Source organism: Domibacillus epiphyticus (genome assembly GCF_001975785.1).
In the GTDB taxonomy this organism is placed as follows: Bacteria; Bacillota; Bacilli; order Bacillales; family Domibacillaceae; genus Domibacillus; species Domibacillus epiphyticus.
Window position 1 is genome coordinate 1 of the sequence record NZ_MSFI01000029.1, and the last position, 104,472, is coordinate 104,472.

The following is a 104,472-nucleotide window of genomic DNA, read 5'->3' on the forward strand; positions in this document are numbered from 1 at the left end:
ACATTTCAAATGATCAGTTAAAATTATGAGGTTATTCGGATTAATGCGGGCTGTTTCGGGATTAGCGTTTAAAAAATATTCGGGATGCCCGACCATAAATTGATCTAAAGGTGCCGATGAAGCAACGAAAATAACGATCGCTTCTCCATGCCGTCTTCCAGCCCGTCCGGCTTGCTGCCAGGCACTCGCAATCGTCCCAGGGTACCCGGTCATGATGCACACTTGCAGCTGACCAATATCGACACCTAGTTCAAGCGCATTCGTACTAATTACACCGTATATATCACCATTTCGAAGCCCTCGCTCAATTTCTCGTCTTTCCGCAGGCAAATATCCTCCTCGGTATCCCCGGATCGATTTTGGACCAAGCTCTGATTTCACAAGCTCTTTTAAATATGTCAATATAATTTCCACACGGACACGGCTTCTTGCAAACACAATGGTCTGAATGCGGCTTTTCAGCATTTCTCCAGCTAATCGCCTCACTTCTAGCGTCGCACTCCGTCTTACATTCATCGTCTTATTGACAACAGGTGGATTGTAAAATAAAAAGTGCTTCCGACCGGCCGGCGCTCCGTTATTTTCAATAAGTGTAATCTTTTTCCCAGTTATCTCCTCAGCCAGTTCTACCGGATTGGCTATCGTAGCTGACGTACAAATAAAGACCGGATCACTCCCATAAAAACGGCATATACGCTGAAGTCTTCTCAATACATTCGCGGTATGGCTGCCAAATACTCCTCTATATATGTGAAGTTCATCAATCACAATAAATTTGAGATTTTCAAATAAAGACACCCATTTCGTATGATGAGGCAAAATAGCAGAATGAAGCATGTCCGGGTTCGTCATGACGATATGTCCCGCTTTTCTCACTTTTTGCCGGATCGCCGGGGCAGTATCACCGTCATACGTATGACTGTTGATCGCAAGCCCAGAATCATCAATCAATTCATTCAATTCACTTTTTTGGTCCTGCGCAAGTGCTTTGGTTGGAAATAGATAAAGTGCCCGCGCGTCCGGGTTTCGCAAAATTGTCTGAAGGACCGGCAAATTGTAGCAAAGTGTTTTTCCTGAGGCAGTTGGTGTGACAGCGGTGAAACTTTTTCCATTCATTGCTGTTTCATATGCGGTTTCTTGATGTGTATATAATGAATCGATGCCGCGGTTTTTCAGGGCTCCGGCTAATTTCGGATGAAGATCGTCCGGGAGCGGTACAGAAGATGACGGTTTCTCATCTATTGTATGCCAGTGGACGATATTTTCCGCCACGCTCTGTTGACCCCGGAGCCAATCAAGTGCTTCAGACATCGTCTTTTTCTTAGGAATCATGTGTATCACCCCTCTCTCATTTTAACGAACGAATGCTCTTTTTGAAAGCAAAAAAAAAGAACGCGTATGAGCGCTCAGTCTGCGATAATTATTTTTTCAAGCGATTCAAGCACATATAGCGCAGAATCGGCCGATTGAATAAATTTTGATTTACTTGTGTCAAAAAAATGGGCATGAGCACCGACTCGCCGGGCATTATCTGCCGCTTGTACAATTTGTGCAGCATGCACATATTTTTTCGGATTCAACTCAAGCCATTTAAGCGCAGACGCTTCCCATTTATTCGCAACGCGGTCCATTTCATCCGCAAAAGGTTTTACTACGCCGAAAAAATCAGCTGCTTCTTTTGACTCTCTCCTCTCCTCGTAAATCAATTTTGCTTTTTTCACAAGTGACTGAAGTGTTTTTGTCTGTTCTGTAAGCTGCACTCCGCAATACCCCGTTTCTTTTACAATGACCCTGCCGCCGGTTTAAATGTTCCAACAAATGAAGGGGTTTCCGGTTCGCCGCATAGAAAGCGGGCTCCTTCTTCCACAAGCTTCATCCTATTTTGAATACGTTCTTTTTTTACATGAAGCTGAAATAATTGGCGTCCCCGTTCTGCTGCCACTTTTACTTGTATCATCTTTTCCAGTTCGAGTGTCTGCTGTTCAATTTCCGAAAGCTGAGCGATCCATTCTTCCTTCGTCATTCTACTCCACTCCTTTGCCTTGATGCTTATACGTATTCGCACTATCGATTTAAATACCTGCATCGTTGACAAAAGAAGTGGTGATCCGGCAAAGAAAGAAAAATTACGACAATATTATACATGCAAAATCAATGCATCCCTTAAAGAAAATAAACATGGACTATATTTTTGATTTAGCTATAATATACGCGAGCTTTCCATATACTTGTAAACTATATCTTTTCATCCTCTTTCTAATGGGAGCATACACTATGAAATAGTGTAGCTAATAAAGTGGTATTTTTCAATCATGCTGGGCAAAAAGATGGAAAATCATAATATAGCTTTCAAAACAAGCGATATGTCCATTCTTATGGTATGATATGAATGCAATAAAGGGGGGAAATTGATGGCCATCCGTTATCCAAATGGAAAAGAATATAGGCAGGCTCCACCTAATAAAAAAATGGAAAAACCGTTGAAAGATGCCACATTCAGCAACCGGGGCATGACGCTTGAAGAAGATATTAACGAGACGAATGCGTATTATTTAAACCGGGGAATTGCGGTCATTCATAAGAAACCTGTCCCCGTTCAAATTGTCCGTGTTGACTATCCTGCGAGAAGTGCCGCTGTTATTAAAGAAGCATATTTTAGACAGGCGTCTACAACAGATTACAACGGGGTTTATAAAGGGAGATACATTGATTTCGAAGCGAAAGAAACGAAGATAGCCTCTTCTTTTCCGCTTAAAAACTTTCACGAGCATCAGATCAATCATATGAAACAAGTAGAGTCGCACGGTGGAATTGCGTTTGTTATCATTCGCTTTTCAAAGACGGACGAGCTCTATTTCTTGCCGTTTCAGGCACTTTATACATTTTGGTGCCGAATGAATGAAGGAGGACGCAAGTCGATTACGAAAGACGAACTATCGGCATGCAGCATGCTGCTGCCACTTGGACTATCGCCCCGAATTCCATATCTGGACGCACTCGAACGCATGTATTTTTAACATTTTGAAAGTGAGGAACGAAGACATATGTCTGAAGAATACAAATCTAGAACTGAAAAGCGGAGCCAGCAGCGAAAAAAAACGGCCCGCAAAACGAAAAAGTCAAAACAGAAAAAAACATCAGCAAATAAAAAGCGGTCCATTGTCAAGAGAATTTTGCTTGCCATGGTTCTTCTCGCCTTCTTAACACTGGCAGGCGGCATTGGTTTGTTTGCATATTTCGTTAAGGATGCTCCAGAAATTGATGCTGCGCTTTTACGCGATCCAATTTCTTCAAAAATTAATGATGATAATGGTGACCTCTTGACGAATGTCGGCTCCGAGCGGCGCGACTATGTGAAATATGCTGATATCCCAGTTCTAGTACGGGATGCCGTTTTAGCTACAGAAGACGCCCGCTTTTTTGAACATAGAGGCATTGACCCGATACGCCTCGGAGGCGCTGTATTAAAGAACGTCACAGACGGTTTCGGTTCACAGGGCGCCAGTACAATCACCCAGCAAGTCGTGAAAATGTCGTTTTTAACACAGGATAAAACGCTAAAACGGAAAGCGCAGGAAGCATGGCTTGCGTATAAGTTAGAACAAGCGTACACGAAAGAAGAAATTTTCGAAATGTACGTAAATAAAGTGTACATGTCTGATAGTATTAATGGAATCAAGGCCGCAGCTGACTATTATTTTAGCAAAGAGTTAAGCGAATTGACACTGCAGGAAGCCGCTTATCTTGCAGGTATGCCGCAAAGCCCGAATAACTACAATGCTTTCGATAATCCGGAACGTGGTGAAAAACGGAAAGACGTCGTTTTATCACTCATGAACCAGCACGATAAAATTACAAAAGCCGAAATGACTGAAGCGCAAAATCAACATATTACCGATTCATTGATTGAACAAGTCAATGATTCAGGTGTTCAAAAAGAATATGACTCATATGTGGACCTCGTAATCGAGGAGGTCGAAGAAATGGGCTACAACGCCTACACTGACGGTTTGATCATTGAAACAACGCTCGATAAAGACGCACAGCTTTTTATGGATAAACTATTAAACAGTGATGAATATATTAATTATCCAAGTGAGTTGTTCCAGGCAGGAATTGCTTTAACGGATACTCAAACGGGTGAAATACGTGCCATTGGCGGAGGACGGAATCAAGAAGTACAGCGCGGCATTAACTACGCGACAGATATTAAGCGCCAGCCAGGTTCTACGATTAAACCAATACTTGATTATGGTCCAGCGATTGAGCATTTAAAATGGTCGACGTATGAACAGGTAGAAGACAGCCCGTTCAATTACCCTGGCGGCGGCTCTGTTGGCAATGCGGGCGGTTCATATGCCGGGATGATGTCAATGCGTGATGCCCTTGTACGTTCTAAAAACACCCCAGCTGTCCGTACATTTTTGGACGTCGGTTATGAAGATGCATTTGAATTTGCAGCCGGACTGGGCATCAATTTAGAAAATGAATATCCATCTTATGCAATTGGCTCTATGGACGGAAAAGAAGCCATATCGCCGCTGCAAATGGCCGGTGCCTATGCTGCATTCGGAAACGGCGGAATCTATAACGAACCACATACGGTAAAGAAAATAACACTAGCGGATGGAACTGTTATTGAAAATGATGTGAAAACTGAGCCGGCAATGAGCGATTACACAGCATATATGATCACTGATATGTTAAAAGATGTAGTGGATCATGGTACTGGCACCGCGGCAAATATTCCATCACTTCATGTTGCCGGTAAAACCGGAACAACCAACTATACAGACGATGAGCTAGCACAATACAATTTCCCATCAAGCGCTTCGCCTGATGCATGGTTTGTTGGTTATACGACCAAATATACAGCTGCCATTTGGACGGGATACGAAAGCCGGACTGAGTATTTATCCAAAGACAGCCAGCAGATTGCAAAAGAATTGTTTAAAGAATTAATGACAGAAGTCTCTAAAAAAGTGGATACACCTGATTTTGACAAGCCAGACAGCGTCGTCGAGCTTCCAATTGTAAAAGGCTCAAATCCTGCTCAAGTTGCAGGAAGTGGTGTGGCGGACAGTGAAAAAACGTACGAATTGTTTGTACGCGGTGAACAGCCGAAACGATCTGCAAATGTTGTGAAAGAAGAAGAAACAGAGGAAGAGGAAACATCTTCCGGTGAAATCACTGACTTAAGTGCTACAGCCGATGCAAGTGGCAATATTTCTGTCTCCTGGTCCTTCAGCGGCGAAGGTACACCTTCATTCACCGTATCAAACGGATCAGAGACACAGTCGATCGGCGGCTTCTCAACCGTATTTGGCGGCGGACAGCCCGGTCAAACATATTCGATCACCGTAACCGCGATTGTCGATGGAGAAAGTGTTGATTCCTCCTCAACTTCTGTTACGGTACCTGGCGGACAACCAATTAATCCGGAACAGCCAGATGATGACACGGAACAACCGGGTGATGAGACAGAACAACCGGAACCTGATTCTGGTCAACCAGAACCAGGCACTCCATCGGATAATGATAATGGCAATGGTAATAGCGGCAATAATGGCAACGGCAGTAATAACGGAAATGGAAATGGAAACGGGAATAATAACGGAAACGGGAATAACGGAAATAGTAATACTGGAAATGGAAATACTGGAAATGGAAGCAGCAGCGGCAGTACGCAAAGTAACAACGACCAGCCACCTGCTGTAACAGAACCAGAAACGGTACCAGAGTCAGAATAAGAGAAAAGCGGCCTTATATGATAATAAGGTCGCTTTTTTATCGTTTTCGTATTGCGTGGACTGCTGCCGCTTTTCGCTGTTCATTCATCAGTTCCATCAGCTGCCGAAATGCCGCATATGTGTATGGGCGAGCCGTAATAAATTGAAATCTCTCATGAAAATTAATGGGCTTTACTTCTAAATCTTTTTCTTTTTGCTCCCAAAGAGCTGGGGCTGCCGGCTGCCCATTTGTCCAAAACAATGCCATAAAAAAGAGCGCTAGAAGTGTATTCATCTCTTCCTGCACATCTTTTTGACGCCGGCAATGCTTTTCTTCTAAGACAGTAGTTGTACGCACCCACGCATTCATTACTTCTTCCAGACCATGCCCTCGTTCAAGCCAGGGTGTTTTATTCCCTTTCAACTCGTAAAGAAAATAAGGAAATTGGTCAATTGCTTTCGGGATCGTTGCGTGTTCTTCATCAGAGAAAAATCGAAGCGGCGGCGCCAGCGTGATTTTCTTCATCACGCGCCTGCCTTTCGTTTCATCCGTTTTTTTCCTTCTCTGCATAATTCTAAAAGTGGGCATTCTGGACAATTCGGCGATTGGGCTTTACAGTGGTAACGGCCGAAAAAAATCATTCGGTGATGCGTTACAGACCATTCATCCATTGGAATTTTCTTCATTAACGTCTCTTCAACTTGAGTCACATTATCTTTCCAGCGGCAAAAACCCAGGCGTTTCGATACGCGCTCTACATGCGTATCAACCGCAATTGCCGGAACGCCAAACGCAACCGATGCGACTACATTTGCTGTTTTACGGCCGACGCCAGGCAATTTTACCAGCCCCTCCTGCGTTTCCGGCACTTTCCCGTTTAGTTCCTCAATCAACATATGAGACAATTTTTGAATGTTTTTCGCTTTATTCCGGTAGAGTCCGATTGAGCGAATGTCTTGCTCCAATTCTTCCAGTGGCACAGAAATGTAATCTTCCGGTGTTTTATACTTTTCAAATAAACCTTTTGTTACTTTATTAACAAGTGCGTCTGTACATTGAGCAGACAATGCGACGGCAATGACAAGCTCAAACGGATTAGAATGATTCAGCTCGCAATGCGCATCCGGAAACATGTCCGCAAATGTATCAAGACAATGGCGTATTTCTTTTCTAGTCAGCAATTTGCATTCTCCTTACTGCTCAAGCCAATTATAAAATGGAACGGCATTTTCCGAACGGGACACCTGTTCAGTATTAGCCGGTTTACGGAATTTTCTTCCCTGTTCTCGTGCCTGTTCCACTGTTTTAATCCCTTGTTTTTTCCACTCGAATAAAATCCGGTCAATATACCGGAAATTTAATTTCATTGACAAAACCGCTTCACGGAGCGCCGCTTTAATGACGGCCGGATCGTGCTGGTCCTGGTCGATCCAGAGTGCTAATGTTTCACATTCAATTGCTGACAGCGGTCTGCCGAATTCTTCCTCAAACAGGCTGTACAAGTCTTTTTCTTCTGTCATCGCCTGCTGAAGAGACTCTCCTCGTGCGTCGGATTCAAATAATGCAGCAATTTTATTCCAGAGCGGTGTCAATGAATAAAATTCATACCCCGTCTGCTCTCCCTGTTCAATTGTAATCACTTGTTTTTGAATCATTTTTTTGACACATGCTGCACAATCTGAAGACGAAATTGTCATAAGACCAGACAAATCTTCAAAACTAGGGAATGAGATCCCCTTTTGGGAAAAGGAATAAATATGCAAAAGAACCATCATCTCTGTTTCATTTAACTGAAGCCGTCTATAGTTTTTGAGAAGAACGTTTGGAATGCTGGTCATCCCTTCTTCCATCCAGTTAATCAATATTTCTTTCTCTTTCATGATAACACTCCACCTCAAACACTTTTTACTGGCAATGGTTCATATTATACTAGCAGATACATAAAAAGAAAAGCCGCCCAAACGGACAGCTTCCCTTGTAAAATTACCCTTTTTTATGAGTGTTAACGTAATCCGCAATGCGTGCTGTTGCTTTTTCAAGCAGTTCAAGCGAGGTTGCATAAGAAAGACGGATGTTTGCTGGCGAGCCAAAGCCGCTCCCTGGTACAACGGCAACATTTGCTTCTTCAAGCAGTGCTGTCACGAAGTCATCAACAGCTGCATGCCCTGTTAATTTTGCTGCTTCCGTCACGTTCGGGAACAAATAAAATGCACCCTGCGGCTTTAAGCAAGTGACACCTGGAATAGCCGTCAGCTGCTCATGAATGATATTCAGCCGTTCCTGGAATGCTTTTTTCATTTCTTCAACAGGCGCCTGTGATCCTGTGTATGCTGCAATTGCTCCATATTGAGCCGTTGATGTAGGATTTGATGTTGAATGGCTGGCAAGGTCTGTCATTGCTTTAATGACCTGTGCATTGCCTGCCGCATAGCCAATACGCCATCCTGTCATCGAATGGGACTTTGAAACACCGTTAATGATAATCGTTTGTTCTTTAAGCTCTTGGGACAATTCTGCAATGGAAACGTGCTTATTGTCACCATAAACTAATTTTTCATAAATTTCATCGGATACGATCCAAATGTTTTTGCGCAGTGCCACTTCACCGAGCGCTTTCAATTCTTCTGCTGTATAAAGCATGCCAGTCGGATTCGATGGCGAGTTAATGATAACTGCTTTCGTTTTATCTGTAATCGCTGCTTCTAATTGTTTTGGTGTTATTTTAAACTCGTTTGATTCTTTTCCTTCCACGTACACAGGAACGCCGTCTGCAAGTTTTACCTGTTCAGGATAGCTGACCCAGTAAGGTGTTGGAATGATCACTTCATCGCCTTCATTTAAAATAACCTGAAATAGATTGTACAACGCATGTTTGGCACCAGTTGTGACGATAATTTCGTTTGGTTTATATGTAATCCCCTGATCTTCTTTAAATTTGCCGATGATTGCATCTTTCAATCCCGCGAGACCGCCTGCCGGTGTATATTTTGTCTGACCGTCTTTTAATGACTCATAAGCCGCTTCAATAATATGATCAGGCGTGTTAAAATCCGGTTCTCCGGCACCAAGACCAATAACATCAATACCTTGTGCTTTCATCTCTTTTGCTTTCGCTGTAATTGCTAATGTCGTTGACGGAGTTAATGCTTTTACGCGTTCTGCTAATTGTACATCCATGTAAATTCTCCATTCTGTTAAATGTTTTCGACTTTTCTCCACCATTTTCCGTCTTCGAACGATAAGTAATAATAATTTAATTTTCCTTTATCGTTTTTAAACGTGAACAGCCAGACAGGTGTTTCTTTTTCCATACCCAGTGTGAGTGTAAGGATTTCCGCCTTGCCTGATTCCTCTCTGAATAGAGCACGCGCTTCTTTTTCCGTAACTCCCTGAGCAAGCGGCTTTAAAACCGGTTCAGACTTGCCATCTTCTGCAATCCAGACCGCAACATTTTGGCCGCTTTTGTCTTTCCCTGTCACCGTATAATATGCAGTTGTTCCATTGTACAGATACACCTCTTCAACTTCGGTAAGAGCTGTTCTTTCTTTCGCTTCCTGTACAGCGGTCATCTTTGCTTTTTCATACGGTTTTTGTGCATTATTATACATGATTCCGACAATTCCTGCAATAACAGCTATGGTAATACCGATTATTATAAACCATTTTTTAAAATTCGTTCGCATATTCATCACTTCTTATGTTCTGTAAATGGTAAAAACGGCTTTTGATTTATCTTCAGGATCCAGCGCCAGACCAAACATTAAATTTTCACGCTTTAGCGTCCGGTTTAACGTATCGACGAGCTTATATAAATCGCCATTATGTTCAACCGTCACTGTTGATAAAACATCAATTTTCGACTCCATACGAATCCCTCCTGTAGGCATTATAGCAGGAATAGCCGCCCAGTTTGCAACTATTTTTCATTGGGCAGCCATTTTTCAATTAGCTCAATTGTGCCCGTAATATCTTCCTCAATAGCTTGAACATCCGGAATTGACTGTAAAAATGACTTTCCATAGCGGCTAGAGACAATTCTGCGGTCAAAAATAACGGCTATGCCCCGATCAGACTGCGTACGAATAAGACGGCCAAAACCCTGCCGGAACCGGATAATGGCTTGTGGCAGTGAATAAGCCGAAAACGGGTTTATCCCATCTTCCCTAAGCTGCCTGCTTTTAGCAGACACAAATGGGTCATCTGGCGGTGCAAAGGGAAGTCTAACAATAAATAAGACCGATAGATCTTCACCAGGAATATCGATCCCTTCCCAAAACGCCCCGGTTCCGAGCAAAATGGCTTTATCATATTGGCGAAAATTTTTAGTGAGTCTTGTCACACTACCATTTGTAATTCCTTGCGCAATAATGGCGTAATCATCCAGCAGTCCCGTATCACGTATATAATCGTATGTTTTCTTTAAAATATCAAAAGAGGTAAACAATACAAGCATTCGACCGCCAGCCGATTCTGCAGCCGCGATAATATAATCTGCAACAGCCGCCGCATAAACGTCGCTATCAACCTCGTTCACTTCCGGCACATCATTCGGAATGACGACACGGCAGTTCTCCGCATAATTAAACGGTGAATTCACCACGCACTCATTATATGAATACTGCGTCAGGCCTATTTCATTCGCAAAAAATCGAAATGAGTTTTCTACTGTTAAAGTCGCGGACGTAAACACAACATGGTGGCGATCGAGCAAATAATCTTTAATGAGCGCACCTGCATGAATGGGCTGCGTACGGATCACAAACGTGTTCATAAGCGATCGAACATCCCCTTCCATCCAGACAACATCGCCATCATCCGGACGGAACAGAAGCTCAAATAAACATTCGTTCCATTTCCTGCACCGTTCAAGTATGGCTGCCGCATCATCCACAAACAATTCATCACGCGCTTGCAGCTCCCCGCGAATCTGCGCTAATGGTGTGATCTTTTTAGACATTGCCTCTATAAATAAAGACACCTCTTTATAAATACGTTCCGCTCCCCACTCAATCTGCTGCCATGCTGCTGTTTGACGTGTGTCATCATCAATCGCCATTTGCCGCTTTGACTGTGCGGTCCGCTTCGTTTTTTCTTCAAAGAAAGCTGAAACCGATGTAAACCATTCCTCCGCTTCCATTAAAACGGCAGCCATTTGCCGCACCAGTTCATAAGAAGATTGGACAGACAGATGTTTATTTTCAATGCGCTCCAGTTGATAAAGAAGCCGTTTTTCATCTGCTGTACCTATTTTTCCAAGCATAAACTTTAACTGTGAAAGCGACAGCTCTTTCCCAAGCCGCTCCCTCGCCGCTTTTTCAAATTGATGCGCTTCATCAACAATGATATGACCGTTTTTAGGGAGCAGCGGCCGCTCTGATTTGATATCCGCGATTAAAAACGAATGATTGGTAACAATGATATCAGCATTTGCGGCAACATCTTTGGCGTACAAGAAAAAGTCATGAGAACGCCACGCCTGTTTCGATTTGTTCAAATAATCGTCCACCTGGCATACTTCTTCCCATAAGAGCAGCCCGCCTGATGACAAATTCAACTCGTCACCATCCCCGGTCATCGTTTCAAGAAGCCAGACGAGAATTTGCATTTTGGCAATTGTCCGGTCATAGTTTGTTTCCCTTTCCTTCAGCGCCCGAACAAAACGGGATAAATCAAGATAATGCCGCTTCCCTTTCAGTACTGCCGTTTTCACCTCAAATGGAAGCATTGTCTTTATTTTTTTCAGTTCACGTTCAAGAAGCTGATGCTGTAACAGCACCGTATACGTTGAAATAACGACAGGTTTCCCTGACTGTCGGCTTTTATAAACCGACGGCAAAAGGTACGCAAGTGACTTTCCTGTCCCAGTGCCTGCTTCAATGACAGTATGAACGCCGCTCTCAAATGATTTTTGAACCGCATTCATCATTTCCATCTGTCCGTCACGCCGTTCAATCCCCGGCATACCCGATAATAAAGACCACTTTGCTTCCTCCTCTTCCGGAAACAAAGTATCTTCATTCGGTTCTCTTTTTAAAGGCCTCTCTTTTTTTCTAAGGCCAAGTCCCCGGTAAACAGTCCATTCCTCCGGGAGCGTTTCAATCCTCATTTTTTTTTGTGCAGCAATACGTGCAAGCAGCACATGAATATCACTTTTCAGCCCGATTGAAAGCTTTGTCAGCCGCTCAACCGTCACGAGAGGCAGGCGCTCAAGACGCTCCATCAGCTTCAGGAAAAGCTGAGCTGTCGCATATGCATCACTGTCCGCGCGATGAGGCTGCCCATGATTCAGATCAAATTGGCCAGATAAGTCACTAAGCTTATAGCTGTCAGCCGCAGGAAGCACGATTTTTGCTAATTCCACTGTATCGATCAGAAGTCCGTCAAATGCTGGATAACCAGCCTCCTTGAACTCTTCATTTAAAAACGTCACATCAAACGTCACATTATGCGCGACAAAGATTGCATCTTCCAGCCACTCTCTAAACCGTCCTGCTTCGTCCAAAAAAGCCGGGGCCCCCCGTACCATTTCATCATCGATTCCGGTCAGTTCTTGAATAAACGGCGGAATGGGTGCGTGCGGATTTAAATACGTATCGTATTGTTTTGTTATGATCCCTTTTTCAATTAAAACAAACGCCGCCTGCATGATACGACCTCCGCTTGCATGAGAGTGACCAGTCGTTTCAAAATCAGCCACGACAAATCGCAAATCATTGTTCACGTCAAACACACCTTTTAGTAAATTCCTTCTCAGTTTACCATAAAAAAGACCGCTGCACGCACAGCGGTCTTTCATTTACATTATCGTTGCAGCCGGCTCTTGGTGAAGCATGTCCACAATTCGATTATCTTTATCCATAATGAGCACTTTTGGCTTATGGTCTTTTACTTTTTCTTCTGCTACCATCACATACGAAATGATAATAACCGTGTCTCCTGGCTGAACAAGGCGGGCGGCTGCTCCGTTTAAACAGATCACGCCACTTCCCCGCTCTCCCGGAATAATATATGTTTCAAGGCGGGCGCCGTTATTGTTGTTGACAATTTGTACTTTTTCATTTGCCAACATACCGGCTTCATCCAGCAAATCTTCATCAATTGTAATACTGCCGACGTAGTTTAAATTTGCTTCTGTCACCGTTGCACGGTGAATTTTGCCGTTCATCATTGTACGAAACATTATGCTCTTCCTTTCACAGTAAAAATGATGTTATCAATTAAACGGGCATTTTTATATTGAACCGCAGCCGCTGCAATTATCGTTCCTGTTGCCCTCTGAATGGGTTCAAGCTCTGGATAGGCTAAAATTTCGAGATATTCAATCTCTGCGCCTGAGTGTAAATTCAAATAGTCAATGGCCTGTTCTCTTACACGTTCAATCCTTGTTTCCCCACTGTCAATCGATTCTTTTAAACGTGATAATGACTGATAAAGCGCCGGTGCTCTTTCTCTTTCTTCCGGCTGTAAATAAACATTTCGTGAACTTTTAGCGAGTCCGTCTTCTTCCCTGACTGTTTCGACACCATGAATTGTTACAGGCACGTTTAATGAATCAACAAGACCATATATAACAGCAAGCTGCTGGGCATCTTTCTTTCCAAAATAAGCATTGTCCGGTTCAGTCATGTGAAACAGCTTCATCACGACGGTTGCAACGCCGTCAAAATGACCTTCCCGCTTTATTCCGCACAGAACGTTCGTCCGTTTTTTCACTGTTAGCGCAACGGCAGGTTCTTCGGGGTACATTTCATCCACTGATGGCATAAATAAATAATCAACACCCGAACTTTCAGCAAGTGCCGCATCCTTTTCTGGATCCCGTGGATACCGCTCAAAATCTTCATTAGGGCCAAATTGCAGCGGGTTAACGAAAATAGACATGATGACCGTATCATTTTCCTTCCGTGCCTTTTTAGCCAGTGTTAAATGCCCCTCATGCAAAAAACCCATTGTCGGCACAAACCCGATCGTATGGCCGTTCTTTTTATTATTGCGTACTATTTCTTTTAATTTTACGATTGAATCAACAATTATCATGAGTGGACGCCTCCATACAGCCGATCAAGTTCTTCCTCATTCATCGTGAATGTATGTTCATCAGAAGGAAATGCACCGTTCTTCACTTCAATCACGTAAGACTGAACGGCCGGTACGCCTTCCGTGTCAAAATTCGCGTAGCTTTTCACAAATTTTGCCGTCCGATCAACGCCGTAGCGCATAATATCATGATACACAAGCACCTGGCCATCCGTTTTTCCACCTGCACCAATGCCGATGACTGGAATCGCTAATGATTTTGTAATGGATTCCGCTACTTGATATGGAACACATTCAAGGACAATCATAAACGCGCCGGCCTGTTCCATTTCTTTTGCATCCTCGAGAAGTTTACGTGCCGCTTCGGCTGTTTTTCCCTGTACTTTATATCCACCCATCACACCGACAGACTGCGGGGTTAAGCCGAGGTGTGCACAAACAGGCACCCCAGCTTCTGTTAACTCACGGACTCGGTCAACAATTTCACCTGCGCCTTCAAGTTTTACAGCATCGGCTCCCGCTTCCTGCATTAACGCCCGAGCTGCCTTCATTGTTTCTTCTTTATTCACGTGATATGTCATAAATGGCATATCGGTAATCGTAAACGTGTTGCGCGCACCTCTTTTCACCGCTTTTGTATGGTGAATCACATCTGAAAGCGTTACCGAAACGGTTGATTCGTAGCCTAGAACAGTCATGCCGAGTGAATCGCCAACAAGAATGATATCTGCACCGCCAGACTGCGCATGCTTCGCAGATGGAAAATCATATGCGGTGATCATCGCAATTTTATCATTGTTCGTTTTCATTTTTAAAAAATCAGCTGTACGTTTCATTTAATCATCCTCCTTTTTTATCAGAGGAGACGAAACAACATAAAAGGGTCCTCCAAAGGCAGAAGGACCCGTTAACTACGGCTGGATGTTTCGACCCTCTGTCCCTGTCCGAATGGATCAAGGCAGTTTACGTCTTATTTTGTTTAAATAAACCCTTTGTAACGGTGCAGCTCTATTACGATACCGCCCGAGTCAAGTTCATTATAACAGCGTCACCCTTTTTTGACTATGAAAAATTACTGATCGATTTCAATATCTGCTGAATAAATATCATGAATCATTCCGTTTTCATCTTGTAATTTCAACACACCTTCATCGGTAATACCAAGCGCTTTTCCTCGAATGGTCCCAGTAACGGTCCGCGCTATAATATGACGCCCGATCGAGATTGCGTACGATTCCCATTTGTCTTTTATCAATCCAAAACCGTTCGTCATGTATTCATCATAGTACAACTCCAGGTTTTTCATAATCGCCTGTACCAATTTTGCACGCGGCACAGTTTCACCTTTTTCAATTGAAATCGACGTTGCGATATTTGAAAGTTCCTCCGGGAATTGACGCTGATTCACATTCATGCCAATTCCAATAATAATCGAGCGGATTTGATCTGAATCCGCCTGCAATTCGGTTAAGATGCCGGTTATTTTTTTTCCGTTTAATAAAATGTCATTTGGCCATTTAATTTCCGCCATCACACCTGCAGCATCACGGATCGCTTCAGTAACTGCAACTGCCGTAATGAGTGTAAATTGCGGCGCTTTATACGGGGGCAGATTTGGCTTCAAAATCAAGCTCATCCATATGCCAGTATACTTTGGAGAATGCCATTCTCTCGTCATCCGGCCCCGTCCTGCCGTCTGTTCTTCCGCGATTACAAGCGTGCCTTCTTCTGCTTCTTCGGCCAATTTATGCGCCTCTTTTTGTGTCGATTCAACACTTTCTATAAAAACGACTTTCTTGCCAAGACGAACTGTTTCAAGGCCGATCAACAGCTCATTTTCACTTACTTTATCCGGTTTAGACGTAATTCGGTATCCCTTTTTACGTACTGCCTCTAATTCAAACCCTTCCTGGCGGAGTGATTCAATATGCTTCCAAACAGCCGTACGTGAACAGCCGATAATATCGGCCAGCGCCTGTCCGGATACAAAATCCCCATCCGCTTTCGAAAATGCTTCAAGTAGTTTATGTTTTACAGACGACTGCACGACAGCAAAAACTCCTTTATTTGTTCTTTTGTGTTGTTAATTTCACGGTTCATAATCGCTTTTTCAACCAATTCCAAACACTCTTTTATCCAAGCCCCTCTCGGTTTCCCTGTCCATTCCATTAAATCAGACCCTGTTGCGTTGAGATCGCTTCGGCTTTTAATTGGCAGCGCATGCCACCTTGAAATAATATCCTTTGAAAAAGAGGGGCGCCCATCTAATACAGCCATTGCCTCTGCACAATCCACCGCTGCTTCAAGCTGCATTTCATATAGTAACAGATCGGTCCAGCCCTCTGTCAGAACCCGATTTAATGTACGCACCCCTTTTTCAATTCGTTTGACACGTCTACTGGACATTCGCCAGCCGCGTAAAAAATTAGTGATGTCTCCGGCTGCCGCTTCATATACAATAAGAATCCACATTTGGTTCACACTCAGCGGCTGCAGCTGAAGAGCTGCGATACGTTCAATGGTCTTTTTTTGTCCTGCAAGACCAGGCAAAAACGCATATAGACCTGTTTGAGCGATGATGGAAAGCCCGGCAGCTTTGTCAGGCGCACTAAGAAGTTTATCCATTTCATTTAATTTTCGTTCGACCGCAATATGAGACAAAAGGGGCGCATGATCGACCAAAGCCTTGCATGTTTTTGGATCGAGTTCGAACGATAGCTGACTCATGAATCTAGCGGCGCGCATCATACGAAGTGCATCTTCTGAAAAGCGTTCTGATGCATCGCCAACGGTCCGGATAATACCCTTAGTCAAATCGGGCTGTCCGTTAAATGGATCAATCAGTTTCCCCTCTGCCGTCATCGCAATTGCATTCATTGTAAAATCGCGGCGCTTTAAGTCATCATGAAGCGACCGGACGAACTTCACCTCGTCCGGCCTCCTAAAATCACTGTATTCTGACTCAGTACGAAATGTCGTTACTTCAAACCCGCAGCCATCGCGTAACACAAGAATTGTTCCATGTTCAATGCCAACGTCTATAGTATGCATAAAAATGGTTTTCACTTCGTTCGGCAAAGCCGAAGTGGCAATATCTATGTCATGGATCGGCCGATGCAAAAGTAAATCGCGAACCGCACCACCGACAAAATAAGCTTCATGACCCGATTCCTCAAGAGCTTGAATAATCGGGAGTGCTTCTTTAAAAAAAGGGTGATCAATCATGATGATCCTCCTTCAATAGACGATCATACACATGTTCATATTGTCCAACAATATCCGATGAATGAAAACGTGTCTGAACGGTTTCGATTGCTTGTTTTCTCATGGATTCATACAGTTGACGGTCGGTCAACAATGAGATGGCTGCAGCACTGATTGATTCAATATCGCCAACCGGACAAATAAAGCCATTTTTCCCATCCTCAATCACTTCAGGAATCCCGCCGGCATCCGTTCCAATGCAAGGGACGCCGCATGCCATCGCTTCTAGCGCAACGAGGCCAAAGCTTTCTTTTTCAGACAAAAGAAGCTTCAGGTCACTGATTCCATAAAGTTCCGCGAGATTATTCTGTTTACCAAGATACAGTACGCTGCCTTCTAGGCCAAGCGCTTCAACAAGGCGGCATACAACCGTCATTTCCGGTCCATCACCGACAAGAAGAAGTTTTGCGGGCATCTCATTTACAATTCTAGCAAACACATTAACTACGTCCGTTACCCTTTTTACGGGGCGGAAATTTGACACATGAATGACAACTTTTTCATTCTCTTCAATGCCGAATTCTTTTTTTAAATGTTGTGTGGATTCAGTTGGTCTGTATACGCGTTCGTCGATAAAATTATAGACCGTTTCAATTTTTTTATCAGGCTCAATGAGCTCGATTGTTTGATTCACAAGGGAATCGGACACCGCGGTTACCGCATCAGATTGTTCAATGCCAAATTTAATGGCCGAAGTAAGTGCTGAATCAGAACCTAGGACCGTAATATCAGTCCCGTGCAGCGTCGTTACAATTTTTACATTTGATTTTGCCATTTGCTTTCCTAAAATAGCGCATACTGCGTGCGGAATGGCATAGTGAACATGCAAAATATCAAGTTTTTCCCGATCAATTACGTCCGCCATCTTACTTGCAAGTGCAATATCGTATGGTGGATATTGAAAAACAGAGTATTGATTAACTTCGACTTGATGAAAGAAAATATTGTGGTACATCCTGTTCAACCGGAAAGGAACAGCAGATGTGATAAAGTGAATCGTATGCCCTTTTTCAGCGAGAAGCTTTCCCAGTTCCGTTGCGACAACGCCCGAGCCGCCTACTGTCGGATAGCACGTAATGCCAATATTAAGTCCCATTTTATTCCCCTGCCGTTCCCTCGCCCTGCTCTTCTAAAATCCCATTAATCAAAACACGTGCTGTACCAAGATTCGTCGCAAGCGGTACAGAATATACGTCACAAAGACGGACGAGTGCCGTAACATCAGGCTCATGAGGCTGGGCAGTTAGTGGATCACGGAAGAAGAAAACGAAATCCATTTCACCCCGGGCAATGCGTGCACCGATTTCCTGATCACCGCCAAGCGGACCTGATTGAAAACGGTGAATAGACAAGCCGGTCGCTTCCATAATTCTTGTCCCAGTTGTCCCGGTTGCGAATAATAAATGACTGCTAAATACTTTTTTATTCTCGGAGACAAACTGAATTAAATCGTCTTTCTTCTTATCGTGTGCAATGAGTGCAATATTCATTTGGCGCCTCCATTAATCCAAAATATTTTCAAGGCCGTACACGAGAGTTTTCGTTTTCATAACTGTTTCAACGCACACTTTTACACCTGACATAAATGATGCACGGTTGTATGAATCATGACGGAGCGTTAACGTTTCGCCGTCAGCACCGAACAGTACTTGCTGGTGAGCGATCAATCCGGGGAGCCGGACACTATGGATATGCATTCCGTTCATATTAGCACCACGTGCACCCTGGATCGTTTCTTTTTCATCCGGATGCCCCTGTTTCTTCGGCTGGCGCACTTCGTTAATCATTTGTGCTGTTTTCACAGCTGTGCCGGACGGTGCATCAAGTTTTTTATCATGATGCAATTCAATAATTTCGACATCTTGAAAATATTTTGCCGCCAATTGAGAAAACTTCATCATTAATACAGCTCCGATTGCAAAGTTTGGCGCAATGATACAGCCAAGCTCTTTCGATTCAGCAAGTTCTTTCAACTCTTCAAGTTGTTCATCCGTAAAACCAGTTGTACCGACAACAGGGCGAATCCCATGCTCAAGTGCTGTTTTCGTATGTACATATCCAAATTCAGGCGTCGTCAAATCAATTAGTACATCAGCTGGATGATCAGTGAAGCAGTCGCGCACATCCGTGTAAATGGGTGCGTCCGAACCTGAAAATCCAATGTCTGACAAAGTTTCTCCGCCGTGCTTCCGATCCAGTGCTGCTACAAGATCAAATTCAGGCGTCTCCATTACCATCTTCACTGCTTCTGTTCCCATGCGGCCTCGTGGCCCCGCTATAATGACACGAATACTGCTCAATTTTGTTCCTCCTCAATTTTCGTCCAACGATCTTTATCTCTCGTCTGGAATTTATTCATCACCCGGTCGTGTGCTGTCTGCAAATCAATATTAAGTGAGTTCGCTAGACAAATCGCCACAAATAGCACATCTCCGAGTTCTTCTTCGATTGTTTTTTCTTCTTCTGTTGATTTTTTAGGTTTTTCACCATAATAATGGTTTACTTCACGGGCAAGTTCCCCAAGTTCTTCTGTAAGACGCGCCATCATGGCTAGCGGGCTGAAATACCCTTCCTTAAACTGCCCGATGTAATCATCTACTTCTTTTTGCATCTTTCGCATTGATTTATCCATTTATGTCACCACTTTCTCCCCTTATATGTTACTAATTATAGGCGGACGGCGCAATTTTTTTCTTCTTTCCCGTTATAATAAGACCAAGGAGGGATTTTATGTGGTTCGGGATACGATTCAAAAATATACTTTTTATTTTAATCGGTTCAGCTGTTTTTTCATTTGGGCTCGTTCATTTTAACATGCAAAACAACCTTGCAGAAGGCGGGTTTACTGGTATTACACTTTTATTGTACAACCTATTTGGTATTGAACCGTCCTATTCCAACCTAGTGTTGAACATTCCACTCTTTTTTATTGGCTGGAAATTGCTCGGCCGTATATCGTTTTATTACACACTGATTGGTACATTCAGCGTCTCGCTTTTTTTATGGATTTTTCAGCGCTGGCAGTTTAATATCCCGCTCCGTGATGATTTGTTTTTAGCCTCCCTGTTTGCAGGTCTGTGTCTTGGCGTCGGGCTTGGAATTACGTTCCGCTATGGCGGGACAACAGGAGGGGTCGATATCATCGCAAGACTTTTACACAAATACCGCCAAATCAGCATGGGAAAAACAATGTTTTTATTTGATGCTTGCGTCATTGCTGCATCTGTTTTAACCTACATCGATTATCGTGAAGCAATGTATACACTTGTTGCCGTTTTTACAGGGGCGCGAGTCATTGACTTTATGCAAGAAGGTGCATATGCAGCACGCGGAGCAATGATTATTTCCAATCATCATGAAGATATTGCAGAGGAAATCAATAAGCGGATGGACCGGGGTGTAACGATTTTAAAGGGATACGGCTCCTATACAAAAGAACCGCGCGAAGTGTTGTACTGCGTCGTTGGCAAAAATGAAATCGTCCGGCTGAAAAACATCATCCACGCAGTAGACCCGTCTGCATTTGTATCCGTTACCGTCGTACATGACGTCTTCGGTGAAGGTTTTACTCTCGATGAAAATAAACAACCGATTCAATAACTTGATATTGCCTATAAAAAAGCACCGGAATCTATAACGATTCCGGTGCTTTTATTTTAATCTTCACTTTGCTGCATGCCTGTATACATTAAGATTAAACGAACAAGCTCAAGTACAGCAACTGCTGCTGCAGCCACATACGTCATCGCTGCAGCATTTAACACTTTTCGCGCTTCCCGTTCTTCATCGTTCCGGATAATGCCAGAAGCGACGATTTGGTCCATCGCTCGGTTTGAGGCATTAAACTCAACCGGCAGCGTAATAACCTGGAACAAGACACCAGCCGCCATTAATACGATACCGAGAAGAAGCATATTAGACATTGTCGTAAATATACCAATCATAATGAAAATCCATGACATATTTGAACTAATGTTTGCAATTGGTACTAAAGCGTGGCGAAAACGAAGGAACGAATACGCTTCTTTATCTTGAATTGCGTGTCCGACTTCATGGGCTGCTACAGCGGCACCGGCAATGGAATGGCCGTGATAATTATCCGGTGACAAATGAACCGACTTTGTTATCGGGTTATAATGGTCACTTAAAAAGCCGTGTGATTCATGCACTGTTACGTTCTGCAGTCCGTTATCGTCCAGAATGCGTCTCGCTGCTTCTGCACCGGTAATGCCTGTTGAAACGGATACTCGTGAATATTTTTTATACGTACTTTTCACCTTAAGCTGTGCCCAAATTGGGACGATAATAATGATCGCAAAATAAATAAGCCAGATCATTTAATTCCATCTACCTCCATATATACTGTCGTATTTTGTTACTCATATTGTACCGATAAATACCCCTATACGTCAATGTTTACGCTTCGTCTGTTTTTCTTTTTTCATCGCATTATATTTTTTTCGCCCTGTATAAATAAGCGATGAAATAATCACACCGCCGGTCAGTGCCGTCACATGTACAAGCTGTTCTTTTTGCTCCAGTTTCATCTCTTCAGCGCTGCTTACTGGAACAAATACGAGAAGGAAACTCCATAAAAAGGCGATGATTTTTTCCATCTCCACTCCTCCCATCCATTCCTAACATTATATGCAGATGGGATGAAAAAAGATGATATTTTATCGCCAGATTGTCCGGTTCCTTCTCACGCACATATACCAGGTTACAAAGATTGATCCGATGCTTAGCCAGAATGTAAAGTAGCCAATTTCTTGAATATATAAGTGGAGTTGTGAATAAACAGGATATTGCATATATACGTAGTCAATGATTTCATTATGAAGAGTCCAAAGGGCAGCAACGATGAGATGAATGACTTTTACTTGAAAAAAAGGCGCATATAGCATTCCTTGGACAGCCATAATAAAATGTGATGCGACTAACATCCAGCCGAGCCATGATAAATTTCCTGTTACAAATAATGTAAAAATATTCATTGCTACAGCCCAAATTCCATACTTAAACAGTGTCATGACGGCAAGTGCCTGAACAAGTCCCCATGACCGGCCGATTAATAAACCAAAGATCGCGATCGTAAAAAACAAACTTGCTGTGGGGCTGTCTGGAACAAATGGCAAAAAAACCGCCGGTGTCTGCCTTAATTGCGGCATGTACCAAATGTAACCATAAATCGTTCCTGCTAAATTGCTTAGAAACAGCACCCACATAAATGCGCGATTCGATAAAAGGAAGTATAACATGCACCATCCTCCTTCATAATAAAAAAGACTGCCGAACAATTCGGACAGTCCTTTCTTTTCCTTATTTTGCTTCAAGCGTTGAAATGAATTCAGACAATTTAGCAAGGTCTTCGTCGTTGCCTTTATACATTCCCGGCGGCATTTTTCCTACACCGTTTTTCGCAATGTCGGCAACTTCTTCAGCAGTCAAGCCTGTACCAACTAATGATGGTGCAGCAGAACCGCCGGCTAAATTATCACCGTGACAGTTAATACAGCCGTTTTCTTCATAGACCACAAAGCCGTCAGAACTTGTATCGATTTCTGCTTCTTCAACGATTTTACCCATCGCTTCTTTTGCTTCCCAGTCTACTGCGACAACTGACTCCCATGTAAGGAAGATAATTGATGCGATAGATAAGAGCATAAAGCCAGTTGCAAATGGACGTTGAGTCGGACGGCGTTTTGGACCGCGATCAATAAATGGCGCAAGCATTAGTGCACCAAATGCTAGTCCTGGAATAATAAATGCACCAATGATATTGTACGGACCTGATGCATATGTGTATTTAAGTAATTGATACAAGAATAAGAAATACCAGTCTGGCAATGGAAGATAGCCTGTATCTGTCGGATCTGCCACACGCTCAAGCGGTGATGGATGGGCGATTGTTAAGCAGAGGTAACCGATAAGGAAGACAGCTCCCACCATCCATTCCTTCAAAAGGAAGTTAGGCCAGAAAGCTTCCGTTTTACCTGGATATTCAGAATAATCTTTCGGAATATTTGGTTTGCGTTCAGCCGGTACACGTGAGTCACCGACGAACTTCATCCCTTTTCCACGATGCATTGCGTCCCCCTCCTTCTTTTTAAAGAATAATGATTAAATTATTTTTTACAACGGTCCTGAAATACCCTGTTTACGGATCATTAAGAAGTGAGCTCCCATTAAGCCAAGCAGAGCAGCAGGCAGGAAGAACACATGAATTGCAAAGAAACGAGTCAGTGTTTGCGCACCAACAATGTCAGGATGTCCAGCAAGCAAAACTTTCAATTCATGACCAATCAGCGGTGTCGAAGCCGCAATCTCAATTCCTACTTTTGTAGCAAATAATGCTTTCATATCCCAAGGGAGCAGGTATCCTGTGAAACCAAGACCGAGCATGACGAAGAAAATCAATACGCCGACAACCCAGTTCAATTCACGCGGTTTTTTGTATGCCCCCTGGAAGAATACACGTAATGTATGTAAAAACATCATAACAATTACAAGGCTTGCACCCCAGTGATGCATACCACGTACAATGACACCAAACGCAACTTCATTTTGTAGATAATATACAGATTCCCATGCATTTTTAATGTCCGGTACGTAATACATTGTTAAAAACATACCTGACAAAATTTGAATGACAGTGACGAAGAATGTCAGTCCGCCAAAGCAATATACGAACGCCGAAAAATGATGGGCCGGGTTTACGTGCTCAGGCACTTCGTGGTCGGCAATATCGCGCCACAAAGGCGTAATATCGAGACGTTCATCAACCCAGTCATAAATTTTATTGAGCATTTATTACGCCTCCTTTACACGTTGTTTGCCTGTGGTTTGCCGAGTTGCAGCAATCCGTCTTTTTCGGCTGTTGGATAAACATCAAGCGGTTTCAATGGCGGTGTACCAGGAACGTTTTTCCCGCTCTTTTCGTACAAACCATTGTGGCAAGGACAGAAGAACTGGTTTTTATGATCGTTCCCTTCCCAGCTCACTGTACAGCCAAGATGCTTACATACCGGTGACAACGCTACGATTTCGCCTTTGTTGTTTTTGTAAACCCAGGCAGTACTTGTCACTTCGGAAGTGTACCATGCATCTTTCTGCTCGTAAGAAAAGTCTACGCGCACAGGTGTTTCTGTTAATTCAGATACTTTTTGCTGTGTCGGATGGTAATCGCCGGCTGCTTCCCCTTTCAGCACTGGATCTACAGCGAAACGCACCATCGGCATCAACATGCCCGCTGCCATGAAACCGCCTACACCGGTTAGCGTGTAGTTTAGAAACTGGCGTCGTGAAACAGGTTGTTTACTCATTCTTTTCCCCCCTCTATACAATAAGCTTCGCCCACGATGGACCTTGTATGAGCATAAACATAAACTAGGACACCATTATGATAATCTATCCAGCTAAACAGGTCAATATTAACAGGAATTAAAAGGTTTATAGAGTGTGACGATTTTTCGAATTATGAGAGATTTGCCTGCCATTTTTGCACGATGATATTGACAATTTGCTTTGCTTGGTTTTCAATCAGTGAGTATTTCATCGAATCTTCCATATCGCCGAGCGGAACAGACGGTATCCATATGACAGAACCGCTCACATTCTCTTCTTCCTGTCTCCATGAGCTGTCTGACGTAAAAAAGAAAATGTGCTTAAATCCGGTCTCTTTCAATCGGTCAGCCCATTGTGCTGCATCAGCAACTTTTTCTGCACGATCCGGTAAATACGCGTTAGCTGGCGTCACAAGAAGCCGGCCTTTAAATTGTTTTTCAAGAAAAGCAACGAGCAGCTGAATAAATTCATTTTGTTCCGCTGCATGAATCATCCCCGGACCAAAATCAGCCGGGATCAATGGCACAATTGCCGTGTCAATATATTCTTTTTGCTGTAAAAATAAAGCGGTATCTTTGCCATTCCAGTTCATTTTCTTCACCTCTTTTTTCATCATACACCCGCTATTCTTTCGTTGCAAACATAAGTGCGGGTTTCGTTGCAAAAGAAAACGCCTGATTATACCTCAGACGTTTTAATATGATTCATTAATTCATACAGCTGCTCTGTCAGCTGCAAAAATTCTTCTTTATCACCACTATCAAGTGCTGCATCGATTTTTTCATTAAGCCTTTTACGCTGAAAGTCGTAGACGCTCCACTTTAAAAACTGTTCCGCGAGTTCTTTTTCCTTTTCTGTCAGCCTCGTCCTCTTCGGCATAAACGGATTTTCTTCCCGGACAGCTGCATAATGATGTGACTGCGGAGCACCGTAAAATTTTAATTCAATAAAAATATCTTCTTCTTTATTTAACCGAATGTCATGGAAAGATTTTTCCGCATCGGTTGTCATAATATTATCTTTAAAAAAACGAAACGGAGCACTGTCAACACAGTGGGCCGACATGATCATCCCGCGGGGACAATATTGCGCATCATCTACAAAATGGACGTTCTCCATCAATTGATCATGACTCATCAAATAATTTAAAATCCAGACAGATTCTCTTCTTTTCAACTGATAATGATTTAAAAACCAGCGGATAAAATCCTTTTTCTCATGAACGGAAACCGGGGCTGCCATCATCATCATCTCCTCTGTCATTTATTATATATCTGTTTTTAATCGTTCAACAACTTCCATCCATTCATCATTCATCGGCTCTTCCTTCATCAATAATTCGAATACGCGAAGTGCTTCACTGCGCTTTCCTTCCTCCATCAAAAAGTAGCCGTAGTCCGATAAAAACTCTGAGTTTTCCTTTAAAACAGGGAACAATTCCACATATAACGCTGCTGCTTCTTTATATTCTTCGAGACGCTCCGCCGCCCGTGCAGCATCCCATAATAGAAGCGGTTCAGCGCTGCCGGATTCACGGAACATCGATGTGATTTCAAGTATACCCGTGTAATCTTCGCGTTTTCGCAACAGCGCATTTAGTGAAAGAGCGGCTTCCGTATACTCCGGATCAAGTGCCAGCGATTCCCTCAGATGAGATTCAGCCTCTTCTTCCAGGCCGCTTTTCATCGCCAGCTTTCCGGCTAATAAAAACAATTCTTTTTGATATGCGTCACGTGCAATTCCGGATCTGGCCGCTTCTAGCGCCGGCATCATTTCTTCTTCCATTTCATAGGCCCGTGCGAGGTGTAAATAAATAGAATGGTAGTCAGGATCCAGCTCCGCCGCTTCCGTCAGTTTAATTGCCGCTGTTTTGTACTGTCCTGCTTGATAAGCGGTAAACCCGTACATGAACAATGTGTCGACATCCATTTTCATGTCGAGTGCTTTTTTAAAATGTGGAAGACTTTCTTCAAATGCTCCTCCCGCACTGTATGATTCCGCCAGCCGCTTGTGAATGGAAATACCTGCGATCTCTGTTTTGTTTTCTTCTAATAGGATTTCGTATTGCCGCACCGCTTCTAAAAATTTGCCTTCTTCGAGATACAATTCGCCAAGAGCAAGCGTAATGATCGGTTCATCCGGTTCTATTCGCTTTGCTTTTAATAATTTCTGTTCGCTTACTTCATATAACCCCTGCATTTGATATAAATCCGCTTGAACGAGAAGTGACCGCGTATAAAACGGATCTGTATCATCTATTTCATCCAAAATGAGAAGAGCTTCTTCTTCACGGTCCATTTCAACGAATGTTTCAGCTAGCAGCAGCGACAATTCACCTTCTCCTGGAAATAAGGCAAGCAATGTCTCAAAAAGCTGCCTTGCTTCATCTAGAAAACCAAGCTGGAGCAATTGTTCACCAAGCATAAATTGTTCTTCCGCGTCGCTCGAGGCGAGCACCTGCTCATACAATGAAGACGCCTTGTCCATGTCCCCCTGTTCAAGGTGTGCGATCATTTTTTCCGCCTTCGTCATCACTATCGCCTCTTCTTTCATCAAACTTCCTCATTGTTTATATATTTTAATCAAACACAATCATTCCATCAACTTTTTCGCCTGTATGGATAATTCTACTTTATTATTTTAATCTCCTTCTTTTCAAAAACAGGAAAAAACGCCCCCGGAGAGGACGTTATTTCACAAGCTGATGTAAATGCTCAAAAAATTCCGGGTAGGAAACGGCTATAGCTTCTGGATCCTCTAATTCAACTTCTCCATCCGAAATTAATGAGGCAATCGCCATCACCATGCCGATTCGGTGGTCGCCATGGGATGAAACGGAGCCGCCATGCAGCTTTGATTTACCCCTGATGATCATGCCGTCATCGGTTGCTTCAATGTCAGCGCCGAGTTTTTTCAGCTCGTCGACTACTGTATCAATTCTGTTTGTTTCTTTTACCTTTAACTCTTCTGCATCACGGATGATCGTGTCACCTTCCGCCTGTGTTGCCAGCAAAGCAATGACTGGAATTTCATCGATTAGGCGCGGAATGAGTGAACCACTAATGACAGTTCCTTTTAAGTTAGAAGTGCGGACCGTAACGGTACCGATTTCTTCTCCTTCAGCAGGAGTTTTTTCAACTGTTATTTCGGCGCCCATTTGTTTAAACACATCGATTATCCCTGTACGTGTTTCGTTTAAACCTGTATTTTCCAGTACCACTTCACTGTTTGGCGCAATCGCAGCAGCGACCATAAAGAAGGCGGCAGAAGAAATATCACCAGGCACATATACATCTGTTCCTTTAAATTGCTGACCGCCTTTGATGATAATACGGTCACCTTCACGGCGGACACTGCCGCCAAACTGTTCAATCATTTTTTCTGTATGATCACGTGTTGCTTCCGGTTCAATAATGACCGATTCGCCGTCTGCCTGAAGCGCAGCAAATATAACAGCTGACTTTACCTGAGCGCTCGCAACTGGCAGCTTGTACTCCGTTGGCTGCAACTGGCGCCCGCGAATCGAAAGCGGAGTAAATCGTCCGTTGTCCCGCCCTGCAATATCAGCACCCATTGAAGCAAGCGGTACAGTTACACGATCCATTGGCCTTCTTGCAATTGATTCGTCACCGATCATGACAGAATGGAACGGGCGTCCAGCAAGAATCCCAAGCATCAGGCGCGTTGTTGTTCCGGAGTTGCCTGTATCAAGAATGGATGATGGTTCCTTTAATCCATCCCAGCCCGTTCCGTGAACGATTATTTCATTGTCTGTTTCTTCAATTTTCACACCGAGTTTGCGGAAACAGTCAATCGTGCTCAAACAGTCTTCTCCCTTTAAAAAGTGACGGATAACTGTTTTACCTTCTGACAGCGCGCCGAACATTACCGAACGGTGTGAGATTGATTTATCGCCCGGCACTTCAATTTTCCCGCCAAGAGACGGTTGTCCGAAATTCAGTTTCATCTATTCATGCCCTCATCTCTTATGCTAAAAATAAGTCGTACGTTGTTTTTTGTTCAATGCAGCTTTTCGCTCTCAATCTGTCTTTTTCGTTTTGAAAGCTGATAACGAGTACACCGTACACATCGTCACGGGTTTCCATAATGCGAATGTTTGTAATGCTGATTCGTTCTTCAGCCAAATAGCCAGTTAATTCTGAAATCACCCCGGGATAGTCGGGAACGTCAACATATAATTCGTAAAATGATGGAATTGCTCCTTGCGACCTTGCCGGAAGCGAATCGCGAAATGTTTTTGCATCATCGAAATAACGGTACAGACCATCCTCATCTTCTTTTTCCAAAATCGATAGGATTTCATTCATTTCATCACGCCAGTCCGAAAGAAGTGTTAACAAAATGTCTTTGTTATGAAGGGAAATATCCTTCCACATTTCAGGATTAGATGAAGCGATGCGCGTTATGTCGCGAAAACCACCTGCGGCGAGCCGTTCTATTAATGGGTTATCGTGATTGAATTTCCGTGCCTGATGGACGAGTGAAGCCGCAATTATATGAGGAAAGTGGCTGATAACACCCGTCATTTGATCGTGTTGTTCTGCGGTTACTTCCAATATTTTTGCACGTGTTCCTTCGAGCCACTTTTTCAAGATTGCAACGTGTTTTTCCTCTGCTGCGACTCCTGGAGTCAGCAAATAAAATGCATTTTCAAACAGCAGTTCCTTTGAGGCTGCAACCCCGCTTTTATGGGAGCCTGCCATAGGGTGGCCTCCAATAAACGCAATGCCGCGCTCTTCCAGGATGTGTGCCTTTTTCATAATACGGCTTTTTGTACTGCCAGTATCCGTGATCAAAACACCTATCTTTAATGGCAGCGACGCCAGACGCTCTATCATCTGTTCCGTCTGTAAAACCGGAACAGCGAGAATGATTAAGTCAGCACCGGCTGCACCAGATTCAAATGACGCTGCTTTTTCATCAATAATATTAAGCGCCTCCGCAAGTCCAAGCTCAGATTCACGCAAATCAAACCCGATAATATGTGCCTGCGGATGCGCTTTTTTCACTGCCTTGGCGAGTGATCCGCCAATTAAGCCGAGTCCGGCGATAAACACATTTCCTCTCATTACGGCGTGACACCTTCTATCTTTTAACAGTTTCTGCCAGAAAGCTTTTCATCGCCTTCATGACACCTTCATTTTGTTCTTTCGAGCCTACCGTCACGCGCACAGTACCCGGAATGCCAAGCGCAGCACCTGAGCGGACAATGTAGCCTTTAGACATTAAATATTCAAACAGCTCGTTACTGTCGCATTTAAAATCAATCAGAATAAAATTCGCTTCAGATGGATAGTACTCTAACTTTTCTTCACGGCAAAATGCATAAAACTGTTCAAGACCTGCTTTATTTTCCGTGCGGCACATTTCAATGAATGACTGATCGCTAATTCCCGCAGCTGCAGCTTTTTGCCCAAGAGAGTTGACATTAAATGGTTCCCGGACTGGATCAATCTGTGCGATCAAAGACTCATCGGCAAATCCGTAACCTACACGGAACGCTGCAAGTCCGTAAATTTTTGAAAATGTGCGAAGAACGATTACATTTTTATATTGTTTTACGATCTCAAGCGCATCATAATAATCGTCCGCAGTCACATATTCGTAGTATGCCTCATCAAGTACGACGAAGACATCATCAGGAACGCTGTCTAAAAATGCACGCAGCTGGGTGTCTGTAATATGAATACCAGTCGGGTTGTTCGGACTGCACAGCCAGACGATCGCTGTGTTTTCATCGATCGCATCCGCCATTTTGTCCAGATCATGTGCGCCGTTTACCAGCTCAACTTCTCGAACCTCTGCTCCTTCAACAACCGCATTGTGGCGGTACTGTGGAAACGTTGGAGTCGCCATCACCGTATTTTTACCAGGTTCCAGCATTGCACGAGAAATCATTAAAATGATTTCATCAGAGCCATTTCCGAAAATGAGCTGCTTTTCATCTATATTCAAAAATTCAGCCAGCTCAGTGCGTAGGCTGGTTGTATAACCATCTGGATAAATGGAGAATGAATCAGCATATGATCGGATGCATTCTCTCACTTTTTCAGAAGAACCAAACGGGTTCTCATTCGATGCAAGCTTCACAACCTCTTTAAGACCATATTCTTTTTTCACATCGTCTGTTGTACGGCCTGGCTGATAGGCTTTTAATGTTAACATTTGTTCTTTCCATTTCATACTATTAACTCCCCTTTCACTTTGTCGACTGCTGTAAGTCAGGACGCAACACAACTGCGCCATCTAAATACACATGTTGTATGTCTTTTTGTGCTTTATCTGTGTTTACATGCATCATAATTCGAATGCATTTCTCTAATCCGCCATTTATTGCCAGTTCCTGCATGCACATTACCGGAACATACTCCCATCCTTTCAGTTCACGAAGGGCACGTGCTGGAAACATGGCATCCAGATCATCTGTCGCCGAAATAAATGCCGAGCAAACAGTTTCGGGATCTATATTATTTTTTTCAATCATTTCAGCAATAAGGCGCTCAGTGGCCTGAACCATTTCTGCACTGTTGTTTTGTTCAACCGTTACAGCACCGCGAATTCCTCTTACCACTTGACTGCCTCCTTCCGAAAATGCTCATCAATTTTTTTCAATTCTTCTTTCGTCATATCAGTGACATACGGTTCGCCGATTTTCGACAACAATACGAAGCGAACCGTACCTCCGTACGCTTTTTTATCACGTGTCATCACATTATAAATGTCCTCAAACGAAAACAAAGTCCCTGAATCAACAGGATATCCGGCAGCTTTTAGCCATGCGGCAAACGATGGGATGTCGAATGCCAAACCGTTTTTTTCCACGGATGCATATAAAGCAAAGATCATCCCGCACGCAACGGCTTCCCCGTGTGCCACATTTCCGTAGCCTGATAATGCCTCTACCGCATGTCCGTATGTATGTCCGAAATTTAAATAGGCTCTTACACCGGTTTCCAGCTCATCCTCTTTCACGATTGCCCCTTTTATTTCAATACCTCGTTTCAAGCAATGTTCCAGAAATGAACCGTTTATATCAGACGCTGAATTTATGTTTGCCCGAATATCATGGTATAAAGCATCATCCGATATCAATGCGTGCTTAATTACTTCGGCAAAACCGCTTCTCTTTTCTTTTTCAGACAACGATTGTAAAAACACCGTATCAAATACGACAGCTTCTGGTTGATGAAATGCGCCGATCATGTTTTTACCGAGCGGATGATTGACAGCTGTTTTCCCACCGACTGCACTGTCATGGGCAAGAATAGTTGTTGGTACTTGAATAAATGGAATCCCGCGCATATAGGCTGCCGCGCAAAAACCGGCAAGATCTCCACATGCACCTCCTCCAAAAGCAACAACGAGTGAGTGCCTATCAAGTGCGCATTCAAGCATTCTTGTTAAACATTGCTCGAAAACGCTAAATGATTTAGCTGATTCTCCAGCAGGAACATCATGCCAGTCAGCCGGAATTTTCCCCGGCAGCGCAGACCTTAACCGTTCACCGTGAAGCGATCGCACAGATTCATCAGCAATTATAAATAAGCGCGTCGGCTGTTTAGCCATTTGTTCGATGAAAGGAGCAATCATTTCGACTGCTCCCTCACCGATGATGACAGGATATGTTTTTGCAGCTGTTTCAACCATCACCCGGTTCATTCATCAAAACCCCTTTGCGTATTGTTTATGTTCCTCAACCTGGCGAATGAGCGCATCCATGCGGTCGCCATTAAACTGTTCTAATACAGCCTGTGCCAATTCCCACGCGACAGCTGCTTCAGCAACAACAGCTGCTGCCGGTACAGCACAGCTGTCCGAGCGCTCTATGCTTGCTGTGAATGTTTCTTTTGTATCAATATCCACGCTTTCAAGCGGCTTGTAAAGTGTCGGAATCGGCTTCATCACACCACGGACAACAATCGGCATTCCGTTTGTCATTCCACCTTCAAATCCGCCGAGGCGATTCGTTTTCCGATAGAACCCTTCTTCTTTATTCCAGGCAATTTCGTCATGTACTTCACTGCCAAATTTACGTGCTGCTTCAAAACCGATGCCGATTTCTACCCCTTTAAATGCATTAATACTAACAATTGCAGCGGCAACTTTCGCGTCAAGCTTACGGTCGTAATGAACGTAGCTGCCAACGCCCACCGGCATTCCTTCCGCAATCACTTCCACAACACCACCGATAGAGTCACCATTTTTCTTTGCACTGTCAATGGCTTCGATCATCTTCTTGGCTGCTTCTTCGTCTAAACAGCGGACGGAAGATTCTTCACTCCGTTCCTGTAGTTCTTGAATTGAACCGAACGTTACGTTTTCCGCACGGATGCCTCCGATTTCAATAACATGTGATGCAATTTCAATACCCAGCAGCTTTAATAGTTTTTTCGCTGCTGCTCCTGCGGCAACACGAACCGTTGTTTCACGCGCAGATGAACGTTCAAGAACGTTCCGCATATCTCGATGACCATATTTAATACCACCATTTAAATCAGCATGTCCTGGGCGAGGGCGTGTAATCTGACGCTTTACTTCTTCTGCTGCATCTTCCCCATCAAGCGGTTCAATCCCCATAATTTTCGTCCAGTGTTTCCAATCGTCGTTCTCCACGACGAGCGTAACGGGAGAACCAAGCGTTTTGCCATGGCGCACACCTGATTTAATCGCAACTAAATCTTTTTCAATCTGCATGCGCCGTCCGCGTCCGTGCCCTTTTTGACGGCGCAGTAAGTCAGTGTTTATGTCTTCCGACAGAAGTTCCATTCCGGCCGGAAGCCCTTCTATAATCGCCGTCAATTGCGGCCCGTGTGATTCACCAGCTGTTAAATATCTCATTTTCCTGCTCCCTTCAGTACGTTAAAGCGGTTATGTACTACTATATCATATTTTCATTTTAATGGAACAGCCGATACGACTGTTTTTGAGAATTTTATCACAATTCGGTGTTTAATTGTGACAAATTTAAAAAGCCGGCACGCCGGCTTTATATTTTTTTATAAAAAAACGTATCTTCGGCTTCAAATCCGTACCGCTCTGGATTAAAAATCTGCTCGGTGCTGCCAACGAATAGTACACCGCCTGGCCGCAATGCAGCATTAAATTTTTGGTACAGTTCATCTTTCGCTTCTTCCGTAAAATAGATCATCACATTCCGGCAGACAATTAAATCATAACCGGAATCAAACCGGTCCGACAGCAAATTTTGCTGTTTAAATGCAACCGTCTTTTTAATGTCCTCGGCCACTTTAAAATACTGTCCCTCTTTATGAAAATATTTTTTCTTCACCGACTCGGGCACTTCCGCCAGTGCACGTTCTGAATAAAATCCAATTTTCGCTTTTTGAATAACGTTTAAATCGAGATCAGTTGCCTGTACCGCGACTTTCGAAAGCGGCATAATATTTGAAAGCACCATCGCAATCGTATAAGGCTCTTCCCCTGTCGAACAAGCGGCACTCCACACCTTTAGACGGCTGTTTTCTTTCATAAGGCGCGGCAGTATTTTTTCCTCCAGTACTTCCCACCGCTTTGCATTACGGTAAAATTCCGACACGTTGATCGTCATGCGATCCAAAAATTCATTCATCATATCTTGATTGCTGTTCAACGCGTCGAAAAATGTTGAAAAAGATTGATACCCTTTCTTTTCATAAAGTGAAGTTAACCGTCTCTTCATTTGTGCTTCTTTGTATAAAGCAAGATCTATTCCAGTTTTCTTTTTTATCGATAAGACAAATTGTCCATAATCGTTCATTTTCATCATCCTTTCCAAGCACCATACTTACTATTCATTATATCGGATTAGTGGGAAAGAAGTGGTAGTATTTTCACAAAAAAAAAGCTTTTGACCATTAAAAAGGCCAAAAGCATCTAAAATTAATAAACCCACTCGGAACCAGATTTATTGTAATCAGTTAGTTCTTCTTCTTTAAAGAAAATAGCAATCTCACGTTCAGCACTTTCTGGAGAGTCAGAACCATGAATTACATTTTTACCGACACTAATTGCATAATCACCGCGGATTGTCGCAGGCGCTGCCTCTTTCGGATTTGTTGAACCCATCATCTGGCGTGCTGTTGCTATTACATTTTCGCCTTCCCAAACCATTGCGAAAACCGGTCCTGATGTAATAAAGTCAACAAGTTCACCGAAGAAAGGACGCTCTTTATGCTCACCGTAATGCTGCTCTGCTGTCTCACGTGAAACTTGCATCAATTTCGCACCGACAAGGCGGAATCCTTTTTTTTCAAAACGTGCTGTGATCTCACCGATCAAACCGCGCTGTACGCCATCCGGCTTAATCATCAAATATGTTTTTTCCACTTTTCACCACTCCTGTTTTATGTATACCGCTTACATGCGGACATGATGAATCGTATCATTTTCATAGTGAATTTACAACGTATTCTTGGAAAAAATTAATATTTTCTTCGACCGATAAAATAGGCAATATCCCTTAGCGAGTTTCGATGACGGCCAGGAGGCAGCTCCTCCATAATCGCAAGCGCACGATCTAAATAGCGTCTGCTTAATTCATGAGAACGTTCAATGGCATCGCTTTGTTTTAATAGATGAATAATCTGATTGATATCTTGTCTATCTGTATGTGCGTGTACAGCTGTGATGCGCTCTTTTAAATCTTCATTCTCCATTGCATATAAAACAGGCAATGTAATATTCCCTTGCAGCAGATCACCGCCAGCCGGTTTTCCAAGGTCTTTTTCACTAGCTGTAAAATCAAGAATATCATCGGTAATTTGAAACGACATCCCTACATTATAGCCAAATTCATACAGCTTTTGATGAATTTGCGCAGGTGCTCCCGCAGCTATCGCGCCGAGCTGGCAGCTGGCAGCAATTAAAATCGCTGTTTTTCGTTTAATCCGGCGTAAATAGTCGCGTAAATTCTGTTCAAATCGATATTTATCCTGGATTTGCACAATTTCGCCAATACACAGTTCTGTCATCGTATGCGACAATATTCGATGTGCTTCTCGGTCTTCTACTTTCGTCATACATTCAAGAGCAGCGGCAAAGATAAAATCGCCTGTATACATCGCAATGCGGTTATCCCACTCCGCTTTCACTGTATGTTGGCCACGGCGTATGACTGCATCGTCAATCACATCATCGTGGACAAGTGAAGCCATATGTATAAGTTCGAGTGCAGCGGCTGCGAACTTGACACGATGGATATCATATTCGCCAAATTTCGCACCAAGAAGCAATAAAACCGGCCGAATACGTTTCCCACCGGCCTGAAGCAGATGAACAGACGCTTCTTCCAATACAGGTGAAATGGATTTCACAGCGCTTTCTAATTCTTTTTCAATTAAATCTATATCCGCTTTCATAAGCGAATAGATTAGTTTAATGTTCATTTTTTCTTCACCTGGCTCTTGATCTATTGTTTATTTCCATAATGCGTAGCTGCTACACCGCCTGTATGCGCCTTAAAACGCACATTTGTAAATCCAGCCTGCTGGAACATCCGGGCCAGTTCTTTCATATCCGGGAAATGACGGGCTGATTCTTGAAGCCATGAATACTCCTCGTAGCTTTTCGCAAACAAGCGGCCGATTGCTGGCATTATGTAGCGAAAATACAAGAAATACCCTTCTCTAAACACAGGCACTTCTGGTTGGCTCGTCTCGAGGCAAACCGCCATCCCACCCGGTTTTAAGACACGGTTCATTTCTTTTAACACTTGCATATAATCTGGGACATTACGAAGGCCAAAACCGATTGTCACATAATCAAATGTATTGTCTTCAAAAGGCAGTTCCATTGCGTTGCCGTGAATTAGCTCAACTTGATCAAGCGCTGCGGCTTTAATTTTTTCCTGGCCAACCTGCAGCATATTTTTACTGAAATCGAGCCCTTTCACCGTTCCGTTTTTGCCGACAGCTTCAGCCAAAGCCATTGTCCAGTCTGCCGTACCGCAGCAAACATCAAGTGCTGATGCTCCTTCTTGGACATTCATGATTTTCATCGTTTCTTTACGCCACCGCTTATGCTGTTGAAAACTAATAACGGAATTCATTTTATCGTAATTGCCATAAATTTTTTCAAACACGTGATGGACTTTTTCTTCTTTTGACTGCTCCATATTGTCACCCTTCTTCCGCATATCGAAGTTCACGGTCAAATATGCGATCATATTCTGCCCGTAGTACAACCGCTGTCTTCTCTTCAAGCGTTTGTGTTTGTTTCAGAATGCTGCTTCTTAATTCATGTAAATGATTGTCGATTTCATTCATCACAAGAGCTGGATCGCCGATTACATGGAGCAGTGCGTCATGCACGAAAGACGGTTTGTCTTTTTCCTTTTTCAGACGGTCAGCTGTAAGCAATGAAGACACCGCTTCAATAAGTTGGACATCCGCCTCATTTTCCTGAAGGACGGCACGGATAATATCTGTTTCAATCGTTCTCACTGTATGGAATATATGTGATGCTGATGTACAGTCTTTCTGATGAAGGTTAGTTTTCATTTCGTTTACGTTTTTAACCGCTTCAGCAAGCAGCCGCACATATTCAATACATCCCGCTTCAGCAAGTGTCCGGTAATACATCCCGCTGAAATAATCACCTGCCAATACAATCAACTGGTGTTTTTGCGTGATCTCTGCTGTGTCAGGCTCAATTCGGTCGTGCGTATCGAGGGCCAGTTGAATGAGTACAGCTGCTGTCATTTGTTTTTTCACATGCGTTTCTGTTCTTTCCTGGTCTGAAAATGCCAGCATTAAAGCAGACACCCGCAGAGGGTTTATTTCAGGAGCACCGATCACTTTTTCCAAAAAAGGCTGTGAGCATGTCCGGTTGATTTCCTCTGTCAGTGCTTTCTGTTCGTTTTGCCACTCACCCATCATAAATCCCCTCAATCTCGAATCAATTCATTGATTTTTTGTTTCCCGATCAATCAAAACAAGTTCAGTATACCATAAAACGGTGATTATGACGACCGGATGAGCGAGAGCAATTCCGTCCGTAGCTGTGCATCATTTTCATAGCAGCCTCGAGCAGCTGTCGTTACGGTTTTCGCACCTGGCTTTTTCACACCGCGCATGGCCATGCACATATGCTCTGCTTCTACAATAACCATCGCACCGTGCGGCTGAAGCATCTCCATAATCGCTTCCGCTACTTCACTTGTTATACGTTCTTGAAGCTGTGGACGGCGTGATACTGTTTCAACGGCCCGGGCGAGCTTGCTGAGTCCGGTCACTTTACCGCCTTTTGGCATATACGCAACATGGGCACGACCAAAAAATGGAACGAGATGATGTTCGCACATTGAATAAAAAGGGATATCTTTTACAAGGACAAGCTCTTCGTATTGTTCCTCAAACACCGTTTCAAAGTAGTCTTTTGGGTCCGTGTGAAGTCCTGAAAAAGCTTCTTCATACATTTTGGCTACCCTTTTTGGCGTATCCTGAAGACCTTCACGATCCGGGTTTTCCCCTACTGCTTCTAAAATAAGGCGCACAGCCTCTTGTATTTTGGCATGATCTATTCCAGCCATTCCAATCACTCCTATATATGCTCAATGCGTTTATTTATGTACTGCTATACATATTAGCATACCGAATCATTCTCCGGCAAAAAGAAGTGCCACAAAAAACGGGACCGCCCCCTGATGGAGCAGCCCCGTTTCCAGCCTAACCGGCTATGTACTTATTTAACTGCGTCTTTTAGCGCTTTACCCGGTTTAAAAGCAGGTACTTTGCTTGCAGCGATTTCGATCTCTTCACCAGTTTGTGGATTGCGTCCTTTACGTGCAGAACGTTCGCGTACTTCGAAGTTGCCGAAACCGATCAATTGTACTTTGTCACCTTTTGCCAATGTGTTCTGGATGGCATCAAAGATCGCGTCAACCGCTTTTGTAGCATCTTTCTTTGAAAGTTCTGCTGCTTCCGCTACTTCATTGATCAAATCAGTTTTATTCATGCCATTCACCTCCTCCCGGATAGGACCCGATAAACATTGTTGTATCAATGTTTTACCGTAATTCTGTTAAAAGAGTATCACATGTGTTCGGTCATATCAAGCAGAATCCTCCTTAAACGTACATTTTCACCAATTTCATATAAAAAAAGACTCCCTATGACGAGAGCCTGACCACTCATTATAGTAAAATAGCAATCATTCCGCCGGATCCTTCATTAATGATTTTTTCCAGTGTATCTTTTAGTTTGTGCCGTGCATGATCTGGCATTAGCGACACTTTTGATTGGATTCCATCGCGTACAATGGAACTTAAATTACGGCCAAAAATGTCACTCTCCCAAATAGCTAAGGGATCCTCTTCAAAATCTTTCATTAAATACTGGACAAGTTCTTCACTTTGTTTTTCCGTGCCGATAATCGGTGAAAATTCGGACTCGACATCCACTTTTATCATATGAATAGACGGTGCGACAGCTTTCATTCTGACACCGTATCTCGAACCATGGCGAATAATTTCCGGCTCCTCAAGACGCATATCCGCAAGTGAAGGAGCAGCAACTCCGTAGCCAGTCTGTTTCACCATTTTCACTGCTTCTTCCACCTGTCCATATTCTTCCTTTATCCGGGCGTACTCTTGCATGATCTCCAGCAAATGCTCTTTTCCACGCAACGGTTCTCCTATAATTTCGTTTACAATGGTTTCATATAAGCCATCCGGTGCGTTCAAATTAATTTCAGCGATTCCCTGGCCCATATCCATCCCTGTTAAAACTGCAGACTCAATGTATTCACCGCCCCCAAATTGATCAACAACCCGGTTCACATCCCTGAGCCGCTTTATATCTTTTACTGTTTCCTTTACCATCTCATTGTAGCGGTCGCGAAGCCAGTGGGTTTCATCAAGTGCCATAATCCATGAAGGAAGGTGCACGTTTACCTCATGAACTGGAAACTCAAACAGCGCCTCTTGCAGGACATGAAGAACATTCGCTTCTGTCATCGCCTCCACCGACATAGCCAGCACTGGAATATCATATTTTTCACTTAGTTCCTGTTGCAGCTGTGCTGTTTCTACATGGTCTGGACGTGCTGTATTTATAATTAAAATAAATGGCTTGCCAACCTCTTTCAGTCCTTCAATGGCTTTCTCTTCTGCCTCTACATACGTGTTGCGTCTAATTTCACCAAATGAGCCATCCGTTGTGATGACGACACCGATCGTAGAGTGCTCTTCAATCACTTTTCGCGTGCCGATATCTGCTGCTTCATGAAACGGAACCGGTTCATCAAACCACGGTGTTTGAATCATGCGAGGTCCGTGCTCATCTTCGTATCCTTTCGCTTCCGGAATTACATAACCAACACAGTCAACGAGACGAATATTTACGAGCACTCCCCCTGCCTGGACCGCCGCTGCACGGCTTGGGACAAATTTCGGCTCTGTTGTCATGATCGTTTTTCCGGATGCACTTTGCGGAAGTTCATCCTGTGCCCGCCGTCTTTCAGATTCACTGTCCATATTCGGAAGTACGAGCAGTTCCATAAATCGTTTAATGAAGGTTGATTTTCCGGTGCGAACTGCACCGACAACACCTAAATAAATATCTCCTTCTGTTCGTTCTGCTATATCTTTAATCAGCTCTGCCTTTTCCATAAAGAGCCCCCTTCCGTACTTGACGGCCCGTCCGCCGCCGACGATACATTGTATGAAGATGATCCTAAGTTTATGAAAAAAAGAAGTCTAACTATAATCAGCTAGACTTCTCTTTCAAAAAAATAGGATCTCCGTGTTCGTCCACAGTGTACGGCAGTGAATAAGCCGGTACGAATGGCGATGATTCTACAAGTAAATAGCGGATATCATCACCCGGCTCCGGTTTCTCTTCTGTTTCCTGCAGTGCAGCATATAAATCGGCAGCATAATCAATATACAAAGTACCATCGCCGCTCATAACAAGCGGAAGCTGTTTCTGTGAATAAGGACTCGTTACATAGAATTCTTCTTTATATCCGAGTTCTTTAAAATCAAGTGAATAAACGTTGTCTGCGAGTTCCTCCTTAAATGGAGGATACTCATGTGCAATTAAACGAATGTTCACACTTCGAAGTTGCTCGGCAATTCGCAAATCTATAAGCTTTACAGTGGGATCCTTTTCAACATCGACAAGTACATATTGATAAATTCCGCCGCTTTCATAGGCATTCCCAGGCGGTTCTGCCATATACTGTGGTGAAATTTTTCTAAAGTCCACCGGATATTTTTCGTAAATCGGCGGATCTCCTTCTTTTGTTTTTATCGGCAATATTCCATCCTGTTCAGATTGAAACTGATCAACTGCTGACTGTACCGCTTTTAGTTGATCTTCATAGGGCACTTGGTTTTCACTAAGATTTTCTTCTGGATACATACAGCCGCCCAGGAGAAGCACAGCAATCAACATGGCAAAAAATGCTGCCTGTTTTTTCTTTTTCATCGCTTTTAATCCCCTTTACAATCCGGTCGGTCCGCTTAACACGACATACGCCACGATAAGGCCTCCGACTATCATACATATATAGGCAAAAAGAGCAGTCACACCTTTAATGATACCATTGCTAAACTTATAGCGGCTTAAATAAATCGAGAAAATGGCGACAATCATCAGTCCCATTCCGGCAAACGATATCCACATTTTAAGGAGTGATTGTGACATTCCGATACGTCCTTTCTATTAAGATAGCTCGTCCTTTTTCATTCCGAGCACGTTAATTAAATCTTCAAGCTCATGTTTCTTCACACGTGCCATCAATTCATCTACAGCGTTTTTCGGATCACGCTGTTCAAATAAAACATCATACAATGCATCTGTGATCGGCATTTGCACGTCATATTTCGCTGACAGCTGATGCGCGGCTTTCGTGGTGCGGACCCCTTCAACGACCATACCCATGCTCGCAAGCACTTCTTCAAGCTTTTGTCCTTTCCCAAGCATATTGCCGGCACGCCAGTTACGTGAATGTACACTCGTACACGTTACGATTAAATCGCCTATGCCAGCAAGACCGGAGAAGGTAAGTGGATTAGCACCCATTTTTGCACCTAAACGGGCGATTTCCGCAAGACCTCGTGTGATAAGGGCTGCTTTTGCATTGTCCCCGTAGCCAAGACCGTCTGAGATCCCAGCCGCAAGCGCAATAATATTTTTCAACGCTCCACCAATCTCAACGCCTATAATATCTGGATTTGTATACACGCGGAAGTGCTGATTCATAAATAAATCCTGCGTTTTTTGAGCCGCTTCCAGCGATTTGGAGGAAACGGTCACTGTCGTTGGGTGACGAAGGCTTACCTCTTCTGCGTGAGAAGGACCCGACAAAACAACGACGTCACGAAGTACATCCTCAGGCATCTCCTGCTCAATCATTTCTGAAATCCGGAGCAGTGAATCCGGTTCAATTCCTTTGGAAACATGGATTAATGTTACAGGGCTTGCCACAGTTGATACAATTTGTGAAGACACTTCACGGATCGCTTTTGTCGGCACCGCCAATACAACGAATTCGACGCCGGACAACGCTTCTTCCAAGGAGGTAGTACCCGTAATGTTTTCCGGCAGTAAAATATCCGGTAAATACCGGCTGTTTTTATGGGATGCGTTGATCTCGTTCATTCTCTCTTCGCTTTTAGCCCAAAGAAAGACGTCATGCCCGTTGTCCGCAAGCACGAGCGATAGAGCCGTTCCCCAGCTCCCCGCTCCAAGTACTGCAATTTTCTCAGTCAAATGAAACCCAGCCTTTCTGATTATTTTCTCGCACGCGCGATAATGTGGATCGGCGTTCCTTCAAATTCAAACGCATCACGTATGCGGTTTTCTAAGAATCGAATGTACGAAAAGTGCATCAGTTCCGGTTCGTTGACAAACACGACAAACGTTGGGGGCTTGACGGAAACCTGGGTTGCATAGTAAACACGCAGACGCTTCCCTTTATCCGATGGTGCCGGGTTCATTGCGACAGCATCTGCAATAACATCATTTAACACACTTGACTGCACGCGCATCGAATGACTTTCACTTGCACGGTCAATATATGGCATAAGGGTATGGATGCGCTTTTTCGTTTTCGCTGATAAATATACGATCGGTGCGTAATCCAAAAACTGAAAGTGGCTGCGAATGTTTTCTTCAAATTCGCCCATTGTTTTTTCATCTTTTTCAACAGCATCCCACTTATTGACGACGATTACAATGGCACGACCCGCTTCATGTGCGTAGCCAGCAATGTGTTTATCCTGCTCTCTGATGCCTTCTTCTCCATTTATCACCATAAGAACAACATCCGAGCGTTCAATCGCACGCATTGCCCGAAGCACGCTGTATTTTTCTGTTGTTTCATATACTTTCCCTTTTTTACGCATACCGGCTGTATCAATAATGACGTATTTTTGTCCGTTATACGTATAGGGAGAATCCACGGCATCTCTTGTTGTGCCGGCTATATCACTGACTATAACTCGGTCTTCACCAAGAAGTGCATTTACTAGTGACGACTTGCCTACATTTGGACGCCCGATCAATGAAAACTTAATTACGTCATCTTCGTATGGTTTATCTTCTCCTGTTGGAAAATGAGAGACGACTTCATCAAGAAGATCACCTAGTCCAATTCCGTGCGATCCTGAAATAGGAAATATTTCGCCAAAACCGAGCGAATAAAAATCGTAAATATCACTGCGCATATCAGGATTATCTATTTTGTTAACACCGAGTACAACTGGTTTTTTCGAACGGTACAATATTTTCGCGACTTCCTCATCTGCTGATGTCACACCCTCACGGCCGTTTACAATGAAAATGATAACATCTGCTTCATCTATTGCAATTTCCGCCTGCTGGCGAATTTGTTCCAGGAATGGTTCATCACCGAGATCAATTCCACCCGTGTCAATTAAGTTAAATTCGTGTGTCAGCCACTCACCTGAGCTGTAAATCCGGTCACGTGTTACACCAGGCACATCTTCGACAATCGAAATACGCTCGCCGGCTATGCGGTTAAAGATCGTCGATTTACCGACGTTTGGTCTGCCGACGATGGCCACAGTCCGTTTCATCATTTCATCTTTCCCTTCAATGGTTCATCCATTTATTTTCATTTTTTATTTTGTTCAAAACAAAACCCTTCTGCCGTGAGAAGGGGTTTAGTCAACAACTTATTTTATCAATATTTACGCCATGAATCAAATTGGGTCGGACGCCCGCATAGCAAACTGATCTGGGTCGCAGCCGCGTGACCGAAGCCAATGATAGGTTTCACCAAAAATAACGAGTGGCACATGATGAAGGTCCGAAATCGTTCTCGCTCCGAGTGCACACATCATCACCTTTATGTGGTTCTTTACTTGCTCCACATACTCGATCAATGCATCCAGGCCATTCTTCAATAATATGTTTAATAAATAACCTGACATCCCGGCTGCTGAAGCACCGAGTGCCAATGATTTCACAACATCTTCTGCATGCTGGAGGCCTCCTGAAGCAATTGTTGTGATCTGAGGCGCTCCTTTCGCCGATTCTACAATGGAGACAGCTGTAGGAATACCCCATCCATTTAAAAAGGACAGCGGATTTTTTGATCTTTCGTTTTCCACAGCAGCAAAATTTGTTCCGCCAAAACCACCAGTATCAATGGCGGCTACAGGAAGTTTATTTAATTCGGCGGCTGCTTCACGGCCAATGCCAAACCCTGTTTCTTTTACAATGACTGGTACAGGTACACGGCGGCAAATTGCTTCGATCCTCTCAACCGCACCTTGAAAATTTCGATCCCCTTCCGGCATCGCAAGCTCTTGAACCACATTGAGATGAATTTGCAATGCATCTGCTTCAATCATTTCACAAACCGCTAAAGCTTCTTCCGGCGTTGCCTCCGATCCGATATTGGCAAATAACAGCCCATCCGGATTCGCTTTACGAGCTGCAGTAAACGTATCCCGCTCTTTCGTATGACGAAGGGCTGACATTTGCGAGCCAACCGCCATAGGAATATTGCATGCAGCAGCCACTTCACCCAGCTGACGATTAATATCTGCTGTTATCGTTCCTCCGCCGCCTGTCATCGCATTTACAAAAATCGGCGAACTCCATTGAAGTCCGCCGATTTCGGTTGAGAGCGATATATGATTGACAGATGTACCGGGAAGACTGTGGTGAACGAACTGAATATCATCAAGTCCGGTACCGCGGCTCTGTCCCGTAGAAAGTGCATATTGAATATGATCAACCTTTCTTTCTGCTCTTGTCAACTATCCTTCACCATCTTACTTTAAGTCTTTCAGCTGATCACCAAGAATATCACCAATCTGGAATCCTGAACTTTCTTCCGGTAGTTCATAAGAATTCACGGTTTCTTCCGCCTCATGTTCTTCAAATGGCTTCATTGTGAGTGAAAGGCGGTGTTCACTTTCGTTTGCATCCAATACTTTCACTTTTACCTTTTGCCCTTCTTCAAGCATCTCATGAGGTGTCCCGATATGACGGTTGGATATTTGGGAAATATGCACAAGTCCTTCTACACCAGGGAACACTTCAACGAATGCACCATAGGATACGAGACGTTTTACTGTACCTTCAAGCTCTGATCCGATCGGTGCACGTTCGGCAATATTCTCCCAAGGTCCAGGCAGTGTTTCTTTTATTGATAAAGATATGCGCTCGCTGTCGCGGTCAATCGAAAGTACTTTTACTTTTACTTCTTCGCCTTCTTTTAATACATCAGAGGGCTTTTCAACGTGTTCGTGGGACAGCTGTGAAATGTGAACAAGTCCGTCCACACCGCCGATATCAACAAACGCCCCGAAATCCGTTAGACGCTGCACCTTTCCTTCCAGTACATCTCCCGCCTGAATGTCTTCGAGCACTTTTTGTTTGTTTTCCGCTTTCTCGATGTCGAGAACAGCACGGTGTGATAAGATCAAGCGGTTTTTATCTTGTTCAAGTTCAACAATTTTAAGCTTAATCACTCTACCTTTATAATCTTCAAAATCCTCAACGAAGTGATCTTCAACTAGGGAAGCTGGGATAAATCCACGAATTCCAAGATCAACGACAAGGCCGCCTTTGACAACCTCTTTTATTTCCGCTTCAAAGATTTCACCTTCTTCAAAACGGCGCTGCATAGCATCCCATGCTGTTTCAGCATCTGCTTTCCGTTTTGATAAAACGAAAAGATCATCTTCTTCTTTTGTTACAAGCAGTTCAAGCTCGTCGCCTTCTTTGACGACGTCCGATGCTTTTTCTACGTGAAGGCTTGACAGTTCACTGATCGGAATGATGCCGTCTTTCTTGCTGTCCGCGATTTCAACCTGGACTTGCTTTTCTTCGACTTTCACGACCGTGGCGCGCACTTTATCACCAACGGAGTAGTTATTCACTTCTACCTGGTTCATATCCTCTGTCATATGTAATCCTCCTCAATACAAAACTGCTGTCAATTTTTAAAAAATTCTTTCTTCTAACTTCTTACAAACGCGCGAATTTGTCAAGTTAGAAGCTCAGCTCATACAGAATGTTCTTGGATTAATTGGCCGATGGTATTCATGATCATTTCCGTCGCCTCTTCGGCTGATGCTTTTCGATCACGCAGCGGCTGCATGTCAATTGGCGGGCCATATACGACCTTTAGCTTTCGACCGATTTTGTACGGTCCAATGACAGCACATGGAACGACCGCGGCTTCCGTACGGAGTGCAAAAAATCCTGCTCCGGCAAGTCCTTTTCCGAGCTTCCCATCTTTTGAACGAGTGCCTTCTGGAAACAAACCAAGAACCTGTCCTTCTTTTAACATTTTCAATCCGCTTCGCAGTGCTTCACGGTCACTCATGCCTCGTTTCACGGGAAATGCGTTTAATCCATGCATCAGTTTTTCAGTCCACTTTGTCCGGAAAAGTTCTTCTTTTGCCATGAACCGAACAGGACGCTTCGACGTGATCCCAACTACAGGGGGATCAAGATTGTCGATATGATTGGCGCACAAAAGCACGCCGCCCTCTTTCGGAAAATTTTCCAGACCCGTTACCTGAATGCGGTAGGCAGGCGTTAATACCATTTTCACCACTGTTTTTGCGATTGTATAAAAAGTAACCACCGTCATCTGATCCTTTCTTGCACATTCGTCATGATCGCTTCAACAACCTGCTCAATTGTCATGAATGTCGTATCGATTTCAATCGCATCATCCGCTTTCTTTAGCGGTGACTCCAATCGTTCCATATCCATGCGGTCGCGCGCTTCAATCTCTTTTTTTAAATTCTCCAAATCTGATGAAAATCCTTTTTTCAGATTTTCTGCATGGCGTCTGTTTGCCCTCTCTTCTGCACCGGCCAGTAAAAATATTTTCAACTCTGCATTCGGGAGCACGCTCGTACCAATATCGCGTCCATCCATGACAATACCGCCTTTTGATGCCAGCTGCTGCTGGCGAAGTGTCATGTCTCGGCGCACTTCGCTGTGACGGGCAACAGCCGAGACATTATTTGTAACATCATTTTTACGAATGGCATCTGTCACATTGACTCCATCTAGTAAGACAATCTGTCTGTCCTTTCCTTGTTTCAATGTAATGTCAGTTTCTGAGAGCAGTCTTCCAAGGGCTTCCCCGTCTTCAAGATTTATGCCACACTTCAGCGCTTTATACGCAATCGCTCTGTACATCGCACCTGTGTCGATATAAATATATGAAAGCCTTTCTGCTACCTGTTTCGCCGTCGTACTTTTTCCGGCAGCAGCCGGCCCGTCAATCGCAATTTGAATCTGCCTTTCCATTACGTCACCTCTTCAAAAAAGTCTTACTTATTTTATCACACATATGTATAGATATAAAAAAAGAACCCCATAGGGCTCTTATTCCAAACCTTTTTTTCGTAATTGAAGCTGTTGTTCAAAACAATATCGCATTAAGAACTTCTGTTCTGTATGCCCAATATCCCGGAATTCAAAGGAAGCAATCCGCCGGTCACTTTTGTCATGTGAATAAATACGCACCAATGAGGCAGCCAGTTCTAGATAATGATTTTCACCATTCTTCGTCGGAATAACCGCGTATAAACAAGCAGACACACCTTCCTCAGCCTTTGCATTATCCGGCATGATAACTGCTGTTCCACCCGCACTTAGGTCTTCAGTCACTGCTGCAAAAGAAGGCTGTCCTTCAATTTGAACAGCAATGTCTATCGCAGTCTGTACACGCACGTACTCTCGACGCTGTACGCGGATATATTCTGTGATTCCCGGGTCATGAAGCATTAACATCGGGATGTTCTTTTTCACTCTTCCGATTACTTCTGTGCGAAACATATAGATTGCTGAAGAGGAAGCCGGATCAATAAAATTTACCGCTAGCTGCATCCCATCAAGCATAAATACAGAACGATTTGTTTCAATATTCACCGGATCGCCGATGAAAATTTTTCCTTGTTCCACATCCACCACTTTACATCGGTATTCCTCTTTTTTATCTGTTGCGTCAAACGGTTCAAGCATAATTGTTACGCCAGCCTTTAGCATACCCATCACTCACTTTTCCAGGAATTACGCCTTTTTCCCTAGGCGCATCTGGAAAAAATTATAATGGAAATCCCACCGGAATGCAACGAACCTTCTGCTTAATAACCTGCTTCTGCTTCAGATAGCTTTTCAATCCGCTCTTCTTTTCCGTTGTTTGCGTTAATGAAAATTCGATAAGAAGCTGTGCCATTCTCAGCTAAAAATTCGTAGCAAAGCACATCCTTTAAAAGGTTGTTTGTCACAATCGCTTGTTGAGCTTCCATCACACTAAGCTTTGGATGCAGTTCTTTTTTTGCCTGTTCAACTGTTAATGCTGGTGATTCAATTTTACGTTCCTTTTTATTTTTCCAATAGTTTTGCGCTTCAAGTCCTGTCACGACTCCGTTATCCAGTGCAACTTTCATCGTAAGCGATTCAGGGTATATCATCGTATCGCCTTGCTTTCTTGTAAAAGTAAATACACCAGTATGATCATATTGCGCGCTATTTGTCATCACCATATTGTCAAATCCATGCTTTTCTAAAAATGCCGATGCTTTTTCAGAAGCGTTATTTAAGCTGATTTTACTTTTTTTAGTATCTCGATTGACGGTAAATGTAAGAGGATATCCACCCTTCTCTGTCACATCCATGGTTGCTTCTTCGCCTTTTTGTCCGGTAACAGAGACGTTATAAAAAGGGATCGCAGCATCCTTTAAACTTTTTTCCACTTTCGTCACTTCCGGGTCTATATTGAAATATTCTTTTGCGATAGAGGCAGCTTCATCTTTTGATATATTTTCACCTGACAGCTTTTTTAACGCATCATCCGATACGGACTTTTCTACTTGCGTTGCCTGAAAAACATCTGTTTCAGGAAATTCTGATGCTTTTTTCTCAATGTTGTTAAACCCGTCAACAACCGTATTATCCTTTGGTTCCTCACCGTTGGCATTTGCATGGGCAACGTCGGTCCAGCGTAAATTTTTATCGAGAACAGACAGCTGCACCGAGCGAAGTTCTTTTTGAATATCCTCTGCCTGACTGTACAATGATTCAAGCTGTTCATATTCTTTATCTGATAATGGTTCTTGGTCTAAATCCCGTACGGCTGTTTTATAAGTAAAATTCCCGCTGTTGCCCAGAAACTCCTCCGTTTTTGAAAAAGGCAAATACCCGAGCGGCAGCCGGCTGATTGCATTATGGGCTTCTGATGTCAGCCGCCATACATCCGTTAAAGCGGGTGTTAAATTTTCTTTTGAATTCATCGCAAGCGCTTCTCCTGTCCGGTCGTGAATAACGTCGACTTGGTAGACAAGCTCATGAAACGCCTGCTGATAACCGTTTTCCGCTTCTATCATCAACGCTTCTTTTTGTCTGTATTGTGTATATCCCCAGTAAGCAGTTACGGCCAGAAGAACAGCTAGGACTGCTGGTGTAAATGAACGCATCTTTTTCACTCCTATTCACAAAAAATATGCTGACCGATTTTTTTTATTTGTGGCCTTGACCAAATCCAATCACTTGTAGCAGTATCCGGATTAAAGTAATAGAGTGCTTCACCGGTCGGGTCCCACCCGTTTATTGCATCCAGCACCGCTTTTTTTGCCGTTTCATCTGGTGTCAGCCAAATTTGCCCGTCTGCCACCGCTGTAAATGCAAGCGGTTCAAAAATGACACCAGCCACAGTATTGGGAAAGGTTTCACTTCCAATCCTGTTTAAAATGACAGCCGCTACTGCTACTTGGCCTTCATACGGTTCACCACGAGCTTCACCATAAACGGCATTCGCCATTAACTGAATATCATTTTGCGAAAAACCAGCCGGTGTATTGACAGACTGCGCAGTTGTCTTTGCTCCACCATAATAGGTGAATGAACGTCCCTTTCGAATCTGGCTTTTTACATGCGCTTCATCATATTTTGACGCCCGCTCCAGCTTCCTTTTTGTATCTTCCCCTGCAAGACCATCTACCGGCAAACCAAACGACTCTTGAAAATTACGAAGCGCCCAGTATGTGGACCAGCCGAACACGCCATCAATTTGGTCACGGTAATACCCTGTATACTGAAGGCGTGCTTGCAATTCAATGACATCATCCCCTTCTGCACCGCGCTGAATGACTTGATTAGAAAACGCACCAGCGTGATGAGCTGTAAATAAAAGAATAGCCGACACACATATAAGGGCCGCTTTTTTCCATTTCCGCATATCATTCACCATCCTGTCTCAATATGAAGTTATTGTGACACGCTCAACATTCTTTTATTCACACAAAAAGACGCTGTAAGAATTACTTCTTACAGCGTCTTTACATTTTTGCCCGGTGATACGCTTCCGTTAAAATGTGTGCTTTCTTCACTTTTCTTAAGGCAAACCACCATAAAAAAAGCATGAATGGAATGACGTAATAAATCCATACACTATCGATAAATAAAATATAATCAAATGATCCGTGCAGCAAAAACACAATTATAAACGCAAGGCTGAGCATTTTCTTTTCAAACTGAACTTTGCCAAATTTCGCCCGCCCGAAATAATAGCCCATAATCACACCAAACAGCGCGTGGCTCGAAACGGGCAAAAGCGCTCTTAAAAACGCATATTCTACACCATGCGCTGCCAGATAGAGCACATTTTCAGCCGTCGCAAATCCAAGTGACACACTGGTCGCGTACACGATACCATCATACGGTTCGTCGAAATGAGTATGACGGTAAATTAAATAATATAAAATGAACCATTTCATAAATTCTTCAAGCATAGCCGTTGAGACAAATGCCTGTAAAAAACCATCGGACAAAAGCTGTTCTTCTTCAATTACATATTGTAAAAACATAACCGGAAACGTAATCAAGACGCCATATAAAAATGCCCTGGCGACCATGATGACAGGTTCCGATTCGTAACGGTCCCGCAAATAAAAGTAACAGAGAAGCGCAAGACCAGGTGCAATTCCCGCTGAAAGAATCGGGAGCATACGCTTTTCCTCTTTTCTTTCTGTTTTTTCCATCGTATCATGAGTAATGCATATTGAAAACAAACTTTCCATATAAGGAGCGATAAACATGACACCAAAAAATCTTTTGCTCATCCACACCGGTGGAACAATATCCATGAAAGCAAATGAAGAAACAGGTGCAGTTGATCAAGACGGCAAAAACCCGATTGCTTCTCTGAATGAATTCCCCGGGATCGATGCTGTTTTCTCTGTAAAAGAGCCCTTCCAAATTCCATCCCCGCATATGACGGTTAATGAAATGATGACTATTAAAGAATTAATCGATCAAACGGAGGCAGAGGGTGTTGTGATTACTCACGGTACAGATACAATGGAAGAAACAGCCTATTTTCTTGATTTAACTTTGACCAAACGAATCCCAGTTGTTTTCACCGGTGCAATGCGCTCAAGCAATGAGACCGGTTCCGACGGGCCATCGAATTTAATCAGCGCCGTGAAAACAGCGATGAGTGAAGAAGCCCATGATAAGGGAGTTCTCGTCGTCATGAATGATGCCATTCATAGCGCTCGATATGTGACAAAAGCGAACTGCGGAACCTTAGCTGCCTTTCAAAGTCCGGATACCGGCCCAATTGGTGTGGTATTGAATAACACCGTTCATTTTTTTCACACACCTATGCCATCAGACACATTCGACATTAAAAATGTTAATTTGACTATTCCCGTCTTAACCGCCTATGCCGGTATGGATACATTTTTATTCAACCAGTTATCAAGTTGTGACGGCCTTGTCATTGAAGCCCTCGGTCAAGGCAATTTGCCGCCCGCAGCTGCACAAGCTGTCATTGAATTAATCCAATCGGGTCTGCCTGTCCTCATCACGTCAAGATGTGTCAGCGGGATTGTACAGCCGACCTACTCTTATGAAGGGGGCGGCCGAACATTACAAGAAGCTGGCGCGCTATTTTCAGGAGGTTTGAACGGTCAGAAAGCAAGATTAAAACTGCTTGCTGCTTTATCAGCCGGCCGAAAAGAAGATTTACCGGCCATTTTCCCATAACAAATGGCGGGCTGTTTATTTCCCGCCTTTTTCCCGTTCTAAAATGGCTGCTGCAATTTCACCGCCATGAAAGCGGCCATTTTCAATAAAAATTTCGTTTGCATTATTCCCTGCCGCAATAACACCCGCAATAAATATTCCATTCACATTTGTTTCTTTCGTTTCTTCGTTATAGATCGGTCGTCCTGTCTCCCGGTCGATTTCAACTCCGATTTTCGTAAGAAACGAATGATCTGGGTGATAACCTGTCATCGCGAACACGAAGTCATTTTGAATCGTCACTCTCTGTTTATCCGTTTCGTATGTAAACGAATCTTCTGTTATTTTTCTAGGTTCCGCGTTAAAAACCATCTGAATCTCCCCGTTGCGCACAAGAGCATCAAACTCCGGCAAAATCCACGGCTTTATGCTCGGTGAATACTCGCTTCCACGATAAATGACCGTCACTCTTGCACCTGCTTTATGAAGCTCAAGCGCAGCGTCCACCGCCGAATTTTTGCCGCCAATCACAACGGTGTCTGTATCGAAAAACGGGTGTGCTTCTTTAAAATAATGGAATACATGATCAAGCTCTTCACCGGGGATGTTCATGTAATTCGGATGGTCATAGTACCCTGTAGCAATTATGACATACGGTGCTTCATACTGGCCTTTTGATGTGGAAACGCAAAAAAATCCGTTTTCCTGCCTGGCAATACGGTTTACCTGCTCGAAACGGTTTATGCGCAGTTCTTTTAATTTCACCACTTCCCGATAATAAACAAGCGCTTGATTACGATGCGGTTTGCGTTCTTCAATAATAAATGGGACATCACCAATCGCGAGTTTTTCGCTCGAACTGAAAAATGTTTGATGTGTCGGATATTGATAGATCGCGTTCACGATGTTACCTTTTTCGATAACGAGCGGGTTTTTACCGATTTGTTTCATTGCAATCGCAGCTGCTAAACCGCACGGACCGCCGCCTACAATAATGCAGTCTTCCCTCTTCATTCTAGTTCTCTCCTGTCCTTGTTCATCTCCATAATCTATTGTAGAAAAAAAGACAGATCAATTCAATTAGACACACTTACAGACGGCTGTTCAGCCACTTGCTCCACTCTTCCTCTGTCTTTCCAACAAAAAACCGCTCAGCATATTTTGGCAATCTGTTGGTTAACGCTGCGCCCAAAAGCCCGATCTCTATATCCTTATTCACCTTTCGAAACTCTTCAGCTAACGAAAGTGTCAAAGATACATTCTCCTGTTTTGTACAGGAAATGAACAATAGTTTCGGCTTCACGATACCGGTCACAGTGAACATATCCGCATCAGTTATTCCTGTACCAAGGGAAATGACTTCATACCCGAGACGCCTTACAAAGAAAGTGAAAATAAGCAGTTCCATTTCATTACTTTCTCCCGGACCGTACACAGCCACAATTTTTGGCAGCCCCTGATTAATCGGAAATGAATGCAAGAGCATGTCAATTCGTGATCGAAGAATTGATGCTGCAAAATGCTTGTGAGCTGTCGTAATCGTTTCCTCTTCCCAAAGATTTTCAATTTGGACAAGCAAAGGACCAAGAATACTCATGAAAACGCAGTCAATTGTATAAAGAGCAAATGCCTTGTTGATTATTTTCTGTGCGTTCAATCCGTCAAAATGAAGAAGAGCCTCCAAAAGCTCTTCCGATAATAACTTTTGATAATTCACTTCTGCTGAAAAAGAGGATTTCTGGTCTGTTTCTTGCTGATTAAGAATCGAGACTGCCTGACTGATTGTAAAGCCCTGCTGTACTTTTTCAGACAGCCATTTCAATTTGTGGATATGCTCGTCTGTATATAGTCTGTGTCCCGCATCATTACGGACAGGCTTTAAAATGTGATACCGCCTTTCCCAAGCTCGAAGCGTTCCAGGCTGAATTCCTGTCAATGTAGAGACTGCTTTCATATTATATTTCCCTGCGTTCATCTGCTCGTCCTTTCCAACACGGTGAATATTGTTTACCCTTCCGGCCGCCTAATCGTTATAAAATGTGTTTCAGCACGTGCACCGAGGCGCAGCGGAATGCCAGTTGTCCCGTAACCATTTGATACAAGCATGTGAATGCCGTTCACATGTTTCCACCGACCTTTTTCATACAGCCCCCACCGCCCAAGACGGATTTGTCCACCATGCGTATGCCCGCTTAACATTACAGCAATACGATCTTCTTTTTGAATTTTACGGATAAACCCTGGGTTATGACTGACGATGATTTTATACGCATGAGAAGGAACATCGGAAAGAAGAGAAAATTTATCGATTTTCCCTTTTCCCAGGTCATCTGTTCCAAGAATGTATACATCCGGCGACAAAGCGGCCGATCCATTTTTTAACACCGTCACATTCCATTCAGAGAAAATAGCCGCGAGACGCTCGAATTCAATTTCATAGTCATTATTTCCGGGCACAAAATAAACCGGGGCAACCGCAGCCAGTCTCTTTATATTTTCTCTGATCCGCTCGTCCCGAACGCCTCCTTCACATAAATCTCCGCCAATAATGACCGCCTGTGCGCGTCCCTGAACATGCTTAATAATTGACGGATGGACAAGACGACGATGAATATCTGAAATAAAAAAAAGCGCAAGCGGCGCCTTTTCCGGAAATCGTTTATCGGCTATGATCGTCTCTTTTACTTCATTATGAAAAGCTTCTTTCCACATATAAAGCCCGGCTGCAGCAAATGGTGCCGCAGCCAGTAGGAGTTGTTTCAACATTGGCTTCCCTTCATTTCTGTAAACTATTCTTATTCTGTATCACGCTCTTGATTTTCATCCGCTGTCTCATTTTTTTCTGTAATCACTTGATTCACATCCGTTTTGTCTTCTTTAAACACATACACAGCAAGAAAAGGAGAAGCGATAAAAAAGATTAGCATGACGGTTAACAAAGGATAATGACGTTTTTTTTCGTCTTTTTCTTTTACCGGCCTTTTAAGTGTTTGAAAATCTGTCTCTGTTACATCTTCTTCTACTTTTGTTAAAGGCTTTTTGTTTTTTTCTGCCATTTCACGGTAGGGGTCTTTCACCATGATCGTTCCTCCCAGTTGAATCGTAAAAAGCTTCATTGTTATCATTATACTCGACAAGTACATCCTGGTTAATAGGTCATTTTTCCGGCAGAAGCCGAGCGAGCATATCACGCCAGAATGCCCTCTCCTCAATACGGTTATTCACCTGTTCTTTTTCATAATTAGTTAAATGAATTCCACACCGATCACAGCATTGCGCCTGTTCGACTGACTCTTCATTAAAAAATCGCATATACCCTTTGCGGCGGCAATCCGAAGAAGTAAGCCAGTTCACCATTTCTTTTCGTTTCACAGCTTTTCGCTCAAGTAAATCGTCCCTTTTTTGGCGAATATAATGGGTAGAGTTCACATTCAGCCGTTCGGCTTCTTGTTTGTAGTGAACGGCAAATCGGGCTTGTGTCTCTGACAAGGCAGGCTGAATGTCGCGTACTTTAATCCTTTGTTCAGTCAACTGTCGGATTTGCCCGTCGTCGGGAAACTCCATTTCTGCGATAAATTCATGCAATCTTTCGTCCCCTGGTACATACAGAAGAACAGCTATGGATGCATGACCATCACGCCCAGCCCTTCCAATTTCTTGCAAATAGGATTCCATTTGCGGCGGCATATGATAATGAATGACATATCGTACATTTTCTTTATTAATCCCCATTCCAAATGCACTTGTAGCGCATACGACGTCCAGTTCACCCGTTAGAAATTGATGTTGAATGAGCAGGCGGTCACCAGCATCCATTCCACCGTGATAATAAGCAGCATTATCCATTCCCGCTATTTTTAAGTGTTGGACAGCTTCCTCTGCAGCCTTCCTTCCGGAAAAATACACAATCCCTGGCTTTTGAAAAAACGACACAAGTTCAATGAGCCTTTTTTGCTTATCTGTTTGATCCGGCAACCGTTCTACTTGTATGGCTATATTTTCACGGTTAACAGAAAATACCCATTCTTTTACAGATTCAAGCTGAAGGCCTTCCTTGATATCTTTTCGCACTTTTTCAGTTGCTGTTGCCGTCAACGCCAGGGTTAGCGGGTTCCCGAGTTTTTTCCGAACATCACCAAGCAGACGGTAATCAGGGCGAAAATCATATCCCCACTGAGATATACAGTGCGCTTCATCAACTACAAACAGGGAAACGGTTAACTGATGCAGCGTTTGAATCACATTCGGTATTTGCAGCATTTCCGGCGATAAAAATATAAATTTATACCGGTTCAAGTTGGCGAGAGCAGCTGTTTTTTCTTCATAGTGCAAAAACGAATTCAGTGCAATCACCCGTTTCTCTCCACGCATTTTTAACTGCTCAGTCTGGTCCTGCATAAGAGAAAGGAGTGGTGAAACGATGACTACAGCACCCGGTAAAATATATGCAGGCAGCTGATAACAAAGGGATTTCCCTGTTCCTGTAGGAAGCATGCTGAGCGTATTTTCACCAGAAAGAATTGATTCAATTGTTTCTCTTTGCCCCGGACGGAAAGAGTCAAAACCAAATTGTTCATATAGCAGGTCATCAATCATCATATTGTATTCCTGCTTTCTTTCGCCAGGACAAGCCGAATTTGAAAATAGGAATGTTCCGGCAGCTTTTCTTTTATTGGCTTTAATTGACGATTTGATAGGACTTCAGCCACTTTTAAAACGGCATCTTCTTTCTCTTTATCTATAAATGGCCGGATAGAAAATGACGGATCATTTAACGCCAGTTCAACGACATGGTCTTCGATTGTCGCTTTTTTTAAACGTCTTGCGGGGGCAATCTGATCAATCGTCATGCCTTTTTTTAAATATTCCGCTGTCTGCCTTGCCGATGACGTCAACGTAACCGGGTTATATATATCCGAAACAATCATTTGCAATAAAGGCGTTTTATGAGGTGATTCCGTTACTTTTCGTACCATAGAGTGAAGTGCATGAAGAAACCGAAACCAGTACTCCGTCTCCTCCATCTTCATCCATTCAGCAGCCTGCATGACTGTTTTTCCTGTTTGTCCTTGACCTGAAAACCTAATAACAATGCACTCAGGCTGTTCTGGCAACAGCTGAAATAGATAATCAAGCTCCATAAACAGGGAAGAGGCTAGTTCTTCTTTAGAACAAGGTGCTTTCCTTAAAAAACGCCTCACCCATTCATGAAGTGTTTCATCACGTGTAATTGGATAATAGGAGGAATCACGGTAAGCAAGGTGGGACGCAACCTGGACGAGCAATTGAAGACGACTGAAGAAAACAGAAGCCGTTCCGGAAAACTGCCATCCAGACAAGTCAGGAAATGATCCGGTCTCAGAAAAGCACCCGTTCATTCTCTCAAGGCCTTCTTTTGTCACAAATGGACGATGTAAATCCCCTGCTATATATGTATTTCTCATTAAATTATTCATCATGGTTTCAAATGTATCAGATGTTAAAAATGGAGCCGTATGAAACCATTTTGTCAAACGGTACAAATGCGCGTCTTGAATAGTCTGCGCGGATTTTTTTCCTTTTAATAAATGATAAACAGACGATGACGTGCGCTCTCCTTCTACAGCCTTTATAGCATTCACAATAACGGCCTCCAAGCACCGCACTAATCATCACCCCTTCTTTTTGCTTGTTTCATTGTATCACAAAACATCCGTTCCAGTCCTTTTAATTCTCTTAATGCGAACCCTTTTATTTAGTGCGTGAAGAAGTTTTTTATTGAAAAGTAATTTAATCGGATTTAAAATGAAAAATAGAAGTGTTTTTTTTACGCTTACTGACAGATTCTATAGGAGGTCCACTCATGGCAAAGTATACGATTGTCGATAAAGACACATGTATCGCATGCGGTGCTTGCGGCGCTGCAGCACCGGACATTTACGACTACGATGATGAAGGCATAGCATTCGTAATCTTAGATGAAAATGAAGGCACAGCCGTTGTTCCTGAAGTTCTTGAAGAAGACATGCAGGACGCTTTTGAAGGCTGCCCGACTGATTCAATTAAAATTGCTGACGAACCATTTGAAGGCGATGCTCTTAAATTTGAATAGAAATAAAAAGCGGCCCCCGTTCTTAACGCGGGGGCCGCTTTTTATGAGGTATCGAGCCGTTTTTCGTCAATTCCAGTTAGATTGTCCAATTATAAATTTGAGAAATGACCATTCCTGGTTTTGAATTTTTTGTCAAGTATGCCGTGGAATTGTAAAGAAAAAGACAGTTCCATGACCAAGATGACTTTGCACTTTAATCGTACCACCATGTGCATGAACAATATTTTTTGCGATGGATAAGCCCAGACCAGTGCCTGACTGTCCGCGTGTCCGTGCTTTATCTGCTTTATAAAAACGCTCAAATACAAACGGCAAGTCTTCTTCGGGAATACCCGCTCCCGAATCCTCAACACGAATTAAATGAAACTGATCTTTTAATTTATGAACAACTGTCACACAGCCATGATTAGGTGTATGACGGAGAGCATTATCAATTAAATTTGTCAGAACCTGTTCAATTCTGTCTTCATCGATCGATACGGGCATTTCGGAATGGCTTGTTTCGGCCATCAATTGAATATGTTTTTCTTTTGCAATGCCTTGGAACTTATTTGTTACCCGGATTAAAAATTGCTCTATATCTACTTCTTCTTTATTTAAGGTAATATGCCCAGCCTGCATTCGTGCAAGATCGAGAAGTTCATTTACGAGACGCCCCATTCTCATGGACTCCTCATGAATGATTTGAGCAATTTCCCTTTTCTCTTCTTCTGTTGCCGCAATGTCATCAACAATTGCTTCACTATATCCCTGCATCATCGAAATCGGCGTGCGCAATTCATGAGATACATTCGCTATAAAATCTTCACGCAATTTATCAAGACGGCGCTCTTCTGTCATATCTCTGACAACGGTAACTGCACCACGCACAGACTCCCCGTTATAAAGCGGACTGACAATTATTACATAGGAACGCCCCTGCATCGTTAACTCGCCTTCCTGTTCTGTTTCCGTTTTCACCGCTTCCTTAAATAAATTATTTAATAGTAACGGTACATCCCCTACATGACCATGTGCTTTTTTCTCAAACTTCCAGTTATGTAAGAATTGCCGGGCCGGCGGATTTGTAATCAGCACATTCGCATTTTGATCCAGTGTGATCACTCCGTCTGCCATGGAACTTAGAATGCTGGACAACTGTTCTTTTTCTTGATTGAGCGCATGAATATTGCCTTTAAGATGATATGCCATTTTGTTAAAAGACGTCGCCAGTGCCCCAATCTCATCATTCGTTAAAATGGGAACTTTCATATCAAAGTGCCCTTGAGAAAGTTCCGTTGCCGCTTCACGCATCTTGCGGAGCGGGGCCGTTACACGTGTAGACAAAAAGAACGCAAAAATGGTCGTCAATACAATGGCAATACCAGCAGCTGCTAATAGAAGCTTCGTTGTCTGTTCAGTCGTTTCTCTCATTACTTCAAGAGACTGATAGATGAACACGGCTCCACTTTCTCCGTTATTCATTTCAAATGGTACACCGACAATAAAAGAGTTTTCGTAACGGCTGTCTGTACTCGATCCTTCATCGACCGGAATCTCCGCCTTTACTTTTTGACGGCTATCAAAAACAGCAGACAGCCTCGGATCTCCCGTAATGGTTTCCTTGCTTATTTTTGCTTCATCTGTTTCAAGCGGAGAGTAATGGTAGGTACTTACATTTTCAGCAATCATGACATGAGCAGGTTCATCGACAAGCTCCCACGCGACTCCTAAGCCCGTTTCTTTGTTTTCATGGTCCTCAATGACCACCGCAATTTTTTCTGCTGTGTTTTCCAGCTGCTGCTCCACTTGTGTAATATGATAGTTTTCAAAAAACTCTAGCATTAAAATCGTTAAAAACGCTAAGACAAATGAAACGAGAAGCAAGATTGTAATCCATAGCTTTCCGACAACGCTGCGCCAAATCTTCATTCATTTCCAACCTCGAATTTATAGCCGACGCCCCAAACGGTAACAATCATTTTCGCGGCTTGCTCCGAAACTTTATTCAGCTTTTCACGCAAACGTTTCACATGTGTATCAACAGTTCGCAAGTCTCCGAAAAATTCGTAATGCCAAACTTCTTTCAGCAAATGTTCCCGGTCAAATACTTTATCCGGTGCTTTGGCAAGAAAATAAAGAAGCTCATATTCTTTTGGCGTCAAATTCACCTCTTCACCGTCCGCTGTAACACGATGAGCGTCGTTATCAATCGTTAAATGCTTATATACAATTAAGTCTTTTGACTTGGTGTCTGTCTGCAGGTAGGAAGTCGGTGATGAACGGCGCAAAAGCGCTTTCACCCGTAAAACAACCTCCCGAGGGCTAAACGGTTTTACAATATAATCATCCGTCCCCACTTCAAATCCTTGGACACGGTTCGCTTCTTCTCCTTTTGCCGTCAGCATGATAACAGGTGTTGCTTTCTTCTCTCTTAACTCGCTGCATACTTCAATTCCATCTTTTCCAGGCATCATCAGGTCCAGCAAAATGCAGTCGTAATCGGTTTCGGTTGCCTTCTCGAGCGCTTCTTGACCATCAGCCGCTTCATCAATCACATAATGTTCACGTTCTAAATACATTCGAAGTAATCGGCGAATTCGTTCCTCATCGTCTACAATTAAAATTCTCATTTCTTTTTCCAAAGACGTCCCCTCCCAATCACACTATATACCCTATTATAATATAAAAAAAATGTCTCCGCCAAAAACGGAGACATTTTTTCTTATGCATATGAATGCAATCCTGCAATAACAAGGTTAACGGCGACTGTATTGAACATAATAATACCAAAGCCAACAACAGACAGCCATGCTGATCGCTCACCATGCCAGCCTTTTGATAAACGGAGATGAAGAAATGCAGCATAAAACAAAAATGTAATAAGGGCCCAGACTTCTTTTGGATCCCAGCCCCAGAAACGCGTCCATGCGATCTGCGCCCAAATCATGGCAAAAATAAGCGCACCAAGCGTAAATACCGGAAAGCCAATTAACACGGATCGATAGCTGATTTCATCCAGTAAATCTGAGCTTACATTTCGCACAAGCGGCTGCATGAGCGCAGCGACACGTTTTTTAAACAAGAGGCGGATCAATAAATAAAGAAGAGTACCAGTAGCAAGTGACCAGAGAACAGTGTTTAATTTATTTGCGTTAATAAACGCGGGCATGTCAACGAAAGGTTCCATTTTCCCTTCTGTAACAAGCACCCCTTCATTCGGTCCAACAAGCGCCGGCAAAGTAAATTCCTGTACGGCGGATGCTTCTTCTTTGTTTACATATTCAAAGGAAGCGCTGTAATTGGCAAGGCCAAAACTTGTTGTTACAATGATAAACCCAACCACAGATAAAATCGTAAACATGATGACCTCAAGCCATTTTGTTTTTTTCGTGCTGACCGATTGATCTATATTTTTCACTAAGTAAATGATCCCTGCAATGAAACTGATTGCCAGAATCCCCTGCCCAGCCGCGGCTGTCGTTACGTGAATATGAAGCCAGTCACTTTGAAGCGCTGGAATAAGCGGGCTGATTTCACGCGGGAACATGCTTGCATAAGCAATGATAATCACCGCAATAGGCAACGCAAAAAGGCCAAGTATCGCTGTCTTGTAAATAAAGAAGATTAAGATAAACGCACCGACAACCATCATGCCAAAGAACGTGATAAACTCGAATAAATTACTGACCGGTGCATGACCGGCCGCCGCCCAGCGGGTGAAGAAGTAGCCGAGCTGTGCAATAAAGCCAATGATGGTTGCTGTAATAGCAAATATCCCCCAACGATTTAACCGTTCATCATCACGCAGTCCTTTTTGCCGGATCGAGCCGCCAAAAAGAAATGTACCGACTAAATAGAAAATAAATGCTGCGTACAGCAGCGTACTGCTTACTCCTGCTAAATCTGACATCGAGCAATTGCCCCCTTAATCCTTTTGTCTATCTTTAGGCTCTGGAATTGCCGTACCATCCAAAACCGAATCAATTTCCCGTTTCAGTCCGTGCCAGTTTTTATTCGTATGACCAGCTGTGTATATATACCCGCCCTTTTCACGAATCCAAATACGGCGGTGGTTCCAGTAAGAGCCTTGAATAACACCAATCATAAAGATAATGCCGCCGATGACGAGAATAGGCAATGTTAAATCTTTACGGATGGTCAATGCAGACACATCACGCGTTTCAAGGTTTTTAAACTTCATTTTGTATATTGTTTCACCAAGCGGCTCCATCGTATTTTGAATTTCTACAAAACTTACTTCGCCTTCCGGCTTCTCAGGAGAAATCATGTTAAATAGAAAAGCTGGTTTATTTGGCAATGGCGATTTAGAAATTGGCTCCCCTTCTTTTGTGAAGCCATCAAAGTCCGGATAATAGCCTTTCAGTTCTACCTTATAGCCATTTCCAAGATCGTATGATTTCTGCTGATCAAACAAATCAATTACGACATCCCCAACTTCTTCACCTGTTGTTTTATTCGTCAACGCAAAATGCATTGCCTTCATTTCATCCTCACGGAAACTCGTTTGATATACCGCAAAGCTGTTAAATTTCATCGGCTGGTTTACCTGAATATCATCTTCCAGTACTTTCTTCAGTTCAGGCTCTGCACCAGGCAGATCGTTATTGGAATTGCGGTAGAGAACGGCGTCTGTTTGATAATTTTTTGCAACCGTTCCCACCCTGTCAATCGCTTCGTTAAAAACCTCCGGATCTTCGCCTTCTTCGTAGTTTTCAAGCGTAAACCCATCATTTTTTATGTAATAATCTCCACCTGCACCTGGAATTTGAAGCGTTTCCCCTTCACGGATCCAGAGGAGTTCATCAACATACATGCCTTGAACGGATCTAAGCATAGCACCGAATAAAAAAATAATAAGTCCAGCATGATTCACATAAGGGCCCCATCGTGTAAAACGATTTTTTTCAGCAAAAAGAGCACCATTTACCTCACGGATTTTATACCGTTTCTTTTTTAATTCTTCGCGTACTTTTTGCAGGTCAGACTCCTGTAAAACAGCTTGTTGTTCGGCAAAAAGACGCTGTTTTTTCATAAATGATTCATGCCGGTCAACACGCTGTGTTTTTAATGCACGGTAAAGCGGCACCACACGATCCAGACTGGCAATAACAAGTGAAACCCCTAATGCAGCAATAAGAGCGATAAACCAGACGGAGTTATATAAATCATGAAATCCGATCATGTAATAAATTTTCCCGAAAGTGCCGTACACATCTTCATAATACGTCTCTGGCGGGATGTTGCCCGGAATATAAAATTCCTGTGGAAGGATCGTTCCAAATGAAGCGGCGACAAGGATTAAAACAATAACCCATATGCCTACTTTCACTGATGAGAAAAAATTCCACACTTTATCTATTATTGTCTTATTATACGTTTGAGAGCGACGGGCGCTGCCTTCATAGCGCATATCGACGAGGTTTTCTTTTTTGGCTTCCTCCGTCAAGGCTCGTCCACAAGATTCACATAAAATAGTACCGTGCGGATTGACATGACCACATTCGCACTTTACTTTCCCCATACTAAAACTCCCCTTAAGATGGTTTCACGCTTTCAAATAACGCACGAATCTGTTCTTCTGTCATTCCTGCTGTAACAATTTGATCAATTGTCCCGTCAGGACGAATCATAAATGTAGTCGGAAGTGGATTAATCCCATATGCTTCCTGAACTTCCTTCCCTTTATCAATAGCAATTGGGAATGTTAATTCGTACTGTTCGGCAAAATTATTCACTTGGAAATCGGATTCTCCTACGTTTACAGCCAGCACTTCCACTTTTCCTTCATATTCTTTTGCCAGTTTTTCCATATGAGGCATTTCTTTTTTACATGGCTCACACCATGTCCCCCAGAAATTTAAAAAGACCCCTTTTCCTTCATAATCCGACAAGCGGTGTTGTTTCCCGTTTAAATCAGATAATACAAAATCAGGCGCCTGATCGCCTACCCCTAAATTCTCCCGCGATTCTTTCGTCAAGTTCGTATATAGTGTATAAATGACAAGACCTGCAAGAACCGCGAGAATCGCTGTACGTATGTACAGCCTTCTTTTCTTTTTATCCATCTGCCAACCTCCACTAAATTGTCAAACAATGCCGGCGTTTGAAAAACTACGTACATTATATCATTACTTGTCATATTTGCAGAAAATAGCAGCCTTTTTGTTTTGTGACAGATTTATGAACTATCGCAGTGATCCTGTTTCAGCAAGTGTTCGAAGCTGTTTCACTTCATGTGCGGTCAGTTCGCGATATTCGCCAGCATTCAGGCCTTGCAGCGTCAAATGAGCAAAGCGGTCGCGTCGAAGCTTCTGAACTGGGTGCCCAATTGCTTCAAACATGCGACGCACCTGGCGATTCCGGCCCTCATGAATAGTAATTTCGATAAGCGACCGGTTTTTCTTTTTGTCAATTGATAATTCTTTTACTTTAGCAGGCGCCGTTTTTCCGTCCTCTAGTTTAATACCTGTCATGAGACGCTTGAGCATATGGCGCTGGACAATTCCTTCCGTTTTCACTATATACGTTTTGTCCATTTCGTAACGAGGGTGTGTCATTAAATTGGCAAACTCGCCATCATTTGTTAATAAAAGCAGTCCCGACGTATCATAATCAAGGCGTCCGACTGGAAAAATTCGTTCTTCCACTCCAGGAAAAAAGTCTGTCACTGTTTTGCGGCCTTTATCATCGGTTACCGCTGAGATAATGCCGCGCGGTTTATAAAACAAATAATATACTTTCCGTTCCCGTTCAATCGGTACCCCTTCTACTTCCACTTCATCATTCACGCCAACTTTTGTCCCGAGTTCCGTAATTGTTTTCCCGTTGACTGTTACTTTTCCTTCCTGAATAAGCTGTTCCGCTTTTCTTCTTGAAGCGATCCCTGCTTGTGCAATTACTTTTTGCAGACGTTCCATCTATTTCACCTCTATATTTGTCATAAATACTCTAAAGCATTATGGCACAAATAGCGTAAAAGGAAAAGAAAACTGAAATGAAAAAAAGCCTGGCTACAATAGCCAGGCAACAGTTAGGACAGCAGAAGCAAAAGCAGCGGCATCTGCAAGCAGCCCAATTTTCAGTGCATCGCCTGTTTTTTTTATCCCCGCTGCACCAAAATAGATGGCAAGCACATATAGTGTTGTATCCGTGCTTCCCTGCATGACAGCAGCAAGTTTCGCAATATAGGAATCAGCACCGAATTCACGCATGATCTGATCGAGCATGGCTAATGTTGCTGAGCCGGATATCGGCCGTATAATGGCCAAAGGAACAACTTCGGGAGGAATGCCAATGAGTGAGGTGAGCGGTTTAAACAGACCCGCAATCCAGTCAGCAGCACCTGATGCACGAAAAACAGCCACCGCGGCCATCATAATCACTAAATGAGGCACAATGGCGATCCACGTATGCAGCCCTTCTTTTGCTCCATCTGTCAATGCCGTATATATATTTACTTTCCGGTATAATCCTGCCGTAATGACCACAGCGATGATGACTGGAATAAGCCATGCCGCCATTACCGGTTCCTTTTACGGGCATAGTATCGATCAATGACTATGGCAAAACAGGCGGACATAACGGTTGCAAGAAACGCGGGCAAAATAATATCTGCGGGGTTTTTGGCGCCATGAGAGATGCCAAGTGCGATGACAGTTGTTGGAATGAGGGTTACACCTGCTGTATTTAATGCAAGAAATGTAATCATCGATCGGCTTGCCGTGTCCCGGTCATCATTTATTTGACGCAGCTCCCGCATCGTTTTTAATCCGATCGGAGTTGCCGCATTGCCAAGACCAAAAAAATTTGCTGCCATATTGGACGCGATGAATCCAAAGACAGGATGATCTCTTGGAATTTCAGGAAATAGGCGGCTAAGAAGCGGCTGGACAATGTGAGCAAGCCAGCTGACGATCCCGGCTGCTTCCGCTGTTTTCATCACGCCTGTCCAGAATAATATGACTCCTGCAAGCGATATTGCCAGCTGAACAGACTGCTCCATTGATTGAAAAAGTGCTTCATTCACCTCAGCCATCGTCCCGTTGACTGCTGCAAATACAAAACCGGATAACAATAAAAAAGCAAAGGCCGCACTGACCATTAATCGAGCACCCCCTTTACTTTTTCGAAAAAGGACGTCTCTTGTTTTTTAGAGCGGTAAATTGGTACTTCCATCTGCTTTTCATCGCCAATCCACAGCTCTGCACTGTTCTCGCTTTTATCCTTTTTCTGATCCAATACAATGCGAACGTACGCGATTTTTTTCTCTTCTTCCGTCAATGGATATCGAACCATTTTTTTTGCATAAAAAAAATCGTGTTCACCCGGTACTTTAAATGGTTCTTTTTCCACTACATTTACCAGTCTATACGATATAAACCCATTATCAAAAAGCGCCTGATGGTCACGCCAGTCATCCGGTGCGTCAAGCGTTACTGTTACTAGGTGCAGCCCGTTTTGTTTCGCTGTTGTAACAAGCGTTCGGCCAGATCGTTTCGTAAATCCCGTTTTGCCGCCTGTGATCCTTCCACCTTCTCTCACAAGACGGTGCTTATTTTCCCAAACACGGAGCGGGCGGCTTTTCGTTTTATAGGAAGCGGTGCCGACAATCTTTTCAAATTCAAGGTTGTCCATTGCTTTTGCCGTCAAAAGCGCCATATCATAAGCTGTGGATTGATGCTGTGGATCATCCAATCCGTGAGGATTCATAAACACGGTATTTTTCATTCCAATTTGCTTTGCTTTTTTGTTCATCATCGCGACAAATTCCGGTGTACTCCCCCCGATAAACTGACTGATAGCAATTGCTGAATCGTTCCCGGAACGAAGCATTAACCCGTACACAAGTTCTTCGAGTGTCAGTGTTTCCCCTTTTTCCAAATACAAACTTGAACCTTCCACCATGACTGCCTCTTCACTTATTTTAACCTTTTCTTTCATGCGCCCTGATTCAATAGCCAAAAGCGCTGTCATGATTTTCGTTATGCTCGCTATTGGCCGCCGCTCATGCGCCGATTTAGAAGCCAGAACGCGGCCGCTGTCCATATCCATCAGCACTGCATTTCTTGCTGAGACAGACGGCTGTGCGGCAGCTTTAGATGGGATGGCGGCGATGCATAAAAGAATGGCAGCAGCGATGATCAACAGCTTTTTTATCATGTGTCCGCTCCTTCCCTTTTTCATTACTTTATGAGAAGAAGTCGGTATTCATGATTATTCTTCTTGCGTTTCACCCATTGCATCTTCAAACCTGCCAAAAAATAGATCAGCCTCCTGTTGAATGAATACTTCACCTTCTACAAGAGGCGGAAGTTCGTCAAGACTTTTTAATTGAAACGCATCAAGAAACTCAGTCGTTGTGGCGTACAAAATCGGCCGTCCTGCTCCTTCTGCTCGTCCTGCTTCTTCAATTAAACCCCGGGCAGCGAGAGTTGCGATGGGGCGTTCGGTCTTTACACCCCGTATTTCTTCCACTTCAATACGCGTTACCGGCTGGTTATAGGCAATAATTGCTAACGTTTCAAGTGCTGCCTGTGATAATGTTTTAGGCGACGGTTTTTCAGCAAGAGCTTGGATAAACGAAGCATTTTCTTTTTTCGTCATCAGCCTATATTCCTTCCCGTACGTTGTGATCATTACACCGCGCGATTCATCAAGCAATAGCCCCTCTGCCATCCGTTCAATCACGCTTCGTATAGTTTGCACATCAACATCTAAAACAGAAGCTATTTGATCTGCTGTCAGCCCTTCATCACCCGCCGCAAATAACAGGCTTTCAATTATGCTTTCATTTGTCATTTATTTTTCCCTCCAGACATGACATACAGGCTAGAAAAATTTCCATTTTGTGTGACCGTTATTTCATTTTGCTTCATTAATTCGAGAATGGCTAAAAAGCTCACCACAAGTTCCTCCTTTTCATGAGACTGAAATAAGTCTTCGAAGAGAATCGGCTCTTTTGCTTTCGTCAGCTTATTCATTAGCGATTTCATTCTCGTTTCAACGGAAATTTCTTCACGGCGAATGGTTGTTTGTCTTGGTACAGCAAGCTTTTTGCGCCGGGTCATTTTTTGAAAGGCACCGAGCATATCGTAAATCGACACATTAAGCGGACCTTCTCCTGCTTGCGCAAATAGCATATCTGCTGGAGGACGGGAAAATAATTTTGCCCGTTCTTCCTCCAATTCCTGCAGTTTAACGGCTGCTTCCTTATACTTTTTATATTCAATCAACCTGCGGGTTAGTTCTTCCCGAGGATCCTCTTCTTCCATAAATTCATCGTCTTCCGATGAATGGTCAGGGAGCAAGGAACGGCTTTTCATGGCAATCAGCGTCGCAGCCATAACAAGGTATTCACTCGCTACATCAAGTTCAAGCTGCTGCATTGTGTTTACATACATTAAATATTGATTCGTTATTTCCGCAGCCGGAATATCGTATATGTCGATTTCTAATTTATTGATTAAATGAAGGAGTAAATCAAGCGGTCCTTCAAACGAATCAATCTTTACTTTATATTCCATTACATATCTCCTGTTTTCCATTACCTTTCTTGCATATCATAAAGTATAGTATATATCATATTTACTTTCAGTGTTTTCGATTGAGAAAATGTATGAATCGTGATAAACTAAAATAAATCCGACCAACTGAGTGGGGGAAATTGAATGTATACGTATCCTGTGCCGTATCTTGCTTTTCTGGCACATTTTCATATTGACCGTGATTATTTTGAATGCCATGAGCTGTTAGAAGAACACTGGAAAAATACAGACGGTGCACGTGATTCTGTTTGGGTGGGTTTAATTCAATCCGCTGTTTTCTTATATCATTACCGCCGAGGCAATGTAAATGGCGCGATACGGATAGCAAAAAAAGCCGTTAACTGCTTATCGAAAAAACAAATCGAACTTGCGCGGCTCGGAGTTGATGGAGACCTGTTTATAGCATCGATTCGAAAATCTGCGGCCCGCCTTAGAAATGGTGAGCCATTTGCACCAATTTCAATACCTATTGCCGACGAAAATTTGTCCGATGAATTTAATGAGTTTGTCGAGACTTTTAAACCGAATCCAGATGAACAATATTTATCCGAAAAACATAAAATGCGCGACCGCTCTGATGTCATTGAAGCAAGACAATTAGCTATTCAATTAAAAAAAGCCGGGAAGGTGCCGTTATAAACGGCAGCCTTTACCGGCTTCTTTTGTGCATTTTTCGTAAAAAGGTGTAGTTTCCGCACCGGGAACTACATCTTTGTCTGGATAAGCTTTAGTTACTTCAGCGATCATTTCCGTTCCAATCCCTTCATCCCGATAGGACGGATTGACTGCAATGTGTAAAATCTCCACATTCTTTACTCCAATTGCTACACCGACGACGCCTACAATGTCTTCTTCTATCTTCCATAAATACAACTGGCGTTCATCGTTATTTTCGTAGCACTCGATCGTTTCTCGAAGCGTTCGCAGTTCTTTTTCCTGCGGCATATACGACAGCAACCCCATCGCAATTTTCTTAAACGATTTTTTATATCGAATCAGCATTAAAAATCCCTCTTCAATTAGCAGGATTTACCTGCGTGATAACTTCACGCTTTCTATATTACTAAAACGGTCATGGATCCGCAAGCTTCTTCCTTTATTTTACAATAAAGAACCAGTAATAAAATCCCCAGCCGATTGCGGTCAGCATTAACAAAATGAGTAAAACCACATTGCTTTTCATGATTTTCCCACCTCTCAATTCGTTTGGGGCAACTGGAGCGGCAAATCGAGTTTAATAAGATCCTCATATGTTTCACGGCGAATCACGAGTTTCGCCTCTCCGTTTTCAACGAACACAACAGGCGGCCGCGGAATACGATTGTAATTGTTCGCCATCGAATAGCCATATGCTCCCGTACAGAACATAGCGAGAAGATCACCTGCTTCTGCTTTTGGAAGAGGCAAGTCCCAAATGAGCATATCACCAGATTCACAGCATTTTCCGGCAATAGACACCGTTTCTTCTACAGGATCATTTACCCGGTTGGCAAGAACTGCTTCATATTTTGCATCATATAAAGCAGGTCGAATGTTATCACTCATCCCGCCATCTACAGCTAAATATTTTCTCACGTTCGGGACGTCTTTTTCAGAACCTGTTTCATATATTGTCACACCTGCGTCACCAACAAGTGAACGGCCTGGTTCAATCCAAATTTCCGGCATTCTCATACCTAGACGTGACGACTCTTCCTGCACCTTCCTAATAATTTCTTCAACATAAGCTGCAGGCTCAAGCGGGTCATCTTCTGACGTATAACGTATACCAAAGCCCCCGCCCAAGTTAAGTACAGTGGCCTCAAAATGAAGCCGCTCTTTCCAATCAGCAAGCTTGCCGATAATTTTTTCTGCCGCCAGAATGAAACCCGTCGTTTCAAAGATCTGTGAACCGATATGGCAATGCAGTCCGAGAACCTCAAGAAATGGCTTATTAACCGCTGCATCAAGGGCTTCTTCTGCTTGTCCATTATTTAAGTCAAAGCCGAATTTCGAATCTTCTTGACCGGTTAAAATATAGTCATGCGTATGAGCTTCAATGCCCGGTGTAATCCGCAGTAAAATCTTCATCATTTGTCCACGTGACTGACTGATTTCATCTAGTAACGCCAGTTCATGAAAATTATCGACCACAACACAGCCTATGTTTGCATCAAATGCCATTTCTAATTCTTCACGGCTTTTATTATTGCCGTGGAAATGGATTCGCTCTACAGGAAATCCTGCTTTTAAGGCTGTATATAATTCTCCTCCGGACACGACATCAAGTGACAGTCCTTCCTGCTCAGCCAGCTGCATCATCGCAACCGAGGCGAAGGCTTTGCTTGCATAGGCAACCTGTGCAGTTATGCCCATTTTATCAAATGTTTGTTTAAATCCTCTCGCGCGCTGTCTAATTAACGCTACGTCATATAAATAAAGAGGTGTTCCATACTGCGCCGCAAGTTCTACTGCATCGACGCCCCCTATTTCCAAATGGCCGCGGTCATTCACCGCTGATGTACCATATGTATGCATATTAATCGCTCCGTTCTTTTAACGTCATGCCAAAATCCGCAAAATTTCGGCATCAGAATAAAAGTACTATATCATACATTGACGGCCCGCTCAATATTAGAAGAAAATCACCGGTTAGTCAGAAGATACCCGGTTTATTTGCGGGATCCCAGACTGCTCCGGTGCCTGTCGGCGAATCAATATTGTTAATAACGATTTAGCATCGAAGGGGACAAGCGGCCATAAATATGGGGCGCCAAACGGCTTGAGACGTACGAGAAATAGAAAAAACAAAGTAAAGGCGATGACGAAACCCGCTGCTCCAAAAAAGGCAATGGACAAAATGAAAAAAAGACGGATCATTTTATTCGCGAGGCCGAGCTCATAACTCGGCGTTGAAAACGTTCCAATTGCCGCTAGTGCAGTATAAAGAATCACTTCAGGCACAAAAAGCCCTGTATCGATGGCGATTTGACCGATCATGACAGCGGCGACCAGACCCATGGCGGTCGAAAGCGGCATCGGTGTGTGAATCGCAGCAATACGCAGCCACTCGATTCCAACATCAGCAATTAGAATCTGAACTGCCAGCGGAATTTTTGTTTTTTCATTTGGTCCAATAAACGAAAGAGCTTCCGGCAGCATTTCTGGATGCTGGGCAAATAAAAACCAGAGCGGGAGTAAAAACAGCGACATCCATAATCCAATATAGCGAATCATCCGGATGAATGTACCAGCAGCAGGAAGCTGACGGTATTCCTCTGCATGCTGTAAATGCTGTAAGTAAGTGGCCGGCATAATCATCACTGCCGGTGATGTGTCTGTAAATAACAGTACATGACCTTCGAGCAGGTGAGCGGCACCTATATCGGCACGTTCTGTATAACGGACAAGTGGAAACGGATTATATCGCTGCTTGACGATAAACTCCTCAACGGTTTTATCCGCCATTGGTACACCCGCGATATCAATGCTCTCTATTTCTTTCTTTACTTTTTCAACGATTATGGGGTCTGCGATTCCTTCCATGTATCCGACTGCAATGTCAAGTTTTGATACCGACCCTGCTTTCATCATCTCAAAACGGAGCCTTCCGTCGCGAATTCTTCTTCTCGTGAGCGCTGTGTTTATAACTATGTTTTCGACATAGCCGTCACGTGAACCACGGACCACTTTTTCTGTGTCAGGCTCTTCCGGCTGCCGCCCTGGGTAACTGCGGACGTCGATAGTAAATACACCATCCGGTACAGCAATAACGATAAGGCCTGATAAAAGAGCAACCGTCAATTTCGATTGATCGTTTATCTCTTCCACTGATTGATGGACGAAATGGTTTTTCAGTATATCTATGGCAGGCTCTTTTCGTTTTTTCTCAACTGTTAACAGCGACTCGATTAATTCAATAATAAAACGGGTATCAACTAAACCCGTTATAAAATATAAATGGAGTGGTTCCCCGGCTATCGTTAGTTTTCTGACACCGACATCAAAACTTTTCCCCAGTCCAGCTTCTTGTTCTAAATAACTCTCAATTTCACTAGGATGAACGTGCATCATGCTGTCTCCTTTCAAAGCGGCGAAAAGAAAATCCATTGGACAAGGGATCCGGCTGTTTTCCCGAGCGCCACCGCCATCATTAAGATGTTAATCTGCTCAAAAACTCCCGCTCTTCTTGATAAGATGGGAAAGACGTTTAATACTTCCGTTAATGCAGCGGCAGCCATGCCGATAAATAACCCGCTAAACAGTCCAATTATTGCTGTCATGAAATCCGGCAATGACAGATCAACAGAAAAAATATGCATACACGTCCCGGTGATTACTCCAAATACCAGCGCCATTTCATACAGATTAATAAATGGCTGCGTTTTTGTAGCAGACACGAGACGGGGAATAACGCCGAGCACCGTAATAAACGCAACATAGCCCGCACCCGTTGCGAGACCTCCTGCGATTCCTAAAAATAGCACTACAGCTATTTCCATCTCACTTTTGTTCCTTCTCATTTGCAGCAAGGTAACCGTTAATATCTTCTTCGTATTTAAACATTTCCAGATCAAGAGGACCTGGCTCTTCATTCAGCCGTTTTTGCCATAGGCGGTTAAAAAAGAGAATCATGCCAAGACCAAGTCCAATGGAGTATGGAATTTGGAGCCATAATGGCTTTTCGACTTTTGAGCCGGTTACCATCTCATAGATCATGACATGGACTTTCTGCATTGACACGTCCTCATGGAAATTCATAATGGTCAGTGCCGCTCCTGTAAACAAAACAAGCCAGACAAAGGCAATTTTCCAGAAAGGTGCAGTATTATTTACACTATGGAAACTGACAATGGATTCCGTTTCACCGGCGATGACCGCTTTAGAATCAGGCATCGTCTCTTTCATTGCATTCACGACATCCAGCACTGTAACGACGACAATATTTCCAGCTGAAGGCGGTACTTGTTTGACGATTATTTTCTCCAAAATCGGCATCATATACTCACTCGCCTGTACGTCTGCCACATCAAAAAAAGAAATGAGCCGCTGATCAAGACGAACGTGGCGTTTCAAACTTATATACACTGTGTCATCCATACCCGCACCTCCGCTTTTTACGGAGTTTCCCCGTGCGTTTTACTTTTTATTCATATCCTCACGAAGGACGCGAATAATCTGTTTTTCTAAGCGGGACACCTGTACTTGCGAAATTCCAAGACGCTCCGCCGTTTCCGCCTGCGTACAATCCTTGTAATAACGCAAATAAATGATAAGCCGCTCCCGTTTATTTAATTTTTCCACCGCTTCTTTTAAAACAAGAGAATCAAACCATTTCATTTCCGGAGCAGCAAGCTGATCAAGAAGTGTAATCGGTTCCCCCTCATTTTCGTATACGGTTTCGTGAATCGATGCAGGTTTTTTTGCAGATTCTTGTGCCATTAGTGCCTCTTCTGTGGAAATATCAAGCTTTTCCGCCAATTCTGTAATCGTCGGAGCACGACCAAATTCCGCAGTAAATTTTTCTCTCTCACGTCTCATCTTATTGGCCGTTTCTTTTAACCGCCTGCTTACTTTCACTTCTCCATCATCACGCAGAAAACGCTGTATTTCACCAATAATCATCGGAACGGCATACGTAGAGAACTTTACATTGTAAGACAAGTCAAATTTGTCAATACATTTTAACAAACCGATGCAGCCAATTTGAAACAAGTCATCCGACTCATAACCACGATTTAGAAAACGCTGTACAACTGACCAAACGAGTCGTGTATTCCATTCGACTAGTTTGTTTCTTGCATCCAGATCACCGGACTGACTTTTTGTAATGAGCGCCTTTACTTCACTATCAGACAGCTGTACGACCTGTTTCATAGACGTATCCCTTTATACACACCGGACACGTTTGTCGGCCAGACGCTTTTTAAACCGTACAACGGTTCCTGATGAGGTGCTCGATTCTATTTCCAGCAGGTCGGTAAAATGCTCCATAATTGTAAACCCCATGCCTGCCCGTTCCATTTCCGGTTTTGTCGTAAACAATGGTTCCTTTGCTTGATCAATGTTATGAATTCCTTTTCCTTCATCACGTACGACAACATCAATTTCTCCGTCATCAATTGAAGCGGTAATATAAACAATACCGGCTGGATTGCTATCATAGCCGTGAATAATTGCATTCGTCACCGCTTCTGACACAGCCGTTTTTAATTCAGCCAGATCATCCATTGTCGGATTCAATTTTGCGGCAAACGAAGCGACCGCTACGCGGGCAAAGGCTTCATTTTCACCGAGTGCGTTAAACGAAAGATTCATGACATTTTGCATGAAGATCCCTCCAATCTGCGCAGTGCATCTTGTTCAGTTTTTTCAAAATACATAATTTTAAACAGTCCGGACAGCTGAAAAAGGCGCTTCACCTGTGTGTTTAATCCACATACAGTAACACTGCCGCCCATTTCATTCACCTGGCGGTAGCGGCCAAGAACCACTCCGAGTCCAGAACTGTCCATGAAGGAAAGTTGCTCTAGATTCCAGATTAAATGCTGTGTCTGATTCGCTTCCATTTCCGATTCGACAAACTCTTTTACCTGTTCCGAATAATAATGATCGAGTTCACCCGTCAGTCGGACACATAATATTTTCCCACTTGTTTCTGCCGTCATCGTCAACATTCCTTTATTCCTCCTTTTGGTACTAAGACGGTAATTTCGTTGTTGAAAACTCTTTATCCTTCCTATTTACAAAAGTAGAAAAAATATCCTTTTGTTCGACAATAAAAAAGACTGACAATTGTCAGTCTTGAATCACTAAGTGTATAAGTGTTGGCGATTCGACAGGTTCATCAGAAAAACGGTACGCTTCTGCTATTTTTCTAATTGAATCTTCTGGATTTTCTTTATTTGCGTGCAATGTCACTAGGACATCTCCTTTTTTTACTTCATCGCCAATTTTTTTCTTTAACGTAATCCCTACTCCGTGATTGATTTTATCATCCTTTGTTGCCCGTCCCGCTCCTAAATACATGGCGGCAGTGCCAATAGACTCCGCATCAATTTCCGCTACATACCCTTCAGTATCCGACTTTACCTGAATGTGATGTTTCGCCTGAGGAAGTTTTGATACATCATCTATCATGTCTGCGTTCCCCCCTTGTGCAATGACAAACTGGCGGAATGCTTCATACGCCTTGCCGTTTTCAAGATGCTGTTCGAGAGTTTTATAGGCTTGTTTATAATGTTCAAATGCACCAGCGAGAACCGTCATGTGTGAGGCAATTTCAAGTGAAAGTCTTCGAAGATCCTCCACCTTCGCTCCCTGTAAAATGGCCACAGCTTCTTTAATTTCATTCGCATTTCCTATTTCAAATCCAAGAGGCTGGTTCATATCACTAATAATCGCAACTGTTTTTCTGCCCAAATTATTCCCAATCGCGGTCATTTCTTTTGCAAGCGCCTTCGAATCCTCTAGCGTTTTCATAAACGCACCCGAACCTGTTTTCACATCCAGTACGATACTGTCCGCACCTGATGCAAGCTTCTTGCTCATAATCGAACCGGCAATAAGCGGAATGGATTCTACCGTTGCCGTCACATCGCGGAGGGCATACAATTTTTTGTCTGCAGGTGCAAGGTTTCCCGTTTGACCAGCGATTGACAGTTTATGTTGGTTTACATTGTGAATAAACTGCTCTTTCGTTAGTTCGATGTTAAAACCTTCAATTGATTCCAGTTTATCAAGCGTTCCTCCTGTATGACCGAGCCCTCTGCCGGACATCTTTGCGACAGGTACGTTAGCCGATGCGACAAGCGGACCAACAATAAATGTTACTTTATCGCCGACTCCGCCTGTGGAATGCTTATCTACTTTATGCCCTTGAATCGCGGATAGATCAATTGTTTCACCTGAATCCACCATCGCTTTGGTTAATAAAGCCGTTTCGCGCGGCACCATCCCTTGGAAGTAAATTGCCATCATTAGTGCCGATGCTTGATAATCCGGGATATCGCCTTTCGTGTAACCTTCAATAAAAAACCGGATTTCTTCTTCCATTAATTCTTTGCCATTCCGTTTTTTATGAATGATGTCAACCATTCTCATTGTCCTCACCACTTTACAAAGATTTTACAATTTCTTTTACGTAAGAAAGAAAATCTACTCGCACTTTTTCTGTCGTTTCAATCACTTCATCATGTGAAAGCGGCTGATCGAGAATTCCGGCAGCCATATTTGAAATACAGGAAATACCAAGAACGCTCATCCCGCCATGACGTGCAGCAATGACTTCCGGAACTGTTGACATCCCCACTGCATCCGCACCAAGAACACGGGCCATCCGCACCTCTGCCGGCGTTTCATATGCAGGTCCTGTATTTGCCGCGTAAACACCTTCCTGAATAGAAATACCTGTTCTTTTTGCAGCTTCTTTCGCGAGGCTGCGCAGATTACGGCTGTAAGCTTCGGTCATATCTGGAAAACGCGAGCCGAGACGGTTATCATTTTTACCGATTAGAGGATTCCCCCCCATTAAATTTATATGGTCTGTAATGATCATTAAATCGCCTGGCTTAAACGATTCATTCACTCCGCCTGCCGCATTTGTGACGAGGATCGTTTCGATGCCCAATGCTTTCATAACACGAATCGGAAATGTCACCTGCTCAAATGAGTACCCCTCATAATAATGAAATCGCCCTTTCATCGCTGCGACTATTTTACCTGATAATGTACCGGTTACAAGCTCCCCTGCATGCCCATCAACCGTAGATAACGGAAAATGAGGGATTTCTTCATAAGGGATAGAGGAAGCACTGTCAATCTCATCTGCGAGAACGCCTAAGCCCGAGCCTAAAACTAAACCAATCTCAGGTTTTTCACCGATTGTATCCGCTATAAATTTGGCCGCTTCTTTAATATGCGTATAGTTCACTTCAATTCCCCCATAAAACTTTTTCCGTACTCTGGCATGCTTATTGTAAAATTATCAGCAATAGATGCACCAATATCAGCAAATGTTTTTCTTACTTCAAGCGCATTGCCCCGAGCAAATTTTTTCGAAAAGACTAGAAGCGGAACAAATTCGCGCGTATGATCCGTCCCATGATGAACAGGATCGTTTCCATGATCCGCTGTTAAAATGAGCAAATCATCCTCTCTCAGCACATTGATTAATTCCGGCAGCCTCATATCAAATTTCTCCAGTTCTTTTCCATATCCTTCCGGGTCGCGGCGATGGCCAAACAGCGCATCAAAATCAACAAGATTAAGAAAAGATAATCCGGTAAAGTCTTTTTGAGCTACGGCGATGATTTTGTCCATTCCGTCCATATTTGATTTTGTCCGAATAGCCTCCGTCACCCCTTCTCCGTCATAAATGTCCGCAATTTTCCCGATTGCAATAACATCAAAATCCGCATCTTTTAACTCATTCATAACCGTACGTCTAAATGGTTTTAACGCATAGTCATGGCGGTTTGAGGTCCGTTCAAATTTACCCGGTTCTCCAACAAAGGGACGCGCAATCACACGCCCAATCATGTATTCCCCTGTTTTTGTCATTTCACGGGCAGATTCACAAATTTTATACAATTCATCAAGTGGAACGATCTCTTCATGAGCGGCAATTTGGAGTACGGAATCCGCCGACGTGTAGACGATCAGCGCCCCTGTTTCCATATGTTCTTTCCCTAGTTCATCTAGAATTTCTGTTCCGCTTGCCGGCTTGTTGCCGATCACTTTTCTTCCTGACTTTCGTTCGAGATCTTCTATTAATGAAGCCGGAAATCCGTCTGGGAACACCTGAAATGGCGTTTGAATATTTAGACCCATAATTTCCCAATGACCTGTCATCGTGTCCTTGCCGCTTGACGCCTCCTGCATTTTTGTATAAAAAGCTGCCGGCGGATCCGCTTTCTTAATTCCTTTTATTTCTTTTATATTAGACAACCCGAGAGCTGACATGTTCGGCATATTTAATCCACCCATCCGCTCTGCAATATGCCCGAGCGTGTCTGCTCCTTCATCACCAAATTGTCGCGCATCAGGCGCTTCGCCAATACCGACTGAATCGAGCACAATTAAGTGAATTCTGTTAAACATCCGTTTGTCCATGCTTTATGCCCCTTTCTAGTCGCTTTAGTATCTTCTTCTCAAATTTCTATATGCAGGTAACAAGTTATGTCACAAGTCTGACTTCTCCGTTTTATTATAATGGATCAATTTTGTAAATACAAAAAGCACCTGAAAGATTCAGGCGCGAGGATGAAACTGTGAATACACATCTTTTAACCGTGTTTTCGTAACATGTGTGTATATCTGTGTTGTTGATATATCAGCGTGGCCAAGCATTTCCTGTACAGCACGTAAATCGGCTCCGTTTTCAAGCAAATGTGTCGCAAACGAATGGCGAAGCGTATGGGGGGTCATTTCTTTTTCGATGGTTGCTTTTTTCGCCAGTGCTTTTATGATTTTCCAAAAGCCCTGTCGCGTGAGTCTTTTCCCGTAATGGTTTAAAAATAGCGCATCTTCACGGTGCTTTTTCGAGACGAGATCGGGACGTCCATTTTGCAGATAACGTTCAATTGCTTCCAGTGCGTGGCGTCCAGCAGGAATAATTCTTTCTTTGTCCCCCTTTCCCGTACACCGGACAAACCCCATCGTTAAATGAACGTCTTCTTTATTTAACGATGTCAATTCACTAACGCGCAACCCCGAGGCATACATCAGTTCCATCATCGCTTTATCACGCATCCCGAGAGCAGTTGAAACATCTGGTGCTGCGAGCAGCGCCTCTGTTTCTTCCATACTCAGTACTTTTGGAAGTGAACGGCCTGATTTTGGGGTTTCAATATGATTTGTTGGATCATGATCCGTTACTTTGTCCTGAATTAAAAAATGATGAAATGAACGAATGGTGGAAATATGACGGGCGATTGTTTTCGGTGACTTTCCCTGTTCTTTCAGCTGTTCGAGAAAGTGTAAAATATGTATTCGCTTAATCCCGCCTGCTGTCACCTGTTCAACTTTTTTCACATAATCGATGTAGTGAGTTAAATCCCGCCGATATGCTGCAATGGTGTTTTCAGCAAGCCCTTTTTCGACTATTAAAAAATGAAGAAAGTCATTCATGTGTTCTTCCAAGAGTTATCACTCCTTCATCAAAAAAACCTTTCGACTGTTCGAAAGGTTTTATTCAGCATGTTGTTTTTCAAGATCTCCTTTTTCGCCTTCTTCTTCCTGTTTCATGTGGCATCTGCTGCAAATGCCGTGAAACGTCAGGCGGTGATCTTTAATTTTAAAATTCCATCTGCTTTCCACGATCGCTTCGACGTCATCAAGTAAATCTTCTTGTATTTCATCCACCGCTCCACATTCTATGCAGACGAGATGATGATGAAAATGAGCTGCGCCCTCCTGACGAAGATCGTAACGTGAGACACCGTCTCCAAAGTTTATTTTATCTACCACTTTGAGTTCATTTAATAGTTCGAGCGTTCTGTAGACTGTAGCCAACCCAATTTCCGGTGCTTTTTCTTTAACGAGGAGGTACACGTCTTCTGCGCTTAAATGGTCCTCTTCATGTTCAAGAAGAACACGCACAGTGGCTTCGCGCTGCGGTGTTAGTTTATAGCTTGCTGCGTGCAGCTGTTTTTTTATACGGTCAATCCGGCTTTCCATTTTTGTCCCCTCCCTCGCCGATGTAATCTTTATTATAACAAAATGATGCAATGAATCAAAAGAATTTATTTAGAAGCACATTCATCATCTGACTTGAAATAAATGCTTCTATAAAGGCGGCGATCAGAATCGCAATCAACACCGCCCCCATATAGCCCATGTACGTCATAATACTTTTCGCAACCGGAAGGGGCACGGTTTGTTTGACAGTCAGCTTTTGCACAAGCCGAATTGAACACGATGCAGACATCACTGCTGTGAATAAAAAAGCGGGTATGAGAATCATATTTTGGGGCAAAATCGTGCATAGTGCGATCAAAAGCCCGTCCCATTTCATTTGCTGGATAAGAAAGCCCACCGAAAAACCGGTCACTGCTCCTTTTAAAAACAGCAAAACAAAAATAAGCGGAAGGCCGATTACGGAAATACCTGCGATCCACATGGCACCAGTGAATTTTATATTATGAGTGACGCTTTCCCAAAATAAATCAAGCGGCTTGGCAACGTTTCCGGCGGATGCCTGCGTAAAAAACTCTTTCACATAAGAATACAGCTCGGATTTTTGAACCGGCATCATGCTATTAACAGCGAGCGCGCCAAAGGCCGTTCCTGTCATAAGCAGTACGGCTGTAAATAGATATAGTGCCGCCCGTTTTTGAATATGACGGTTGATGGCAATCCACATAAATGGAGGCCCCCCTCTCTTTGCCCACTATATGAGAGGGGCGGCATCATTATACCAGTCCGTTTAAGCGCAAATATTGCAGCGCCCACATTGTTTTTGCATCATAAATACGGTTTTCTTGTAAAAGCTGCTCTGCTTCTTCAATGGTCACTTCCATTAACTCGACAAACTCATCCTCATCCGCAGCTAGACCGTCTTCTACCTTCACAAGTTCTTCTGCAAGAAACACGTGTACAAGCTCGTCAGCGAACCCTGGTGATGTGTAAAACGACTGAACATGTGTCATTTTCCCTGGACGGTATCCTGTTTCTTCCTCTAGCTCCCGCCGCGCTGATAATTCGGGTTCTTCTCCGGGTTCTAGTTTCCCTGCCGGCACTTCGACAAGGGGACGTTCAAGTGCTTTGCGGTATTGTTCAACAAGAATGATTTTTTTTTCTGCTGTCAGTGCGACGACACATACTGCGCCGGGATGTTTAATGAGTTCTCTCTTTGCTTCCTTCCCATCCGGCAGCAGGACATCATCGACCTGCAGACGAATGACTTTCCCTTGAAAAATCGACTCCGTTTTAATAGTTTTTTCTTCAAATTTATGCATAAAGTTCCCTCTTTTCTTTTCTCCTCTTCCATATGTTACACTTTTAGAAAAAGGAAGGTGATTGGAATGAATACACGTGAACTAGGCAATTCCGGCATTTTTGTCAGTGAACTAGGACTCGGCTGTATGTCCATTGGTACGGAAGAACGTCATGCTGAATCCATCTTGCATACAGCTCTTGACGAAGGCATTACGTATTTCGATACAGCAGACTTATATGATTTTGGCGTCAACGAACAGCTTGTCGGCAAAACATTGAAACAAGTCCGCGAGAAAGTCGTTATTGCATCAAAAGCAGGCAACCGATGGACCGATTCAAAAGACAGCTGGACGTGGGATGCGTCAAAAGCCTATATAAAAGAAGCTGCGAAACAAAGCCTAAAACGTCTCGACACGGAATATATCGATTTGTATCAGCTGCACGGCGGCACGCTAGATGATCCAATTGACGAAACGATTGAAGCATTTGAAGAACTAAAGTCGGAAGGATTCATCCGTGCCTATGGGATTTCATCCATTCGGCCGACGGTTATCAATCAATATGTAAAACGGTCTTCTATTTCAAGCGTGATGATGCAGTACAGCATTTTAGACCGCCGTCCTGAATTTCAGGCTCTTCCTATTTTAGCAGAGAATGGCGTCAGTGTCGTCGCTCGCGGACCGGTCTCATTCGGCCTTTTAAGCACAAATTGGCGTGAAAAACTTCAAAAAGCAGCGAAAAAAGGATTGAAATGGTACAGTGAAAAAGAGCTTTCAACTGTTCTAACGACAATTGAAAACAGTCTCGCTCCGGATCGAACGTTAAATGGCCTTGCTTTTCGCTATGTGCTTCATCATCCTGCTGCAGCCGCAGTCGTTGCGGGTGCGAGTTCGGTAGATCAGCTAAGAGAAAATGCACGAGCGGTACGTGAAGCCGCCTTGACGGAGGAAGAATATAAATGGATTCAAGATACAGCAATAAAAGCAGATTACGACGCACATCGATTATAAAAAAAGCCGCCATTTCCAGCGGTTCTGCTGCAGCGGTTCTGCTTGCAGGTACGGGCTTATATTTATCGCAACGTATCTTGTATAGGATGAAAAAAGCAGATAAAGCGATTGTTGAACGCGAAAGAAAAGCAGGACGTTTTGATGAAAACGCATATGAACAACTGCCGAAAGAAGACGTTTGGATAACCTCTGAAGATGGAATTCGAATAAAAAGTGTTTTTATTACACCAACCCCCGGCAATCCATATGTTATTTTTTGCCACGGTGTCACTGAGCATAAAGTAAATTCTATTAAATATATGAATTTATTTTTAAAGCGCGGTTTTAATGCGGTTATATACGACCATCGAAGGCATGGCGAATCAGAAGGCGCATTCACAAGCTACGGACATTTCGAAAAAATGGATTTAAAAGCAGTAGCTGATGAATTAGTCCGGCGGGAGGGCCCTCATGTACGCTTTGGTATACACGGTGAATCAATGGGGGCCGTTACACTTCTTTTATACGCCGGAACTATTGAAGACCGGGCTGATTTTTATGTAGCGGATTGTCCTTTTTCGGACTTCCGAGAACAATTGGAGCACCAAATGAGGCGTGAAATTGGCGGGGCGCCGCGATTCTTGCTGACAATCGCCGAGTGGTCTGTCTGGCTTCGAGGACGATACAAACTATCTGAATTAACCCCTCTAGAGGCAGTGAAAAACATAAAAAAGCCCATTCTGTTTATTCACAGCATGGATGATAAGTTTATTTTGCCACGCATGACCGAAGCGCTGTTTGAAGTAAAAGAAGGCCCAAAAGAAATTTATTTCGCTCCAAATGGTGCACATGCACAATCATATAATGAAAACCCGGAACAGTACGAAGAAGCACTGAATGCGTTTTTAAGAAAGTACAACTTAGATCCGAATCATTAAAAGGAGGACACTGTTTCAGCGCCCTCCTTGTCATTTTTGAAAAAATACTTTCCGGCCGAGGCGTTCGACGGTTTTTGGGAATAAGTGATGAATGATACTGCCGGCCGCCATCCACTTCGGCACGTTCACTTCTCGAACCGGACGCCCGATAGCAGCGATTGTTTTTCTTGCCACATAAACCGGATCAAGCATGATTTTCCCCGCATTTTTTATATAGGTCCCTTCCGGATCCGCATTATCAAAAAACGGAGTCGCAATCGGCCCCGGGTTTATCGCCGTAACTAGTACATTCGAGCGGGCGAGCTCCATGCGTATGCTGTTTGTGTAACCTAAAACCGCGTGCTTTGTTGCTGCGTACACCGCTGATTTTGGTGTCGCCAGTTTACCGGCCTGTGAGGCAACATTAATGATGTGTCCGCTTCTTCGTTCAATCATTTGCTGTATGACAAGTTCCGTACAATTTATTAATCCGTTCACATTCACGCTGATCATTTGAACCGTTTCTTCCGGTTTCATTTCATGCGCCCACGCGAAATAACCGACGCCTGCATTGTTAATCAGCACATCGACTTGACCAATTTCACGGAAAACAGATTCGAGAGCGGTACGATCTGTCACATCTGCCTGAAACACACGTACGTTTCCTGTGGGATCTAATTCTTTTTTTATTTTCTCTAAAAAGTCCAGCCGGCGTGCCACTAACACAGCATGAAAGCCCGCCGAAACCGCTTCTCTTGCAAGCTCTGCACCTAAACCCGAAGAGGCTCCGGTGATCACAACCGTTTTTCCCATCTGCATCACCCCCGGAAATATGCGGCACCGTTTTCAACATTGTACACGTGAATGTCACCGCGTTCCATTAAATAATCAAATTGTCCTGCCGTTTCCGAGAGCGTCAAGCCTGTTTCTTTTTTATACATTTCCGGGAACAGTTTCGTACAGACGTCAAAAATGGTCATCGGTTTTTCTCGCAGCATGGATAAAACAAGCATGGCACGGTCATGCTGCCGTTCGAAACGCCGTTCAATTAACGGGTTAATCGACTTTATATCGTTTCCATGACCGGTCAATGCATACCGGATATCCAAATCCATTACTTTTCTTAGCGAGTCATGATATTGAAGCAATGATTTTGCCCTTTCTCCCCCATCATTGGATGGGGGCTCAATGAGTGGGTTGGATGAAACAGTTTTCAACACGTGATCTCCCGCTATAAGAAAACCATCCTTCTCACGGTAAAAAACAAGATGGCTTTGTGCATGCCCCGGCGTTTCATAGACACGCCATCCAGGCAATGCAGGCAGTTCATCTCCTTCTTTTAATGCTTGTGTAAGGACGCTGTTTTTCGAGCTGAATTTCAGCGTTTTTTCCAGGTTATTCGCAATTTCCATCATCTCATCCGGCACGCCAAATTCACGGAATAATGAATGGAAAAATTCTCGACGCCAGTCCAAAAATGATTGATTGTGTGACAACCAGTTGGCGCAATATTCATGTCCGTAAATATCGACATGAAAATCATCTAGCAGCCCGGTATGATCGGGGTGGTGATGCGTTAAAATTACTTGTTCAATGTCGGATGCTTTGTAGCCAGCTTCTTTTAAACCCGCTTTTAACGCTGTACGTGCCTCTATTGTATTCACACCGGCATCGATTAGTGTAAGCCGGTCCCCTTTTACTAAATATGTATTGACATCACCAATCGGGAAAGGCGTTGGCATCGTTATTTTAATGATGTTTTCATATGTTTCAATCCCCATTATGTCCACCTGCCATTTTTCTGAAATAATATTCATTATATATGTAGTGTACCTGTTCCACAATGAATTGTCATTCATTGTTCATTACTCTCTTGACAGAACCATTTCTTTTCCGCATAATCACTTGAAAAGTCAAAATGTTTAGGCAACAGGGAGGAATCACGTTGAAAGCAGTTTTTATTGGAGCCGGTTCGATGGCTGAAGCGATAATTGCCGGTGCAATTACAAGCGGAGCTCTTCAAGCAGAAAACACTTATGTGACAAACCGCGCGAACAACGAACGACTCAAAGAGTTGGCGGCTCAATATGGCATTCAATCAGGCTATGACATGGAATCAGCTTTGAATAATGCTGATGTCATTGTGCTTGCGATGAAGCCAAAAGATGCGGCTGCAGGGCTTGAGGCAATACGATCTTACATACATAATGGTTCCGTCATCATCAGCCTTCTTGCCGGTGTTGGGATTGACTTTATGGAAAAAGCCATTGGCAAACCGTGTGCGATTATTCGCTCTATGCCAAATACATCCGCTGCGGTTGGGAAGTCAGCGACAGCCATCGCGTTAAATAAACACGTTACAGCCGGCCAGCATAAAGCGGCCATTGATCTATTTACGGCTATTGGTCTTGCGATTACGGTGGACGAATCGCAAATGGACGCTGTGACAGCCGTCTCCGGAAGCGGTCCGGCTTATATTTATTATGTAGCCGAAGCGATGCAGACTTCCGGTGAAGAACTCGGTCTTGACCATGAAACAGCCAAGGCGCTCATTATTCAAACCCTTCTCGGTGCCGCTGACATGCTTTCCGAGTCTAACGGCCAAGCTGCTTCTCTCCGCAAAGCGATAACTAGCGCCGGAGGGACTACGGAAGCTGCCATCCGCACATTTGACGAATGGCACGTAAAAGAAGCAATTGAAGCTGGTGTAAAAGAAGCCGCTGCTCAGTCAAAAAGGCTTGGTCTCTCTTATAAACACTAATTGATGAGCACTTCGAGGAAATCACGAGCGATAATAACCGGTTGAAACAGCTCTTTGGCTTCATTTAAAAGCTGACGCTCATCTTCTCTCGTATAGCGGGAGCTGATATGGGTTAAGCATAAGGATTTGACGCCGGCACGCATCGCCATTCCGGCTGCCTGTGATGTCGTTGAATGGTAATAATCATGTGCCATCTTTTTATTCTCTGCGTTAAATGTTGCTTCGTGAACAAGCAAATCTGCACCTAAAGAAAGTTGAACGGCCATGTCGCACGGTCTTGTATCACCGAGGACCGTGACGATTTTTCCAGGTTGTGGGTCACTTGTGTATTTATCCGGGTCAATTTTCCGCCCATCTGTCAATGTAACCTGCTTCCCTTCTTTTATTTGTTTATAAATTGGGCCTGGTGGAATATTATCTTCACGGAGAAGATCAACGAGCAGCTCGCCTGGTTTTTCTTTTTCGGCAAACCTATAACCGAGAGAGTATATGCCGTGATCTAATTTTCCAGCTGTAACGATGATCCCGTCGTCTTCAAAGACCGTTCCTTCTTCAATTTCTTCTATGTAAAGAGGGTATTGAAGATGCGTATTGCTGACATGAAGTGCGGTTTCAATAAACGCGCGAATACCGGCCGGACCGTACACCGTGAGCGGTTCAATGCCGCCTTGAAAAGAGCGGCTTCCAAGAAGACCGGGCAGGCCAAAAATATGATCTCCATGTAAATGGGTGATAAATATTTTTTCAATCCGGCGCGGTTTCAGACTTGTATGCAATATTTGATGCTGTGTAGCTTCACCGCAATCGATAAGCCAGACAGTGCCGCGTTCGTTTAACATCTTGAGTGCAATGGACGTTACGTTGCGCATTTTACCTGGCACACCGGCACCTGTTCCAAGAAATAATAATTCCAATTAAATCACTCCTTTGTTCGTCTTATTTTGCCATATTTCTTTCATAAACAAAAATACTTGTCACTTTCACTGTTTTGTGAAAAAATGCAATAGTATAAAAATGAATCTCAAAAGCGGGGTTAGAAACGTGAAACAAACAGAAACGCCAGCTGCTCTGACGATCCTGTTCGGTGCAACAGGAGATCTGGCAAAACGCAAATTATATCCTTCTCTTTATCGTTTATATCGAAAAGGACATCTATCATCAGGATTCGCTGTCATTGGCACAGCCCGCCGAGAATGGGATAACGACATTTTTCGTGAGCACGTAAAAAAATCAGTTATGGAATCGACTAATATTCAAGACCAAATAGATGAATTTATTTCTCATTTTTATTATTTGCCTCATGATGTATCGGATTCCAATTCATATGCGGAGCTTCGAACGCTTGCAAATGAACTGGACAGCAAATATTCACTCGGAGGCAACCGTCTTTTCTATTTGGCAATGGCGCCGGAATTCTTCGGTACGATTGCAGAGCATTTGAAACTGGATGGTTTAACGGATACAGAAGGCTTCGGCCGTCTCGTTATTGAAAAGCCGTTTGGCCACGATTTACCGTCCGCGCAGGAATTGAATGCGCAAATTCGCCGTTCTTTTGATGAAAAGGACATTTACCGTATCGACCATTATCTTGGAAAAGAGATGGTTCAAAACATTGAAACGATTCGATTCGCCAATGCGTTGTTTGAACCGCTCTGGAACAGCCGATACATCTCGAATATTCAAATTACATCAAGTGAAACACTCGGTGTAGAAGAACGCGGCGGGTACTATGAAACAAGCGGCGCTTTGAAAGATATGGTTCAAAACCATATGCTTCAAATGGTAGCCCTTCTTGCAATGGAGCCGCCAATCAGCCTGCAGGATGACGATATTCGCAGTGAAAAAGTGCGCGCGTTCCGTTCAATGCGCCCGTTGACACTCGAAACGGTGAATGACTATTTCGTACGCGGCCAATATGGACCAGGTGATCATGTTCCGGGCTACCGTGAAGAAATAAATGTCGATCCGGATTCAAATACGGAAACATACGTTGCAGGGAAAGTCATGTTTGACAACTTCCGCTGGGCTGGCGTGCCATTCTATATCCGTACTGGAAAACGAATGCCGTTAAAATCAACGAAAATCGTCGTTCAATTTAAAGACATCCCGATGAATTTATATTACCGTCCGGATGATCAAGAAATGGAGCCGAATTTGCTCGTTATTCATATTCAGCCTGAAGAAGGCATCACGCTGCATTTGAATGCGAAGAAATCAGGACGTCAACTTCAGACAACCCCTGTAAAGCTGAGTTATGCAAACAACGGCGAAGATATCATGAATACACCGGAAGCATACGAAAAATTAATTCACGACGCCATGCGCGGTGATTCCACAAACTTTACCCACTGGGATGAAGTGGCCCTTTCCTGGAGCTTTGTCGACGTCATTGCCGAAGCCTGGAGAAATGAAAAAGCAGCATTCCCGAACTACCCGGCAGGTACAAAAGGACCAAAAGCAGCAGATGAATTGCTTGAGAAAGACGGCTTCTTCTGGTGGCCTTTAAACATGCTCGACGTAGATGTGTGTAATTAAATAAAAATAAACAGCAGGTGTCAATAAGCACCTGCTGTTTTTCCGTTTTAAAAAACCATCCCAAAGAAAGTTAACGTTGAGATGGGTGTTGTGCTGTTCTTCTCCATCCACTTTGTGAAATGAGGAGACTAAAAAAACTTGATTCACTGCTGTGCTTAATCAACGAAATACAAAAAAACTTATATCCCACTGGACAATGTGCGAATACATATTGAGAAAAAAATGCCCGCCTTTAGCTGCTAAGACGGGATACTAGCATTATTGTTGTGGGCTAGTTCAAGTTTCTTTATCACTACTATCAATTATTTTCCCTAAAAAGAAACCATCTATTTCACTTAATTTTCCTCGCCAGAGAATTTTCCCTTTTGAAGGTGTGGGCTTACTGTCGCCACAATATACTTTGGTATCTTTCATGTGGAGAAAATAGGCTTCAGAGTCGTCATTGGCTTGCACTGCTTCTCCGGTCTTTACAAATTGTTCACTTAACATTTTGGCAGTTTCATTTCCATCTTCAAATGTTTCACTTAGCGTATTGAAATATTCCTTAGCAGATACCATTGTGCCACTAATAACAGCACCTTTTACGTTTAATGAAATATCTAAGGAAAAATCATGGTGATTCGCTGCTTGGACAAAAAACTCAAGAATGCTGTCTTTCATTGTGCCAGAACCGCTCCCCATTTTTACGTCCCCTTTCTTAATCCAGGAAGAAGATATGTGTCCTCATCATCGGAAAGAACATTGTAATAATTCACCTTCTCCTCCTTGGCCGTCTTTTTAGATCCGGATGTTTTTTTATCCGAGTTGTGCTTTTTAATTTTATCAGATCCAACATTCGTACTGTTCTCATTGCTATTTTCATGATCTTTTTTCATATCAATATCTTCTAGATCCTTTTCCACAGCACCGTTCTCTAGCCTTTTATCTTGATCTTGTGGTTGATTTCTTCCCTCTTCACTATTCTTTTGATCTTCTGCTGGGTTTTGTTTCTTACCCTTATCTGCTTGACTTTTTTTTTGAGTTTCATGAGAATTTTCTTCTTTTTCTGTCCTATCATTTAATTGATTTTGAGCTTGCGAGTGATTTTTCATTTCATCCGGCTCGTCGCCAGTTTGGCTAGATTCTAATGATTGACTCTGGCCTTTATTTTCCTGAAGCATTTTTGTTAGCAACTCCTCTATATTGCCTAAGCGGTCTTGGAGTTTTTCATTTTCTTTTTTTAATGACTCATAACCTCTGTTGGTTGATTTTCCAGCTGATTCTGATTGTTCTTCATTACCATTGTCCGCGCCTTCTGATTCTGATTGAGCCGTTTCATTATTTTTTTTATCACCTGATTGAGCTTGTTTTTCTTTACTATCCTCTTGGCCTTCTGTTTGAGATTGTATCTCTTTATGACTCAAAGGCCCTTGTAAAGATGATTGTGATTCCTTGCCAGCCTCCTGGCCTTTTAATTTAGATTGGGCCTCTTTACTCTCATCTTGTTTTTGTGTGTCATTCTTTATTTCGTATGGTGATGCCCAATGGTTTGCAGGATCATTGGAATCGCCGTGTGGATCAATCTTTTGGTGGTTCTCACTTCTTTTTGCTTGAGTTAGTTTTGTCAGCATGTATTCCAATCGATCTAATCGATCATTAAAGCTGCGGCTTTCTTGATATAGTTCCTTTTCATTATGATTGTTTGACTTGTTTTCGGAACCTGTCGTTAGGCTTGTTTCACTCTCGCGCATTTCTTCTTCATTCGAATAACCTTCTATTGCAATATCTTCTTTTTTAACAAATATCTTTCCGGCTGATTTTTTAATGGAATCTCCTGCTTTCTTTGACTTTTCTTTAACTGCCTGACCTATGCCGGAACCTGTGCTTTTTATTTTATGCGGACTGGTATTCTCTATAAGTTTTTTTCCTGTTTCAGGAGCAGCCACATATCCAACTGCAGCTCCAATCAGTCCTCCTGCTATCGAACGTTTAATTTGACTGCTATTTAGCTTGTGTTTCATATTCTGAGTATCTTTTGTCTTTTCCATGGTAACCTCCTATTAGCAGTTGAATTCGGGTGAATTTATGCGGTTAGTAGATATGGTCTTTTCAAGAGATTCAAGCCTTTCATGCAGCCTCTTGTTTTCTTCTTCAAGGGCTTTCGTAGTACTTTCTGCAGCTTTTGAAGATAAATATGGGTCTGTTTCCCACCAGTCCATTCCAATTTCCTTCGCCTTATCAACAGAAGCTACAATCAAGCGTATTTTGATGGTTAACAGTTCAACATCAGCGATACCTACTGTGATATCACCTGCAATAACCACACCTTTATCTAATATTTTCTCTAGTACGTCTACAATCGTACTGGATTGCATTGAATGTCCGGCTCCTATTTTGATCTCCTCCTTTCCGTTTGTATTAAAGTAAGCTTCCTAAAGGACCAAGATCAATATTCAAATCTTCAGCATCCAGGCCGAAAATTTCTTTTAATTCTTCCATTTTTTCTTCCAAATTCATTAGCGCCTCCCCTAAATTTTCTATCTGCTCGTCTGTCAGAGATCCACCTTCTACACGTCTAATGGCATGTCTTTCAACAATTTGCCTCAGCAGCTCAATGACAGTTAAAACTAACTGCGCTAAACCATGTTCTGCATTTTCAGGATCCAAGTTAATTTTCCCATTTGTTTGGCTGGCTGGTTGCATTACTCAACTCCTCCCTCTGTCTATCAAATTGTTCTGAAGATACAGTTGTTGCGCGACTTCCCTCCTGAGCCTGAACAAGAGATTCTACTGAAGCAATTAGTAATCTCAGATCTAGATACACCAGGTCGACTCCTGCAATGGAAATCACTAAATCTGCTTTTATCGCAACACCCTTATCAAGGATGACATCCAAAATATCAATTAACGCGATATCCTTATTTTCTATCGATTCTTTTAGTGACATCTTCTTGTCCTCGCTTATGAAAAGCTTGAAAAATGGTAGGCTGGCCACGGTCCAGATGCCTCAAACTGCCACCCTGATTCCCTCATTTCCTTTTCGTATTGTTGGATTTGTTCCAGAAAATCCTCTACTTTAGATTCGGTAATAAGGTATACACCATTCCAAGTCATATTATCCTTTCTTCCTGTCACGTCATTACTCCAAGGTCTCTTTACGTTTCCCTTAAGGGCAAACTCTCTCAAATGCGAATGAATTTTTTCACTAACTTTGTTTTTCTCTTCTTCAAGCTCCGTTTCAATCACTTTGTCTAACTTTTTCTTTTCAAAAAACTGTTTCCCCTTCGGTAATTGACTAATTTCTTCCCTCTTTGCTTCTATTGTTGGGTTGCTCTGGCTCACTTGTTTTTTTAATAGCTGATCATCACAGTAAATCTTTAAATTCCATTCTTCATTACCAGCTATTAATGCAAATGTATTCATCATTTTAGATTCATTCGATTGAACAGCGGTTTCCAAGCTTGCTGAGTTATTATATAAAGTACAAAATTTCAATGGTATAATAGTGAAAATTTTTGATAGCTTCATTACCGTTTCATGATGGTGGAATGCTTTTTCTTGAAGCCATTCCATATTATTATTAATCTGCTCTTTAATACTTTCTTCCGAGTAATTTTCAGAATCAAGGTTACAAACAATGGCTGTTATCTTTCCTATAGGAAATGTATATACATCACCTATTCCATCGAAACCTTTTAAAGATGGACACAATTGTTTGGCTGCTTCCTTTGTCGGAATTAATCCATATAAATAAATTAGACTATCCATCTTCTCACTACCCTCATTTCTTCTTTGTCATCTGTTCCCATTGTTCCATTTCCATTCGTTTTGCTGCTTCGTATCTTATAAGTAATTCTTCTTCCTTCGCTTTATAAGCCTCTTCAGAAATTTCACCAAGCTCATACATCATTTGCAACTGAATAAGCTTTTGTTGAATGGTAGGAAGGTCGTACAGCTCTTTATCAGCTTCCTCTTTCACCTTTTCTCCGATTTTAATGACTAGGTTGATAGGTGCAGAAACTAATTTATGCAGCATCAGGCTTCCTCAACTTTTAATCTAATATTGATAAAGTTATATGCCGCCCAAGGGCCGCTATAGCTGAATTCGACCTTATCTTTCCATTTTTCATACGTCTCATTTACTTTTTGATCAAACTCTGCTTCTTTATCCCGATCTACCAAGAAGGCTCCATTCAAGAGCATTTTCTCACCTATTGGATCATTCTTTTTTGATGCTTGAGCTAACTCGTTTAATGGAATAAACACTTCCTGTTCTATCTCTTGCTGCAAAGAAGTAACTAGTTTTTGGGCAGCTCCGCCTAATTGAATTCTTTCATAGTAGCTGGCTGCTTCGGATTTTCCCTGAACTGCTTTAGCCATCTTTCCAATATTCGAATTCTCGCTAACCTGAGATTCCAGCCACTCTTTTTTTCCAATCACTTTCAATCCAAGTTCAATCTTCCCTTTTATTTCCGGGAAAAGTTTTTTGAATTGTGGATATAGATTTTCCAGCAGCACGCGCACATCTTCTTTCGAATGAAACACATTACCGAAACTAACAGGAATCACTGTCTCATTCTTCTTCATCACAAGAGAAACAGCACTTTGGTGCATCATTAAATTATTTTTATTCGGGTGATAAATTTTCATTGGAACCTCAGCAGCCACAATTGCCGAATCTTTATACTGGATCGTAAACAGTTCCCTTTTTTCACCTTCAATTTCTATTTCACCAAAGTGTTCATTCGTGTCCGTTTGGATCCCGCAAAAAATATAGATACCCATTGACTCTCCATGGCTCATTGTTAGACCCTCCCTCATTCCTCAATAACCTTCATGTTATTACATGCTTTTATAATCAAATTTTCTGCTGTTTTAATTGGTTCATCAGATTCTATACACCGGCTCACTTGATGACCTAATATGTCAATACATAAACGCTGAAAAGTTGAATCTGATCCTTCTATTGGAATACTTTCTTCTGCTGCCAATTTGGCAATCATTAATGATGCCCTCAGACTCGGTCCGCTATCCACTTTACATTCCTTGCGTAATTCAGCTACAAGGGTTGTAATGGCTGTGGCATAACTCTTATCAAGATCCACTTTTTCAGAAACAATAGCTGCCTCGCGATCTCGATCTTTATGATCGATAAAAATTGTAATGAGTCTATCAAGCAATGCATCTTGTGTTTGATAGACGCCCGCATATTCATCAGGATTGCTGGTGAATATCACGGCAAAGTCAGGATGGACACGGACAAAAGGTTCCGTTAGCTTTGTCCCGTATAAAGGGAGGATTCCTTCTTCTAAAATGGATAAAAAGATATTATTAGTGGCTGGCTGTGAACGGGTAAATTCATCATAAACGAGAGTGTATCCATTCTTTACCGCCTCTAATAAGCGCCCATCCCTCCATGTCTCAGTCACACTTTCCTCTCTTTTGTAAACAGAACGAATATAGTTATCGACAACTTTTTTACTCGTATATCCGGTAAAGTCACCAATTAAATCTTTATTGTTCAATTCATGGTTACCGTGAATGAGCATGACGGGTTTGTTTCTTTTTTTTGCCAGAGCAAGAGCTATAGAGGTTTTTCCTGTTCCAGACGGGCCTGTAAAATGAATTGGATAGCCAGCTTTCAAGTATTGTAATGAGCGGGAAAGCAAGTCTTCTGTCTTTGCGTCTTGTACAATGGCTTTTGAATTCTTGTTGATTTTTTTCATTAAGACCGTCACTCTTTTCCCTCCTACTCCCACGTCCTACACTTCTTGATTGATTGAACTTCTATAACGGATGTCCCGTCTTTTATAGGATGTAACATCCTTTTCCTGATTTAGATAAACATCATACACGCCCAGCATTTCATCTTTCGCATACTTTTTCATATATTCCTTTTCCTCAATAACTTCCACAGTCAGCTTCCAGCCATTGTTATCACTTTCTTCTACAGAGGTAATTTTATGAATTGGCGCTACGTATTCATTGAAAAAATCCGTAACACTTGCAATGATTTTTTTAATTTCCATGGTGGCCTCCTGCTAAAGCATGGCAGGCCAGGATTAGTTTAGTCCTGGCTGTGCCTTCTTTTACTTCTAGATACTAAAGCGCGCATTTCTTTCATTTGATTGAACGGCAAGTCCGTTTTCTTCCACCTCATCTCGAAGTAATCCGACAGCCTCCGCATAACGGAGCCAAGTATCCACACTGGCAATTACCACTCGGGCTTCAACTGTTAAAATTTCAATACCGACTACTGAGACCCTTACAAATGCGTCGATTACAATCCCTTTATCTAAAATTCTGTCAATAACCTCAGCCAAGCTTGAACTATCTGTACTTTTTTGAACTGTCATTCTTATAATCTCCTTTCATCAGGTCATTTAAGAACCTATTGTTTTAATGTCATTTGAGGATCGAATGTTCTCTGGGCCTTTAATTTTGGCAGCACCTTTAATATCCTTGGACGTTTTTATATTGCTAATGCCTTTAACGTTTTTGACCCCCTTAACTTTCCGGTCATCATCTTTATTTGCAGAAGTGACCTTCCTTTGAAATTCTTCCCCGCCTTCAACAACTTTCCCCAGCTGTTCACGGGCTGAGAGTAAAACCCTCTTGGTTTTTTCTTTTGCATCTCCTGTTTTATCATGGACCTTACTAGCGAAGTCGTCTCTGGCATTCTCTAGGTTTTCGGTAAATTCATTTGCTTTTTCCTGAATATGCTCCACTAATTTCTCTTTTGCTTTGTCTGCTACTACTTCTGTTACTTTTTCTTTTAATGGCTCCGGAGTATGTTCAATCGCATTTTTTGCAGCTTTTCCAACTGCTTTTTTTACACGTTTGTCCATCCAATCACCTCCCCAAATTTGCAGAAAATAGATTTCGCATTATTTGGAGTCCACCAGGTCATTCAGCATTTTTTCTATTTTTTGAAGGCGCTCATTTAAATTTTTGTTCTCTTCCTTAATCTCTTCGATCCTTGATGGTTCACCTGAGTTATCGTCTAGTTCCTTTTTTGGAGTCAGCAACCCTTCATCAATTTTACTGATGTAACCCGAAGCCAATTGTCTAATGCTCGTTTGCGCCTGGTCAGTCAGGAGTTCCTGGGCCGTTTTTCTAAATTCTTGGGCCGCAAGCTTTACAAATTCAGATTCACCTAAATTTTTCAAGACTTTTTTGCTCGTTTCTGGATTGGCAAGTAAACCAATCCCTGCTCCCGCAACGCCGCCGATTAATGCCAGATTTATAGAATAATTAGCGCCGTCCCTTTTTTCTTCAGTTCGCATACTATTTTCGGTTTCCTCGTTTTCTTCCTTATTCTCGATTACTTCCATCTTTTCATTTACTTCCTGAGTTTTCATTTTTATACTCTCATCCCTTTTTTAATTGAATTCATAACTTCTTCATTTAAAAAATCAATTCCTCATGTTTATTTTGCTCTCTATTGGTAAGCTTCCTCTTGTACTTCATCTCTTAATAGTCCAACGGCCTCAGCGTATCTCAGCCATGTATCGACACTGGCAATCACCACTCGGGCTTCGACCGTAAGTATTTCTATACCTACAAGTGATACCCTTACAAAAGCATCAATAACAATTCCCTTATCAAGGATTCTGTCAATCACTTCCGCAAGACTGGAACTGTCTGTACTTTTTTGAACACTCATGTTTTTATCTCCTTTCAAATTCTCTATACAGCGTGGAGGTTATTTGAAAAATTTTATCTTGCGGGTTTGGTATGTATATACCTTCACTATTTGAAACTAAACGAGGGTATATTAACCATTTATACTAATTCATTCATCTGTCAGTTCTTCTCTCTGAACTATATTAGAAAATGATAAGTACCTGGTTTTTAAAAGTTTTATATAAATAAAAAAAGAACATGGAGCTCCATGTTCTTTCCGGGATCAACTATTATGGTTCTAAACTTTAAATTTTATTGGAAACATTTTTCTACCATAAGGCATTCTAATTCCGCTACTTATGAATGCATTTTAACTGATTTTTTACAAATTTAGACGTTATTTATACTTTCTACAAACTTTTTGGCAGCACGTGATAACGGAATATTTTTTAAATAGCATATGCCAATACTCCTTTTTGGAATTTCCTCTACTAGCGTTATCTCGTATAAATCCCTTCTTTCTAAATAATCCCTTGAAAACTCTTTTATGACACACGAAATACCTAAATTTATTTTTGTAAATTCTAAAACTAAATCAAATGAACCAAGTTCAAACACAGGTGAAACATGAAAGCCCCTGTTTTTAAAGAAATTTTCCACAAACATTCGTGAATTTGATTTCTTTTCTAAAAAAATTAGCGGCATTCCTAATAAATACTCTAAACTAATCGGTTTTTCCGTTATTTTTTTATATTTTTCTCCGCAGACAAAAATATCTTGAATTTCCTTACAGGGGATGACTTGAAGATGTTCATCATGGATTGGTAAATTACATATTCCCACATCTGCCTTTCCTGTTTTTATAAAGTCACATATTTCTGTTGTGGTTCCATTTAATATATTTAATTTGATTTCAGGGTATCCTTTATGAAATTCTTCTAAATAAGGTAATAAAAAATAGCGAGAGATGGTATCTCCAACCCCGATACGTAATTGCCCAGTCTTTAATGTTTTAAATTCTAACATTTTATCTTCTGCGGCATTAATCATTCCTAAAGCTGAGTTAATATGCTCATTTAATAATATTCCTTCATTTGTTAATACAACTCCCCTTGATGTTCGATAGAAAAGAAGTATTTCTAATTCTTTTTCCAACTTCGAAATAGCTTGACTAACAGCAGATTGTGTCATATATAGTTCCTGTGCAGCTTTAGAAAAACTTTTATTACGGCTAACGACGTTAAATATACGGTATGAATCTAATTTTCCAATCATATAAGTACTCCTTATATCAGATATAATAAATATTAATTTTACTTATATCACTATAGAAAGGTATAGTAAACACATAGTGTTTGAACATTAGTACATAAATTTATATAGAGTGTACTCGATTAGGAGAGATTAAAATTGACAAGAGCAGTTGGAACAGTAGTACGCGGGCTTCGCGGTCCAATCATCAACCAAGGAGATAATATAGAACAAATCGTCGTTGATACGGTATTAAATGCTGCAAAAAGTGAAGGATTTTCGATTGAGGATCGCGACATTGTAACAATAACTGAATCAATTGTCGCTCGTGCACAAGGAAACTATGCGACAATTGACGATATAGCAGCAGATATAAAAGCAAAATTCGGTGACGAAACAGTTGGTGTCATTTTCCCAATTCTTAGCCGTAATCGATTTGCTAACTGCTTACGCGGGATTGCAAAAGGGGCAAAGAGTATAGTCTTAATGTTGAGCTATCCATCAGATGAAGTAGGGAACCACCTTGTAGATATCGACGAACTAGATGCTAAAGGCATAAATCCATGGACAGATGTATTATCAGAAGCTCAGTTCCGTGAACATTTTGGTTATATCCAACATCCATTTACAGGTGTTGATTACATCGAATACTATAAATCCCTGATTCAGGATGAAGGTGTAACTTGCGAAGTTATTTTCTCAAACAATCCAAAAACCATTTTAGACTATACAAAGAATGTCTTAACTTGTGATATTCACTCTCGTTTCAGAACAAAACGCATTTTAACAAACAATGGTGCTCAAAGAGTATTTGGACTTGATGATATTCTTTCAGAATCAATCAATGGCAGCGGCTTTAATGAAGCTTATGGTTTACTTGGATCAAATAAAGCAACGGAAGACAGCGTAAAACTATTTCCAAACAACTGCCAGCCAATCGTTGATGGGATTCAAGCAAAAATCAAAGAAGCATCAGGTAAAACCGTTGAAGTTATGGTTTATGGAGATGGGGCATTCAAGGATCCAGTCGGTAAAATTTGGGAGCTTGCAGATCCAGTAGTATCTCCTGCCTACACTCCGGGACTTGATGGTACGCCAAACGAAGTAAAATTAAAATACCTGGCAGATAACAACTTCTCTCATCTTCGTGGAGAAGAGTTAAAACAAGCTATTTCTGAATATATCCAGAACAAAAACGAAGACCTGGTTGGTGCAATGGAAGCACAAGGCACTACACCTCGCAGACTAACGGACCTAATTGGATCATTATCTGATTTGACTTCTGGCAGTGGGGACAAAGGAACACCAATGATCTATATCCAAGGTTACTTCGATAACTATACAAAATAAGATCAGTACAAAAAGGATGTCTCCTAAATCAAGACATCCTTTTTTACTTTCATGATTAATAAACCCCATTTACTGCAGCTGCTTTAGTACTTCGCAAGATCCAGAAGGAGAAATAAAACCTTACTTTATGTCTGTGTTTAACAAAAAAAGCAGAAAAGCTTATACAGCTTTCCTGCTTTTTTTGCTTTAGCAGCTCTGAGAATGAACACTGGCGTTTTTACTCAGATAATTCGGCGGCCGCCGCCCATTTTTCCCGCCATTCCACCCGTTCTTGCTCTTCTACTTGTGTTTCAAGAGTATCATCCCAGCGTTCGAGCCAGGTATTCCATACGCGTGCGTAGAAAATGTCCTGTTCTTTATTGTACATTCGAAATTCCAGACAGGGAACCTGTTCGACCATCCGCTGATCGAAGCTCGTTACGTCAGCCACTACCGTTTGAAAGCCGTTTTCCTCCAGCCTATTTTCGTTCTCGGAAAGAACCTGCAAGATTCGGTCCGCTTTGATAGAATCATGATGATTTGCATACCGATAAAGCGGCAATTCTTCGTCTGTTCCGGGAACAAGCTCGGTTATAGGCGGCCAAAATTCATCATGACCCGGGCTGTAAAATAGTTCTGTCCACTCTTCTGCCATTTCTTCATCAATGATGCCTGTCTTCAGCTGCTCATTCCCTTTCTGTGTTAGCTTGTAGATTTCTTTTTCCAGCCGGATCAAACCCATTCGCTGCATTTTTTCGATTAAATCCGCAATGAACAGCTCCTCTACCAGCAGCATTTCGGACAAATTGGCTGCCCGCCGGATATCGGCCTGCTCAAATACAAGCAGCACCATTTTCATAAGAATATCCATTTTAGAACGCTTTACCCGGTAAAATGCCACATCAAATGTTATGACTGGCAAATGCCACATAGCCAACTCCTTGATTTGAACAGCTGGATTCTCAAGCAAGATGGCGCGTAAACGTTTTGTTAACTTATCCATGCAGTTTAACCTCTTCCAGCGTTCGGAGCCCATTTTGTTTTTTGGCGGCTTCCAATACGTGCGTATACATGTGTCTGGTATCCTCCTGTTTCGTCCGCTCGGTAAACATCTTTGTACTGCCGATTAATACGAGCAGCTCTCTTGCTCTCGACAGCGCAACATTCAGCCGGCGGTAGTCTTTGGCGAAACCGATATCATCCTGTTTATTTTGGTGATTGCGCACCATGCTTAACAGAATGACATCCATTTCCATGCCTTGAAACCGATCCACTGTTCCGGTGCGAATCGTCAAGTGGCGCAAGCGAAGCTCCTGATGAATCAAGCGGTCAATCCTTTTCACCTGCTCCCCGTAAAAACTGATTACTCCAATGCTTTTTTTCTCATCAGCTTTCATTCTTCCAGCTTCCTTTGCCTGTGCCGATGCTTCATCCAATTCCTTCAGTAAAGCACCTATTTCCCTCAATTCGGCCGGGTTATACAGACTTTTTCCGCCTTTCATTCTTTCTTCGAAAAACGCAGGCTCGTTCGGCATATCCAGCCATAATAGATGATTGTCCCGCTGTATGAGTGTTGATTCGAGCAAGTGATCCCGTTCAGAATCAGAATCGGTCAAACCGCAGCGGAGCTGATCATTTTCCTGCTCATAAAACGGCGTAATGGCTGCCATAATGTTTTCATGCATCCGATACTGGATTGCGAGCATCGTTTTATTGCTTTTCGGCAGGTTTTTAAACAACCGTTCAAACAGCGATTCTTTTAACAGCTTTTTTAATTCCGATTTTCCTTCAAAGTTTTCACTTTCATCCGCCATTTCCTGCAGCGTCTCTTCCAGCGTATCGTTTCCTAAAAGAGGAGGCAGCTGATGATGGTCGCCGACTAAGATGATTTTTTTTCCTTTCAGCATTGGCAAAAGAAGTTCCGGCGGGGTTGCTTTTGATACTTCATCAATGATTACCACGTCAAAACCTGGGTAGCTGTCGATAAAATCTTTGCGTGCAGATGCCACACATGTCGTTCCAATTACGTTGGCATGCTTTACATAAAGCTTCCGGATTTCATCCAGATCGTGGTCATTTGCTTCTTCCAGCAGAGAAAGCCACGTCCCTTGGATTGACTGGAATAGCGGCAATTTCTGCCTTTCCTGCTTTAATGACTCCCGAGTAAAAGAAAGACTCGCCAATTGCTTTAATACCTTTTCATGCTCCCGTTCCGGCTCTGTAGACAAGATTTTATTTAACGGTACTTGTTCTTCTTCCTTCTGGTGTATCGTGGTATGCAACTGTTTTAAGCGCCCTTCAATTTGTTCGAGTTTTTGCTCCGCTTCCTGCAGCTGAATGGTTTCTTTTGCTCGTTTTTGGCTGTTTATTTCAACCCGGTTCTTCACTTGCTCAAGATGCTCTTTTTTGTTCTGCAGTTCAAGCGATTCACCTTCTTTTTGATGAAGCATTTCTTTTGCATTCGGAATTTGTTCCGATGATGCCATCATTTCCTTATGCTTGTTTTGAAGAGAAAGAAGCTTGGTTCTCTGCTCTTCCATTTCCCGCAGCATCTTATGATAAGACATGGTGTCTTCACGCTTCTTTTGCTGAAGCTGCTCTATCATTTCCTGCTTAAGCATCCGAAATGCTTCCTGTGCCATTTTTTTATACGTTTCATACGGCTTTAACCGTTCCACTCTTTTCCGTACAAAGTGTCTCCTGCGATACAATCCTTCAAGATATGGAAATAGCATCTGAGGATAGATGTTTGATGTTCCTTTTAATTTGCTTCTCAGTTCATCCAAAAATTGATCAATTTCCACTGCGGTATAAACAGATGACCCGTTCATCACACGCTGCTGCAGCTGGCTAATCGATATGCGGTTCCGAACGAGGAGCTGTTCAACATATAAAATCGCTTGGTTCAGTTTGTCATGATATTTCTTTAATTTTTCTAGCTGACTTATTTCCCCACGAACTTCCTCCAGTTCTTGGATTAACCGCTGAACGCTGAATGGCCGTTCCATATTTTGTTCAAGCATAATCCATTTCAAGCCGTCGATTTGTTTGGCAGCTTCGACTTTTGCCGTTATAGCATCCATCTGCTTCACTGCCCCGGCCCATTTTTCACATTCTGCAGAAACTTGTTCGATGGCTTGTTTTTTTTCATCAATCTCGTCCTCCAGCTCCCGACAAGCGACGCTTTGCTGGAGTCGCTGAATGATTTGCCTGTTAGCATCCCACTCTCTTTGAATCGTATCGCTGTCCGGCTCATCACGAAGAAAGGTTTCGTCCTCTTCAATGGATGCATTTAACGAATGAAGAGATGCCCCGATCTCCTTCATGAGCTGCTGTACGGTTCGCTGCTCCTGGTCGGCCGCATGCAATTCCTTTTTTTGCTCATCGATCATAGACTGGATTTCGGCAACCCGTTTTTCCGCTTTCTTTTTCACTTCGATCTCGGCTACCACTCGTGCAAGCACCGGCTGAAGCTTCTCTTGTTCCCGTTCATTCGCCGCCCATTCGTCTTCTATTTCTACTATTCTATTTTTGCGCGTTTCATATTGAGCAGAGACTTCTTTTAACGTATGGTCTTTCCAATACTGCCCTACATTTTCTTCAATGAACTTTTTGCCTTCTTCTTCAATACTTTCCGTGCGCCCCACTCGAAGAATGCGAATGTCTTTGTTCGCCAGCAGCCGTCCAAGGGCATTGTCTACCGCCAAATTCGACTGTGAAGCGACGAGTGTGCGCAGCCCCGCCTTCGCATTTTGCAGGCAAATTTCAGAAATGACCGTTGTTTTTCCAGTTCCAGGCGGGCCTTGAATGACGTACAAGTCTTCCGCAGACATCGCGCCTATAACCGCTTCCTTCTGAAATTCATTTAATCGATTGTAAAACTGCGGCGTGGCTTGCTTTTTCGGCACTCGCACCGGCGGCTTGTTTTCAAACAAAAGGCGTTCAAGCTCCGGATTCGCAGCCAGTCCGTTTTCTAAATGCTTAAACCCTTGCCGAAGTCTTTTTACCTGGCTCAATGTCGCAAAATTGCTGAAGACGGCTTCTTTTGGATTCACGTCAAGCCGCTGCTGACGGGCCCGTTCTTCCATATAACCGTGCAGTTCCACTTCAACCGTGCGAGCGGTACGATTTGATTTCACTACCTTGCCAATATCCTGGTCAATCCCTTTGAGTTTAACGCTCAAATCTTTGAGTGACTTCCATTCCTTTTCACCGAGCTGGCAGCCCGTGATCGTCACCCGGCTGAAATCACCATTGAACGTAAGCCCCGAATAGCGCGTTGTCATATCTGGAATATCAGCATAACGCTCCTGGATCTTCAAATAGCCTTCCCAGCTCGCAATACGCTTTTTCACATACGCTGAACTTTCCTTCGCAACCGGCATTTCGTGAATCAAGTTCAGCAAATCAAGCGGAACCGGACTCTCCCTCCGAACGTTTAAATCAAACGTTACATCCACCGGGCGGCGCCAATTTGTCTGCACCGTTGTTTGCGCCGCTCTTGTTGTCACATTCGTTGCAATAAAACGATCCTTCTCCACCACACAATGCAAAACGGCCACAAGTCCACTAAACTTCTCGGCCATCCGGGCATTTGCCTCATTGTCAAAGAACAATGCGGCCGAAAGAAGGCGATCCGCCGCCTGCGGATACTTTTCTATATAAACGCGATACGATTTCTCCAATGAAAAAAACGAGTGCTCATCCAATCCGAGCTCCCGCATCTTGTCCTTTGCTTTATTCGTCAACGTTACCGGACAACGATATGTCGTCATATGTTTCTTTATCATGTGTCCACCTGCTTTAGTCAGCACTAAAAAGTTTTTGAATGGTTTTCATCCAACTGAATTATAGCATATTGTGCATGAGCTTTTAGCAGGACCAAGCTCTTTTATGTAACTTAACACACCCATTTATCCACCTTTACAAACTTTTAACGAATAACTCCAACTAAGGGTTAACTGCCTTTCTTAAATTGAGTTACGAAATAGAATCCACATGAGTGGCATGTGAAACATCCTTCAATAGTGATAACCCTTTATTATTCTAACTTTTATTACTTATTTAGCCAGGCTTCTAAGGTTGAGCAAGCGATAGATGAATACATATAGTTTTATAACGCGGCAAGATATCAGAAGAAACTAAAGAACCTTTCTCCAATTCATTTTCGAAGAAAGGCGATGTAGGGTTTTTAAAGTGTCCACTTGACGGGGGTAAGATCATTACTTATGACAGTTAAATTGAATCAATCTATATATCCTTCTTCAACTAATGTTAGTTTAAGTACCCTTAGGCTGACTATTTTGCACGATTGGAAGTGCAATCGTAAAACTAGTCCCCTTATTCTCTTCACTTTTCACCTTAATTTCTCCGCCCATGGCTCTAACAATGCTATAGACGACCATGGTGCCAAGCCCAGTGCCTTTGTCTTTTGTTGTGTAAAAAGGCGTTCCCAACCTCTCCAGCTGCTCCTCGCTCATCCCTGTTCCGCTGTCGGTGACACTTAGCCATGCTTCGGAGCCCAATTTCTTTAAAGAGACACTTAGCTGTCCTCCTTCAGGCATCGCTTCAATCCCATTCTTGATTACATTAATCAAACATTGATGAAGCTTGGCTGCCTCTCCGGAAATGTACAAATTTTCCTCCCGGGATACTTTAAT

General features: G+C 42.9%; 118 protein-coding genes and 1 pseudogene. 12 read left to right on the top strand and 107 right to left on the bottom strand.

Going from position 1 to position 104,472, the window contains the following annotated elements; translation table 11 throughout:
• The 3 genes from BTO28_RS14815 to BTO28_RS14825 form a co-directional block, all read right to left on the bottom strand.
• The coding region (locus BTO28_RS14815) for a DEAD/DEAH box helicase (protein WP_144289496.1) at positions 1-1,311 on the bottom strand (1,311 nt) is incomplete at its 3' end.
• Between the two features lie 95 nt (positions 1,312-1,406).
• Entirely contained in the window at positions 1,407-1,760 is a 354-nt protein-coding gene (locus BTO28_RS14820; RefSeq protein ID WP_076767667.1) for a DUF1798 family protein, read from the bottom strand.
• Positions 1,761-1,780: 20 nt separating this feature from the next.
• Positions 1,781-2,023 carry a hypothetical protein gene (locus tag BTO28_RS14825; RefSeq protein WP_076767670.1) on the bottom strand — a complete coding sequence of 81 codons (243 nt, stop codon included), beginning with the start codon at positions 2,021-2,023 and terminating at the stop codon, positions 1,781-1,783.
• A gap of 388 nt (positions 2,024-2,411) precedes the next feature.
• Between BTO28_RS14825 and recU the strand changes: the two genes are divergently transcribed.
• Both recU and BTO28_RS14835 read left to right on the top strand, forming a co-directional pair.
• The gene (gene recU / locus BTO28_RS14830; RefSeq protein ID WP_076767672.1) at positions 2,412-3,017 is read left to right on the top strand and encodes a Holliday junction resolvase RecU; all 606 of its coding nucleotides are present in this window, start codon (positions 2,412-2,414) and stop codon (positions 3,015-3,017) included.
• 27 nt (positions 3,018-3,044) lie between these two features.
• Positions 3,045-5,750: a transglycosylase domain-containing protein gene (locus BTO28_RS14835; protein WP_076767674.1), complete on the top strand. Its 2,706-nt coding sequence runs from the start codon at positions 3,045-3,047 to the stop codon at positions 5,748-5,750.
• 37 nt (positions 5,751-5,787) lie between these two features.
• On the opposite strand, the gene BTO28_RS14840 is transcribed toward BTO28_RS14835, so the two are convergent.
• The 16 genes from BTO28_RS14840 to BTO28_RS14915 all read right to left on the bottom strand — a co-directional run bounded on the left by BTO28_RS14840 (position 5,788) and on the right by BTO28_RS14915 (position 19,663).
• Positions 5,788-6,255, bottom strand: coding sequence for a YpoC family protein (locus BTO28_RS14840; protein WP_076767676.1), 468 nt, complete (start codon positions 6,253-6,255; stop codon positions 5,788-5,790).
• Positions 6,255-6,911, bottom strand: a complete 657-nt coding sequence (gene nth, locus BTO28_RS14845; RefSeq protein WP_076767678.1) for an endonuclease III — start codon at positions 6,909-6,911, stop codon at positions 6,255-6,257. The genes BTO28_RS14840 and nth overlap by 1 nt, the downstream gene beginning before the upstream one ends.
• Positions 6,912-6,923: 12 nt before the next feature.
• Positions 6,924-7,610 (bottom strand): DnaD domain-containing protein, encoded by a 687-nt coding sequence (locus BTO28_RS14850; RefSeq protein ID WP_076767680.1) that lies wholly within the window; start codon positions 7,608-7,610, stop codon positions 6,924-6,926.
• 103 nt (positions 7,611-7,713) lie between these two features.
• Positions 7,714-8,907, bottom strand: a complete 1,194-nt coding sequence (locus BTO28_RS14855; RefSeq protein ID WP_076767682.1) for a pyridoxal phosphate-dependent aminotransferase — start codon at positions 8,905-8,907, stop codon at positions 7,714-7,716.
• 17 nt (positions 8,908-8,924) lie between these two features.
• Positions 8,925-9,413 carry a cell wall elongation regulator TseB-like domain-containing protein gene (locus tag BTO28_RS14860; RefSeq protein ID WP_076767685.1) on the bottom strand — a complete coding sequence of 163 codons (489 nt, stop codon included), beginning with the start codon at positions 9,411-9,413 and terminating at the stop codon, positions 8,925-8,927.
• A gap of 12 nt (positions 9,414-9,425) precedes the next feature.
• Positions 9,426-9,596, bottom strand: coding sequence for a YpmA family protein (locus BTO28_RS14865; RefSeq protein ID WP_076767687.1), 171 nt, complete (start codon positions 9,594-9,596; stop codon positions 9,426-9,428).
• A 50-nt stretch (positions 9,597-9,646) separates the two neighbouring features.
• Positions 9,647-12,451, bottom strand: a complete 2,805-nt coding sequence (dinG, locus tag BTO28_RS14870; RefSeq protein ID WP_076767888.1) for an ATP-dependent DNA helicase DinG — start codon at positions 12,449-12,451, stop codon at positions 9,647-9,649.
• Positions 12,452-12,526: 75 nt separating this feature from the next.
• A complete protein-coding gene (panD, locus tag BTO28_RS14875; protein WP_076767689.1) occupies positions 12,527-12,910 on the bottom strand; it encodes an aspartate 1-decarboxylase in 384 nt (127 codons plus the stop codon).
• Positions 12,910-13,767, bottom strand: a complete 858-nt coding sequence (gene panC / locus BTO28_RS14880) for a pantoate--beta-alanine ligase (RefSeq protein WP_076767691.1) — start codon at positions 13,765-13,767, stop codon at positions 12,910-12,912. The genes panD and panC overlap by 1 nt, the downstream gene beginning before the upstream one ends.
• Positions 13,764-14,603 carry a 3-methyl-2-oxobutanoate hydroxymethyltransferase gene (panB, locus tag BTO28_RS14885; protein ID WP_076767693.1) on the bottom strand — a complete coding sequence of 280 codons (840 nt, stop codon included), beginning with the start codon at positions 14,601-14,603 and terminating at the stop codon, positions 13,764-13,766. The genes panC and panB overlap by 4 nt, the downstream gene beginning before the upstream one ends.
• A 236-nt stretch (positions 14,604-14,839) precedes the next feature.
• Complete coding sequence (locus BTO28_RS14890; protein WP_076767695.1) at positions 14,840-15,814, bottom strand: biotin--[acetyl-CoA-carboxylase] ligase; 975 nt, start codon at positions 15,812-15,814, stop codon at positions 14,840-14,842.
• Positions 15,799-16,992, bottom strand: coding sequence for a CCA tRNA nucleotidyltransferase (locus BTO28_RS14895; protein ID WP_076767698.1), 1,194 nt, complete (start codon positions 16,990-16,992; stop codon positions 15,799-15,801). Before BTO28_RS14895 ends, BTO28_RS14890 begins: the two co-directional genes overlap by 16 nt.
• Positions 16,985-18,127 carry an N-acetyl-alpha-D-glucosaminyl L-malate synthase BshA gene (bshA, locus tag BTO28_RS14900; RefSeq protein WP_076767700.1) on the bottom strand — a complete coding sequence of 381 codons (1,143 nt, stop codon included), beginning with the start codon at positions 18,125-18,127 and terminating at the stop codon, positions 16,985-16,987. Before bshA ends, BTO28_RS14895 begins: the two co-directional genes overlap by 8 nt.
• Position 18,128: 1 nt before the next feature.
• Complete coding sequence (gene mgsA / locus BTO28_RS14905) at positions 18,129-18,521, bottom strand: methylglyoxal synthase (protein WP_076767703.1); 393 nt, start codon at positions 18,519-18,521, stop codon at positions 18,129-18,131.
• A gap of 12 nt (positions 18,522-18,533) precedes the next feature.
• Complete coding sequence (gene dapB / locus BTO28_RS14910; RefSeq protein ID WP_076767705.1) at positions 18,534-19,331, bottom strand: 4-hydroxy-tetrahydrodipicolinate reductase; 798 nt, start codon at positions 19,329-19,331, stop codon at positions 18,534-18,536.
• On the bottom strand, positions 19,328-19,663 hold the full coding sequence (locus tag BTO28_RS14915; RefSeq protein ID WP_076767706.1) for a nucleotide pyrophosphohydrolase: 336 nt from the start codon (positions 19,661-19,663) through the stop codon (positions 19,328-19,330). The genes dapB and BTO28_RS14915 overlap by 4 nt, the downstream gene beginning before the upstream one ends.
• A 98-nt stretch (positions 19,664-19,761) precedes the next feature.
• Between BTO28_RS14915 and BTO28_RS14920 the strand changes: the two genes are divergently transcribed.
• Positions 19,762-20,631: a YitT family protein gene (locus BTO28_RS14920; protein ID WP_076767708.1), complete on the top strand. Its 870-nt coding sequence runs from the start codon at positions 19,762-19,764 to the stop codon at positions 20,629-20,631.
• Positions 20,632-20,687: 56 nt separating this feature from the next.
• Here BTO28_RS14920 and BTO28_RS14925 read toward each other — a convergent pair whose 3' ends face one another.
• From BTO28_RS14925 to prsW, 35 genes are all read right to left on the bottom strand, one after another.
• Complete coding sequence (locus tag BTO28_RS14925) at positions 20,688-21,368, bottom strand: zinc metallopeptidase (RefSeq protein ID WP_076767710.1); 681 nt, start codon at positions 21,366-21,368, stop codon at positions 20,688-20,690.
• Positions 21,369-21,440: 72 nt separating this feature from the next.
• On the bottom strand, positions 21,441-21,647 hold the full coding sequence (locus BTO28_RS14930) for a sporulation protein YpjB (protein ID WP_076767712.1): 207 nt from the start codon (positions 21,645-21,647) through the stop codon (positions 21,441-21,443).
• 60 nt (positions 21,648-21,707) lie between these two features.
• Positions 21,708-22,289, bottom strand: coding sequence for a lipoprotein heptaprenylglyceryl N-acetyltransferase LhaT (lhaT, locus tag BTO28_RS14935; RefSeq protein WP_076767714.1), 582 nt, complete (start codon positions 22,287-22,289; stop codon positions 21,708-21,710).
• A 61-nt stretch (positions 22,290-22,350) separates the two neighbouring features.
• Positions 22,351-23,118, bottom strand: coding sequence for a menaquinol-cytochrome c reductase cytochrome b/c subunit (locus BTO28_RS14940; protein ID WP_076767716.1), 768 nt, complete (start codon positions 23,116-23,118; stop codon positions 22,351-22,353).
• A 45-nt stretch (positions 23,119-23,163) separates the two neighbouring features.
• Positions 23,164-23,838, bottom strand: coding sequence for a menaquinol-cytochrome c reductase cytochrome b subunit (gene qcrB, locus BTO28_RS14945; RefSeq protein ID WP_075397521.1), 675 nt, complete (start codon positions 23,836-23,838; stop codon positions 23,164-23,166).
• A 14-nt stretch (positions 23,839-23,852) separates the two neighbouring features.
• Entirely contained in the window at positions 23,853-24,353 is a 501-nt protein-coding gene (locus BTO28_RS14950; RefSeq protein WP_076767718.1) for a QcrA and Rieske domain-containing protein, read from the bottom strand.
• Positions 24,354-24,505: 152 nt separating this feature from the next.
• Positions 24,506-24,967 (bottom strand): YpiF family protein, encoded by a 462-nt coding sequence (locus BTO28_RS14955; RefSeq protein WP_076767890.1) that lies wholly within the window; start codon positions 24,965-24,967, stop codon positions 24,506-24,508.
• Positions 24,968-25,053: 86 nt separating this feature from the next.
• The gene (locus tag BTO28_RS14960; protein ID WP_076767720.1) at positions 25,054-25,617 is read right to left on the bottom strand and encodes a ReoY family proteolytic degradation factor; all 564 of its coding nucleotides are present in this window, start codon (positions 25,615-25,617) and stop codon (positions 25,054-25,056) included.
• A 24-nt stretch (positions 25,618-25,641) separates the two neighbouring features.
• Positions 25,642-26,928 (bottom strand): tetratricopeptide repeat protein, encoded by a 1,287-nt coding sequence (locus tag BTO28_RS14965; RefSeq protein WP_332888733.1) that lies wholly within the window; start codon positions 26,926-26,928, stop codon positions 25,642-25,644.
• 136 nt (positions 26,929-27,064) lie between these two features.
• A complete protein-coding gene (gene aroA, locus BTO28_RS14970; protein ID WP_076767722.1) occupies positions 27,065-28,342 on the bottom strand; it encodes a 3-phosphoshikimate 1-carboxyvinyltransferase in 1,278 nt (425 codons plus the stop codon).
• Positions 28,343-28,361: 19 nt separating this feature from the next.
• Positions 28,362-29,465, bottom strand: a complete 1,104-nt coding sequence (locus BTO28_RS14975) for a prephenate dehydrogenase (protein WP_076767724.1) — start codon at positions 29,463-29,465, stop codon at positions 28,362-28,364.
• A 16-nt stretch (positions 29,466-29,481) separates the two neighbouring features.
• The gene (hisC, locus tag BTO28_RS14980; RefSeq protein WP_076767726.1) at positions 29,482-30,579 is read right to left on the bottom strand and encodes a histidinol-phosphate transaminase; all 1,098 of its coding nucleotides are present in this window, start codon (positions 30,577-30,579) and stop codon (positions 29,482-29,484) included.
• 16 nt (positions 30,580-30,595) lie between these two features.
• Positions 30,596-30,967 carry a chorismate mutase gene (aroH, locus tag BTO28_RS14985; protein WP_076767728.1) on the bottom strand — a complete coding sequence of 124 codons (372 nt, stop codon included), beginning with the start codon at positions 30,965-30,967 and terminating at the stop codon, positions 30,596-30,598.
• Positions 30,961-32,055 (bottom strand): 3-dehydroquinate synthase, encoded by a 1,095-nt coding sequence (gene aroB / locus BTO28_RS14990; RefSeq protein ID WP_076767730.1) that lies wholly within the window; start codon positions 32,053-32,055, stop codon positions 30,961-30,963. The genes aroH and aroB overlap by 7 nt, the downstream gene beginning before the upstream one ends.
• Before the next feature lie 3 nt (positions 32,056-32,058).
• Complete coding sequence (aroC, locus tag BTO28_RS14995) at positions 32,059-33,234, bottom strand: chorismate synthase (RefSeq protein WP_076767731.1); 1,176 nt, start codon at positions 33,232-33,234, stop codon at positions 32,059-32,061.
• Between the two features lie 148 nt (positions 33,235-33,382).
• Complete coding sequence (locus BTO28_RS15000) at positions 33,383-34,153, bottom strand: CheR family methyltransferase (RefSeq protein WP_076767733.1); 771 nt, start codon at positions 34,151-34,153, stop codon at positions 33,383-33,385.
• A gap of 122 nt (positions 34,154-34,275) precedes the next feature.
• Positions 34,276-34,722, bottom strand: a complete 447-nt coding sequence (ndk, locus tag BTO28_RS15005) for a nucleoside-diphosphate kinase (RefSeq protein WP_076767735.1) — start codon at positions 34,720-34,722, stop codon at positions 34,276-34,278.
• A gap of 95 nt (positions 34,723-34,817) precedes the next feature.
• Positions 34,818-35,780, bottom strand: a complete 963-nt coding sequence (hepT, locus tag BTO28_RS15010; RefSeq protein WP_076767737.1) for a heptaprenyl diphosphate synthase component II — start codon at positions 35,778-35,780, stop codon at positions 34,818-34,820.
• A gap of 23 nt (positions 35,781-35,803) precedes the next feature.
• On the bottom strand, positions 35,804-36,508 hold the full coding sequence (locus tag BTO28_RS15015) for a demethylmenaquinone methyltransferase (protein WP_076767739.1): 705 nt from the start codon (positions 36,506-36,508) through the stop codon (positions 35,804-35,806).
• Between the two features lie 4 nt (positions 36,509-36,512).
• Positions 36,513-37,268 carry a heptaprenyl diphosphate synthase component 1 gene (locus BTO28_RS15020; protein WP_076767741.1) on the bottom strand — a complete coding sequence of 252 codons (756 nt, stop codon included), beginning with the start codon at positions 37,266-37,268 and terminating at the stop codon, positions 36,513-36,515.
• 86 nt (positions 37,269-37,354) lie between these two features.
• Complete coding sequence (gene folE / locus BTO28_RS15025) at positions 37,355-37,924, bottom strand: GTP cyclohydrolase I FolE (protein WP_076767743.1); 570 nt, start codon at positions 37,922-37,924, stop codon at positions 37,355-37,357.
• Positions 37,925-38,076: 152 nt separating this feature from the next.
• Positions 38,077-38,349 carry an HU family DNA-binding protein gene (locus BTO28_RS15030; protein ID WP_076767745.1) on the bottom strand — a complete coding sequence of 91 codons (273 nt, stop codon included), beginning with the start codon at positions 38,347-38,349 and terminating at the stop codon, positions 38,077-38,079.
• 178 nt (positions 38,350-38,527) lie between these two features.
• The gene (gene spoIVA, locus BTO28_RS15035) at positions 38,528-40,003 is read right to left on the bottom strand and encodes a stage IV sporulation protein A (protein WP_076767747.1); all 1,476 of its coding nucleotides are present in this window, start codon (positions 40,001-40,003) and stop codon (positions 38,528-38,530) included.
• 97 nt (positions 40,004-40,100) lie between these two features.
• Positions 40,101-40,823 carry a hypothetical protein gene (locus tag BTO28_RS15040; RefSeq protein WP_076767750.1) on the bottom strand — a complete coding sequence of 241 codons (723 nt, stop codon included), beginning with the start codon at positions 40,821-40,823 and terminating at the stop codon, positions 40,101-40,103.
• Positions 40,824-40,838: 15 nt separating this feature from the next.
• Entirely contained in the window at positions 40,839-41,042 is a 204-nt protein-coding gene (locus BTO28_RS15045) for a DUF2768 domain-containing protein (RefSeq protein WP_076767752.1), read from the bottom strand.
• 18 nt (positions 41,043-41,060) lie between these two features.
• Complete coding sequence (locus tag BTO28_RS15050; RefSeq protein ID WP_076767754.1) at positions 41,061-42,110, bottom strand: NAD(P)H-dependent glycerol-3-phosphate dehydrogenase; 1,050 nt, start codon at positions 42,108-42,110, stop codon at positions 41,061-41,063.
• 20 nt (positions 42,111-42,130) lie between these two features.
• A complete protein-coding gene (der, locus tag BTO28_RS15055; protein WP_076767756.1) occupies positions 42,131-43,441 on the bottom strand; it encodes a ribosome biogenesis GTPase Der in 1,311 nt (436 codons plus the stop codon).
• Between the two features lie 123 nt (positions 43,442-43,564).
• On the bottom strand, positions 43,565-44,629 hold the full coding sequence (gene fni / locus BTO28_RS15060; RefSeq protein ID WP_076767759.1) for a type 2 isopentenyl-diphosphate Delta-isomerase: 1,065 nt from the start codon (positions 44,627-44,629) through the stop codon (positions 43,565-43,567).
• Positions 44,630-44,644: 15 nt separating this feature from the next.
• Positions 44,645-45,784 carry a 30S ribosomal protein S1 gene (rpsA, locus tag BTO28_RS15065; RefSeq protein WP_076767761.1) on the bottom strand — a complete coding sequence of 380 codons (1,140 nt, stop codon included), beginning with the start codon at positions 45,782-45,784 and terminating at the stop codon, positions 44,645-44,647.
• 98 nt (positions 45,785-45,882) lie between these two features.
• Positions 45,883-46,476 carry a lysophospholipid acyltransferase family protein gene (locus BTO28_RS15070; protein WP_076767763.1) on the bottom strand — a complete coding sequence of 198 codons (594 nt, stop codon included), beginning with the start codon at positions 46,474-46,476 and terminating at the stop codon, positions 45,883-45,885.
• Positions 46,473-47,147 (bottom strand): (d)CMP kinase, encoded by a 675-nt coding sequence (cmk, locus tag BTO28_RS15075; protein WP_076767765.1) that lies wholly within the window; start codon positions 47,145-47,147, stop codon positions 46,473-46,475. The genes BTO28_RS15070 and cmk overlap by 4 nt, the downstream gene beginning before the upstream one ends.
• A gap of 78 nt (positions 47,148-47,225) precedes the next feature.
• Positions 47,226-47,894 (bottom strand): flagellar brake protein, encoded by a 669-nt coding sequence (locus tag BTO28_RS15080; protein WP_083711673.1) that lies wholly within the window; start codon positions 47,892-47,894, stop codon positions 47,226-47,228.
• A gap of 92 nt (positions 47,895-47,986) precedes the next feature.
• Positions 47,987-49,318, bottom strand: coding sequence for a germination protein YpeB (ypeB, locus tag BTO28_RS15085; RefSeq protein ID WP_076767767.1), 1,332 nt, complete (start codon positions 49,316-49,318; stop codon positions 47,987-47,989).
• Positions 49,319-49,329: 11 nt separating this feature from the next.
• The gene (sleB, locus tag BTO28_RS15090; RefSeq protein WP_076767770.1) at positions 49,330-50,079 is read right to left on the bottom strand and encodes a spore cortex-lytic enzyme; all 750 of its coding nucleotides are present in this window, start codon (positions 50,077-50,079) and stop codon (positions 49,330-49,332) included.
• 100 nt (positions 50,080-50,179) lie between these two features.
• Positions 50,180-50,848 carry a glutamic-type intramembrane protease PrsW gene (prsW, locus tag BTO28_RS15095; RefSeq protein WP_076767897.1) on the bottom strand — a complete coding sequence of 223 codons (669 nt, stop codon included), beginning with the start codon at positions 50,846-50,848 and terminating at the stop codon, positions 50,180-50,182.
• An 88-nt stretch (positions 50,849-50,936) separates the two neighbouring features.
• Here prsW and BTO28_RS15100 point away from each other — a divergent pair, with 88 nt between their 5' ends.
• Entirely contained in the window at positions 50,937-51,890 is a 954-nt protein-coding gene (locus tag BTO28_RS15100) for an asparaginase (protein WP_076767772.1), read from the top strand.
• Positions 51,891-51,905: 15 nt separating this feature from the next.
• Here the strand turns inward: BTO28_RS15100 and BTO28_RS15105 are convergent, their stop codons facing one another.
• The 6 genes from BTO28_RS15105 to BTO28_RS15130 form a co-directional block, all read right to left on the bottom strand.
• Complete coding sequence (locus BTO28_RS15105; RefSeq protein ID WP_076767774.1) at positions 51,906-52,883, bottom strand: YpdA family putative bacillithiol disulfide reductase; 978 nt, start codon at positions 52,881-52,883, stop codon at positions 51,906-51,908.
• A 76-nt stretch (positions 52,884-52,959) separates the two neighbouring features.
• On the bottom strand, positions 52,960-53,844 hold the full coding sequence (locus BTO28_RS15110; protein WP_076767776.1) for a MerR family transcriptional regulator: 885 nt from the start codon (positions 53,842-53,844) through the stop codon (positions 52,960-52,962).
• Between the two features lie 32 nt (positions 53,845-53,876).
• Positions 53,877-54,635 (bottom strand): metallophosphoesterase, encoded by a 759-nt coding sequence (locus tag BTO28_RS15115; protein ID WP_076767778.1) that lies wholly within the window; start codon positions 54,633-54,635, stop codon positions 53,877-53,879.
• A gap of 29 nt (positions 54,636-54,664) precedes the next feature.
• Complete coding sequence (locus tag BTO28_RS15120; protein ID WP_076767780.1) at positions 54,665-54,949, bottom strand: hypothetical protein; 285 nt, start codon at positions 54,947-54,949, stop codon at positions 54,665-54,667.
• 76 nt (positions 54,950-55,025) lie between these two features.
• Positions 55,026-56,468, bottom strand: coding sequence for a RecQ family ATP-dependent DNA helicase (locus tag BTO28_RS15125; RefSeq protein ID WP_076767782.1), 1,443 nt, complete (start codon positions 56,466-56,468; stop codon positions 55,026-55,028).
• Positions 56,465-57,490 carry a helix-turn-helix domain-containing protein gene (locus BTO28_RS15130; RefSeq protein ID WP_083711675.1) on the bottom strand — a complete coding sequence of 342 codons (1,026 nt, stop codon included), beginning with the start codon at positions 57,488-57,490 and terminating at the stop codon, positions 56,465-56,467. Before BTO28_RS15130 ends, BTO28_RS15125 begins: the two co-directional genes overlap by 4 nt.
• Positions 57,491-57,711: 221 nt before the next feature.
• Here BTO28_RS15130 and BTO28_RS15135 point away from each other — a divergent pair, with 221 nt between their 5' ends.
• Positions 57,712-57,960: a ferredoxin gene (locus BTO28_RS15135; RefSeq protein WP_076767785.1), complete on the top strand. Its 249-nt coding sequence runs from the start codon at positions 57,712-57,714 to the stop codon at positions 57,958-57,960.
• Positions 57,961-58,092: 132 nt separating this feature from the next.
• On the opposite strand, the gene BTO28_RS15140 is transcribed toward BTO28_RS15135, so the two are convergent.
• From BTO28_RS15140 to BTO28_RS15190, 11 genes are all read right to left on the bottom strand, one after another.
• Positions 58,093-59,871, bottom strand: coding sequence for an ATP-binding protein (locus BTO28_RS15140; protein ID WP_076767787.1), 1,779 nt, complete (start codon positions 59,869-59,871; stop codon positions 58,093-58,095).
• Positions 59,868-60,584 carry a response regulator transcription factor gene (locus tag BTO28_RS15145; RefSeq protein ID WP_076767789.1) on the bottom strand — a complete coding sequence of 239 codons (717 nt, stop codon included), beginning with the start codon at positions 60,582-60,584 and terminating at the stop codon, positions 59,868-59,870. The genes BTO28_RS15140 and BTO28_RS15145 overlap by 4 nt, the downstream gene beginning before the upstream one ends.
• Positions 60,585-60,664: 80 nt before the next feature.
• On the bottom strand, positions 60,665-61,852 hold the full coding sequence (gene ccsB / locus BTO28_RS15150) for a c-type cytochrome biogenesis protein CcsB (RefSeq protein ID WP_076767791.1): 1,188 nt from the start codon (positions 61,850-61,852) through the stop codon (positions 60,665-60,667).
• 15 nt (positions 61,853-61,867) lie between these two features.
• The gene (resB, locus tag BTO28_RS15155; RefSeq protein WP_076767793.1) at positions 61,868-63,484 is read right to left on the bottom strand and encodes a cytochrome c biogenesis protein ResB; all 1,617 of its coding nucleotides are present in this window, start codon (positions 63,482-63,484) and stop codon (positions 61,868-61,870) included.
• 13 nt (positions 63,485-63,497) lie between these two features.
• The gene (gene resA / locus BTO28_RS15160; RefSeq protein ID WP_076767795.1) at positions 63,498-64,028 is read right to left on the bottom strand and encodes a thiol-disulfide oxidoreductase ResA; all 531 of its coding nucleotides are present in this window, start codon (positions 64,026-64,028) and stop codon (positions 63,498-63,500) included.
• A 120-nt stretch (positions 64,029-64,148) separates the two neighbouring features.
• Complete coding sequence (locus BTO28_RS15165; RefSeq protein ID WP_076767797.1) at positions 64,149-64,880, bottom strand: pseudouridine synthase; 732 nt, start codon at positions 64,878-64,880, stop codon at positions 64,149-64,151.
• Positions 64,881-64,973: 93 nt separating this feature from the next.
• Entirely contained in the window at positions 64,974-65,483 is a 510-nt protein-coding gene (locus BTO28_RS15170) for a spore maturation protein (protein WP_076767799.1), read from the bottom strand.
• The gene (locus BTO28_RS15175) at positions 65,483-66,064 is read right to left on the bottom strand and encodes a nucleoside recognition domain-containing protein (protein ID WP_076767801.1); all 582 of its coding nucleotides are present in this window, start codon (positions 66,062-66,064) and stop codon (positions 65,483-65,485) included. The genes BTO28_RS15170 and BTO28_RS15175 overlap by 1 nt, the downstream gene beginning before the upstream one ends.
• Positions 66,064-67,122: a D-alanyl-D-alanine carboxypeptidase family protein gene (locus BTO28_RS15180; RefSeq protein ID WP_095532695.1), complete on the bottom strand. Its 1,059-nt coding sequence runs from the start codon at positions 67,120-67,122 to the stop codon at positions 66,064-66,066. The genes BTO28_RS15175 and BTO28_RS15180 overlap by 1 nt, the downstream gene beginning before the upstream one ends.
• 54 nt (positions 67,123-67,176) lie before the next feature.
• Complete coding sequence (gene scpB, locus BTO28_RS15185) at positions 67,177-67,761, bottom strand: SMC-Scp complex subunit ScpB (protein ID WP_076767803.1); 585 nt, start codon at positions 67,759-67,761, stop codon at positions 67,177-67,179.
• On the bottom strand, positions 67,758-68,486 hold the full coding sequence (locus BTO28_RS15190; protein ID WP_083711677.1) for a segregation/condensation protein A: 729 nt from the start codon (positions 68,484-68,486) through the stop codon (positions 67,758-67,760). The genes scpB and BTO28_RS15190 overlap by 4 nt, the downstream gene beginning before the upstream one ends.
• Positions 68,487-68,630: 144 nt before the next feature.
• Between BTO28_RS15190 and BTO28_RS15195 the strand changes: the two genes are divergently transcribed.
• On the top strand, positions 68,631-69,146 hold the full coding sequence (locus BTO28_RS15195; protein ID WP_076767807.1) for a DUF309 domain-containing protein: 516 nt from the start codon (positions 68,631-68,633) through the stop codon (positions 69,144-69,146).
• On the opposite strand, the gene BTO28_RS15200 is transcribed toward BTO28_RS15195, so the two are convergent.
• The 15 genes from BTO28_RS15200 to BTO28_RS15270 form a co-directional block, all read right to left on the bottom strand.
• Positions 69,141-69,509, bottom strand: a complete 369-nt coding sequence (locus tag BTO28_RS15200; protein WP_076767809.1) for a GNAT family N-acetyltransferase — start codon at positions 69,507-69,509, stop codon at positions 69,141-69,143. The two genes, BTO28_RS15195 and BTO28_RS15200, sit on opposite strands and share 6 nt — an antisense overlap.
• A gap of 195 nt (positions 69,510-69,704) precedes the next feature.
• On the bottom strand, positions 69,705-71,024 hold the full coding sequence (gene lysA / locus BTO28_RS15205; RefSeq protein WP_076767811.1) for a diaminopimelate decarboxylase: 1,320 nt from the start codon (positions 71,022-71,024) through the stop codon (positions 69,705-69,707).
• A 114-nt stretch (positions 71,025-71,138) separates the two neighbouring features.
• The gene (locus BTO28_RS15210) at positions 71,139-72,596 is read right to left on the bottom strand and encodes a spore germination protein (RefSeq protein WP_408606681.1); all 1,458 of its coding nucleotides are present in this window, start codon (positions 72,594-72,596) and stop codon (positions 71,139-71,141) included.
• On the bottom strand, positions 72,572-72,988 hold the full coding sequence (locus BTO28_RS15215; protein WP_076767815.1) for a stage V sporulation protein AB: 417 nt from the start codon (positions 72,986-72,988) through the stop codon (positions 72,572-72,574). The genes BTO28_RS15210 and BTO28_RS15215 overlap by 25 nt, the downstream gene beginning before the upstream one ends.
• A 1-nt stretch (position 72,989) precedes the next feature.
• Positions 72,990-73,586, bottom strand: a complete 597-nt coding sequence (locus BTO28_RS15220; RefSeq protein WP_076767817.1) for a stage V sporulation protein AA — start codon at positions 73,584-73,586, stop codon at positions 72,990-72,992.
• A gap of 39 nt (positions 73,587-73,625) precedes the next feature.
• Positions 73,626-74,363 (bottom strand): RNA polymerase sporulation sigma factor SigF, encoded by a 738-nt coding sequence (sigF, locus tag BTO28_RS15225; protein WP_076767819.1) that lies wholly within the window; start codon positions 74,361-74,363, stop codon positions 73,626-73,628.
• Positions 74,364-74,375: 12 nt separating this feature from the next.
• A complete protein-coding gene (gene spoIIAB / locus BTO28_RS15230; RefSeq protein ID WP_076767821.1) occupies positions 74,376-74,816 on the bottom strand; it encodes an anti-sigma F factor in 441 nt (146 codons plus the stop codon).
• Positions 74,801-75,163 carry an anti-sigma F factor antagonist gene (spoIIAA, locus tag BTO28_RS15235; RefSeq protein WP_076767823.1) on the bottom strand — a complete coding sequence of 121 codons (363 nt, stop codon included), beginning with the start codon at positions 75,161-75,163 and terminating at the stop codon, positions 74,801-74,803. Before spoIIAA ends, spoIIAB begins: the two co-directional genes overlap by 16 nt.
• Positions 75,164-75,284: 121 nt before the next feature.
• Positions 75,285-76,589 (bottom strand): pyrimidine-nucleoside phosphorylase, encoded by a 1,305-nt coding sequence (locus BTO28_RS15240; protein WP_076767825.1) that lies wholly within the window; start codon positions 76,587-76,589, stop codon positions 75,285-75,287.
• 13 nt (positions 76,590-76,602) lie between these two features.
• Positions 76,603-77,418 (bottom strand): purine-nucleoside phosphorylase, encoded by an 816-nt coding sequence (locus tag BTO28_RS15245; RefSeq protein ID WP_076767827.1) that lies wholly within the window; start codon positions 77,416-77,418, stop codon positions 76,603-76,605.
• Positions 77,415-78,599: a phosphopentomutase gene (gene deoB, locus BTO28_RS15250; RefSeq protein ID WP_076767828.1), complete on the bottom strand. Its 1,185-nt coding sequence runs from the start codon at positions 78,597-78,599 to the stop codon at positions 77,415-77,417. Before deoB ends, BTO28_RS15245 begins: the two co-directional genes overlap by 4 nt.
• Before the next feature lie 138 nt (positions 78,600-78,737).
• Entirely contained in the window at positions 78,738-79,628 is an 891-nt protein-coding gene (gene xerD, locus BTO28_RS15255) for a site-specific tyrosine recombinase XerD (RefSeq protein ID WP_076767830.1), read from the bottom strand.
• A 48-nt stretch (positions 79,629-79,676) separates the two neighbouring features.
• Complete coding sequence (gene fur, locus BTO28_RS15260; protein ID WP_076767832.1) at positions 79,677-80,165, bottom strand: ferric iron uptake transcriptional regulator; 489 nt, start codon at positions 80,163-80,165, stop codon at positions 79,677-79,679.
• A 55-nt stretch (positions 80,166-80,220) separates the two neighbouring features.
• Entirely contained in the window at positions 80,221-80,850 is a 630-nt protein-coding gene (spoIIM, locus tag BTO28_RS15265) for a stage II sporulation protein M (RefSeq protein WP_076767835.1), read from the bottom strand.
• A gap of 49 nt (positions 80,851-80,899) precedes the next feature.
• On the bottom strand, positions 80,900-81,445 hold the full coding sequence (locus BTO28_RS15270) for an NUDIX hydrolase (RefSeq protein ID WP_076767837.1): 546 nt from the start codon (positions 81,443-81,445) through the stop codon (positions 80,900-80,902).
• Positions 81,446-81,511: 66 nt separating this feature from the next.
• On the opposite strand from BTO28_RS15270, the gene BTO28_RS15275 reads away from it, so the two are divergent.
• Both BTO28_RS15275 and BTO28_RS15280 read left to right on the top strand, forming a co-directional pair.
• Positions 81,512-82,435, top strand: a complete 924-nt coding sequence (locus BTO28_RS15275) for an aldo/keto reductase (protein WP_076767838.1) — start codon at positions 81,512-81,514, stop codon at positions 82,433-82,435.
• Complete coding sequence (locus BTO28_RS15280) at positions 82,384-83,352, top strand: alpha/beta hydrolase (protein ID WP_083711679.1); 969 nt, start codon at positions 82,384-82,386, stop codon at positions 83,350-83,352. The genes BTO28_RS15275 and BTO28_RS15280 overlap by 52 nt, the downstream gene beginning before the upstream one ends.
• Positions 83,353-83,382: 30 nt before the next feature.
• Here BTO28_RS15280 and BTO28_RS15285 read toward each other — a convergent pair whose 3' ends face one another.
• Entirely contained in the window at positions 83,383-84,144 is a 762-nt protein-coding gene (locus BTO28_RS15285; protein WP_408606682.1) for an SDR family NAD(P)-dependent oxidoreductase, read from the bottom strand.
• 5 nt (positions 84,145-84,149) lie between these two features.
• Positions 84,150-85,112, bottom strand: a complete 963-nt coding sequence (locus tag BTO28_RS15290) for an MBL fold metallo-hydrolase (protein WP_076767842.1) — start codon at positions 85,110-85,112, stop codon at positions 84,150-84,152.
• A gap of 164 nt (positions 85,113-85,276) precedes the next feature.
• On the opposite strand from BTO28_RS15290, the gene proC reads away from it, so the two are divergent.
• A complete protein-coding gene (gene proC, locus BTO28_RS15295) occupies positions 85,277-86,092 on the top strand; it encodes a pyrroline-5-carboxylate reductase (protein ID WP_083711681.1) in 816 nt (271 codons plus the stop codon).
• On the opposite strand, the gene rnz is transcribed toward proC, so the two are convergent.
• On the bottom strand, positions 86,089-87,006 hold the full coding sequence (gene rnz, locus BTO28_RS15300; protein ID WP_076767846.1) for a ribonuclease Z: 918 nt from the start codon (positions 87,004-87,006) through the stop codon (positions 86,089-86,091). The two genes, proC and rnz, sit on opposite strands and share 4 nt — an antisense overlap.
• Positions 87,007-87,133: 127 nt before the next feature.
• Between rnz and zwf the strand changes: the two genes are divergently transcribed.
• Complete coding sequence (zwf, locus tag BTO28_RS15305) at positions 87,134-88,627, top strand: glucose-6-phosphate dehydrogenase (protein ID WP_076767848.1); 1,494 nt, start codon at positions 87,134-87,136, stop codon at positions 88,625-88,627.
• A gap of 276 nt (positions 88,628-88,903) precedes the next feature.
• Here zwf and gvpU read toward each other — a convergent pair whose 3' ends face one another.
• The 15 genes from gvpU to BTO28_RS15380 all read right to left on the bottom strand — a co-directional run bounded on the left by gvpU (position 88,904) and on the right by BTO28_RS15380 (position 97,507).
• Positions 88,904-89,287 (bottom strand): gas vesicle accessory protein GvpU, encoded by a 384-nt coding sequence (gene gvpU / locus BTO28_RS15310; RefSeq protein ID WP_233129897.1) that lies wholly within the window; start codon positions 89,285-89,287, stop codon positions 88,904-88,906.
• A 23-nt stretch (positions 89,288-89,310) separates the two neighbouring features.
• Complete coding sequence (gene gvpT, locus BTO28_RS15315; protein ID WP_076767852.1) at positions 89,311-90,654, bottom strand: YtxH domain-containing protein; 1,344 nt, start codon at positions 90,652-90,654, stop codon at positions 89,311-89,313.
• Positions 90,655-90,666: 12 nt separating this feature from the next.
• Positions 90,667-90,981: a gas vesicle protein gene (locus tag BTO28_RS15320; RefSeq protein ID WP_076767854.1), complete on the bottom strand. Its 315-nt coding sequence runs from the start codon at positions 90,979-90,981 to the stop codon at positions 90,667-90,669.
• A 43-nt stretch (positions 90,982-91,024) separates the two neighbouring features.
• Positions 91,025-91,309: a gas vesicle protein K gene (locus tag BTO28_RS15325; protein WP_076767856.1), complete on the bottom strand. Its 285-nt coding sequence runs from the start codon at positions 91,307-91,309 to the stop codon at positions 91,025-91,027.
• Positions 91,275-91,553 carry a gas vesicle protein gene (locus BTO28_RS15330; protein ID WP_076767903.1) on the bottom strand — a complete coding sequence of 93 codons (279 nt, stop codon included), beginning with the start codon at positions 91,551-91,553 and terminating at the stop codon, positions 91,275-91,277. The genes BTO28_RS15325 and BTO28_RS15330 overlap by 35 nt, the downstream gene beginning before the upstream one ends.
• 14 nt (positions 91,554-91,567) lie before the next feature.
• A complete protein-coding gene (locus BTO28_RS15335) occupies positions 91,568-92,374 on the bottom strand; it encodes a GvpL/GvpF family gas vesicle protein (protein ID WP_076767858.1) in 807 nt (268 codons plus the stop codon).
• A 13-nt stretch (positions 92,375-92,387) separates the two neighbouring features.
• Positions 92,388-92,642: a gas vesicle protein GvpG gene (locus BTO28_RS15340; protein ID WP_076767860.1), complete on the bottom strand. Its 255-nt coding sequence runs from the start codon at positions 92,640-92,642 to the stop codon at positions 92,388-92,390.
• Positions 92,642-93,409: a GvpL/GvpF family gas vesicle protein gene (locus BTO28_RS15345; protein ID WP_076767862.1), complete on the bottom strand. Its 768-nt coding sequence runs from the start codon at positions 93,407-93,409 to the stop codon at positions 92,642-92,644. Before BTO28_RS15345 ends, BTO28_RS15340 begins: the two co-directional genes overlap by 1 nt.
• 14 nt (positions 93,410-93,423) lie before the next feature.
• Positions 93,424-94,344, bottom strand: coding sequence for a gas vesicle protein GvpN (gvpN, locus tag BTO28_RS15350; RefSeq protein ID WP_076767864.1), 921 nt, complete (start codon positions 94,342-94,344; stop codon positions 93,424-93,426).
• 24 nt (positions 94,345-94,368) lie between these two features.
• Positions 94,369-94,635: a gas vesicle protein GvpO gene (gene gvpO, locus BTO28_RS15355; protein WP_076767866.1), complete on the bottom strand. Its 267-nt coding sequence runs from the start codon at positions 94,633-94,635 to the stop codon at positions 94,369-94,371.
• Between the two features lie 66 nt (positions 94,636-94,701).
• Positions 94,702-94,962 carry a gas vesicle protein GvpJ gene (gene gvpJ, locus BTO28_RS15360; RefSeq protein ID WP_076767868.1) on the bottom strand — a complete coding sequence of 87 codons (261 nt, stop codon included), beginning with the start codon at positions 94,960-94,962 and terminating at the stop codon, positions 94,702-94,704.
• Positions 94,963-94,989: 27 nt separating this feature from the next.
• Entirely contained in the window at positions 94,990-95,454 is a 465-nt protein-coding gene (gene gvpQ / locus BTO28_RS15365) for a gas vesicle protein GvpQ (protein WP_076767870.1), read from the bottom strand.
• A gap of 39 nt (positions 95,455-95,493) precedes the next feature.
• On the bottom strand, positions 95,494-95,967 hold the full coding sequence (locus BTO28_RS15370) for a YtxH domain-containing protein (RefSeq protein ID WP_076767873.1): 474 nt from the start codon (positions 95,965-95,967) through the stop codon (positions 95,494-95,496).
• Between the two features lie 80 nt (positions 95,968-96,047).
• Complete coding sequence (gene gvpJ, locus BTO28_RS15375; protein ID WP_076767875.1) at positions 96,048-96,272, bottom strand: gas vesicle protein GvpJ; 225 nt, start codon at positions 96,270-96,272, stop codon at positions 96,048-96,050.
• A gap of 350 nt (positions 96,273-96,622) precedes the next feature.
• The gene (locus BTO28_RS15380; RefSeq protein WP_076767877.1) at positions 96,623-97,507 is read right to left on the bottom strand and encodes a LysR family transcriptional regulator; all 885 of its coding nucleotides are present in this window, start codon (positions 97,505-97,507) and stop codon (positions 96,623-96,625) included.
• Between the two features lie 135 nt (positions 97,508-97,642).
• On the opposite strand from BTO28_RS15380, the gene BTO28_RS15385 reads away from it, so the two are divergent.
• Positions 97,643-98,833, top strand: a complete 1,191-nt coding sequence (locus BTO28_RS15385; RefSeq protein ID WP_076767879.1) for a coenzyme F420-0:L-glutamate ligase — start codon at positions 97,643-97,645, stop codon at positions 98,831-98,833.
• Positions 98,834-99,050: 217 nt separating this feature from the next.
• On the opposite strand, the gene BTO28_RS15390 is transcribed toward BTO28_RS15385, so the two are convergent.
• Positions 99,051-99,815, bottom strand: a complete 765-nt coding sequence (locus BTO28_RS15390) for a hypothetical protein (protein ID WP_076767882.1) — start codon at positions 99,813-99,815, stop codon at positions 99,051-99,053.
• On the bottom strand, positions 99,808-103,602 hold the full coding sequence (locus tag BTO28_RS15395; RefSeq protein WP_076767884.1) for a DEAD/DEAH box helicase: 3,795 nt from the start codon (positions 103,600-103,602) through the stop codon (positions 99,808-99,810). The genes BTO28_RS15390 and BTO28_RS15395 overlap by 8 nt, the downstream gene beginning before the upstream one ends.
• Before the next feature lie 330 nt (positions 103,603-103,932).
• On the opposite strand from BTO28_RS15395, the pseudogene BTO28_RS17950 reads away from it, so the two are divergent.
• A pseudogene (locus BTO28_RS17950) lies at positions 103,933-103,998 on the top strand (hypothetical protein); the annotation flags it as partial.
• A 93-nt stretch (positions 103,999-104,091) separates the two neighbouring features.
• Here BTO28_RS17950 and BTO28_RS15400 read toward each other — a convergent pair.
• Positions 104,092-104,472, bottom strand: a 381-nt coding sequence (locus BTO28_RS15400) for a sensor histidine kinase (RefSeq protein WP_144289495.1), incomplete at its 5' end; no start/stop codon positions are given.

Excerpts from the sequence above, each read along its gene's own strand:
- BTO28_RS15195 (WP_076767807.1), top strand. The coding sequence starts at position 68,631 with ATGTATACGTATCCTGTGCCGTATCTTGCTTTTCTGGCACATTTTCAT.
- spoIIAA (WP_076767823.1), bottom strand. The coding sequence starts at position 75,163 with ATGTTGACGATGACGGCAGAAACAAGTGGGAAAATATTATGTGTCCGA.
- BTO28_RS15030 (WP_076767745.1), bottom strand. The coding sequence starts at position 38,349 with ATGAATAAAACTGATTTGATCAATGAAGTAGCGGAAGCAGCAGAACTT.
- spoIIM (WP_076767835.1), bottom strand. The coding sequence starts at position 80,850 with ATGTGGATTGCCATCAACCGTCATATTCAAAAACGGGCGGCACTATAT.
- BTO28_RS15395 (WP_076767884.1), bottom strand. The coding sequence starts at position 103,602 with ATGATAAAGAAACATATGACGACATATCGTTGTCCGGTAACGTTGACG.
- BTO28_RS15320 (WP_076767854.1), bottom strand. The coding sequence starts at position 90,981 with ATGCAATCCAGTACGATTGTAGACGTACTAGAGAAAATATTAGATAAA.
- BTO28_RS15330 (WP_076767903.1), bottom strand. The coding sequence starts at position 91,553 with ATGTCACTAAAAGAATCGATAGAAAATAAGGATATCGCGTTAATTGAT.
- gvpU (WP_233129897.1), bottom strand. The coding sequence starts at position 89,287 with ATGAAAGACAGCATTCTTGAGTTTTTTGTCCAAGCAGCGAATCACCAT.
- scpB (WP_076767803.1), bottom strand. The coding sequence starts at position 67,761 with ATGACAAATGAAAGCATAATTGAAAGCCTGTTATTTGCGGCGGGTGAT.
- BTO28_RS15345 (WP_076767862.1), bottom strand. The coding sequence starts at position 93,409 with ATGAGCCATGGAGAGTCAATGGGTATCTATATTTTTTGCGGGATCCAA.
- gvpJ (WP_076767868.1), bottom strand. The coding sequence starts at position 94,962 with ATGACAGTTCAAAAAAGTACAGATAGTTCAAGCTTGGCTGAGGTTATT.
- BTO28_RS15165 (WP_076767797.1), bottom strand. The coding sequence starts at position 64,880 with ATGGAACGTCTGCAAAAAGTAATTGCACAAGCAGGGATCGCTTCAAGA.
- BTO28_RS14825 (WP_076767670.1), bottom strand. The coding sequence starts at position 2,023 with ATGACGAAGGAAGAATGGATCGCTCAGCTTTCGGAAATTGAACAGCAG.
- mgsA (WP_076767703.1), bottom strand. The coding sequence starts at position 18,521 with ATGAATATTGCACTCATTGCACACGATAAGAAGAAAGACGATTTAATT.
- fur (WP_076767832.1), bottom strand. The coding sequence starts at position 80,165 with ATGGAAAGCCGGATTGACCGTATAAAAAAACAGCTGCACGCAGCAAGC.
- qcrB (WP_075397521.1), bottom strand. The coding sequence starts at position 23,838 with ATGCTCAATAAAATTTATGACTGGGTTGATGAACGTCTCGATATTACG.
- BTO28_RS14835 (WP_076767674.1), top strand. The coding sequence starts at position 3,045 with ATGTCTGAAGAATACAAATCTAGAACTGAAAAGCGGAGCCAGCAGCGA.
- spoIVA (WP_076767747.1), bottom strand. The coding sequence starts at position 40,003 with ATGGAAAAGGCAGAGCTGATTAAAGATATAGCAGAACGAACAGAAGGA.
- ccsB (WP_076767791.1), bottom strand. The coding sequence starts at position 61,852 with ATGTCAGATTTAGCAGGAGTAAGCAGTACGCTGCTGTACGCAGCATTT.
- BTO28_RS15220 (WP_076767817.1), bottom strand. The coding sequence starts at position 73,586 with ATGGATGACACAGTGTATATAAGTTTGAAACGCCACGTTCGTCTTGAT.
- aroC (WP_076767731.1), bottom strand. The coding sequence starts at position 33,234 with ATGAGATATTTAACAGCTGGTGAATCACACGGGCCGCAATTGACGGCG.
- BTO28_RS15175 (WP_076767801.1), bottom strand. The coding sequence starts at position 66,064 with ATGGTCAGTGCGGCCTTTGCTTTTTTATTGTTATCCGGTTTTGTATTT.
- BTO28_RS15280 (WP_083711679.1), top strand. The coding sequence starts at position 82,384 with ATGGATTCAAGATACAGCAATAAAAGCAGATTACGACGCACATCGATT.
- BTO28_RS15190 (WP_083711677.1), bottom strand. The coding sequence starts at position 68,486 with ATGGAATATAAAGTAAAGATTGATTCGTTTGAAGGACCGCTTGATTTA.
- BTO28_RS15290 (WP_076767842.1), bottom strand. The coding sequence starts at position 85,112 with ATGGGGATTGAAACATATGAAAACATCATTAAAATAACGATGCCAACG.
- BTO28_RS15380 (WP_076767877.1), bottom strand. The coding sequence starts at position 97,507 with ATGATTGGAAAATTAGATTCATACCGTATATTTAACGTCGTTAGCCGT.
- BTO28_RS15335 (WP_076767858.1), bottom strand. The coding sequence starts at position 92,374 with ATGGATAGTCTAATTTATTTATATGGATTAATTCCGACAAAGGAAGCA.
- BTO28_RS14855 (WP_076767682.1), bottom strand. The coding sequence starts at position 8,907 with ATGGATGTACAATTAGCAGAACGCGTAAAAGCATTAACTCCGTCAACG.
- resB (WP_076767793.1), bottom strand. The coding sequence starts at position 63,484 with ATGGGGAAAGTAAAGTGCGAATGTGGTCATGTCAATCCGCACGGTACT.
- BTO28_RS15200 (WP_076767809.1), bottom strand. The coding sequence starts at position 69,509 with ATGCTGATTCGATATAAAAAATCGTTTAAGAAAATTGCGATGGGGTTG.
- BTO28_RS15040 (WP_076767750.1), bottom strand. The coding sequence starts at position 40,823 with ATGAAAAAGAAAAAACAGGCAGCATTTTTTGCCATGTTGATTGCTGTG.
- BTO28_RS15240 (WP_076767825.1), bottom strand. The coding sequence starts at position 76,589 with ATGAGAATGGTTGACATCATTCATAAAAAACGGAATGGCAAAGAATTA.
- cmk (WP_076767765.1), bottom strand. The coding sequence starts at position 47,147 with ATGGAAAGGCAGATTCAAATTGCGATTGACGGGCCGGCTGCTGCCGGA.
- BTO28_RS15275 (WP_076767838.1), top strand. The coding sequence starts at position 81,512 with ATGAATACACGTGAACTAGGCAATTCCGGCATTTTTGTCAGTGAACTA.
- BTO28_RS15210 (WP_408606681.1), bottom strand. The coding sequence starts at position 72,596 with ATGGATTTTCTTTTCGCCGCTTTGAAAGGAGACAGCATGATGCACGTT.
- BTO28_RS15180 (WP_095532695.1), bottom strand. The coding sequence starts at position 67,122 with ATGATAAAAAAGCTGTTGATCATCGCTGCTGCCATTCTTTTATGCATC.
- ypeB (WP_076767767.1), bottom strand. The coding sequence starts at position 49,318 with ATGCGTTCATTTACACCAGCAGTCCTAGCTGTTCTTCTGGCCGTAACT.
- BTO28_RS14965 (WP_332888733.1), bottom strand. The coding sequence starts at position 26,928 with ATGAAAGAAGAGGCGATAGTGATGACGAAGGCGGAAAAAATGATCGCA.
- BTO28_RS15215 (WP_076767815.1), bottom strand. The coding sequence starts at position 72,988 with ATGGAAATAGCTGTAGTGCTATTTTTAGGAATCGCAGGAGGTCTCGCA.
- bshA (WP_076767700.1), bottom strand. The coding sequence starts at position 18,127 with ATGGGACTTAATATTGGCATTACGTGCTATCCGACAGTAGGCGGCTCG.
- BTO28_RS14930 (WP_076767712.1), bottom strand. The coding sequence starts at position 21,647 with ATGGAAAAAATCATCGCCTTTTTATGGAGTTTCCTTCTCGTATTTGTT.
- BTO28_RS14920 (WP_076767708.1), top strand. The coding sequence starts at position 19,762 with ATGTGGTTCGGGATACGATTCAAAAATATACTTTTTATTTTAATCGGT.
- BTO28_RS15285 (WP_408606682.1), bottom strand. The coding sequence starts at position 84,144 with ATGGGAAAAACGGTTGTGATCACCGGAGCCTCTTCGGGTTTAGGTGCA.
- folE (WP_076767743.1), bottom strand. The coding sequence starts at position 37,924 with ATGGCTGGAATAGATCATGCCAAAATACAAGAGGCTGTGCGCCTTATT.
- aroB (WP_076767730.1), bottom strand. The coding sequence starts at position 32,055 with ATGAACCGGGTGATGGTTGAAACAGCTGCAAAAACATATCCTGTCATC.
- BTO28_RS14850 (WP_076767680.1), bottom strand. The coding sequence starts at position 7,610 with ATGAAAGAGAAAGAAATATTGATTAACTGGATGGAAGAAGGGATGACC.
- BTO28_RS14940 (WP_076767716.1), bottom strand. The coding sequence starts at position 23,118 with ATGCATCGTGGAAAAGGGATGAAGTTCGTCGGTGACTCACGTGTACCG.
- sleB (WP_076767770.1), bottom strand. The coding sequence starts at position 50,079 with ATGCGGAAATGGAAAAAAGCGGCCCTTATATGTGTGTCGGCTATTCTT.
- lysA (WP_076767811.1), bottom strand. The coding sequence starts at position 71,024 with ATGCATACATATGGTACATCAGCGGTGAATGACCGCGGCCATTTGGAA.
- gvpT (WP_076767852.1), bottom strand. The coding sequence starts at position 90,654 with ATGGAAAAGACAAAAGATACTCAGAATATGAAACACAAGCTAAATAGC.
- panC (WP_076767691.1), bottom strand. The coding sequence starts at position 13,767 with ATGATAATTGTTGATTCAATCGTAAAATTAAAAGAAATAGTACGCAAT.
- BTO28_RS15135 (WP_076767785.1), top strand. The coding sequence starts at position 57,712 with ATGGCAAAGTATACGATTGTCGATAAAGACACATGTATCGCATGCGGT.
- panD (WP_076767689.1), bottom strand. The coding sequence starts at position 12,910 with ATGTTTCGTACAATGATGAACGGCAAAATTCACCGTGCAACGGTGACA.
- BTO28_RS15370 (WP_076767873.1), bottom strand. The coding sequence starts at position 95,967 with ATGAAAACTCAGGAAGTAAATGAAAAGATGGAAGTAATCGAGAATAAG.
- BTO28_RS15000 (WP_076767733.1), bottom strand. The coding sequence starts at position 34,153 with ATGAACGATTATGGACAATTTGTCTTATCGATAAAAAAGAAAACTGGA.
- BTO28_RS15110 (WP_076767776.1), bottom strand. The coding sequence starts at position 53,844 with ATGAACGCAGGGAAATATAATATGAAAGCAGTCTCTACATTGACAGGA.
- lhaT (WP_076767714.1), bottom strand. The coding sequence starts at position 22,289 with ATGTTATACTTCCTTTTATCGAATCGCGCATTTATGTGGGTGCTGTTT.
- hepT (WP_076767737.1), bottom strand. The coding sequence starts at position 35,780 with ATGAACATTAAACTAATCTATTCGCTTATGAAAGCGGATATAGATTTA.
- BTO28_RS14955 (WP_076767890.1), bottom strand. The coding sequence starts at position 24,967 with ATGAACTGGAATGGCAAAGATACCGCTTTATTTTTACAGCAAAAAGAA.
- aroA (WP_076767722.1), bottom strand. The coding sequence starts at position 28,342 with ATGAAACTGAATTTCGGACAACCGTCTCTTGGCGGGAAAATTGAAGTG.
- BTO28_RS15340 (WP_076767860.1), bottom strand. The coding sequence starts at position 92,642 with ATGCTGCATAAATTAGTTTCTGCACCTATCAACCTAGTCATTAAAATC.
- deoB (WP_076767828.1), bottom strand. The coding sequence starts at position 78,599 with ATGGACAAACGGATGTTTAACAGAATTCACTTAATTGTGCTCGATTCA.
- BTO28_RS15125 (WP_076767782.1), bottom strand. The coding sequence starts at position 56,468 with ATGATGATTGATGACCTGCTATATGAACAATTTGGTTTTGACTCTTTC.
- BTO28_RS15045 (WP_076767752.1), bottom strand. The coding sequence starts at position 41,042 with ATGTCACAATCACTCCTTAAAATGTGGATATCGTTTGCCGGAATGGGA.
- rpsA (WP_076767761.1), bottom strand. The coding sequence starts at position 45,784 with ATGACAGAGGATATGAACCAGGTAGAAGTGAATAACTACTCCGTTGGT.
- BTO28_RS14915 (WP_076767706.1), bottom strand. The coding sequence starts at position 19,663 with ATGGATAAATCAATGCGAAAGATGCAAAAAGAAGTAGATGATTACATC.
- BTO28_RS15015 (WP_076767739.1), bottom strand. The coding sequence starts at position 36,508 with ATGGAGCAGTCAAAAGAAGAAAAAGTCCATCACGTGTTTGAAAAAATT.
- hisC (WP_076767726.1), bottom strand. The coding sequence starts at position 30,579 with ATGAAATGGAAAGAACAAATGTTAACATTAAAAGCCTATCAGCCAGGC.
- recU (WP_076767672.1), top strand. The coding sequence starts at position 2,412 with ATGGCCATCCGTTATCCAAATGGAAAAGAATATAGGCAGGCTCCACCT.
- BTO28_RS15270 (WP_076767837.1), bottom strand. The coding sequence starts at position 81,445 with ATGCATAAATTTGAAGAAAAAACTATTAAAACGGAGTCGATTTTTCAA.
- BTO28_RS14865 (WP_076767687.1), bottom strand. The coding sequence starts at position 9,596 with ATGGAGTCGAAAATTGATGTTTTATCAACAGTGACGGTTGAACATAAT.
- BTO28_RS14840 (WP_076767676.1), bottom strand. The coding sequence starts at position 6,255 with ATGAAGAAAATCACGCTGGCGCCGCCGCTTCGATTTTTCTCTGATGAA.
- panB (WP_076767693.1), bottom strand. The coding sequence starts at position 14,603 with ATGAAACGTACAGCTGATTTTTTAAAAATGAAAACGAACAATGATAAA.
- BTO28_RS14960 (WP_076767720.1), bottom strand. The coding sequence starts at position 25,617 with ATGGCAGCCCCGGTTTCCGTTCATGAGAAAAAGGATTTTATCCGCTGG.
- BTO28_RS14895 (WP_076767698.1), bottom strand. The coding sequence starts at position 16,992 with ATGATTGATCACCCTTTTTTTAAAGAAGCACTCCCGATTATTCAAGCT.
- spoIIAB (WP_076767821.1), bottom strand. The coding sequence starts at position 74,816 with ATGCAAAATGTCATGAATCTTTCGTTTAACGCACTCGGTGAAAATGAA.
- BTO28_RS15115 (WP_076767778.1), bottom strand. The coding sequence starts at position 54,635 with ATGTTGAAACAACTCCTACTGGCTGCGGCACCATTTGCTGCAGCCGGG.
- BTO28_RS15120 (WP_076767780.1), bottom strand. The coding sequence starts at position 54,949 with ATGGTGAAAGACCCCTACCGTGAAATGGCAGAAAAAAACAAAAAGCCT.
- BTO28_RS15020 (WP_076767741.1), bottom strand. The coding sequence starts at position 37,268 with ATGGGTGAGTGGCAAAACGAACAGAAAGCACTGACAGAGGAAATCAAC.
- prsW (WP_076767897.1), bottom strand. The coding sequence starts at position 50,848 with ATGCTCCCGATTCTTTCAGCGGGAATTGCACCTGGTCTTGCGCTTCTC.
- BTO28_RS15170 (WP_076767799.1), bottom strand. The coding sequence starts at position 65,483 with ATGGCGGCATGGCTTATTCCAGTCATCATCGCTGTGGTCATTACGGCA.
- BTO28_RS14975 (WP_076767724.1), bottom strand. The coding sequence starts at position 29,465 with ATGAGAGGAAATGTGTTTATCGCCGGACTCGGCTTAATTGGCGGATCA.
- BTO28_RS15105 (WP_076767774.1), bottom strand. The coding sequence starts at position 52,883 with ATGAAGAGGGAAGACTGCATTATTGTAGGCGGCGGTCCGTGCGGTTTA.
- BTO28_RS15080 (WP_083711673.1), bottom strand. The coding sequence starts at position 47,894 with ATGGGTATGCTAAAGGCTGGCGTAACAATTATGCTTGAACCGTTTGAC.
- resA (WP_076767795.1), bottom strand. The coding sequence starts at position 64,028 with ATGGATAAAAAGAAAAGAAGGCTGTACATACGTACAGCGATTCTCGCG.
- BTO28_RS14925 (WP_076767710.1), bottom strand. The coding sequence starts at position 21,368 with ATGATCTGGCTTATTTATTTTGCGATCATTATTATCGTCCCAATTTGG.
- sigF (WP_076767819.1), bottom strand. The coding sequence starts at position 74,363 with ATGAAACAGGTCGTACAGCTGTCTGATAGTGAAGTAAAGGCGCTCATT.
- gvpJ (WP_076767875.1), bottom strand. The coding sequence starts at position 96,272 with ATGAGTGTTCAAAAAAGTACAGACAGTTCCAGTCTTGCGGAAGTGATT.
- BTO28_RS15325 (WP_076767856.1), bottom strand. The coding sequence starts at position 91,309 with ATGCAACCAGCCAGCCAAACAAATGGGAAAATTAACTTGGATCCTGAA.
- BTO28_RS15070 (WP_076767763.1), bottom strand. The coding sequence starts at position 46,476 with ATGACGGTGGTTACTTTTTATACAATCGCAAAAACAGTGGTGAAAATG.
- BTO28_RS15100 (WP_076767772.1), top strand. The coding sequence starts at position 50,937 with ATGACACCAAAAAATCTTTTGCTCATCCACACCGGTGGAACAATATCC.
- BTO28_RS14860 (WP_076767685.1), bottom strand. The coding sequence starts at position 9,413 with ATGCGAACGAATTTTAAAAAATGGTTTATAATAATCGGTATTACCATA.
- gvpO (WP_076767866.1), bottom strand. The coding sequence starts at position 94,635 with ATGGAAATTAAAAAAATCATTGCAAGTGTTACGGATTTTTTCAATGAA.
- der (WP_076767756.1), bottom strand. The coding sequence starts at position 43,441 with ATGATGAAACGGACTGTGGCCATCGTCGGCAGACCAAACGTCGGTAAA.
- BTO28_RS15140 (WP_076767787.1), bottom strand. The coding sequence starts at position 59,871 with ATGAAGATTTGGCGCAGCGTTGTCGGAAAGCTATGGATTACAATCTTG.
- gvpQ (WP_076767870.1), bottom strand. The coding sequence starts at position 95,454 with ATGGACAAACGTGTAAAAAAAGCAGTTGGAAAAGCTGCAAAAAATGCG.
- BTO28_RS14950 (WP_076767718.1), bottom strand. The coding sequence starts at position 24,353 with ATGAGTAAACAACCTGTTTCACGACGCCAGTTTCTAAACTACACGCTA.
- BTO28_RS15390 (WP_076767882.1), bottom strand. The coding sequence starts at position 99,815 with ATGGATAAGTTAACAAAACGTTTACGCGCCATCTTGCTTGAGAATCCA.